The 84387-nt window shown below is 66.0% G+C and carries 75 protein-coding genes and 1 tRNA gene (1 of these 76 only partly in view); 26 read left to right on the top strand and 50 right to left on the bottom strand.

Translation table 11 applies throughout. From position 1 onward, the window contains the following. Positions 1-188: 188 nt before the first annotated feature. The 3 genes from QM467_RS08525 to QM467_RS08515 form a co-directional block, all read right to left on the bottom strand. A complete protein-coding gene (locus QM467_RS08525) occupies positions 189-1220 on the bottom strand; it encodes a CBS domain-containing protein (RefSeq protein WP_283365878.1) in 1032 nt (343 codons plus the stop codon). A gap of 88 nt (positions 1221-1308) precedes the next feature. Then, entirely contained in the window at positions 1309-2292 is a 984-nt protein-coding gene (locus QM467_RS08520) for a nickel/cobalt transporter (RefSeq protein ID WP_283365877.1), read from the bottom strand. Further along, complete coding sequence (locus QM467_RS08515; RefSeq protein WP_283365886.1) at positions 2289-2927, bottom strand: DUF1007 family protein; 639 nt, start codon at positions 2925-2927, stop codon at positions 2289-2291. The genes QM467_RS08520 and QM467_RS08515 overlap by 4 nt, the downstream gene beginning before the upstream one ends. A gap of 198 nt (positions 2928-3125) precedes the next feature. Here QM467_RS08515 and QM467_RS08510 point away from each other — a divergent pair, with 198 nt between their 5' ends. After that, a complete protein-coding gene (locus QM467_RS08510) occupies positions 3126-4007 on the top strand; it encodes an alpha/beta fold hydrolase (protein ID WP_283365876.1) in 882 nt (293 codons plus the stop codon). A gap of 149 nt (positions 4008-4156) precedes the next feature. Here QM467_RS08510 and QM467_RS08505 read toward each other — a convergent pair whose 3' ends face one another. From QM467_RS08505 to QM467_RS08495, 3 genes are all read right to left on the bottom strand, one after another. After that, entirely contained in the window at positions 4157-5590 is a 1434-nt protein-coding gene (locus QM467_RS08505; RefSeq protein ID WP_283365875.1) for a homospermidine synthase, read from the bottom strand. A gap of 139 nt (positions 5591-5729) precedes the next feature. Then, positions 5730-6326 (bottom strand): GNAT family N-acetyltransferase, encoded by a 597-nt coding sequence (locus tag QM467_RS08500; protein WP_283365874.1) that lies wholly within the window; start codon positions 6324-6326, stop codon positions 5730-5732. A gap of 137 nt (positions 6327-6463) precedes the next feature. Continuing rightward, complete coding sequence (locus tag QM467_RS08495; protein ID WP_283365873.1) at positions 6464-7606, bottom strand: type III PLP-dependent enzyme; 1143 nt, start codon at positions 7604-7606, stop codon at positions 6464-6466. A gap of 683 nt (positions 7607-8289) precedes the next feature. Here QM467_RS08495 and QM467_RS08490 point away from each other — a divergent pair. Further along, positions 8290-9867: a glucan biosynthesis protein gene (locus QM467_RS08490; protein ID WP_283365872.1), complete on the top strand. Its 1578-nt coding sequence runs from the start codon at positions 8290-8292 to the stop codon at positions 9865-9867. Positions 9868-9877: 10 nt separating this feature from the next. Here the strand turns inward: QM467_RS08490 and cdd are convergent, their stop codons facing one another. From cdd to QM467_RS08465, 5 genes are all read right to left on the bottom strand, one after another. After that, positions 9878-10282 carry a cytidine deaminase gene (cdd, locus tag QM467_RS08485; RefSeq protein WP_283365871.1) on the bottom strand — a complete coding sequence of 135 codons (405 nt, stop codon included), beginning with the start codon at positions 10280-10282 and terminating at the stop codon, positions 9878-9880. A gap of 11 nt (positions 10283-10293) precedes the next feature. After that, positions 10294-11109 carry a hypothetical protein gene (locus QM467_RS08480; protein ID WP_283365870.1) on the bottom strand — a complete coding sequence of 272 codons (816 nt, stop codon included), beginning with the start codon at positions 11107-11109 and terminating at the stop codon, positions 10294-10296. A 140-nt stretch (positions 11110-11249) separates the two neighbouring features. After that, positions 11250-11780 carry a DUF1269 domain-containing protein gene (locus tag QM467_RS08475; protein WP_283365869.1) on the bottom strand — a complete coding sequence of 177 codons (531 nt, stop codon included), beginning with the start codon at positions 11778-11780 and terminating at the stop codon, positions 11250-11252. Between the two features lie 100 nt (positions 11781-11880). Continuing rightward, positions 11881-15039, bottom strand: coding sequence for an efflux RND transporter permease subunit (locus tag QM467_RS08470; RefSeq protein WP_283365868.1), 3159 nt, complete (start codon positions 15037-15039; stop codon positions 11881-11883). A gap of 4 nt (positions 15040-15043) precedes the next feature. After that, complete coding sequence (locus QM467_RS08465) at positions 15044-16171, bottom strand: efflux RND transporter periplasmic adaptor subunit (protein WP_283365867.1); 1128 nt, start codon at positions 16169-16171, stop codon at positions 15044-15046. 258 nt (positions 16172-16429) lie between these two features. Here QM467_RS08465 and QM467_RS08460 point away from each other — a divergent pair, with 258 nt between their 5' ends. The 3 genes from QM467_RS08460 to QM467_RS08450 all read left to right on the top strand — a co-directional run bounded on the left by QM467_RS08460 (position 16430) and on the right by QM467_RS08450 (position 19308). Then, positions 16430-16906 carry a hypothetical protein gene (locus QM467_RS08460; protein ID WP_283365866.1) on the top strand — a complete coding sequence of 159 codons (477 nt, stop codon included), beginning with the start codon at positions 16430-16432 and terminating at the stop codon, positions 16904-16906. Between the two features lie 96 nt (positions 16907-17002). Next, positions 17003-18319, top strand: coding sequence for a TAXI family TRAP transporter solute-binding subunit (locus QM467_RS08455; protein ID WP_283365865.1), 1317 nt, complete (start codon positions 17003-17005; stop codon positions 18317-18319). Next, positions 18316-19308, top strand: coding sequence for a phosphate acetyltransferase (locus QM467_RS08450; protein ID WP_446737748.1), 993 nt, complete (start codon positions 18316-18318; stop codon positions 19306-19308). The genes QM467_RS08455 and QM467_RS08450 overlap by 4 nt, the downstream gene beginning before the upstream one ends. A gap of 8 nt (positions 19309-19316) precedes the next feature. On the opposite strand, the gene cax is transcribed toward QM467_RS08450, so the two are convergent. Both cax and QM467_RS08440 read right to left on the bottom strand, forming a co-directional pair. After that, positions 19317-20375 (bottom strand): calcium/proton exchanger, encoded by a 1059-nt coding sequence (gene cax, locus QM467_RS08445; RefSeq protein ID WP_283365864.1) that lies wholly within the window; start codon positions 20373-20375, stop codon positions 19317-19319. Between the two features lie 124 nt (positions 20376-20499). After that, positions 20500-22242 carry a SulP family inorganic anion transporter gene (locus tag QM467_RS08440; RefSeq protein WP_283365863.1) on the bottom strand — a complete coding sequence of 581 codons (1743 nt, stop codon included), beginning with the start codon at positions 22240-22242 and terminating at the stop codon, positions 20500-20502. 172 nt (positions 22243-22414) lie between these two features. Here QM467_RS08440 and QM467_RS08435 point away from each other — a divergent pair. Next, positions 22415-22501: transfer RNA gene (locus tag QM467_RS08435), tRNA-Leu, on the top strand. 56 nt (positions 22502-22557) lie between these two features. Here QM467_RS08435 and QM467_RS08430 read toward each other — a convergent pair. From QM467_RS08430 to QM467_RS08375, 12 genes are all read right to left on the bottom strand, one after another. Beyond that, positions 22558-23997: a 4Fe-4S binding protein gene (locus QM467_RS08430; protein ID WP_283365862.1), complete on the bottom strand. Its 1440-nt coding sequence runs from the start codon at positions 23995-23997 to the stop codon at positions 22558-22560. Continuing rightward, positions 23961-24794, bottom strand: a complete 834-nt coding sequence (locus QM467_RS08425; RefSeq protein ID WP_283365861.1) for an FTR1 family iron permease — start codon at positions 24792-24794, stop codon at positions 23961-23963. The genes QM467_RS08430 and QM467_RS08425 overlap by 37 nt, the downstream gene beginning before the upstream one ends. A gap of 33 nt (positions 24795-24827) precedes the next feature. Then, complete coding sequence (locus QM467_RS08420; protein WP_283365860.1) at positions 24828-25163, bottom strand: cupredoxin domain-containing protein; 336 nt, start codon at positions 25161-25163, stop codon at positions 24828-24830. Between the two features lies 1 nt (position 25164). Then, positions 25165-25713 carry an iron transporter gene (locus QM467_RS08415; protein WP_283365859.1) on the bottom strand — a complete coding sequence of 183 codons (549 nt, stop codon included), beginning with the start codon at positions 25711-25713 and terminating at the stop codon, positions 25165-25167. A 75-nt stretch (positions 25714-25788) separates the two neighbouring features. Then, complete coding sequence (addA, locus tag QM467_RS08410; protein WP_283365858.1) at positions 25789-29274, bottom strand: double-strand break repair helicase AddA; 3486 nt, start codon at positions 29272-29274, stop codon at positions 25789-25791. Beyond that, positions 29271-32378, bottom strand: coding sequence for a double-strand break repair protein AddB (gene addB / locus QM467_RS08405; protein ID WP_283365857.1), 3108 nt, complete (start codon positions 32376-32378; stop codon positions 29271-29273). The genes addA and addB overlap by 4 nt, the downstream gene beginning before the upstream one ends. Positions 32379-32381: 3 nt before the next feature. Continuing rightward, positions 32382-32774 carry an antibiotic biosynthesis monooxygenase family protein gene (locus QM467_RS08400; protein WP_283365856.1) on the bottom strand — a complete coding sequence of 131 codons (393 nt, stop codon included), beginning with the start codon at positions 32772-32774 and terminating at the stop codon, positions 32382-32384. A gap of 25 nt (positions 32775-32799) precedes the next feature. Beyond that, a complete protein-coding gene (locus QM467_RS08395; RefSeq protein ID WP_283365855.1) occupies positions 32800-33525 on the bottom strand; it encodes a nucleotidyltransferase family protein in 726 nt (241 codons plus the stop codon). Continuing rightward, positions 33522-35054 (bottom strand): tRNA (adenosine(37)-N6)-threonylcarbamoyltransferase complex ATPase subunit type 1 TsaE, encoded by a 1533-nt coding sequence (tsaE, locus tag QM467_RS08390; protein ID WP_283365854.1) that lies wholly within the window; start codon positions 35052-35054, stop codon positions 33522-33524. Before tsaE ends, QM467_RS08395 begins: the two co-directional genes overlap by 4 nt. After that, positions 35051-37564, bottom strand: coding sequence for a sensor histidine kinase (locus QM467_RS08385; protein ID WP_283365853.1), 2514 nt, complete (start codon positions 37562-37564; stop codon positions 35051-35053). Before QM467_RS08385 ends, tsaE begins: the two co-directional genes overlap by 4 nt. 165 nt (positions 37565-37729) lie before the next feature. After that, a complete protein-coding gene (gene ahcY, locus QM467_RS08380; protein ID WP_283365852.1) occupies positions 37730-39142 on the bottom strand; it encodes an adenosylhomocysteinase in 1413 nt (470 codons plus the stop codon). Between the two features lie 102 nt (positions 39143-39244). Beyond that, positions 39245-39694 carry a group III truncated hemoglobin gene (locus QM467_RS08375; protein WP_283365851.1) on the bottom strand — a complete coding sequence of 150 codons (450 nt, stop codon included), beginning with the start codon at positions 39692-39694 and terminating at the stop codon, positions 39245-39247. Positions 39695-39907: 213 nt separating this feature from the next. Between QM467_RS08375 and QM467_RS08370 the strand changes: the two genes are divergently transcribed. From QM467_RS08370 to QM467_RS08350, 5 genes are all read left to right on the top strand, one after another. Then, positions 39908-40183, top strand: a complete 276-nt coding sequence (locus QM467_RS08370; protein WP_342395113.1) for an acyl carrier protein — start codon at positions 39908-39910, stop codon at positions 40181-40183. Continuing rightward, positions 40180-41400, top strand: a complete 1221-nt coding sequence (locus QM467_RS08365; RefSeq protein WP_283365850.1) for a beta-ketoacyl-[acyl-carrier-protein] synthase family protein — start codon at positions 40180-40182, stop codon at positions 41398-41400. Before QM467_RS08370 ends, QM467_RS08365 begins: the two co-directional genes overlap by 4 nt. 3 nt (positions 41401-41403) lie before the next feature. After that, positions 41404-41811: a hypothetical protein gene (locus tag QM467_RS08360; RefSeq protein WP_283365849.1), complete on the top strand. Its 408-nt coding sequence runs from the start codon at positions 41404-41406 to the stop codon at positions 41809-41811. Next, positions 41808-42239, top strand: coding sequence for a MaoC family dehydratase (locus QM467_RS08355; RefSeq protein WP_283365848.1), 432 nt, complete (start codon positions 41808-41810; stop codon positions 42237-42239). Before QM467_RS08360 ends, QM467_RS08355 begins: the two co-directional genes overlap by 4 nt. Positions 42240-42382: 143 nt before the next feature. Beyond that, entirely contained in the window at positions 42383-43387 is a 1005-nt protein-coding gene (locus QM467_RS08350) for a complex I NDUFA9 subunit family protein (RefSeq protein WP_283365847.1), read from the top strand. A gap of 147 nt (positions 43388-43534) precedes the next feature. Here the strand turns inward: QM467_RS08350 and QM467_RS08345 are convergent, their stop codons facing one another. The 9 genes from QM467_RS08345 to arfB all read right to left on the bottom strand — a co-directional run bounded on the left by QM467_RS08345 (position 43535) and on the right by arfB (position 51197). Continuing rightward, positions 43535-44233, bottom strand: a complete 699-nt coding sequence (locus QM467_RS08345; RefSeq protein ID WP_283365846.1) for a sulfate transporter family protein — start codon at positions 44231-44233, stop codon at positions 43535-43537. A gap of 89 nt (positions 44234-44322) precedes the next feature. After that, positions 44323-44790: a PTS sugar transporter subunit IIA gene (locus QM467_RS08340; RefSeq protein WP_283365845.1), complete on the bottom strand. Its 468-nt coding sequence runs from the start codon at positions 44788-44790 to the stop codon at positions 44323-44325. 207 nt (positions 44791-44997) lie between these two features. After that, positions 44998-45588 carry a ribosome hibernation-promoting factor, HPF/YfiA family gene (hpf, locus tag QM467_RS08335; protein ID WP_283365844.1) on the bottom strand — a complete coding sequence of 197 codons (591 nt, stop codon included), beginning with the start codon at positions 45586-45588 and terminating at the stop codon, positions 44998-45000. 233 nt (positions 45589-45821) lie between these two features. Next, on the bottom strand, positions 45822-47384 hold the full coding sequence (gene rpoN / locus QM467_RS08330; protein WP_283365843.1) for an RNA polymerase factor sigma-54: 1563 nt from the start codon (positions 47382-47384) through the stop codon (positions 45822-45824). Positions 47385-47593: 209 nt separating this feature from the next. Next, positions 47594-48310, bottom strand: coding sequence for an LPS export ABC transporter ATP-binding protein (gene lptB, locus QM467_RS08325; protein ID WP_446737747.1), 717 nt, complete (start codon positions 48308-48310; stop codon positions 47594-47596). Positions 48311-48376: 66 nt separating this feature from the next. Then, positions 48377-49138 carry an LptA/OstA family protein gene (locus tag QM467_RS08320; protein WP_283365842.1) on the bottom strand — a complete coding sequence of 254 codons (762 nt, stop codon included), beginning with the start codon at positions 49136-49138 and terminating at the stop codon, positions 48377-48379. Positions 49139-49140: 2 nt separating this feature from the next. Further along, positions 49141-49872, bottom strand: a complete 732-nt coding sequence (gene lptC / locus QM467_RS08315; RefSeq protein ID WP_283365841.1) for an LPS export ABC transporter periplasmic protein LptC — start codon at positions 49870-49872, stop codon at positions 49141-49143. Between the two features lie 180 nt (positions 49873-50052). Next, complete coding sequence (locus tag QM467_RS08310) at positions 50053-50667, bottom strand: ribonuclease D (protein WP_283365840.1); 615 nt, start codon at positions 50665-50667, stop codon at positions 50053-50055. 107 nt (positions 50668-50774) lie between these two features. Then, positions 50775-51197 carry an alternative ribosome rescue aminoacyl-tRNA hydrolase ArfB gene (gene arfB, locus QM467_RS08305; protein ID WP_283365839.1) on the bottom strand — a complete coding sequence of 141 codons (423 nt, stop codon included), beginning with the start codon at positions 51195-51197 and terminating at the stop codon, positions 50775-50777. A 148-nt stretch (positions 51198-51345) separates the two neighbouring features. Here arfB and QM467_RS08300 point away from each other — a divergent pair, with 148 nt between their 5' ends. After that, positions 51346-52545 carry a hypothetical protein gene (locus tag QM467_RS08300; RefSeq protein WP_283365838.1) on the top strand — a complete coding sequence of 400 codons (1200 nt, stop codon included), beginning with the start codon at positions 51346-51348 and terminating at the stop codon, positions 52543-52545. Positions 52546-52584: 39 nt separating this feature from the next. On the opposite strand, the gene arsC is transcribed toward QM467_RS08300, so the two are convergent. Both arsC and QM467_RS08290 read right to left on the bottom strand, forming a co-directional pair. Continuing rightward, the gene (gene arsC / locus QM467_RS08295; protein WP_283365837.1) at positions 52585-53019 is read right to left on the bottom strand and encodes an arsenate reductase (glutaredoxin); all 435 of its coding nucleotides are present in this window, start codon (positions 53017-53019) and stop codon (positions 52585-52587) included. Between the two features lie 165 nt (positions 53020-53184). Continuing rightward, on the bottom strand, positions 53185-54996 hold the full coding sequence (locus QM467_RS08290) for an ABC-F family ATP-binding cassette domain-containing protein (protein ID WP_283365836.1): 1812 nt from the start codon (positions 54994-54996) through the stop codon (positions 53185-53187). A gap of 122 nt (positions 54997-55118) precedes the next feature. On the opposite strand from QM467_RS08290, the gene pgi reads away from it, so the two are divergent. Then, positions 55119-56756 (top strand): glucose-6-phosphate isomerase, encoded by a 1638-nt coding sequence (pgi, locus tag QM467_RS08285; protein ID WP_283365835.1) that lies wholly within the window; start codon positions 55119-55121, stop codon positions 56754-56756. Positions 56757-56759: 3 nt separating this feature from the next. On the opposite strand, the gene bla is transcribed toward pgi, so the two are convergent. From bla to QM467_RS08255, 6 genes are all read right to left on the bottom strand, one after another. Then, positions 56760-57647 (bottom strand): class A beta-lactamase, encoded by an 888-nt coding sequence (bla, locus tag QM467_RS08280; RefSeq protein WP_283365834.1) that lies wholly within the window; start codon positions 57645-57647, stop codon positions 56760-56762. Between the two features lie 54 nt (positions 57648-57701). Next, positions 57702-58034: an HPr family phosphocarrier protein gene (locus QM467_RS08275; RefSeq protein WP_283365833.1), complete on the bottom strand. Its 333-nt coding sequence runs from the start codon at positions 58032-58034 to the stop codon at positions 57702-57704. Beyond that, the gene (locus QM467_RS08270) at positions 58031-58432 is read right to left on the bottom strand and encodes a PTS sugar transporter subunit IIA (protein ID WP_283365832.1); all 402 of its coding nucleotides are present in this window, start codon (positions 58430-58432) and stop codon (positions 58031-58033) included. Before QM467_RS08270 ends, QM467_RS08275 begins: the two co-directional genes overlap by 4 nt. A 193-nt stretch (positions 58433-58625) precedes the next feature. Further along, a complete protein-coding gene (locus QM467_RS08265) occupies positions 58626-59108 on the bottom strand; it encodes an HPr kinase/phosphorylase (RefSeq protein WP_283365831.1) in 483 nt (160 codons plus the stop codon). A gap of 8 nt (positions 59109-59116) precedes the next feature. Beyond that, positions 59117-60886, bottom strand: coding sequence for a stimulus-sensing domain-containing protein (locus QM467_RS08260; protein WP_446737751.1), 1770 nt, complete (start codon positions 60884-60886; stop codon positions 59117-59119). Between the two features lie 95 nt (positions 60887-60981). Further along, positions 60982-61680 (bottom strand): response regulator transcription factor, encoded by a 699-nt coding sequence (locus QM467_RS08255; protein ID WP_283365829.1) that lies wholly within the window; start codon positions 61678-61680, stop codon positions 60982-60984. A 102-nt stretch (positions 61681-61782) separates the two neighbouring features. Between QM467_RS08255 and QM467_RS08250 the strand changes: the two genes are divergently transcribed. The 3 genes from QM467_RS08250 (at position 61783) to QM467_RS08240 (ending at position 64822) form a co-directional block, all read left to right on the top strand. Next, positions 61783-62559, top strand: coding sequence for a HugZ family pyridoxamine 5'-phosphate oxidase (locus QM467_RS08250; protein ID WP_283365828.1), 777 nt, complete (start codon positions 61783-61785; stop codon positions 62557-62559). 135 nt (positions 62560-62694) lie between these two features. Then, positions 62695-64308, top strand: coding sequence for a phosphoenolpyruvate carboxykinase (locus tag QM467_RS08245; RefSeq protein WP_283365827.1), 1614 nt, complete (start codon positions 62695-62697; stop codon positions 64306-64308). Between the two features lie 223 nt (positions 64309-64531). Beyond that, a complete protein-coding gene (locus QM467_RS08240) occupies positions 64532-64822 on the top strand; it encodes a hypothetical protein (protein WP_283365826.1) in 291 nt (96 codons plus the stop codon). A gap of 107 nt (positions 64823-64929) precedes the next feature. On the opposite strand, the gene QM467_RS08235 is transcribed toward QM467_RS08240, so the two are convergent. Continuing rightward, positions 64930-66105, bottom strand: a complete 1176-nt coding sequence (locus QM467_RS08235; protein WP_283365825.1) for a GNAT family N-acetyltransferase — start codon at positions 66103-66105, stop codon at positions 64930-64932. A gap of 230 nt (positions 66106-66335) precedes the next feature. On the opposite strand from QM467_RS08235, the gene QM467_RS08230 reads away from it, so the two are divergent. The 3 genes from QM467_RS08230 (at position 66336) to QM467_RS08220 (ending at position 71222) form a co-directional block, all read left to right on the top strand. After that, positions 66336-68609 carry an exopolysaccharide transport family protein gene (locus tag QM467_RS08230; protein WP_283365824.1) on the top strand — a complete coding sequence of 758 codons (2274 nt, stop codon included), beginning with the start codon at positions 66336-66338 and terminating at the stop codon, positions 68607-68609. Positions 68610-68758: 149 nt separating this feature from the next. Continuing rightward, a complete protein-coding gene (locus QM467_RS08225) occupies positions 68759-70201 on the top strand; it encodes an oligosaccharide flippase family protein (RefSeq protein WP_283365823.1) in 1443 nt (480 codons plus the stop codon). Positions 70202-70217: 16 nt separating this feature from the next. Next, the gene (locus QM467_RS08220) at positions 70218-71222 is read left to right on the top strand and encodes an NAD-dependent epimerase/dehydratase family protein (protein WP_283365822.1); all 1005 of its coding nucleotides are present in this window, start codon (positions 70218-70220) and stop codon (positions 71220-71222) included. Between the two features lie 4 nt (positions 71223-71226). On the opposite strand, the gene QM467_RS08215 is transcribed toward QM467_RS08220, so the two are convergent. Together QM467_RS08215 and QM467_RS08210 are read right to left on the bottom strand one after the other, a co-directional pair. Beyond that, on the bottom strand, positions 71227-72888 hold the full coding sequence (locus QM467_RS08215) for a glycoside hydrolase family 44 protein (RefSeq protein WP_283365821.1): 1662 nt from the start codon (positions 72886-72888) through the stop codon (positions 71227-71229). Then, positions 72885-73814 (bottom strand): glycosyltransferase family 2 protein, encoded by a 930-nt coding sequence (locus tag QM467_RS08210; protein ID WP_283365820.1) that lies wholly within the window; start codon positions 73812-73814, stop codon positions 72885-72887. The genes QM467_RS08215 and QM467_RS08210 overlap by 4 nt, the downstream gene beginning before the upstream one ends. A gap of 192 nt (positions 73815-74006) precedes the next feature. Here QM467_RS08210 and QM467_RS08205 point away from each other — a divergent pair, with 192 nt between their 5' ends. Beyond that, on the top strand, positions 74007-75338 hold the full coding sequence (locus QM467_RS08205; protein WP_283365819.1) for an O-antigen ligase family protein: 1332 nt from the start codon (positions 74007-74009) through the stop codon (positions 75336-75338). Then, positions 75335-76291 (top strand): glycosyltransferase family 2 protein, encoded by a 957-nt coding sequence (locus tag QM467_RS08200; RefSeq protein ID WP_283365818.1) that lies wholly within the window; start codon positions 75335-75337, stop codon positions 76289-76291. Before QM467_RS08205 ends, QM467_RS08200 begins: the two co-directional genes overlap by 4 nt. Before the next feature lie 9 nt (positions 76292-76300). Here QM467_RS08200 and QM467_RS08195 read toward each other — a convergent pair whose 3' ends face one another. The 5 genes from QM467_RS08195 to QM467_RS08175 form a co-directional block, all read right to left on the bottom strand. Continuing rightward, positions 76301-77356 (bottom strand): acyltransferase family protein, encoded by a 1056-nt coding sequence (locus QM467_RS08195; protein WP_283365817.1) that lies wholly within the window; start codon positions 77354-77356, stop codon positions 76301-76303. 139 nt (positions 77357-77495) lie between these two features. Continuing rightward, positions 77496-78455, bottom strand: a complete 960-nt coding sequence (locus QM467_RS08190) for a DUF6492 family protein (protein ID WP_283365816.1) — start codon at positions 78453-78455, stop codon at positions 77496-77498. Continuing rightward, positions 78452-79609 (bottom strand): Gfo/Idh/MocA family protein, encoded by a 1158-nt coding sequence (locus tag QM467_RS08185; RefSeq protein ID WP_283365815.1) that lies wholly within the window; start codon positions 79607-79609, stop codon positions 78452-78454. Before QM467_RS08185 ends, QM467_RS08190 begins: the two co-directional genes overlap by 4 nt. A gap of 76 nt (positions 79610-79685) precedes the next feature. After that, a complete protein-coding gene (gene rcdA, locus QM467_RS08180) occupies positions 79686-80201 on the bottom strand; it encodes a protease adaptor protein RcdA (RefSeq protein WP_283365814.1) in 516 nt (171 codons plus the stop codon). A 154-nt stretch (positions 80202-80355) separates the two neighbouring features. Continuing rightward, positions 80356-80559, bottom strand: coding sequence for a DUF1192 domain-containing protein (locus QM467_RS08175; RefSeq protein WP_283365813.1), 204 nt, complete (start codon positions 80557-80559; stop codon positions 80356-80358). Positions 80560-80743: 184 nt separating this feature from the next. Here QM467_RS08175 and QM467_RS08170 point away from each other — a divergent pair, with 184 nt between their 5' ends. The 5 genes from QM467_RS08170 to QM467_RS08150 all read left to right on the top strand — a co-directional run. Next, a complete protein-coding gene (locus QM467_RS08170) occupies positions 80744-81460 on the top strand; it encodes a DUF1013 domain-containing protein (RefSeq protein ID WP_283365812.1) in 717 nt (238 codons plus the stop codon). Positions 81461-81561: 101 nt separating this feature from the next. After that, a complete protein-coding gene (ruvC, locus tag QM467_RS08165; RefSeq protein WP_283365811.1) occupies positions 81562-82068 on the top strand; it encodes a crossover junction endodeoxyribonuclease RuvC in 507 nt (168 codons plus the stop codon). 93 nt (positions 82069-82161) lie between these two features. After that, the gene (gene ruvA / locus QM467_RS08160; protein ID WP_283365810.1) at positions 82162-82779 is read left to right on the top strand and encodes a Holliday junction branch migration protein RuvA; all 618 of its coding nucleotides are present in this window, start codon (positions 82162-82164) and stop codon (positions 82777-82779) included. Beyond that, entirely contained in the window at positions 82776-83819 is a 1044-nt protein-coding gene (ruvB, locus tag QM467_RS08155; protein WP_283365809.1) for a Holliday junction branch migration DNA helicase RuvB, read from the top strand. Before ruvA ends, ruvB begins: the two co-directional genes overlap by 4 nt. Before the next feature lie 9 nt (positions 83820-83828). Next, positions 83829-84387, top strand: partial view of a LysE family translocator gene (locus QM467_RS08150; RefSeq protein ID WP_283365808.1) — the 5' portion only. 56 nt of this gene lie beyond the right edge of the window; only the first 559 of its 615 coding nucleotides appear in the window; its start codon is at positions 83829-83831; its stop codon lies off the right edge, out of view.

Raw genomic sequence — 84387 nt, 5'->3', positions numbered from 1 at the left:
TCGCTCATGTTGATGGGCATATGCGCCGCGGCGGGCTCGTTGGCGTTCATTTCAGGCGCTCCTCATTGCGCGTTCCGATCTTCTTGTCGGATCGCGCTTGAATTCCGCCTATTCAACGCCGCCCGCCAGAGAGCGCAAGATTTTTCTTGAAAAAGACACAATATCCCGAAGCTGCGGCCAAAGCCGGATCAGCGCCCCCATACCAGTGACAGTTCCGCGTCGCCCGGAAAGCCGTCCGGGAAGGTCGCGATCCGCGCGGACAGGGCGAAGCCCAGCGGCCGCAATTCCTTGTCCCAGCGCAGGAAGAAATCCGCCGCCTTGCCGCGCAGACTCGCGGGCCAGTCGGGGTCGGGCAGGTTGATCGCGCGGCCGCCGTCCGCGCATAAGGCCGCAGGGAAGGTCAGAGCCGCGACGCCGGTTTCGCCGCGCCGCGCCGCCTCGCGCGCCAGCGACATGAGATTGGCGAATTCCTGATCGCTGAAACGCGCCGCGAGCAGTTCTTTCACCAATTCGTCGCGCTTTGCCCCCGCCTGGCGCTGCGCCTCGTCCTTCACGCGCGATTTGGCGCGCTCGAACTCATTGACCATGCCTTTCAGCATCGTCGCGCTAACCGCGCCCGCCGGGATTTCCGGCTCGGGCCGCGGCGCCTTTTCGGCTCGTTTCAATTGCCGCAGCTTGAGCCCCGCCTCCTGCCGGGCGGCGTCGAATGCCTCCGGCGTCACCGGCTTGGCGGGCGCGCGTTCTTCCGGGGCGAAAAAACGCAGCAGATCGGCGCGCGTCACCACGCCGACGACGGCGCCCTCGCGCAGCACGAGAATGCGCTTGACGCGATGCGCGCTCATCAGATCGGCCACATCCGCGATCGGCGCGTCTTCGTCGACGCAAAGCGCCGGCCTGGCCATGATCTGGCGGACGCTTTCCGCATCCCGCGCCAGCGCGTCGAGGTAATCCCTGGCCAGTTCCTGACCGCCGGAAATGATGTTCAGCCAGGTCTCGCGCTGCAGCTTGCAGGCCTCGTCGTCGCCGAAACAGAAATCACTCTCACTGACGACGCCGAGCGGCCGCCCCTGCGCGTCCACCACCGGCAAGCCACTGATCCGAAGCCGTATCATGGCCTCCGCCGCCGCCCGCGCCGTGTCGTCCGGGCCGATCGTGACCACCGGCGAGGTCATGACGTCGCGCGCGCGCGTCTCTGAAATGGATTTGGCGAGATCCAGCATGCCGCTCTCCTTCGAAGTCCCTGCGAATCGGTCCGGACTCTAGGCGCCAATATAGGCGCGAAGCTTGACGCTTGCCCGAAGGCCGCCGTCAGATGGCGCCGCCGCCGAGCAGCAGGCCGACGAGAAGCGACAGGCCAAGGCCGAGAACCACGCACGCCGCCGCGACTTCCAGCAGCCGGCCGAAGATTTCCGCGCGGCGCCGGCCCGCGCCGAGCATTTTCGTCGCCGCGCCCTTGACCAGCACGGCGCTGGCCGCGAGCGCCGCCGTGGTCAAAGCCGTGCCCGCCGCCATGGCGAAAACAGCCCAGACGCCAATCAGGAAGGCGCGCTGCGCCGCCGCGAACACCAACACCAGCAGCGCGCCCGAACAGGGCCGCAAGCCCGCCGCGACCACCGTCGCCACGCCCTGACGCCAGGAGAAATTTTCGCCCAGCAGGCGCGGGTCGGGCGCGACGCAATGCGCGCAACCTGGGCCATGAGACGGATCGGGCGCCCCATCGTCGCAACTGAAACGCGAGGCGATGGGGATCGGCGGCGCGCGCAGGGCCGCGACGAGACCGGCGCCCTTGCGCCAGACCAGCCAGAGCCCCAGCGCGGCGATGCAGAAAAAAGATGCGATCTCGACCGCTTGAGTCGCGGCGGTCATTTTCTGCGCGGTCGCGCCCAGCAGCAAGGCGGCGATTCCGACGATGGCGATGGCCACCACGGCCTGAAGCAAAGCGGCCAGGGCCGAAAGGATCATGCCGCGTCTGAGCGCCTTTTCATTGGCGAGCATATAGCTGGCGATCACCGCCTTGCCGTGCCCCGGACCCGCAGCGTGAAAAACGCCATAGGCGAAGGCGACAGCCGCCAGCGACAAAGCCGCCGCGGGATTGGCTTGCGCCGCCGCCACCGCCTGCCGCAAAGCCTGATAGAACCGCGCCTGCTCCGTCAGCAGCCACATCCCGATACGGCCGACCTCGCCGACCGCGCCTTCATTGACCCCGATCGAGAAGGGATTGCGCGCGATCTGCGCGGCGGCCTCACCGCAAAACAGCGCCAGAGCCGCGAGAAGCAGTCCGAGCCGTTTCATGGACAGGCCACGATGGAACGCGTCGCCAGCTTGATGCCGAAATCCGCGCCGGGCGAAAGGCCCGAGAAAAAGCTCTCATTAAGCTTTTTCGAATCCGTGTCGCCGAGCGGGTCGGGGCGCAACGTGGTCAGGGAACAGCCGGCGGGCGCGTCCTTCAGCGTGATCGGGTCGGTCTTTTCCAGCGCGAAATCGACGAAATAGGTCGGGTCATAGACCATGAAGGTGAAAGGCTTTTTCGCCGAGACCGGCTCTTTCAGCGGCAGCGTGAAGCGCAAGGTCACCAGCTTCTTGTCGTCGGCCTCCAGCTCGTAATCCGTCGGCTCCCCGAATTCGTACATTTTGGGGCCGGTCTTGGCGGCGGTGAAATATTGGAACTCCGCCAGAGACTCGACATTGGTCTTGGCCAGCGGCGCGAGCTCTTCCTTCGTCGGCGGCTTGCCGTCCTTGCCCAGGCCCTGCGTGGCGAAGGCGGAATACATTTCATCAAAAGTCCAGCTATGGCGGAAGCCGATGATCTTCCCATCCGGCCCGAACAGAATCTGCGCCCTGGCTGCGACCCAGACATGGGGATGGGCGAAGGCCGGCGCGGCGAGGCCCAGGAGCAGGATCGCCGCCCCAGCCAGAACGTTTCGCATCACCGTCAATGAATCGCTCCACCAATTCCAGAATCGCCGCTTACACCAAGCGCGCAAGTCTGGCGAAAAGGTGGCGGAGGGAGTTGGAACGGCGCAGGAGGATTGTGAATGTAATGGGCTTTCGTCGACGGGAAGTTTATATTTGCTCTTTCGATCGAGGAACGGTTGCGGGCATTTATCGCCCCCACGGAGACGCCGATGCACACCAAGACCGATCCGATTGCCCTGCCGGCTAATTTTCAAACTCAATATATTCAGGCGAACGGCGTCTCGCTCTATGTCAGGACAGGTGGCGACGGTCCGACGGTGGCATTGTTGCATGGCTATGGCGAAACCGGCGACATGTGGATGCCGATGGCGGCCGATCTCATGCGGGACCATCACGTCATCGTCCCCGACCTTCGCGGCCTGGGCCTGTCCTCAAAGCCTCCCGGCGGATTCGATAAGAAGACCCAGGCGAGCGACATCGCGGATATGCTGGCGGTGCTGGGGGTTGTTCAGATCGACCTTGTCGCCCATGACATAGGCAATATGGTCGCTTTCCAATTCGCCGCTCAGCATCCTGAACAAGTGCGGCGATTGGTGCTGATCGACGCGCCGGTTCCGGGCGTCGGTCCCTGGGACGAGATCCTGAAAAACCCTCTTCTTTGGCATTTTCGCTTCGGCGGCCCTGATATGGAGCGACTGGTCGCAGGCCGCGAACGCATCTATCTCGACCGATTCTGGAACGAGTTCTCGGCCGATCCCGCCAAATTCGATGAAGCGGCCCGAACTCACTACGCTCAGCTTTATGCCTTGCCTGGCGCCATGCATTCGGGTTTCGCGCAATTCGCAGCCTTCGACCAGGATGCGGCCGACAATCGCGCATGGCTTGCCACTGGCGCGCGTCTGGCGATGCCGGTGCTGGCCGTCGGAGGCGAGAAGTCATTCGGGACGACGATGGCGACTGTGATGCGGGCGGCAGCCACCAACGTGCGGGAGGGCGTGATACCAGGGTCCGGCCATTGGATCATGGAGGAGAACCCGCAGGCGACTATCGCCCTGGTCCGTGGTTTCCTCGCCGGGAATGAGGCCGCGTAGCCAGCGGCGTCTCGTTACAGGCCGGCAAACGGATTGACGGAAGCGTCGCAACGTCCTGCCCGGGAAGACAGGAAGGGCGCGATGGAAATCGCGCCCTCGAAAAAGACGTCATAGTCGCCGGCGATCCTCGCCCGAAGAAGGGGGAATGCTCACCGCACCAGAATATTGCGGAACTGCCAGGGATCGCTCTCGTCGATGTCCTCGGGGAAGAAGCCGGGGCGGCCGGAGAGCGGCGTCCAGTCGGTATAGACGCCGACCACCGGGCCGAGATAGGGCGTCTGGATTTCAAGGCAGCGCTTGTAGTCCAGCTCGTCGGCTTCCAGAATGCCTTCGTTGGGATTTTCCAGCGCATAGACCATGCCCGCCAGCACCGCCGACGAGACCTGAAGGCCGGTCGCGTTCTGGTAGGGGCACAATTCGCGGGTCTCTTCCACCGAGAGCTGCGAGCCATACCAATAGGCGCCCTTGGCGTGGCCGAACAGCAGCACGCCCAGTTCGTCGATGCCGTCCACGATCTCGTGCTCGGTCAGGATATGGTTTTTCTCCTGCACCTTGCCGCCGGCGCCGAACATTTCATGCAGCGACAGCACGGCGTCGTCGGCGGGGTGATAGGCGTAATGGCAGGTCGGGCGATAGACCGCCTCGCCCTTGTCGTTTCGCACGGTGTAATAGTCCGAGATCGAGATCGACTCGTTATGCGTGACGAGGAAGCCATATTGTGCGCCGGGCGTCGGCGTCCAGCTGCGCACGCGGGTGTTGGCGCCGGGCTGCAACAGATAGATCGCCGAGCCGCAGCCGAACTTGTGGGTGCGGCCATTGTCGGGCATCCAGGTTTCATGGGTGCCCCAGCCGAGTTCGGCCGGCTGCATGCCTTCCGAAACGAAACCCTCGACCGACCAGGTGTTGACGAAAGTTCCGCGCGGCTTGGGGTCCTTGGCGCGCTGGGTGTCGCGTTCGGCGATATGGACGCCCTTGACGCCGAGACGCTGGGCAAGCGCGCCCCATTCGGCGCGGGTCTTGGGCTCCGGCACCGTGTCGCCGAGATCGGCGGCGAGATTGACCAGACCCTGCTTCACGAACCAGGACACCATGCCCGGATTGGCGCCGCAGCAGGAAATGGCGGTGGTTCCGCCCGGATTCTTGCGGCGGGCTTCCAGCACCGACTCGCGCAGGGCGTAGTTGGAGCGCTTTTCCGGCCCGAGGTTCTTGTCGAAATAGAAGCCGAGCCACGGCTCGACCACGGTGTCGATGTAAAGCGCGCCGATTTCGCGGCACAGCTCCATGATCGCCAGCGAGGAGGTATCCACGGAAAGATTGACGCAGAAACCCTGGCCGCCGCCGCGCGTCAGAAGCGGGACAAGCAGGTCGCGGTAATTTTCCTTGGTGACGCCGGACTTGATGAATTCATAGCCGCGGCTTTCCGCGATCTCGCGATCCACGTCGGTCGGATCGATCACGACGAGACGCTTGTGGTCGAATTCGAAATGCCGCTCGATCAGCGGCAGCGCGCCTTTGCCGATGGAGCCGAAGCCAATCATCACGATCGGGCCGGAAATGCGGCCATGAACGGGCCAGTCAGTCATGATTTCGTCCTGTTCTGCAAGGGCGTGAAGTCTGGGGCGTGAAGTGTTGCGGTTTACTCGCAAAGGCGACAGGCGGGGTCAAGCGGCGCCGCCCAAGCCACGCCACTTTTTGACTGCGGATGTGACAGTTTGAAGAAGGTTACGCCGCGAGGCGTCGCTCGCCTTCGGTCTCCGCGAAAGCGCCCGTCGCCCGGACGAAGCCCTGCGCGCCGTCGAGCGCGCCGGGCTGCAGCTCCAGCGCAAGGAAGCGCGCCAGCTCCACCGGGCCGGGCAGGTCGAGATTGAGGGCGCCGTCGCGCGCAAAACCGAAACGCTGGTAATAGGGCGCGTCGCCCACCAGAATGACGGCCTTGTGGCCGAGTTTCCGGGCGCGCTCCAACCCGTGGCGGATCATGTTTCCGCCCAGCCCCTGCGCGCGCAGCGATGCGCTGACCGCGATAGGGCCAAGCAGCAAAACGTCGCAACCCTCTCCGGCCTCCACTGACCAGAACCGCAAGGTTCCGACCAGAACGCCGTCGCGGATCGCGGAGAACGCCAGCCCCTGCGCCGGCAGGCGGCCTTCGCGCAGGCGCTCGCAGGTCTTGCGCCAGCGATCGAGGCCGAAGGCGCGGTCGAGCAGCGCCTCGCGGGCGAGAAAGTCGCGGGCGGATTCCTCGCGGATGACGATTTCGCCAGGCGCGGCGGCATGGGCGAGCGGCGCGGCGGCATGGGCGAGCGGTGCGGCAACTTGATTCATTGGGCTTGACCTTCCTCGGGTCGCAAAAAGCCGCGGCCGGAACGAAGCCGGCGCGGGTTGAGGAGGCCGCCGCCTCTCTTGCGACAGGCGGCGCGGGAACTTCGAAGGCGCGGGGTCTTGGAAACTGTGAACCGGACTCAGATCACATAGGACTGCAGAGGCGGGAAGCCGTTGAAGCCGACGGCCGAATAGGTCGTCGTATAGGCGCCGGTTCCCTCGATCAGCACTTTCGCGCCGATTTCGAGACTGACCGGCAGCAGATACGGCTCCTTTTCATAGAGCACGTCGACCGAATCGCAGGTCGGGCCGGCCAGCACGCACGGCTCTCGCGGGTCCGAATCATATTCGGTGCGGATCGGATAGCGGATCATCTCGTCCATGGTTTCGGCGAGCCCGTTGAACTTTCCGATGTCGAGATAGACCCACTTCACCTCGTCGTCGTCCGACTTCTTCGAAATCAGCACGACTTCCGCCTCGATCATGCCGGCGTTGCCGACCATGCCGCGACCCGGCTCGATGATCGTCTCCGGGATCTGGTTGCCGAAATGGCGTCGCAGCGCCGTGAAGATGGCGTCGCCATAAGCGCGCACGGGCGACACCCGCTTGAGATAGCGGGTCGGGAAGCCGCCGCCGAGATTGACCATCTGGAGATTGATTCCCCGTTCGGCCAGTTCCCGGAAGACGCCAGCCGCGCTCTTCAGAGCGGCGTTCCACATGCGCGGATTGCGTTGCTGCGAGCCGACATGGAAGGACAGGCCATAGGCCTCCAGCCCCAGGCTATGCGCCAGTTCGAGCACGCGCGGCGCCATGGCTGGCGCGCAGCCGAACTTGCGCGACAGCGGCCATTCGGCGCCGATCCCGTCGCAGAGCATGCGGCAGAACACTTTTGCGCCCGGCGCGGCGCGCGCGAGTTTCTCGACCTCGGCTTCGCAATCCACGGCGAACAGGCGCACGCCGAGTTCGAAAGCGCGAAGAATGTCGCGCTCCTTCTTGATCGTATTGCCGAAGGAGATGCGGTCCGGGCTCGCGCCGGCGGCGAGCGCCTGCTCGATCTCGACCACGGAGGCGCAGTCGAAGCAGGAGCCGAGCGCGGCCAGCGCCGCCAGAACTTCCGGCGCCGGATTGGCCTTGACGGCATAGAATACGCGGGTGTCGGGCAACGCCTTGGCGAAAGCGGCGTAGTTGTCGCGCACGACGTCGAGATCGACGACGACGCAAGGCGCGGAATCCTGGCCGGCCTCACGGCGGGTGCGGAGGAATTCAAGAATGCGATCGGTCATCGCGGCATCCCATCGAAGGGCGGTTTCCCGCCAGAATATCAAGGCTTCGGGAGGACAAGCGCCAGCCGTCCGCAATCGCGCGATGGAGACGCGAGGAGCGGAATGCAACGCTGTCCGAGACCGTTCGGCTGCGCGAAATGCGCCGCCTGGCGGTCGGGTGCTGCGCCGTGGACGCGAAAAACTCGGAAGGCGTCACGCCATCCAAGGTTTCAGCGGCCTTCGATTGGAATGGGAAGTCCCGTTCCGCACGCCCGGCAAGAAAGACTAGCCTCTTCGGTAAGCCGGCCTTTGGAGGGCCGACAGAGACGAAAAAGCCCGGTCCGTCGTTGCTTTAAGTCGCGATCCCCCGTTCAGACGGGGTTCGCCGGTTCGCCTCCGGCTGCCAGTTTGATTTTCAGGCGTTTCTCCGGCCTCTTGTCCGGGGTCCCGCCAACCGACACACGACCACAGGCACGTGCGATTTGGGCAAGCACATAGATATGAATTCGCGACTCCAACGCAAGTGAAAAATTTGCAATATCGGGTTTTTTCGGCCGCTGTGGCGTCCAAGCCGAAAGACCGCGTTAAGCGCCCTCTCGCGGGGCGCCTTGCGAAGGTCGCAAATCGCGGATAACTCCTTGTGCAGCGCCACAAACTCGCGCGCTCGCCCACCTGCCTCGCCGCCCTCTCCGGTACCTTCGCCCATGCCTCAGTTCGACCGCCGTTTTCTGCTCAACGCCCTCGCCGTTTCGGGCGCCGCCGCATTGGCGCCGCGCGCGCTGGCGCAGAATTCGGGACAGCCGGGGACGGGGCAGCCGCCGGCGCCGCATTTCACCTTCGAGGATGTCGTGAAGCGCGCCCGGGATCTGGCCGCCGCACCCTATGACGCGATGCCGCCGAAACTGCCGGAAGCCTTGAACAAGCTGGATTTCGACGCCTATCGCGACCTTCGCTTCAAGGCCGAAAAATCGCCGATCACGACCGGCCCCTATCGGCTGCAATTGTTCCATCTCGGCTATGGCTTCAAGCGTCCGGTGGTGGTGAACACGATCCGCGACGGCATCGCCACGCCAATCCCCTATTCCGCCGGCCTGTTCGACTACGGCCGCAACAAGTTCGACAAGAACCTGCCGGTCAATCTCGGCTTCGCGGGCTTCCGCCTCCATTATCCGCTGGGCGCGCCGCACAGCCAGGAGGAGGTCGTCTCCTTCCTCGGGGCGTCCTATTTCCGCTTTCTCGGCCGCGGCCAGAGCTATGGCCTTTCGGCGCGCGGCCTGTCCGTGAACACCGGCGGCGACGACGAGGAGTTTCCGCTGTTTCGCGAGTTCTGGATCGAGACGTCGGAGCAGACGCCGGAACGGGCGACAATCTTCGCGCTGCTCGACAGCGCGTCGGTTACCGGCGCCTTTCGCTTCGATCTCTATCCCGGCGCCGAGAGCGTGATGGAGATCGCCGTCACTCTGTATCCGCGCCGCGATAATGTGAAATTCGGCATGGCGCCGCTGACGTCCATGTTCTACGCCGACGAGCAGCATACCGCCGTCAAGACGCCCGACGAATGGCGGCCTGAATTGCATGATTCGGACGGCTTGCTGATGCATTCCGGCAATGGCGAGTGGATCTGGCGCCCGCTGCGCGCGCCGCGCGTCAAGGTCATGACGACCTTCGCCGACACCAATATCCGCGGCTTCGGCCTCGTGCAGCGCGACCGCAATTTCGACCATTACCAGGACCTCGACCTCACCTATGAAACGCGGCCGACCTATTTCGTCGAGCCGCATGGCGAATGGGGCGAGGGCCGCGTCGAGCTGCTCGAACTGGCGACCAAGGACGAGACAGCCGACAATATCGTGACCTACTGGACGCCGAAAACGCCCCCCGAGGCCGGCAAGCCCTTCTCTTATTCCTATCGCATCCGCTCCGTGCTGGAGGCCGCCGACCTCTCGCCCAATGGCCGCGTGGTCAACACCTGGAAGACGAGCCCCAAGGCGCTCGGCTCCAACGAGGCCGTCGACGTCGGCTCGCGCCGCTTCATCGTCGATTTCGCTGGCGGCGACCTTGCCTATTACATGCAGGATCCCAATTCGGTCGAAGTGTCCGCCACGACCTCTCAGGGCAAGATTCTGCGCACCATCCTCATGCCGAATCCGCGCATAGACGGCTTCCGCGCCTTGATCGACGTGCAGGTCGAACCGGGCCAGACCACGGATATCCGGGCCTTCCTGCGCACCGGGCCGAAGGCGCTGACCGAAACCTGGCTGATGCCCTGGATCGCGGAGTGATCATCCCGACCTAACCGCGCGCGAGCGAGGCCGGGCCGAAAGCCCGCGGCAGCAGCTCGGAAACGGACGTCGTCTCGGCCGCGCCCGTCTCGTCGGCGAGATGGATCAACGCCTCGCTCGGCGCAAATTCCGCGATGCGCTGGCGGCAGGCGCCGCAGGGCGCGATCCGCCCCGGCCCGGGTCCGAGCACGAGAATTTCCATGATCCGCGTCTCGCCCGCCGCGACCATGGCCGAGATGGCCGAGGTTTCCGCGCAGACTCCCAGCGGATAGGCGGCGTTTTCCACATTGCAGCCGGAAAACACCGCACCGCTCGCGCTACGCAGCGCCGCGCCGACGGGAAAGCGCGAATAGGGCGCATAGGCCTGCGCCCGCGCCGCTTTGGCGCGTTCGAACAATTCGTCGAGACCTGCCATTTTCGCTCCAATCAAAACTTGCGCCAGAGCGCCAGCAGCAGGCCGTTTTCACGATAGGCGTTTTGACCCGCCAGCGTGACGAAGCCGCCGCCCTGGACGCGCCATTCGCCGCTCAGCCGATAGACGAGGCTGAACTGCGCCTTGGCCTGCGCCCATTGCGGCGTGCTTGGACTGCCCGACGGCCCCGAGATCGTATTGAAGCTTTGCGCCAGCACAAGCAGGTCTTGGGTCGCGTAAAGGCCAAAACTCGCGTCGAAATGGCCCTCATTAGGCGCCGTCGCGCCGACGAAGCGATAACCCGCCGAGAAATCGACGAAGCCGGAGAGCCCCGCCAGCGTCAGATTATGGCCGAGCAGAATACGGAGATCATATTCCGGCCGGTCCGGACCCTGCAGCCAGCTGTTGGTCGCGCCGCCAGTCGTTGGCGCGCGCACGCCGGCGAGCACCGAAATCACAGTCGAATCGTCGCGCCAGACGCGCGCCTGCGCCGCAATCTCGCTGTCGCCGAGCCCGGTATAGTTCTGATTGGCGGGAGCGCCGAGCGAAGAGCTTTGCGCGCCCGGACGAATGATCGCCGCCAGCCAGTCGGTGACGCCATATGCGACATAGGCTGTCGCCTGCCCGCTGCGGTAGAGCGAGGTTGGCGTAATCTGGCCGGCCTGATTATAGGCGACGCTGGCCTGTTCGAAAAAGGTGGCGACGATGACTTCGCCGTGGCCCTGTTCCGGCGTCCAGGCCCCCGCCAAACCCGGAGAAACGCCGAAAGCCGCGACGGCAAACCCGGACGCGACAAAAAAAACGAACTGGGAAAAACTCTGCCGCTGCATGCCGCAGCCTGAAAAACGCGAAGACTGACGATAGGTTAACCTGAGCCTTAACCGCAGGTCAATTCAAGCCCATGCCGATTCCAACCGCCCCGCGCGCGAAAGGCGCGCCGCCACCACAGGACGGCGGCGCGCAAAAAAAATCAGGCGGCGGGCGTTTCAGCGGGCGGCGCCGGCGGCTGCGGCGCCGCGCCGTCCAGCGCCTGGCGCAGTTTTTCTTCCAGCGCGTGGTCGAAGGAGGTCTTGATCACGGTGCCCCCGGCGCCCTTGAGATCTTCGAGCACCTTGTCGGTCGTCATCTTGCGGATGAGCAGGAACAAGCCCGCCATGCCGGGCTTGAGCGCCTCGTCCGCCTGGCGCTTCATGTCCGAATCATTGATGCCGACATCCGTCAGCGCGCCGCCCAGCGCGCCGCCAGCGGCGCCGACAGCCGCGCCCGCGAGCGGCATCATGAACAGCCAGCCGATCAGCGTGCCCCACAAGGCGCCGGACGCCGCGCCCGCCGCCGTCGTGTTCACGAGCTGGTTGAGCTTCACGCGGCCCTTGTCATCGCGCACAGCGATCACCGCGTCGCCGATATCGATCAGATATTCGCGCTGCATCCCGAGGATGCGATCGCGTACTTCTTCGGCCTTCTGCTCGTTGTCGAAGGCAATGAAAACCAGATCGCTCATGACGTTCCTCCACTGCAAACCGACGCGCGCCCGGATCGGATCGCGCCGCGGAATTTCTGTTTTTCGTTCCTTAAGACGACATCGGCGTGAAGCCGCCGCGTCATCCTTGCGCGGGCGTTCCCGCGTTCGCTTGCTCCGCCTTCGGCCGCGTCGAGGGGCGGAATTTTTCGCGCAAGCCCTGGAAGGCCACATAAAGCGGCGGAATGGCGAAAATGCCGACCACCGAGGCCAGGATCATGCCGCCGAACACCGGCGTGCCGACATTTTTCCGCGCCAGTTCGGAAGCGCCATGGGCGACCACCAGCGGATAGAGGCCGAGAATGAAGGCGAGCGAGGTCATCATCACCGGGCGGAAACGCAGCCGCGCGCCCTCGGTCGCGGCTTCGAGCAGGGGAACGCCCCGCTCGCGCTGTTCCTTGGCGAATTCGACGATGAGAATGCCGTTTTTCGCCGCGAGGCCGATGAGCACGACCATGCCAATCTGGCCGTAGAGATCGAGCGTGAGCCCGCCCAGTTTGATGAACAGGAACGAGCCGAACACGCCAATCGCTACCGAGAGCAGGACCGGCACGGGGATGGTCCAGCTTTCATAGAGGCCGACGAGGAACAGATAGGCGAACAGGATCGCGAAGGCGAGAATGATCGCCGTCTTGCCTTCCGCGCGCTTCTCCTGGAAGGCGGTATCGGTCCATTCTCCGGTATAGCCAGCGGGCAGGGTCCTGGCCGCCACTTCGTCCATCGCCGCCAGCGCCTGCCCGGAGGAGACGCCTGCCGCGGGGCCGCCCTGGACCGTCGCCGCGCCCCGGTTGTTGTAGCGGATCAGGGCGGGCGGGCCGACCACGAGCTTGACTTCCGCCAGGCTGCGCAGCGGGATCATCTTGCCGTCATTGGAGCGGACGTTGATCCGGTAGATGTCGTCGACGCCGTTGCGGTCCTCGGCCTCCGCCTGGACCTGAACCTGCCACGTACGGCCGAACATGTTCATGTTGTTGACGAAATAGCCGCCGAGCGAAGCCTGGAGCGACTGGAACACGCTGTTGAGCGGGACGCCGAGGATCTGCGCCTTGTCGCGGTCGATATCGAGATAGATCGACGGATTGGTCGCCGAATAGGTGCTGAACACCCGGTTGAGCCTTGGCTCCTGATTGGCCGCGATGGTCAGACCGCGCACGACCTGCGCCAGCTCCTTGGGATCGGCGCCCTTCATGTCCTTGACGACAAAAGTGAAGCCGCCGCCCGTGCCGAGGCCGATGATCGGCGGCGGGGCCAGAGCGACCACCGTTCCGCCGGCGACGCCGGTGAATTTCTGGCCGAGGCGTTTGATGAGCGCATTCGCCGTGGCGTCAGGCGCCGTGCGCTCCTCGAAGGGCTTCAGCGTCACCACGACGAAGGCCGAATTGGGCTGGGAATAGGAATCGATGAAATTCAGGCCGACAACGGACGTATAATCCGCAATCGCCTCCTCTTCCTTCAGGATCGTCTCGACCTCGCGCACCACGTCGTTGGTGCGGTTCAGTGAAGCGCCGCCGGGGAGCTGCACGACGACGAAGAAGGCGCCCTGGTCGTCCTCGGGCAGGAAGCCCGTGGGCGTTTTGGCGGCGAGCGCATAGACGCCGGCGCTCGCGATTCCGACCATCGCGAGGCCGATCACCGAAACCCGCACCAGGCGCGCGACGACGGCGCCATAGCGGTCGCGGACCCAGTCGATCGAGCGCATCACCCAGCCGACGATCCCCCGGCGCGGTCCATGATGGCGTTTCAGCAACACGCCGCAGAGCGCGGGCGACAGGGTCAGCGCGTTGATGGCCGACAGGAACATCGCCACCGAAACGGTCACCGCGAATTGCCGGAACAGCTCGCCGGAAATGCCGGGGATGAAGGCGATCGGAACGAAGACCGACATCAGCACCAGCGTGATGGCGATGATTGGCGCGGTGATTTCGGCCATGGCCTTTTTCGTCGCCTCGGCGGGCGTGAGGTCCGGCTCCTCCTCCATCACGCGCTCGACGTTCTCGACCACCACGATGGCGTCGTCGACCACGATGCCGATGGCCAGCACGATGGCGAGCAGCGAAACCGTATTGGCCGAATAGCCCACCGCCTTGAGCGCGATGAAGCTGCCGATCAGGCTGACCGGCACGGCGAGGGTCGGAATCAGCGTGGCGCGCACGCTGCCGAGGAAGAGGAAGACAACCAGAACAACGAGGACGAAGGCCTCGATCAGGGTCTTCTTAACTTCCGCTATGGTGTCGGTGACGAAAGTCGTGGGGTCATAGGTAACCTTCCAGGCGACATCGTCTGGAAAAGTTTTTTCCAGGGCGGCGATCTGCTTCTTCACCGCGTCCAGCGTGGTCAACGCATTCGCGCCCGGCGTCTGGTAGATGGCGATGGCGGAGGCGGGCGAGCCGTTCAGAAAAGTATCGCGGTCGAGATTGGCCGCGCCGAGTTCAAGCCGCGCGATGTCCTTGAGCCGCAGGATCGAGCCGTCGGCGGCGGTGCGGATGATGATGTTCTCGAATTCTTCGACCGAGGTCAGGCGGCCTTTGGTCTGGATGTTGAGCTGGAGCTGCTGGTCGTCGGCCGCCGGGCGCGCGCCGATGCGGCCGACGGCCGCCTGCACGTTCTGCGACTGGATGGCGTTGATGACGTCGGCTGTGGTCAGGCCGAGGCCGGTCAGGCGGTCGGTATGGACCCAGGCCCGCATGGCGTAATCCTGCGGTCCCCACAAGGTTGCGTCGCCGACGCCGGGCGTGCTCCGGATCTGGTCGAGCAGGTTGATGGTGACGAAATTGGACAGATAGAGCGGGCTCTTGCTTCCCTTGGGCGAATAGACGCCGATCACCCCGAGCAAGGCCGACGATTTTTTCTTGACGGTAATGCCTTGCTTCTGGACCTCGGGCGGCAGCTGCGCCAAGGCGACCTGGACGCGGTTGTTCACATTGACTGCGTTGATATCGGGATTGGTGCCCAGTTCGAAGGAAACCGTGAGCGTATAGCTGCCGTCGTCGCCGCTGACGCTCTTCATGTAGATCGCCTTGTCGACGCCCACCACCTGGGCTTCGATCGGCTGGGCGACCGTAGCGTCCACGACCTTGCCATTGGCGCCGGGATAGACCGTCGTCACCGAAACCTGCGGCGGCACGATGTCGGGATATTGCGCCAGCGGGATCGCCAGCAGCGCCAGCAGCCCGGCAATGGTCGTGACAATGGCGATGACGATCGCGAGGCGAGGCCGGTCGACGAAAAGCGCTGAAAACATGGACTCAGCTCCGGCTTGACGCGACGGGCGACGCCGTGACGGGCGCTCCGGGCCGGACGTTCTGCAATCCTTCGACGATCACGATGTCGCCGCCCGAAACGCCGCTCTCGACGACGATGTCGGAACCGCTCTCGGCGCCGGTCTTGATGCGGCGCACCGCCGCCTTGCCGTCCTCCACCACGAAGATGTAGGCGCCATCCTTGTCGGCGAGCAAGGCGGACTGCGGGACCACGATCTTGCTGACCGGCGCGTCGCTGGCCAGCCGGACGCGCACCAACTCCCCGTCCTTCAGCTTTTCCTGCGGATTGGGGAAATTGGCGCGCACGGTGATGGTGTCGGTCGAACGGTCGACCTTCACATCGACGAAATCGATCCGGCCGCTCTCGGCATATTGCGAGCCGTCCGAGAAGGAGAGCGTCGCCCCGACATCCTTGAGGCTGGACTTGGCGTCACCCGTCACCCGCAGGAACTCGCGCTGGCTGACCGGAAAGGTCACATACATCGGGTCCTCGCTGACGATAGTCGCAAGCACGCCGCTGTCGGGACCGACGACATTGCCCTTGGTCACATTGGTCATGCCGATGCGGCCCTTGATCGGCGAAAGGATGGAGGCGTAGCCGAGATTGATCTGGGCGGTGGCGAGGCTGGCCTTGGCGCTGAGCACGGCGCCGCCGGCCTGCTGGTCGGAGGCCGCCGCCTGATCGCGCTGGACCGCCGTGCCGGCCTGCTTGGCCAGCAGCTCCTCGGCGCGCTTCAACTGGATTTCGGCGAGGGTTTTCGAGGCTTCGGCGCGTTCGAGCGCGCCCTGCGCCTGTTCGACGTCCGCCTGGAACAAGGCAGGCTCGATCTCATAGAGCGGCTCGCCGACCTTGACCGCCTGGCCTTCCTCGAACTTGACCGAATCCAGATAGCCTTTCACGCGGGCGCGGATTTCGACCTTCTCCACCGCATCGACGCGGCCGACGAAATCGGCGCCCTTGGAGATCTCCTTCGTCCCCGCCGCAACGACGCCGACGCGGACCGGCGTCTGGGCGAGCGAGGCGGGGGCGGCGAGCATGGCGGCGAGGGCCGCCGAAAACGCGCCTGCCCGAATGGCGGAGCGAACCTTTAGGGAGCTGGGAATGGCGGCCATCGATCCTTTTCCTCCGGATTTTTTCGCGAGCGGCGCGCGTGACGGGTGCGGCGCGACTCACTTTCTGACAAGCTTGGCGGGAAACCTAGACCATCGATGCTTCAATCGGGAGAGCGCGCCGCCTTTAAAATAAGTGCAGGGATTGACCTTTGACCGACGTCATTGCTCCTATTGACTAACCGGAACAGTCTGCACGGGCAAGAGCGCCTTTCGCGCCCCAGCCAGAGAAGGCGGCGTTCGGGCGGAGGAGGAATGGAAATGTCTGACAAATTCAAATCGAGCGTCGAACACCTTTCCGACGACGACATCTTCATGTCGGTCAAGGAACTGAAGGCCTATGTCGCCGAAGTCGAAATGGCCAAGGCGAAGAAATCGGTCGAGGCGATGGGCCGCGCCGAGAAGGCCAAACAGGATTTGCTGAAGGAGCTCAAATCCGAGGCGCCCATCAGCGATGAGCGCATCCGCTCCTTCGTGCTGCGCGTCAAGGCGGTGGCCGAAACCGGCGCGACCGAAATGCTCTTGGGCCGTTTCCCGTGCGAATTGTGCACGGACCACGGCCGAGCCATCAATATGGCTGAACCGGGATGGCCGGAGACGCTGACGGGCCGGCCGAGGCAGGCTTACCTGACCTGGAAGGAAAAGCTCCAGCCGCTCGGCTATAAGCTCGCCGCGCAGATCGTCGATTGGCCCAATGGCGTGCCCGGCGACGTGGGCCTCTATCTCTCCTGGGGTTGAGACCGCCGGCCTGACCGCGACGCGACGGCGGGCCTCCGCCGTCCGTTCCGTCCCAAGCCGAGGTCCTGTCGCGACGCGCGCCGTCGGAGGAAGTGATTGACCAATTTCTGGCGGCGGATTTTCGCCCTGATCGCGCTGGTTCTGGCTTTGGGCCTTGGCGCGGGCGCCTGGCGCCATTTCTCGCAGCCCAAGATCCTGACCGTCGCCGTGGGACCGGCCAATTCCGACGATTCCGACTTCATCAACGCCTGGAGCAGGCTTCTCGCCGCCGAGGGCGGCCGCGTCCGCCTCAAGGCCATCCCGACCTCCGGCCCGGTCGAATCGCTTGAAAAGCTGAAGAACGGGCAGGCCATGCTGGCCGTCGTCCGGACGGATCTCGCCAGCTCCGTGAAAGCCCGGGCCGTGGCGCTCCTGCATAGCGATCCAGTGGTCATCGTCGCGGCGGAAAAAGCAAAGATCGGAAATTTCGGACGCCTCAAGGGCAAGACGCTCGGGGTGATCGGCCCACCCGGGGCCAACGACGCCCTAATCGAGACCTTGCGCCGGCATTTCCGCGTGAATGTGAATGTCATCGAACTGCCGGCCGCGCCAGCCCAGGTCGCGGCGGCCTTTCACGACGGCAAGGCGGACGCCCTGCTCTTCGTCGCGCCGACGACGCGCGGCGCCGCCGTGGTCGACAATTGGACGGTAACGCGCCGCGCCATCGGAAAAAATCTCGTCCTTGTCCCGATCGACGAAAGCGACGCCATCGCCGAGGCCGCGCCGGCCTATGAATCGGGAGAGATTCCCGCGGGGCTGTTCGGCGGGACGCCGCCCATGCCCGCCGAAGAGGTTTCGACTCTGCGCGTCCCGACCTATCTGATCGCTGACCGCGGCGCGCCCAGCGCCGCGGTCACGCAGCTGACGCGCAACCTGTTCGAGAGCCGCCAGCGCATCGCCGGCGACGCCGCCGTCGCCAGTCTGGTCAAGGCGGCGAGCGTCGAGAAGGACGCCGTCTTTCCGGTCCATCCCGGCGCGCAGGCCTATTATGACGGGGAGGAAACCAGCTTCCTGGAGCAATATGGCGACTGGTTCTATTACGGCCCGCTCCTGCTCGGCGCCTTGGCGTCGGGCGCGATGGCGGCGCTGCGCTATCTCGGCTTCATGCGCACGGAAGAAAACAGCGAAAGCCTGCTCGCGAAAGTGCCGGAGGTGATCGCCACGATCAAGGCGGCGACGACGACGGAGGAACTCGACCGAATTCGCGCGCGGATCGACGAGGCGGTCGAGCGCTTCACCCATGACGTCGTCCAGGGCAATATCGAAGAGCAGAAGACGGCGCCCATCGCGCTTGCGGTGGATTACCTCGACCGGATGATTTCCGAACGCCGCAGGGAAATCGCAGACGCCGCAGCGAACAAGGCTTCCCCATGAACGAACACGATGCAGAGGCCGCGATGATTGACCCCGCCAGACAAGGCGCGACCGCCCGCCATGACAAATACCAACGCCTGATCGCCGCCGCGAAAAGGGAAGAGCGGATCAGGGTGGCGGTGGCCCATCCCTGCGACGAGGTTTCGCTGACGGGCGCCGTCGAGGCGCAGCGGCTGGGCCTGATCGAGCCGATCCTCGTCGGCCCCGCCGGCCGCATCCGCGATGTCGCCGTACTTGCTGGCCTCGATCTCTCCGGCCTTGAGATCATCGATACGAAACACAGCCACGAGTCGGCGGAGAAAGCCGTCGCGCTGGTCGCCTCCGGCAAGGTCGAGGCGCTGATGAAGGGGAGCCTGCACACCGACGAGCTGATGGGCGCCGTGGTCTCCACGCAGACCGGCATCCGCACGGCGCGCCGCATCAGCCATTGCTTCGTGATGGACGTGCCTGACCATCCCGAAGCGCTCATCATCACCGACGCCGCGATCAATATCGCGCCCACGCTCGAGGACAAGGTCGACATCATCCAGAACGCGATCGACCTCGCCCGCGCGCTCGGCAAGGAGGACGTAAGGGTCGCCATCCTGAGCGCGATGGAGACCGTCACCTCCAAGGTTCCCTCGACCATCGAAGCCGCGGCGCTGTGCAAAATGGCTGAACGGGGCCAGATCACCGGCGCTCTCCTCGACGGCCCGCTCGCGCTCGACAACGCCATCAGTCCCGAGGCCGCCGCCATCAAGCGAATCAATTCGCCGGTTGCGGGGCGCGCGAATGTGCTGGCGGTCCCCGACCTCGAGGCCGGCAACATGCTGGCGAAAAGCCTGTCCTTCCTGGCCCACGCCGACGCCGCCGGAATCGTGCTCGGCGCCCGCGTGCCCATCATCCTGACCAGCCGCGCGGACTCGCTGATCACCCGTCTCGCGTCCTGCGCGGTGGCGGCGCTGGTGGCGGCAGCGCGCCGCAAGGCGGCCGCCGCTTCAATCGGCTGAGGACGGTTTCAGCGCGAAGCCGAGGCGCCGGGCAAGAAGAAGAAGCTGATCGCCATGACCAGATAGACCGCCAGCAATTGCGCGCCGCGCAGCCAGTCCGAGCGTCCGTCGCCCGCAACCTGGCCGGTGATGAGCCTCGAGAGCAGGATCAACAGGACCAGCGCGCCCGGAAAGGCCAGATCCATCGGCGCCGGACCGAGGAACTGGCTTGCGAGGACCAGGATTGGCGCGACGAAGAGCGCGACCTGGACGCTTGAACCGATGGCTATGGAGAGGGACAGGTCCATTCGGTTCCGCAGGGCGGCCTGTATGGCGGTGGCGTGTTCAGCCGCATTGCCAACGATGGCCACCAGAAAGACGCCGACGAAAGCCTTGCTGAGACCGGAATCATGCGCCGTCGGCTCGATGGCCCCGACCATGATCTCGCTCATCCACGCGACGCCGACGGTCGCCGCCGTCAGGATGGCGAGCGCGCGGCCAACCGGAGCCCGCGGGGCTTCCCCCTCCTCGCGCGCGCCCGCGAACAGGCCGGGATGGGTCACCAAGGCGAAAGCTAGATAGGCCGCGTAAAGCAGGATGAGAACGGCGGAAATGGCGACGCTGAGCCGACCGAGACTCTCGGGCGTGGTTCCCGCCGCGATTCTGAAGGCGGCTGGAATAACCAGCGCGATCGACGCCAGCGTCAGCAAAGTCGCCTGCGAGCGCGCGCCGGCGGGATTGTAATGCTGTTCCGGATGACGCAGCCCTCCGGCCAGCATGGCCGCGCCGAGAACAAGCAGGATGTTTCCGATGATCGAGCCGGCGAGCGAAGCCTTGACGACGTCGGAAAGCCCCGCGCGCAAGGCGGAGAGGGCGATGATCAGCTCCGCCGCATTGCCGAAGGTCGCGTTGAGCAACCCGCCGACGCCCTCGCCAAGCCGCGATGCGAGCTGCTCCGTCGCCTCGCCCATCCAGGCGGCAAGCGGCAGGATCGCCATGCAGGACGTAACGAAAATGAGAACGTGACGCTCCGGCGCGAAAAGCTCCAGGCCCAGCGTGACCGGAATGAAGATCAGAAGCCAGTTCATGGCGACCTCTTATACCGTTGGCCCTTGATTCCGGCGCATCGAAAACAAGGGCGCCTGCCGCCGTCAGCCGGCGCCGCGCCAGTCGGCGCGGACGCCCTCGGCCCCTTTTCAAGGGCCGACGGCGTCAGGTCTCGCGACCCTTCAGGCCGCGATCGTCCCAATCGACCCAATCGACATCGAAGGCGTCGAGATAGGCGCCGACGGCCTCGCCGACGGTAGGAAAAAAATTCATCTCGCCGATCTGCGCGAACAATTCGAAGCGCTTGAGCTTGTCCTTTACCGGGTCCTTCAATTCGGCGAAGACAAGTTCGATTCCGGAGGCTTGCAGCGTGCTGTCCAGCTCGGCCAGGACGTCGGCGGCCGTGACGTCCACGCTGGTGACCGGTTCGGCGGCGATGACCAGCCAGCGCGCCGGACTGGGCGCGCTGGCGATGGCGTCAAGCGCACGCTCCCGGAAAAATTCGGCATTGGCGAAAAAGAGCGGCGCATCCCAGCGAAACAGCACGAGCCCCGGAATCTGCCGCGCCTCGGGATAGCGCGTGATGTCGTGATAGCCCTTGACGCCCTCGGCCCGGCCGAGGATCGCGGAATGCGGGCGCCAGCCGTCCCAGAGAAATTCGATCACCGCCGCGACGACCGCCAGGCCGATGCCCGGAATCGCGCCAAGAATGGCGACGCCGGCGAAACAGGCCATCGACAGCCAGAACTCCCAACGCTGGATGCGATAGATTCGGACCAAATCCTTGAATTCAATCAAGCCGAGCGCCGAGGCGATCACGACCGCGGCCAAAGCGGCGCCGGGCAGGTTCTCCAGCAGATTGGGCGCGACGACCAGCAGCAGCGCCACCGCGAGCGCCCCGACCACTCCAGTCAATTGCGTGCGGGAGCCGGCGGCTTCGGCGACCGGCGTGCGCGAGGAGCTGCTGCTGATCGGAAAGCCTTGAAAAAAGCCCGCCGCCAGATTGGCCAGGCCGAGCCCGATCATCTCCTGATTGGGATCGACAGTCTGGCGCAGGCGCGCGGCGTAGACGCGCGACAGCACGCTGGTGTCGGCGAAGGAAACCATGGCCACGGCGAAACCGCCGATCAACACGGAAACAATCGCATTCGAATCGATCCAGGGAAAGGCGAAGGCGGGCAGTCCGCGCGGCAGCGGCCCCAGCACCGACACGCCATGGCTTTCATCGAGGCCCAGGACCCCGACAATCAGGGTCGCGCCGACCACGGCGATCAGAATGCCCGGAACGCGCCTGTAGGATTTCAGCGCCAATACCACGGCCAGAACGCCCGCTCCGATCGCAAAGGCCGCCCAGTTCGTCTTGCCCTGCGCGATGGCTTGCGCCATCGCCCAGAGCTTGCCCAAGGGGCCCTCCCCCTCGACGGAAAAACCAAACAGCTTGGGCAATTGGCTGACCAGAACCGTCAGCGCGATGCCGTTCATATAGCCGTAGCGAATCGGTTTGGAGAGCAGTTCCGTCACGAAGCCGAGCCGCGCCGCGCCGGTGATGATGCAGACAAGGCCGGAGACCACCGCCATCGCGCTCGCCAAAGCGATGGCCCGCGCCGGATCGCCAGCCGAAAGCGGCAGGACCACGCCGAGAATCACCGCCGCGAGAGATGAATCCGGCCCCAGAACGAGAATGCGGCTCGGGCCGAACAGGGCATAGGCCAGCAGGGGAATGATGGTCGCATAGAGACCATAGACTCCCGGCACGCCCGAGGCGACGGCATAGGCGATGCCAACCGGCGCCAGCATGGTCGACAGAACCAGCCCAGCGACAAGATCATGGGCCAGCCACGAGCGCTGGTAGTCGCGGAGAACGAGAAGCCCTGGCGCCCAGTTCATCCAGCCGGCTTGTCTTGGCATTTTTCTGACTTCTTGGGCCGTTTCGCGCAATGATGAGCGCCCCCGGGGCGTGCGTCAACTTGCGCGTCAACTTGGGCGTCCCGGGCGCGGCGAAAGGCCCGCGACGTTTTCTTGAAACTTCCGCTCCGATTGAGTTGACAGGGGCCGGACGCCCCCTTAGAAGACGCCCCGGGCCCAGGTGGCGGAATTGGTAGACGCACCAGCTTCAGGTGCTGGCGCTCGCAAGGGCGTGGAGGTTCGAGTCCTCTCCTGGGCACCATAAAAAACCCCGCGAAAGCGGGGTTTTTTATTGGCCGAAGCGCGAACTGCCGGCGCTCAGACGATGCGCCAGAACAGGGTCGCCCAGACCGTGCAGCCCAGTGCCGCCGCGACCGCGAAAGCCAGCGTCGCCGCAAGCTGGCGCGAAAGCGAAACGGTCTTGGTCCGCGCGATGCTCCAGCCCAGCCACAAGGCCCACAGGCCCGCGCCAATCAGCAGCCCCGCGCGCAAAAATCCGACGAAGGGCAGGACGATCCCCTCCGCCTTGAGCATGGTCACAGTCAGCGACGACAGGCCCAGGAACACGCCGCAGGCGGCGACGGGAATCAACGCTTGCGCGAAATGATGGAAGCGCGCCCAGGACCATGCGCCGCAGGCCCGCGTCGCCAGAGCGAGGCAAAGGCTGAGCGCGGCGCCCGCCGCCAAAGCGAAGCCGCCGATATAGATCAGCAGGACGAGGCCATCGAGCGGCGTCATGGTGTCGTTGAGGTCGGGATAATTGGTCAGGACATACCAGGGCAGCACCGGCTCCAAAGGCCAGATCAGGCCCCCGTCCACGATCCTGTCGGCCAGGGCCTGGCGGATCGCGACATAGATCGCCGAGCCGCTCCAGTGGAAGGCGGCGGCCGCAACGCCGAGCATGCCGAACAGGATCAGCGCGCTCTGCCACGGATTGGTCATGTCGCCCGCGACATGGACGATTTCATGATTGGGCGAGCGCCGCGCAAGCGTCACCGCGCCGCGGAAATCGCTGCACCGCCCGCACATATGGCAGGTTCCGGCGCCGCGCATCGAGCGCACCGGCACGAGCGGCGCGCAATTCAGGACTTCGGCATGGCTGCCGCGCGGCTTCGGCCAATGCGCCCAGGCTTCGCGATCGACCCGGAAATGCAGCGGCGACATCTTGGCGAGCAGGTTGAACACGCCCGTAACCGGGCACAGGAACCGGCACCAGACGCGCTTGTTGCGCCCCCACAGATAGCCGACGCCGATCGCCGCAACCGTCGAGCCGCCCAGAACCAGCAGCGCCGGGCCCGGATATTGATAGACGCTGGTCATCTGGCCGTAGATCGTCGTCAGGACGAAGGCCATGAAAGGCCAGCCTTTCCATTGCAGCCAGCCCGGGATGGCGCCGCCGCGCCCATGCTCCGCCGCGCGCTCGCTGAGCGCGCCTTCCGGGCAGAGGAGGCCGCACCACAGCCGCCCGACCAGCACCATCGAGACGAGCACGAACGGCCACCAGATTCCCCAGAACACGAATTGCGCGAAAAGGGTGACATTGGTCCAGATATGGACCGCGCCCTGCGGCAAAGGCAGGATCGCGGGAACCACCAGCAGCCCGACATAAACGCCGACGACGCCCCACTGGAGGCGGCGAATGAGCTTCTGGTGATCGTGCAGCCAGGTTCCAAGCCGCGCGAGGGCGGCGTCGATCCGGTCCGCGCGCGCGGCGGCGGCGCTCACCGCGACGCGGTCTGAGGCCGATACAACAGCCATACCATGGCCCCCCAATAAGCAAGGAAGACGATCAGTTCGGTCAGGTCCGGACGCGCGCGCCAGCCGGTGAGCGAGGAGAACAGACCGCCAATTCCGCCGCCATCCGAGAGCAGGCCGGACGCGTCCCAGAGACGGCCGGACAGGCGCGGCAGATAGCCGAGCGCAACGAGATTGTCGGCCCCCGTCAGCAGCAGCGCGCCGGCCAGCAGCAGCAGCATGACTTCCGTGATCCGGAAGAACAGGCGCCAGGACAGGATGCGGCTGCCCCATTGCAGCGCGAGATAGCTCAGGACCGCGAGGCCGAGGCCCGCCAGAGCCGCAAGCCCCGCCGAGACGAGCGCGGCGCCGTGCGCCGCGGAAAGCGTGCCGGCGAGGAAGACCACGGTTTCCCCGCCTTCGCGCGCCACGGCGATGGCGGCGAGGGTGAACACGCCCCACCAGTTGGAGGTGTCGGCGGCCTGCTGCAGGGCGCTTTCAAGATCGCGCTTGAGCGTACGCCCGTGGCGGCGCATCCAGACCACCATCTGGACGATCAGACCGGCCGCGACCAGCATCAGAAGGGTCTGGAACAATTGCTGCCGGTCGTCGTCGAGTTGGTCGCCGAACAGGATCAGCGCCCCGCCGAGCGCACAGGCCCCGAGCAGGCCAGCGCCGACGCCGGCCCACAGGAAGGCGCGGCCGCGCGTGCGGCCCTCTTCGCCCTGCTGCCCAAGCCAGGCCTGCAAAATGCCGATGACCAGCAACGCCTCGATGCTCTCGCGCCAGACGATGAAGACGACATTGCCGAACTGACCCAATTTTTTCTCCTTGCGAAGGTTACCTGGCAAAACTTATTTGGCGACCAGCACGGCGGGCGGCGCGTCCGGGTGGAAATCGTCGAAGAAATCATATTCGCCCGGGTCGAGACCGCGAATGACGAGGGTGGTCGTCGCGCCGGGCGCGAGCACCTTTTCCTTGCGCAATTGCTTGCTTTCGAATTCCGCCGGGCCCTGGCCCTTGTTCACCAGTTCGATCTCGATGGTCTTGTTGGCGGGAACTTCGAGGCGTTGCGGCTCGAACTTGCCGTCGTTGAACTCGATGCGAAAACTCGCCGCATCCTCGGCGCGCGCCGAGGCGAGCGGCGCGGCGGCCAGAACGAGAAAGCTGAGGAACGCGGCCAATTTCATCTCAATAGGCACCCTTCTTGCCGGTGCCGGCATAGGTGAATTCATATACGGCGTCGAAAGGCGCGAACCAGGGCCCGACGCCCGTTTCCTTGTCGACATGGCGGCCGAAATGCGCATGGGGATTGCTGTCCGGGGGCGCGATATGCAGCGTCAGCTTGTAGCGGCCCGCGCCCATCAGCTTGACGTTGTCGCCATAATGCGGCCCGTCGCTGGCGACCATCGGCATGAAATCGCCCTTGCGCTTTTCGTCCGAGCCTTCCTTGGTCAATTCGTAGCCAATGACGAGATAGGGAATCCAGTCGCCCTTGGCGAAGCCGTTGGGATTTTCCTTGCCGGCATGGATGTCGGCTTCGAGATGCACGTCGGACTCCTTGGCGTCGCGCATCATGCCCGCCGGCTCCATCTCGATCGGCTGGAGATAGACCGCGCCGATCTCCATGCCGCCGACGGATTGCGGCTTGCCGACCGGCGTTTCCTTGGCCAGCGCGAAGGACCCCGCGCCAAGAAGCGCGACGGCGGCAAGGCAGGCTTTCAGCGGCACGAATTTCATTCGGAGAACTCCTTTTCCGCCAGTTTGGACATCGGCCGTCGTCCCGCAATCAAATCCGGCTTGTTTAGAAAATTTCTAATTCGATCCCCGGCTTTCGCGCAAGGCGGCGCTCATGTTTGCGCCCATGGCGGCGCTCATGGCCGCACTCTTGGCGGCGTCAAGCTCGGCGGCCTCGATCTCCGACACCACTGGCCCCGAGGCGTGGATGAGAAAGCAGCGCACGGGCTTGCCAGGGTAAAGCTGGGCGACCGCCGCACGATAAAGCGCGAGCTGTGCGGCATAGACCGGGCGGCGGGCGGCGCGCGGCGCTCCCATCTTGTAATCGACGAGCCAGACGCCGGCTTGCGTTTCCGCCATGCGGTCGATGGAGCCCGCGATATCGACGAATCCGCCCCCGGGCCGGGGCAGTCGCGCGGCGATCCGCGCCTCGGCGACGGATTTCGCGCCGAACAAGGGCGCAAGGCGCGGATCGTCCAGAATGGCGAGCACGGCGCCCGTGAGCTTTTCCGCCCGCACGGGCGCGAGACCTTGCCCGGCGAGATCGCGCAAGCCGGCCTCGCGCCGCGCGTCTTGCGGAAGGTCCGGCAGGAATTGCAGCAGGCGATGGGCGAGACGCCCCTCTTCCAGCGCCTGGGCGCGCTGCGGCGACAGCGCTGATTCGTCCGCGAGCGCTTGATCGGCCCCCTCCAAAGCGCTCGACGGGCGCAGAGGCGGCGCGGCGGCGGCTTCCGCTGGCGCCGGCGCGAACAGCCATGCGGGCGGCGACGCCGCAGCCTGCTCCGGCGCGGGAGCGGATGCGGCCAGCGGCGACTGCGGCGCGGTGTCCTCCGGCCCGAATCGCAGAACCTTGTCGTCCCCTCCCCAGGGCGCGGGCGCCTCGGTCGCGCCCTCAAGCAGCGCAAACTCGATGAAGGCCCGCCAGCTTTCAGGCGAGATCGCCCTCGCGCCACGATGGCCCGCGATATAGAGCCGCTCCTCGGCGCGGGTCATGGCGACATAGAGCAAGCGGCGATATTCCTCGCCCGCCGCCTCGCGCCGCGCCGCGCGGGATGCCGCGACGGCGGAACAATCGAGATCCTTCTTCGGCGACCAGGCAAGCAGATCGCCCTGCGCTGACGCGAGCGGAAACAGCGAGCCGTCGCGATTGCCGACCGGCGCGGCGCAAACGTCTGGCAGGAAAACGATTTTTGCTTCAAGCCCCTTGGCGGCGTGAACGGTCATCACCCGCACGAAGGACGAGGTGAGGTCCATGTCGCGCTTGATCGAAACGTCAAGCGCCGCGACTTCGGCAAGAAAGGCGGCGAGCGACGGCGCGCGGGCGCTCTCATGGGCCAAAGCGAGATTGAGGAACTCATCGAGTGCGTCGCCGGCCTCGGGCCCAAGCCGCGCGAGAAAGGCCCGCCGCCCGCCGCGCGGCCCGAGCAGGCGGGCATAGAAGGCGAAGGGCGGCAGGGTCCGGCCCATCTGGCGCAGCAGGTCGAGTTTTCCGCAGGCGGCTTGATATTTCATCTCGGCTGAGGCGCGCAGCGCATCATGGAGCGAGCCCGTCCGCCCCGGCGCGATGCGGATCAGGTCTTCGTCGTCGAAGCCGAACAAGGGCGTCTTCAGCGCCGTGGCGAGGGTGAGATCGTCTTCGGGGAGCAACGCCGCGCGGCCGATGGCGGCAAGGTCCATCACCGCGATATGCTCCGCGAGCTTCAGCCGGTCCGCGCCCGCCGCCGGCACGTTTTTTTCGCGCAAGGCGCGGATCATGGCGTCGAAAAAGGAGTCGCGTCGGCGCACCAGGATCATGATGTCGCCTGGACGGACCGGACGGCGCACGCCGTTTTCAAACAATGTCTCGCCAGAGCCCAGCTCCAGCCAGAGCCGGATCGTCTCGGCGATGCGCCGCGCCGCCGCAACCGGCGGATCGGCCTGGTCGCGGAAATCGAGCGGCAGGCGCCAGTCGCGGCGCTCCTCCTTGTCGCCGGGCGCGATCACATCCCAGATTTCCACCCGCGACGGCGCTTCGCGTTTCCATGCCTCGTGCACCGTGCAGACATTGTCCTCCTGCGCGGAGAGGCCGCGAAAATGCGCGGGGAAAGAAAAGACCTTGTCTACGGCTTCCAGCACGCCCGGCGCGGAGCGGAAGGACAACGTCAGTTCGACGGCTTCGAACGGCTTTTGCGCGCCAAGGGCCTTTTTCTCGAATTCGACCTTCTTGCGCGCAAACAGCGCAGGCTCGGCGCCCTGAAAGGAGAAGATCGACTGTTTCTCGTCGCCCACCGCGAAAAAGCTGCGGGCGCGCCGCGCCTGCCCTTCGCCCGCGAAAAAATCTTCCGAAATGCGGTCGAGAATCTCCCATTGCGCGGCGCTGGTGTCCTGCGCCTCATCGACCAGAATATGATCGATGCCGGCGTCGAGTTTCTGCAGCGCCCAGCGCGCGGAGGAGCGAGAGAGCAAGGCGCGGGTGCGGGAGATGAGGTCTTCGAAATCGAGCATCTGCCGCTCGGCCTTCAGCGCCTCGTAGCGGTCGAGAATGGCGTTGACGAGCAGGCTCAGGGCGAGGCTGCGCTCGGCGGTCTCCGCCGCCTTCATTTTTTCGCGCAGACCGAACAGCCGCATTTGCTCGCGTTCGAGTCCAACGAGCATTTCGGGCCGGGCCTTGGCGAGATCGCCGGTCAGCAGGCGTTTCGCCGGTTCGCCCTTGCCCGTGAAAAAGACGCTGAACAGCGCCTCGCGCGCCTCGTCGAAGCAGCCGGCTTCTCGATGGCGATGGGCCTGCTCGAAGGCGCCCGCATTGTCGTTGTCGGTCTTCTTGCCGCAGCGAAGGAAGGCGGCGAAATCCAGCCAGCTTTCCGGCCCGCCTCCCCCTTCCAGCATCTCCGCGCGCAGGGCCTCCGGCTTGTCGCCGGGCGCAAGGCCCAACGCTGCGCACAAGGCTTGCGGCGTCCCGGCGCGAAAAAACGCGCGCCGGCCTAGCGCCTCCTCCAGCAATTTGTCGAACACCAGCCCGGCGTCATGCGCGACCCGCTCCAGAGCCGCGCCAAGTTTTGCGTCGCGCTCCGCCTTCGCCAGCACGTCGCGGCGCGCCCGCGCGATCAATTGCTGCTGCTCGACATCCTCGACGACGACGAAACCCGCCGCGACATTGGCCTCGAAGGGGGCGGCGTGCAGCACGCGCTCGCAAAAGGCGTGCAGCGTCTGGATCTTCAGGCCGCCCGGGGTCTCGACCGCGCGCGCGAAGAGTTTGCGGGCGAAATCGAGATCCTCTTTCCGCTCCGGGCGCGGCGCGCCGGTCGCCGCGATCGCCGCCGCCAGCGCGGCGTCGTCGAGCGCGGTCCATTCCGCCAGTTTCTGGAACACGCGTTCGGCCATATTGGCCGCCGCCGCCTTGGTGAAGGTGAGGCAGAGGATGCGGCCCGGCTCGTAATGCGCGAGCAGCAGGCGGATCACCCTTTGCGCCAGCACATGGGTCTTGCCGGAACCCGCATTGGCCGAAACCCAGGCCGAATTGCGCGGGTCCGAGGCCTTGGCCTGCCGCGCCTTGGTGTCGTCCGGAATAAGGCGCGCGCCGCTCATGCCTCGTCCCCGCCCTCGGCGGCGCCCGACGCCGACCATTCCCGCGTGCGGGCGAGATGGTCGTAATCATTGTAGCGCAAGGCGAATTGCGGGAAGGGCCGCGCCGGATAGCCTCGCGCCGGGTCGCGGAAATCATTCAGCAGCCGGACGAGTTCGTCATAATGACCGGCGACCAGTTCGGGGAAGGGCTTTTCCTTCGCATTGGAGAGTCCCCGCGGCTTGCCGCCGCCGCCCCCGCCGATCGGCACGTAAAAGGCGTCGGCCACGTCGCGCGCGGGAACGCCGCGGAAGGCGCCGCGTTCGATCATGGCGGCCTCCAGTGTGAGCTGGGGCGACCAGCCGGCGCGCACTTCCTTGTCGCTCGGCGGGCGTCCGCTCTTGTAATCGACCACGGCGGCTGTTCCGTCCTTCAGCAATTCGATGCGGTCGGCCTTGGCTGTGAGCGCAAAATCCGTCCCATCCTCCAGAGAAATGGTCAAACGGCCGCCGACCTCGACGGCGAGGCTCTCGATTTGCGGACGCCGCTCCGCCTCGAAGGCCAGAAAGACATCGAGGCCCTGAAGCAGACGCGGCCAGCGGAAGGCGAGAAATTCCGCGTCCTCGATGAAATCTGCGAGTTTTTCCCGCGCCAGCGCGACCAGCTTTTCACGCGCGTCGCCGGGAAGAGGTCCGCTCGGGTGCAAGCGACCAAATTGCTCCAAGGCGTCGTGCAGAGCCGTGCCGATTTCACGCACGCCCGGCTCCTGATCGAGCTCCGGCAGGGCCTGAAGCTTCAGGATGTATTCCGCATATATCGCATAAGGGTCGCGGCGCAGGGTTTCGATGCGCGTCACCGAGAGTTTTTGCGGGCGCAAGGCGAGCGGCGGCGCCGGCGCCGGACGCGACAGCGGCGCGGCCAGCTTCGCCGAATCGAGCTGACGCGCGAAATCGAGCCAGATCTTTCCGCGCGCCCGCAAATCCGCGAAGATCGCCGCGCCCGCGAGCGCCTCCATGCGCTGGAGAAAGCGCGATGGATTGGTCGGAGAGCCGCCGCGCTTCCTCGCCCGGCTCAGCACCACTTCCGGCGACCCAAAACCTTGCGCGAAATCATGGGCGGTCTGGCCGATGCGGCGCTCCGGCGAGGAGAGGCCAAGCTGCGCCCGCATCGAGCGGTTGAGGAAGCAATCCGTCTCGCCGCGCGGCGGCCAGATGGTTTCGTCCAGCCCGGCCATGACCAGACGATCGACGCCGATCAGGCGCGCTTCGAGCAGGCCGAGAATTTTCAGGCGCGGATGCGCGCGCGCCGGTCCGCGCAGGACCTGCTCGCCGATCAGCGCGTCGAAGAAGGCGGCGTAGCTTTCCGCGTGGAACGCGAAAACCGCATTGGCGGCATTTTCCAGTTCCGCGAAAAGCTGCTCAAGCGCCGCACCGTCCTCGCCCGCCGGCAGCGCCGCCTCGTCGCCCGCCACGATCAGGCCAAGCGCCTTGCGATGCGCCGCGAGCCAAGGCTTCAGCCCCATCTCGCCCGCCTGCGCCAAAGCCTGCAAGGGCGCGAAGGCGGCGTCGAGCCTCTCGGCGAAATCCCGCAGCGCCGTCCAGTCTTCCGTTGAAATTTCCTTCTGGCGCGGATGCGCGTGGTCATCCTGCGCCGCCGCCTGCGCCGGAGCGATGCGATCGCGCCAGCGCACGCCTCGCGCCTCTGCGCGCAAGACGCCAAGTTCGAACAGGCGCGCCAGACGCTCGGAGTCGTCGCCGAGGCCGAGCGAAAAATCCGGATGCGACAGCAGCGCCGCCCAATCGGCGCCCGCGCCTGAAAGCGCCCGCAGGATCAGCCGCGCGATCACCCCGGCGCGCGAGGCGGCGAGCGCGGAGCCGCCCGAATCGTCGATCTCGACATTCCAACGCAGCAGTTCGGCGCGCACGCGCTCGGCAAGGGCGCGGTCCGGCGTCGCCAGAGCCGCCGTGCGGTCCTTGTGCTCCAACGCCTCGCGCAGGCAGGCCGCGATGGCCAAAGCCTCCTCGCGCTCGTCCGCCGCCTCGATCAGCGCCACATCGGCGAGAGCGGCCTCCACCACGCCGGGCTCCTGCGCGGCGCGCCAAAGAGGCCATAGATCCGTGGTGTCCGCCGGGCGAAAAGCTTCGGACGCAAAGGCGTCGCGGGCGGCGAGCGCGCCGCTCGGCGCTCCGAGCGGCATGACGTCCGCGCGTAAAATGCCGATGGTTTCGATCAGGCGCTTGAGAAAGGCCTGCGGATGGGTCGCGCAAGGCTCGTCCTCGCCCTGGATCGCGGCGAAACTCTCGTCGTCGAGATGAAGGTCCAGCCCCGGCAAAACCACAGCGCCCTGCTCCGCCCGGGCGATCGCCGCCAGCAGCCGCGCCGTGACAATGTTCGAACCGGTCGAGCCGATGGCGATGACGGGATCGCCTTCGCGCGAAACATTCTTGATCGCGCGCTCGATCAGGGCCTGCTGGCGCCGCGCCGGATCGACGAAGCCGCGCGCCTCCTGCAGCGCGGGCCAAGCCTTGATCGCGATGTCGAGAAACTTCAGCGTGATCCGCCAATATTCGTCGAATTCGCCGCCAAGATTTTCAAGACCCTGCCAGGCGACATTCTCGATGATCATCTCGTCGATCAGCGCGGCGAGTTCGCCCGACAGGCGCCAGGCGTCGGCGGGATGGGAGGCGACCAGAAGCGTTTCCGGCGCGTGATGGATCGCGCCGTCGGCGTCGATCGAGACGATGGCCTGTTTGAGCTGGCGCGCCCAGGCCAGGATCAGCTCGCCCAATATCATCCGCCGCTCGATATCGCCCGCCGCGCGCGGCAGTTCGGGATCGAGCGGATTGTCGAGCCCGGCGCCGTTACCCTCTTGGCCGCTCTCGCCGTCGAGCGCGCCGAGCGGCAGGATTCGCGGTAGCAGAATGGCCGGGACGTCGCTCAGCCGCGCGAGTTCAGCGGCGAGCGCGCGGCCCGCGCGGCGCGTCGGCACATAGATTTTCGCTTTGGCCAGAGCCAGCGGGCCGGACTCGCGCGATAGGCCGGGAACAACCCGCCCATCGAGCAGCGCGCGCGCAAAAACCTCGAGAAACGGCGCGCCGGGGGGAATGGTGAAAACGCGCGGCGCCAAATCTCAATCCTTCACGGCCTGAGGCGAAACCATATCGCGCCCTTGCGGGCCGGAATAGGCGCGTTCGACCTTGGCGATGCGGACTTCGTAATGCTCATACCAGCGCGTCTGGCCGAGCGACTGCGCCAGAACATGTTCCGCATGGCGCTTCCAGGCGAGGATATCGGCCTCGGTGGCGAAATAGGAGACCGTCAGACCGAAACCGTCGGCGTTGCGCGCGCTCTCGGCGCCGAGGCAGCCAGGCTGCCGCAGGGCCAGAGCCGCCATCCTCTCCGCCATGTCGGCATAGCCGTCGTCGCCTTCGTCTCTTTGGCGTCGCAGCGAGGCGAAGATCACGGCGTAATAAGGCGGAGCCGGCGTTTTCGCGAAGGGTGATTTTTCCCATTCCCGCGTCATGCCGAATTCCCCCGCCGCCTTTACGTCACACGGTGGTCGCGGCGGCATAAACCTGTTCCGCGTCCTCGATCGCCTCGGGGGAGCCGACATGAAGCCAGCGGCCCTTGAGCGGCAGTCCGAACAGGCGGCCGCGCGCGGCGGCGGCGAAAAAGAATGGCGCGAGGCGGAAGGGCTCGAGCGGACAGCCTTCGAACAAAGACGATTTGATGATCCCGACGCCGCTATAGACATAGGGCGCCGCCTCGCCTGGCGGGGGCCGCGACAGGCGCCCCTCAACGTCGCGGAAAAAGTCGCCGCGCCCTTCGACGCCGAGGCTTGTCTTCATGTCGGCAAGCAGCAGCAGCACGTCCATCTTCGCGCCGTCCCAGGCGCGGGCGAGCCGCGCGATCTGCGGCTCGGGCTCATCGATCCAGAGCGCGTCGGTGTTGCAGATGAAGAAGGGCTTGCCGGCGAATTGATCGAGAACCTTGACGATGCCGCCGCCCTGGTCGAGCAGCTTTTCGCGCTCGTCCGAAATCTTTATTCGCGGCGCGCGACGGTCGCGCAGATGGTCTTCGACCTGATCGGCCAGCCAATGCACATTGACGATGGCTTCGCGCACCCCCGCGTCTTCGAGACGGTCGAGCGTGTGATCGAGCATGGCCTTGCCGCCGATCCGCACCAGAGGCTTGGGCAGGGTCAGGGTGATCGGACGCATCCGCGTGCCAAGGCCCGCGGCGAAAACCAAAGCCTTTTCCGGCCGCGCGCTCATGCCGGGTCCTCCGGCGCGAACAGCTGGGGCAGATATTGATCGAACCAGGCTTTCAGATCGGCGAGGGCTGGATGGCCGAGATTTTTCTTGAGATAGGATTTCACGCGCGGGATATGCGCGAGATAGGCGGGCTTGCCGTCGCGCTTGTCGAGCCGGGCGAAAATGCCGAGAATCTTGCTCGCGCGTTGCGCGCCCATGATCGCATAGGCCGCTGCGAAAGAGGCCATGTCGAATTCGGGCTGCGCCTTCTTGCGCGCCAGCGCATAGCCGCCAAGCAGCTTCAGCTCCAGCTCGTCCGACACCGTCACCCGCGCATCCTGCAGCAGCGAGACGACATCATAGGCCGGCGGCCCGAGCACGCAATCCTGGAAGTCGATCACCCCGACGCGCTGGACGCCCTGCCGGCCCGGCAGCCAGAGCAGGTTGGGCGAATGATAGTCGCGCAGGGTCCAGGTCGCCGGCTCGGCGAGCGGACGGGCGAGAACCGAACGCCAGGCGTTTTCATATTGCGCCCGCGCGCCGGAGGCGAGCTGAAGTCCGGCGACATGCGGCCCATACCATTCGACCAGCAGCTCCACCTCGATCAGCAAAGCTTCGAGATCATAGGGCGGGATGCGATAGGTCCCGCCGGAATAGATGATGTCGCGCGGCAGGTCGCGCGCGTGCAATTGCGCGAGTAGCAGGGCGGCTTCCGCATAGCGCTCCGGAATCGGCCCCGCGCTCCCGGCGACGCCTTCCCCGCCGAGATATTCAAGCACGGCGAGGCCGACCTCGAGGTCGGCGGCGAAAATCCGCGGCGCCGAAAAGCCCTGCGCGATCAAAGCCTCGTCCATGGCGACGAAGGGGCGGATGTTTTCGGCGAGATGCGCCAGCGCGCTATAGGGCTTGCCGCCGCGCACAGGCGGACCGTCGGGCCGGGGCGGCGCGATCATCAGCACGGCCTTGTCGCCGTCCGGCTTGACGAGAAGCTCATAGGCGCGCGTCGAGGCGTCGCCCTGCATGTGAATGCGCTCAGCCTCGTCCCAGCCGCAGCGCTCCAGCAGGGCTTGCGCGCCGCGCAGACGGATCAGGCGGCGCGCGGCGGCCCCGTGGCCGACGATCTCGGCGCGGCGGAAATCCGGGCCGCGCCGCGAATCGGCGAAAAGCGCGATGTCGAGACGATCCGCCGACAAGGCCGAGCCGGCGCGCTCCGCCCATTCGACCAGCACCAGCGCGCCCTCGGCGGCCTCATCCCAGCCCAGCTCGGCCAGCTCGGAGGGATCCTTCACCCGGTAGAGATCGGCATGGACGATCGGAAAGGCTTCCGAGTCATAAACCTGCATCAGCGTGAAGGTCGGGCTCGGCGCCTCCAGATCGGGATCGCCGGTCAGGCGGCGGATCATGGCGCGGGCGAACGTGGTCTTGCCCGAGCCCAGATCGCCGCTCAACGTCACCAGATCGCCGGCGCCGACCATGCCGGCCAGCTCGACGGCCAAAGCGCGGGTGGCCGCCTCATCGGGCAAATCGACCCGCCAGACCGGCTCGCTCATGCCCCGCCCTCCGCCACAGCCCGGTCTTGCGGGCGATCCTCAACCGCGTCCGCGCGAATCGGTATGACGCAGGTCACCATCGTGCCCTCGCCCGGCGCGGAATCGATCCGCACCTCGCCGCCATGCAGTTCGACGAAGGCGCGCACGATCGAAAGCCCCAGCCCGACGCCGCGATGGCGCGAATTGAGCGTGTGGCTCTCGAAACGGCCGAACACCTTGTCGAGCAGTTCCGGCGGAATGCCGCGCCCGCAGTCGGACACCTTGAAGACAATCTCGTTCTCGCGGCGGAGCGCCGCGAGCGTGACGGTCTGGCCCGGCTCGGAAAAGCCGATGGCGTTGGAGAGCAGGTTGAACAGGATCTGCCGCACGCGCTGGCCGTCGGCGCGGAAGGAGCCGATATGTGGGTCGGCGACGATGGACAGTTCGACATGGGATTCCGCCAGCCGATCCTGCAGGCCCTCCGCCGCCTCGCGGATCGTGCGCTGGATATCGACGTCGCCGAGCTGCAATTCCATGGCGTCGCGGTCGATGGTCGCCAGATCGAGAATGTCGTTGATGATCGCGAGCAAGGCGGCGGAGGATTTCAGCACATAGCCGGCATATTCGTGCTGCTTGTCGTTGAGCGGGCCGACGCTGTCGTCGCCAAGCAGCTGGATGAAGCCTATGATGTTGGTGAGCGGCGAGCGCAGCTCATAGGACACATGGTGGACAAAGTCGTTGCGCAATTGCTCGGCGGCGAGCAGGGCCTGGTTACGCTCCTTCAGGGCGCGCTCGACATTCACGCCGTCGGTGACGTCGATGAAGGTCAGCAGCGTGCCGCCGTCCGGCAGCGGCGCCGCCGCGCAATCGACGATGGCGCCGTCGGTGCGGCTCATGCGGCGCTCGAAGCCCATGCGCACCGCATGGAGACCAGCGATCACGCTGCGCAGGTCGGACCACGCCGCATCGTCCGGCAGCAGAGGCTTGCAGGCCGCCGCCACGCCGTCGATATGCGGCCGCTCCGCCAGCATCGCCACCGGCAGGCGCCAGATTCGTCCGAATGCCGGATTGCACAATTTGAGCCGTCCATCGGCGCCGAAGACCGCCACGCCCTCCTGTAGCGCGTCGAGCGTCTCGCTCTGCACCCGCGCCAGGGAATTATATTGCGATTCCAGATTATAGCGCTCGGTCACGTCGTCGAACAAATAGGTGACGCCGCCCTGCGGATTAGGGTCGAAGGCGATGCGCAGCGTGCGCCCGTCGGGCAGGTGCCAGATCTGCGCCGCCGGATCAATGCTCTGATAAACCTGGTGCAGCGTGGTCTTCCAGGCGCGGTAATCGGCCTGTTCCGGCAGACGCCGCGCGGCGCGCAAGGCGTCGAGAATTTGCGAGTCGGTCGGATTCTGGTCGAGAAAAGCCTGGTCCAGCGACCACAAGTGCCGATAGGCGGCGTTGGCGAACACCAGTTTCTTGGCGCGGTCGAAAATCGCCACGCCGGTGGAGAGCTGGTCGAGCGTGCGGATATGCGATTCCACCTGCCGCGCATGATCCGCGCGCAAGGCCTCCAGCTCCGCGAGATCCTCGGCGATGCCGCCGGCGCCGCCCGGCAGCGGCGCGTCGAGAACGTCCATCATCCGGCGCACGCCCGCGACCACGACATTTTCGCGTCGCTGCCAGATATTGCCGCCCAGCCGGGCTCGCGCCGCCGAGTCGCGCGCCGAGCTGTCGAGCAGCTCCAGCTCCCGCGCCACGGCGTCGAGCGGGTCTTTCGCGTCCACGGCGCGGGCGTAGGCTTCGTTGACCCAGTCGAGCTTCTGGTCGGGGCCGCGCGTCCAGACCGGATGGGGAGAGAGATCGAGCAGGCCGCGAAGCGTTTCGAGCTGCGCCATCTGCTCGGCCTGAACCTTGCGCAGCCGCACCAGCTCCAGCCGGTCGCCGGACACGTCGCGGACGCGCAGCACGACGCGGCTGCCGATGGCGCGGCCCTCGGCCTCGAGGTGGCGGCCGCCCTGGCTGACCAAATCCAGACGGAAGCCCTGCCCGCGCTCGCGCAGCAAGGCGACATTGGCCTCCAGCGCCTGCGCCTGATCGGCGGGCAGCCAGGCGCCGAAGCCCAGCACGCGGCGCGGCAGCGGCGCATCGAGAACGAGGCTGACGTCGCCCTCGATCTCCGGTTCGCTATGCGCGCCGCCCCAGACAACGACGAATTGCGTTTCGGCGGCAAGAAAAGCGCGGGCGCGCTCCATCTGCTGGCGCAAATGGTCGATTTCGGCGGTGAGCTCGGCCTCGCGGCGCGCCCAGCGCTGGCGGCCAGTGAGATGAAGAAGGGCGGTGATGGTCGAGAAAACGACGAGGCCGGCGCCAAGAGACAGGCCGACGAGACCGCCGGCGTCCTCGAAGCCGAAGGCGGACGCGGCCTGCGCGCGCGCCGCCGCTCCGGGAACGACCAAGGCCGAAGCAGCCGAAAGCCAGCGCGCAAAGCGCAGGCGCGCACGCGGGCGGCGACCTGTCTGGCTTCCTCTTTGCGGCATGGACCGGGAGTCTCCTTCCCCCACAGGACGGAGCCTGTGCGAATCACCCGAATTTACTCTCTGGATTCTTGGTTAAGAAAGGGGAACGAAAAAGAAAACGCCTCCGGCGAGAGCCGAAGGCGCAGAATTATGCAAGGGCGCCACAGGGCGCGGCGTCGAAAAGGCTCAGTAGCGGTAATGCTCCGGCTTGAAGGGGCCTTCCGCCGGAACCGAAAGATAGGCCGATTGCGCCGGGGTCAGCGCCGTCAGCTTCACGCCGATCTTGCCAAGATGAAGCTTGGCGACCTTCTCGTCGAGATGCTTGGGCAGGGTGAAGACCTTTTTGGCGTAATGGCCAGGCTTGGTCCACAATTCGATCTGCGCCAGCGTCTGGTTGGTGAAAGACGCCGACATCACGAAGGACGGATGGCCGGTCGCGTTGCCAAGGTTCACCAGGCGGCCTTCGGAAAGCAGGATGATTCGCTTGCTGTCGGGGAATTCGATCTCGTCGACCTGCGGCTTCACATTGTGCCATTTCAGGTTGCGCAGCGCGGCGACCTGAATTTCGGAGTCGAAATGGCCAATGTTGCAGACGATGGCGCGGTCCTTCATGGCGCGCATATGGTCGATGGTGATGACGTCGATATTGCCGGTCGTCGTCACGAAAATATCCGCGCGAGGGGCCGCGTCTTCCATGGTGACGACCTCGTAGCCTTCCATGGCGGCCTGCAGGGCGCAGATCGGATCGATTTCCGAAACCAGCACGCGGCAGCCCGCATTGCGCAGCGAGGCCGCCGAGCCCTTGCCGACGTCGCCGAAGCCCGCGACCATCGCCACCTTGCCGGCCATCATGACGTCGGTGCCGCGACGGATGCCGTCGACCAGCGACTCGCGGCAGCCATAGAGATTGTCGAACTTGGACTTGGTGACGGAATCATTGACGTTGATCGCCGGCCACAGCAGCTTGCCTTCTTTCTCCATGATGTAGAGACGGTGGACGCCCGTGGTGGTCTCTTCCGTCACGCCCTTGATGGCGGCGGCGCAGCGGCCATAGAACCCCGGATTGGCCTTGAGCCGCTTCTTGATCGCGGCGAAGAGGACTTCCTCTTCCTCATTCGTGGCCTTGTCGAGGAAGGCGGTGTCGCCCTGCTCGGCGCGCAGGCCGAGATGGATCAGCAGCGTGGCGTCGCCGCCGTCGTCGAGGATCATGTTCGGCGTGCCGCCGTCGCCCCATTCGAAAATGCGGTGGGTATAGTCCCAATATTCCTCAAGGCTCTCGCCCTTGATCGCAAAGACCGGCGTGCCAGCGGCGGCGATGGCCGCGGCGGCGTGGTCCTGGGTCGAGTAAATATTGCACGAGGCCCAGCGGACCTCGGCGCCGAGCGCCTGCAAGGTCTCGATCAGCACGGCGGTCTGGATGGTCATGTGCAGCGAACCGGCGACGCGGGCGCCCTTCAGCGGCAGGCTGGCGCCATATTCGGCGCGCGTGGCCATCAGCCCCGGCATTTCCGTTTCGGCGATGGCGATTTCCTTGCGGCCCCAATCGGCGAGGCCGATGTCGGCGACGACATAATCATGGGTGAGATGGCTGGCGTTCATGACTTTCCCATCCTGTTGCGGCTGGCGGCTTGAGATTGGCCGCTTCTATAGCAGCCAAGCCGCCAGCAGGCAATAAAGATATAAACAACTCTTTATATGAACCTATTCCGGTTCCCGCGACCGCTGGGTCGCGCGGAAATCCAGCGCCTTTGCGCCGATGTTCAGGCCAAGCTGAAAGCTTTCGGCGATGCGATGGGCGCGGGCGATGAAGAATCGCGCCCCGTCCGGCGGCAGAACGTCGCGCGCCGTCTGCTCGAACAGGCCCAGCCAGATCTTGAAATGCTCCGGCGCCAGATCGAGCGCGGCATGGGCCGGCAGAGGCCGGCCGTTATAACGTCCGGTCCGCAGGCCGATCTGCGACCAGAAATCGGTCAGGCGGGCGATATGCTCTTCCCAATGGCCGGCCAGCCGCGCCTCGAAGATCGGGCCCAATAACGAGTCGGATCGGGCGCGCGAATAGAATTCGCGCACCAGACGCTCCATCATTTCCTCGGTCAGACCCGGCGGCGGCTCGTCGAGGGCGGCGGAGCGTGCGGCGAGGGGGTGCGGCATCCTATTGTCCTGAAATGCTTTTCCGGGCCGGGCGCGGCGGGCCGCCGGGCGCGAAAAAATTGGTTTGGCGCCGCCTGAGACACTTTGCTACATGGAGGGGCGTCCGGTTTCAATTTATTTGGGCCCGACGCAGCTCCCGGCGACATCGGATCGCGCGCCTCAGGGCCGCCCGAGCGACGGACGGGATTGCCGAACGCAACCAGGGGTGCGCCATTGACTTCGGTTTCGAATGACCAGCCGACGATGATCAACGACATTCTCGATGTCATCGCCACCGAGGGCATGATTCCTCGTGAAAAGCTTCAGGACGACGCGACGATCGAAAGTCTCGGCCTGAAATCCATCGACATTGTGATGATTCTCACCGCCATCGAGGAAAAATTCGACGTCTATATCCCGATGGACGGCTCTTTCCAGGAGGCCAAGGACCTCAAGGGCCTGGTCGAGGCGATCAGCGCCCATATCCTGAAGGAAAAAACCGAGAAATGAGTTCCAGACGAGTCGTAGTCACCGGGATGGGCGCCGTTTCGGCGGCCGGAATCGGAGCCCAATCCCTGTGGCGTGCGGCGCGCGACGGTTCGCCCTGCACCGGCCCGCTGATCGTGCGCGAGCCCTATGGCGGCCGCATCCGCATTTCCGCCCAGGTCCGCGACTTCGACATCGAGGCCCAGCTCGGCCCGCAGCTGGCGCCTTTCGCCGATCCCTTCACGGCTTACGCCATTGTCGCCGCCGACGAGGCTCTGGCGCAGGCCGGGCTCGATCCCAGCGAACGTCAGGGCTCGCGCTGCGCCTCCCTGCTCGGCACGGGCGCGGGCGGCATGCGCACCTGCGACGATGGCATCTATAATGTCTATTTCGCCAACAAGCGGCCCGACACGCTGACCGTGCCCAAGCTCATCCCGAGCGCCGGACCGACGCAGATTTCCATGCGCTATGGCGCGACCGGGCCCTGTTTCGCGCTCGCCAGCGCCTGTTCCTCGGGCAGCCAGGCCGTCGGCCTCGCCGTGCAGATGATCCGCGCGGGCATGATCGATCGCGCCATTGTCGGCGGCTCCGAGGCCTGCGCCACCAATGGCTCCATGCGCGCCTGGGAATGCCTGCGCGTGCTCACCCCCGATCTCTGCCGGCCCTTCGCCAAGAACCGCAACGGCATGGTGCTCGGCGAAGGCGCCGCCATGTTCGTGATCGAGGCCGAGGACGTCGCTTTGGCCCGCGGCGCCACGCCGCTGGCGGTCATCGCAGGCTATGGCACCAATACCGACGGCCTCGACGCCGTGCGCCCCGACGCGGCCAGCGCCGCCGCCTGCATGACCATGGCGCTGGACGACGCGGGTCTCGCGCCGACCGACATTGATTACGTCAACGCCCACGGCACTGCGACCGTGATGAACGACGTGACCGAGGCCGAGGCGCTCAACCGCGCCTTCGGCGATTATTGCGCCAGTCTTCCGGTCTCCTCGACCAAGCCCGTACATGGCCACGCCATGGGCGCGAGCGGCGCGCTGGAGCTGCTGATCTCGATCATGGCCCTGCGCGAACAGGTCGCCCCGCCCAATATGAACACAGAGATTCAGGATCCCAAATGCGAGATCCGGCTGGTCGGCCCGACCGCGCTGAAAATGCCGATCCGCGCCGTGCTGTCCAATTCGCTTGCGTTCGGCGGCATCAACGCCTCGCTGATCGTGACGCCTCACGCCCCGGCCTGAGACATGAACGCCACGCCGCTCGTCCAACATATGGGACCGCTGCGCGCGACGGCGTCGCCGGACGTCGTCGCCGCATTCCGGCGCGCGACCGGCTGGCGCGAAGCCGAGGGGCTGCCGCCCGCGAGCTTTCCGGTCATCGTGATGAATCTGCCGGAAATCGGCGGGGCGGTGCGCGCCGCCGCGCAGGAAGTCGGCCTGCCGGTGCACGAGGCGCAGCATTTCGAATATTTGCGGCCGATCGAGCTCGGCGAAAGCTATGACCTGATGCTGGAGTTCCGGCGCGAACTGGAGCCCGCGCGGCTGATCGTCACGGCGGAAGTCTTCGATACCGAAGGCGCCCGCGTCGGCCGCATCGTCTCCACGCTGCGGCTGATCGACCCCGCGACCCTTCCCGGAGCCGCCAGGCCATGACGGCGCCCAATTCCGCCCCGACCGCGCCGCGCGTCGGCGAAAAGCTCCCGCCGCAGACGATCGGCCCCTTCTCCGTCGCCGATCTGGCCGAATATGCGGCGGTTTCCGGCGATTCCAACCCGCTGCACCTCGATCTCGCCTTCGCGCAGGGCTTCGGCTTTTCCGCCCGCCCCATCCACGGGATGAAGCTGCTCGCTGCTTTCGAGCCGATGTTGCGCGACTGGCGTCCCGATCTCACCATCGTCGGCCTGACCGGACAGTTCCTGACGCCCGTGCTCGAAGGCGAGACCGCCTCCCTGACCGCACGCGTGGTCAAGCTCGAAGAAGCGGACAATCGTTTCGTCGCCGTCCTCCGGCTGATCGCCCATACGGCGAGCGGCGCCCCGGCCCTGATGGGCGAGGCGCGCCTGACGCCGGCTCGCGGCTGATCGCCGGAGCGCGCCCTTCGCCTAAGGACTCCTCGTTGGCGAAGAGTCGCATGGACGCGCGGCCTCGTTTTGACTAATCAGACGGCAAAGCGCCGTCTGCCCGAATCCAAAAGCGCCGCTGCGCGAATCAAAGGCTCGCATCGATGACCGACATTCAGCCCCAGGATCGCATCGTCACCGTCTTCGGCGGCTCCGGCTTCATCGGCCGCCATCTCGTCCGCTCCCTTGCCCGCGACGGCTGGCGCATCCGCGTCGCGACGCGGCGGCCGGATCTCGCCTTCCATCTGCAACCGCTCGGCCGCGTCGGCCAGATCAACGCCGTTCAGGCCAATATCCGCTATCCGGACTCGCTCGCCGCCGCCCTGCGCGGCGCCGAGGCGGCGGTCAATCTGGTCGGCATCCTCGCGCCCTGGGGCAAGCAGACCTTCGACGGCGTTCAGGCCGAGGGCGCCGCGGCCGTCGCCAAGGCGGCGCAAGCAGCCGGGATTTCCAATTTCGTGCATGTTTCGGCCATCGGCGCCGATCCGGACTCGCCTTCCGCCTATGCGCGCACCAAGGCCGCCGGCGAAGCCGCCGTTCTTGCGGCCTTGCCTTCGGCCAAAATCCTGCGCCCCTCGGTGGTGTTCGGACCCGAGGACCAGTTCTTCAACCGTTTCGCGACCATGGCCCGCTTCCTGCCCGTCCTGCCCCTGATCGGCGGCGGCGCGACGAAATTGCAGCCGGTCTATGTCGGCGACGTCGCCAAGGCCGGCGCCCGCCTGCTGGGCGGTGCGGGCAAGGATGGCGCGGTCTATGAACTCGGCGGCCCCGAAGTAAAGACCATGCGCGAAGTGCTGGAATTCACGCTGGCGACGATCCACCGCCGTCGCGCGCTCGCGCCCTTGCCCTTCGGCGCCGCCGCCGCGCTCGGCTCCGTGACCGAGACGCTCAACAAATTGCTGCTCGGCCTGCTTCCGGCCGAATTCGTCTTCACCGCCGACCAGGTCGAGCTGCTGAAAAAGGACAATGTCGTTTCCGAACAGGCCAGCGCGGACGGCCGCACGCTCGCCGGCCTCGGCATCGCGCCGGAATCGATCGAGGCGATCGTCCCGACCTATCTTTACCGCTTCCGCAAGACCGGCCAATACGCCGACCAGCGCGCGGTTTAATTCATTTTTTTGATCCCGACTTCGTCGCGATCGAAGAAATCCCTCGCATAAGCTCGGCCCATAGCCCGGCGGACGAGGGCGTTGATCGACGCCCTATGGCGTTCGCTCCTAACCGGCCCACATAAGATATGTGCGCCGGTCCAGGCCTTATCTCGGAGAGAGCGCCGGCTGCGGCTCCGTCAGTCTTTTGTGGAGCCGCGCCATCAGGCCGATTCCGAACAAGGGCGTCAGCAGGTTCAACACCGGCGTGGCGACGAAGAGTGAAATGAGCAGCCCCGCCGCAAAGATCGTCAGCCGATGGCGGCGGCGCAGCGCGCGCGCTTCGTCCGGCGGACGATAGCGCATCGCCGCCAGCTCGAAATATTCCCGGCTGAACAGATAGGCGTTGGCCACGAAGAAGACCAAGGCGTTGACGCCCGGGATCAGCCAGAGGGCGAAGGCCACGAGATTGACCGCCAGCGCCACGCCGGAGAATTTCAGCGCCAGCCACATCGAGGTCAGCGCCGGCGCGGCGCGGCCTTGCCGGTCCGGCGGATAAATCTTCGCCTCGACGTGTTCGGCCAGCTCGTCGAGAAAAAAGCCCGCCACCAGCATGGCGACCGGCGCGATCAGGAAGATGAGCGCGACGAACAGGCCCAACGCCGCCGCGACCTCGACGAAGGTTTTCAGCCAGGGCGCCCCCGCGAACCAGGACTCGCCGCCCGTCGTGAGCCAGACCGCCCCGCGCTCCAGCGCCAGCCAGAGCCCGGCCAGCAGGGCCAGGGTCAGGCCGAGCGACTTCCCGAGCACCGCGCGGAACGGCGGCGTGAACATATCGCGAAGGCTGGCGACGGCGTCGTCGATCATGGCTGCGGCTCAGTTCCGGCGGAAGGCGCGCGACGGATAGGCGAAGCTTGTGGCGCGCATGAGGAGCGATTGCGGCCCCGGCGCGGCGGTCAGGCCGCGTCGGAGGACGGCGCGGCTTGCGTCAGGATGGAATATAGCGCAGGCGCCTCGCGGGTCGCTCGAATCTTGGCCAGCGTCGCCGGATTTCTGAGCAGGCGCGCGATGACGGCGAGCGCCTTGAGATGATCGGCGCCGGCGTTTTCCGGCGCGATGAGGCCAAACAACAGATCGACCGGCTGGCCGTCCAGCGCCTCGAAGTCGATTCCGCGCTCCAGCCGGGCGAAAATGCCGAAAATCCGCGGGGCATTCAGCAATTTGCCATGCGGAATGGCGATTCCATCGCCAAGGCCGGTGGAATTGAGCTTTTCCCGCTGCATCCAGGCTTCGAAAATCTCACGCGCCGGAAGTCCGGAGACTTCCGCCGCCTTCTCGCTCAATTCCTGCAACGCCTGCTTTTTGCCATTCACCCGGAGGGAAGGCAAAATCGCCTCGGGGACCAGAAGATTTTCAAGCGGCATGAAGATCGTTTTCCGTCAAGGCGCCGACAGCAGGGCCCGCAATCGCAAGACGCGCCCAGGCGCACATCAAAAGATGCGCCCGGACGCCCTTCAAGGCGTCTCTGAACGCGCGCCGCCCGCCGAAGAGGGTTCGCGCAAGCCCGAAATATGGCGCTCGCGCGAGCATTGGCGAAACCCGCGCGAACACAGGCAAAAAATGAGCCGCGATCACGCCGTGCCTTTATCGCCAATGGTCGGATCGACCCAGCCGATATTGCCGTCGAGGCGGCGATAGATCACGTTCACGCGGCCATTGGTCGCGTGACGGAAAACGAGGACCGGCGCGCCGGTCAGGTCCAGCTCCAGCACGGCTGCTGAAACGGACAATTCCTGCAGGAACTTTTCGGATTCGGCGATCACCGCCGGCTTGAAATCATGTTCGGCCGGGGCCTCGGCGGCCTCGTCGAGCGCGCCAAGGACCGTATAGCGGATCGGCTCGCCGGCGGGGCCGGCCTCGCGCGCGGCGCCGCGATCCTTCAGCTTGCGCTTGTAGCGGCGCAGGCGGCTCTCAATGCGCGCGGCGGTCTGGTCGAAGCTGGCGTAAACCTCCTGCGCGCGGCCTTCGGCCTGCAGGGTGACGCCGGAGGCGAGGTGAAGCGTGCAATCCGTGCGATAGCCGGAGCCTTCGGGCTCGATCGTGACATGGCCGGTGACGGAGCCGTCGAAATATTTCCCGGTCGCCGCATTCAGCCGGTCTGAGACGTGGGTGCGCAGAGCCTCGCCGATATTGATATTTTTGCCAGAGATCCGCAGGGGCATCGGGTCGTTCCGTTTCTTGGTTTCAAGCCGCTCTTGTTCCAGGCGCCGTCAGGGGCACTCCCTCGGCTCCCTGCGGCGGAGCTCGGAGCGCCGCCGCGCGAATTTCCGGAGCCAGGCCCGAGCGTTCATTCAAGGGTTAGAAGCCTCCGCGGCTGAAGTCAATGCCGCATCCCGACGCCCGAAAACGACGGGGCGTCGTGACCCATACGGCGTCCCCGCGCGCAGCTGGCGCGTCAGAACGAGGCGGAGCTCTGCTTCTCGCGCCGGCGCTCGACAGAGGACGGAATTCTCAGGCTTTCGCGATATTTGGCGACGGTGCGTCGGGCGATGTCTATGTTCTGCGCCTTGAGGCGCTCGACGATGGCGTCGTCCGAAAGGATGGCGTCCGGCTCCTCGGCGTCGATCATCTGCTTGATCTTGAAGCGCACCGCCTCGGCCGAATGGGCGTCGCCGCCGCCATGGGCCGCGATCGACGCCGTGAAGAAATATTTCAACTCGAACAGGCCGCGCGGCGTCGCCATGTATTTGTTCGAGGTGACGCGCGAAACGGTCGATTCGTGCAGGCCGACGGCGTCCGCGATGTTCTTTAGATTGAGCGGGCGCAAATGCTCGACGCCCAGCGCCAGAAAGGCGTCCTGCCGGCGCACGATCTCGGTCGAGACCTTCAGGATGGTGCGGGCGCGCTGCTCGAGACTCTTCGTCAGCCAATTGGCGGTTTGGAGACATTGCGACAGGAAATTCCTGTCCTCGTCGGCGCAGCCCTTGCGCGAAACGGTGGCGGCGTAGGTCTGGTTGACGAGAACGCGCGGCAGGGCCTCCGAATTCAGCTCGATCAGCCAGGAGCCGTCGCGCGCCGCGCGCACGATCACATCCGGCGCGACCGGCTGGACCGGCGCCCCGCCAAAGGCGCGGCCGGGCTTGGGATCGAGCCGGCGGATTTCCGCCAGCATGTCGCGCAGGTCCTCGTCATCCACGCCGCAAATCTTGCGAAGGGCGGCGAAATCGCGCCGGGCCACCAGCGGCAGGTTGGCGACCATGGCCTGCATGGCCGGATCGAAGCGGTCCAGCTCGCGCAATTGCAGCGCGATGCATTCGGCTAGGTCGCGCGCGCCAACGCCTGTCGGCTCAAAGGTCTGGACGAGCGCGATGACCTTTTCGACGCGCTCCAGCGACGCGCCCAGGCGATCGGCGATCTCCTCCGCGCTCTCGCGCAGATAGCCGGCTTCGTCGATGGCGTCGATGATTCCCGTTCCGATCATGCGCTCGACCGGATCGTCGGTCGCCAGCGCCAGCTGCTGGCCGAGATATTCCGACAGCGTCGTCTGGCCGGCGACATAGGCCTCGATATTCGACGCCTCGCCGCCCGCTTCGCCGCCGCCGACGCCGGACCAGGCCGAATCGGACAGGCCCATGGCCTCGAGCTTGTTCTGCTCCACCGCCGGGCTGAGGTCGCGGTCCCCGTCGAAGGCGTTTTCGACATCCGTGCCGAGGCTTTCCGCGAGGCCCTCGGAAGACACGGCGAGCTGCGGCGAACTCCAGTCGGACTCGGCGGGATCGCCGGAAAAGGCCGCAGCTTCGTCGCCAGGCTGAGCCTCGGCGATGGCGTCGATTCCCGTGGGCGTCGGATCAGGACCGTCCTCGGAGCGCTCCAGCAGCGGGTTGCGCTCCAGCTCTTCCTCGACAAAGGCCGCCAGCTCGACGCTCGAATATTGCAAAAGCTTGATCGCCTGCAGCAGCTGCGGCGTCATCACCAGGGACTGGCCCTGTCGAAGCAACATTTTGGCGGATAGAGCCATTCGCAACTCACATACCGGAAAAGGCGGGCCGTCGGCCCTGCGCTTACACGGACCCGCTCGGCCCGTTTTTTGCATACACCATTTTTCAGGCGTCGGCCACGAAAAAAGACGTCGCGAACCAAACGAAAATCGCCCGGAACCTGCTGAACAGAGCCTTGTTTCAGCAAGAAAATTCTGTGGCCGCGCGCTCGCCCCTGCGGGCGTTGGCGTCACATCCGGAAGTCTTCGCCGAGATAGAAGCGACGCACGTCCGGATTGGCGACGATGGCGTCCGGCTCGCCCTCGGTCAGCACGTGGCCCGAGTGGATGATATAGGCCCGGTCGATCAGGCCGAGCGTCTCGCGCACATTGTGGTCCGTAATGAGCACGCCGATCCCGCGCCCCTTCAAATGCTGCACGAGATCCTGAATGTCGCCGACCGCGATCGGATCGATGCCGGCGAAAGGCTCGTCGAGCAGCATGAAGGAGGGATTGCTGGCCAGCGAGCGGGCGATCTCACAGCGTCGGCGCTCGCCGCCCGAAAGGGCGATGGAGGGCGATTTGCGCAGGCGCTTGATGTCGAATTCCTCCAGCAGGGATTCGAGCTGCTGGGCGCGGCGGTCGCGGTCCGGCTCGGCGATTTCGAGCACGGCGCGGATATTGTCCTCGACGCTCAGGCCGCGGAAGATCGAAGCCTCCTGCGGCAGATAGCCGATGCCGAGGCGGGCGCGGCGATACATCGGCAGGCCGGTGACGTCGTGGCCGTCGAGTTCGATCATGCCCTTGTCCGGCTTGATGAGCCCGGTGATCATATAGAAGACCGTGGTCTTGCCGGCGCCGTTCGGCCCGAGCAGGCCGACGGCTTCGCCGCGCCGGACGTTCAGGCTCACGTCCTCGACGACCCGACGGGCCTTGTAGCTTTTTCCCAGATGATGGACATAGAGCATTGGTCAGGCCGATCGGTCGGTCGTCGGCGCCCCTCAGGGGCGCGCATTGCTTCGAGGCGGGTCGATTCAGGGCGTCGTTTTTCTGAGATCGGGCGGCGCGGCAGGCTTGGGAGCGGCAGGCTTGGGAGCGGCGGGCTTGCCGCCGGGGGGCGCAGCGCCGGAATTTGGCGCACCCGGCTTGGCGTCTTCGCCGGGCACGATCAGCGTGTGAACGCGGCCCTTTGAAGACACGATCGCCTGGCCGCTGGCGAGATCATAGGTCAACATGTCGCCGCGCGTGACGTTTTCGCCCTGCGACAGCGCGACATTGCCGATCAGATAGAATTTATTGGTCGGCTTGTCATAGATCAGGGCGTCGCCAGTGCCGACCTGGTCCTTGCTGGTGATGGCGACGGGCCCCTGGCCTTCCATGCGGCGCAGGCCGGAATTGGCGCCGCCCGGGCCAGCCTTGGCGGCCGGCGCCGTTCCGGCGGCGCCCGCAGCCGGCTTGCGATCGAAATAGATGGTGAGAACAGAGGCGTTGAGGCGCGTCTCGCCCTGAACGGCGACGACATTGCCGGTATAGACAGCCTTCTGCTCCTTATCGAAATAATCGAGCTTGTTGGCGGACACGTTGATTGGCTCGCGGCTTCCGCCGCCCGGCAGCAACGCCGCGCCCGGAGCGGCGGCAGGAGCAGCGCCCGATGGAGCGGCGCCGGCTGGAGCGGCGGCGGGCGCAGGCGCGGTCGGCGGCGCCGCCAGCGCCGGCAAGGCGAACAGGACGGGCGTCGCGGCCAAGCCGAGCGCCAGCGTGAGAGCTTTCGCTCCCGAGGACATTCCGCGAATCATGGTCAGTGTTCCTTCTGGCCGGGCGCGGCCGGCGCATCCTCGGGCGGCTGAACGAATTGCGACCGCACATTGCCCAGGAAAGTGACCTCCACGCCATTCTCCGTCGAGGACAAAGTGTCCGACTCGATCCAGCCGCTGGCGAAATCCAGCCGCACCGGTTCGTTCGAGCCGAAGATATTGGTCTTGAAATTCATGGTCGCGCTGCGCATCGCCAGATCGAAATTCACGCCCCTGATATGGACATTGCCGGCGAGGTCAAGGATCTGCGTATTGGAATCATAGGTTCCTGTCTCGCCGGTGATCAGCGTGTCGCTGTCGTCGGCCATGCGCAGCTTGGCGACCAGCCTGGTCAGGAAAGTGCGGGAGGGGTCTTTCGGATTTTGCACGCCCGTCTCGGCGCTCACGTCATAGGGTTTGCCGTCGCGGCGCACGCCGGTCAGGCGCGGGCGCTCCATGGTGATCTTGTCGCCGCTGATTCCAAAGCGTTCGAGCGAGAAATGCACGTCGCCGATATCCCGGGCGCCGAAATAGGAATAGCCGAGCACGCCGATGGTCGCCGCCGCAGCGCCAAGCAGGATCGCGCGCCTGAGCCATTTGACGCGGGCGCTGTGCCGCGACGCCGACCGGAAGGCGCGGGCGCGGACGGGATTGGCGGCGGTGAAGCCGTCGCCGGTCTGTCTTGATCCCTCGGTCGGCATGGTTTCGCCCCGGGCCGCGGCGCCCCCTGAAGTCATCGAAGCGTCCTTCCGCCCGATTTGCGGCGCCGCCGGTTAAGAAGCCTGGAATAAAAGCGATCTGACTGCAAAAAGCCGCTCCGATTTATGACGCCCGCGCGTCAGTACGGCGACCGCGGGGCAAAATCATGTCCTCGAAGCATTTTGACCGAAGCGCGGCGGCGCCGGACGCCGCAAAGCTTAACTATGCGCGAAAATATCCGTTTCCGGCCAGCCCAGCAAATCCAGTTCCGCGCGCGTCGGAAGAAAATCGAAACAGGCTTGCGCGAGCGCCGTCCGGCCTTCGCGGGCGAGCAGCAGGTCGAGCTTCGTGCGCAAGGCATGCAGATGCAACACGTCGGAGGCCGCATAGGCGAGCTGCGCCTCGCTCAGCCGCTCCGCGCCCCAGTCGGACGTTTGCTGCTGCTTGGAAATCTCCACGCCCAGCAATTCGCGCACGAGATCCTTCAGGCCGTGGCGGTCGGTATAGGTGCGGATGAGGCGCGACGCGATCTTGGTGCAATAGACAGGCGCGACGCGCTGGCCAAAGGTCTTTTGCAGAATCGCAAGATCGAACCGCGCGAAATGGAACAGCTTGGCCACCGCGGGGTCCGCGAGCATGCGGGCGAGATTGGGCGCGGAGGTCTGGCCCCTGGCGATCTGCACGAGATCGGCCTCGCCGTCGCCGCGCGAGAGCTGCACGAGGCAAAGCCGGTCGCGGTGCGGATTGAGGCCGAGGGTCTCGGTGTCGATGGCGATGCTGGCGCCGGGCTGGTAGTCGTCGGGCAGGTCGCCCTGGTGCAAGCGAATGGTCATTCTGTCTCTCGTCCGGCCGCCGACGCCACAGGGATCGCGCAACGCCGAAGCCCTAGCATCGCCGCCGTTCAGCGGCAAGCGGCCAGCCGGCGGGGACGAAAGGCGCGTCAGTCCTCGGACGGCTTGCCCCGGAAGCTCTTGACCGCGCCGCGCTGCTTCTTGCCCTCCAGCCGCCGTTTCTTCGAGGCCAGCGTCGGCCGTGTCGGGCGGCGCGGCGGCGGCGGCGGCAGCGCCGCTTCGCGGATTAAGGCGATCAGCCGCTCAAGCGCGTCGGCGCGGTTGCGCGGCTGGGTGCGGTACCTTTGCGCATTGATGATCAGGTCGCCGTTCAAGGCGAGCCGGCTCCCGGCCAGAACGATGAGCCTTTCGCGCACGGCCTCGGGCAGATTGGGCGATTCGAACAGGTTGAACCGCAATTGCACGGCGGATTCGACCTTCTGCACGTTCTGGCCGCCCGGACCCGACGCGCGCATGAAATCCTCATGCAATTCGGACTCGTCGAGCGCGATCGACCGCGTGATCCGTATCATTTGCCGCCCCGCCAAAAGCGTCCCGATGGGCCGAACAGGAGAATCGCTCGTCACTGTTGCGAATTGCCCACAGCCCCGCCGCCCGGCATTGTCTAGAATATGGCCTTCGGACTCCGAAGCCGCTTTCTCATAACGAATCGCTTGCGTAATGATCAACCAGCAAACCGCCGACAAAGCGTCCGACGACGCCGCCAATCTCCTCCTGCGCATCGGCGTCGCGGTGGTTTTTGTCGCCACGCCCTTTTTTCAGCTGCTGTCGCCGCGCGCGATCTTCATCCTGCCGCCGATCGGCGGCGCGCTGATCCTCGCCGCGGGGCTGGTGCTCGCGCCGCGCCTGAACATGCGCGACATTTTCGCCTTCCTGCTGTCGGGCGTCGGACTGGCGGCGTGCTTTCTCGCCTTCTGGATGCTGCTGTCCCTGCTCTGGACGCCCTTTCCGTCCGAAGCCGCGCCGCGCCTGATCAAGGCCATGCTGACCATGGCCAGCGTCCTGCCGGTCGCGGCGGCTCTGCCGCCGCGCACCCGGGCGGCCAATCTCTATTTCCTGCCGCTCGGCGTGGCCCTGACGGCGCTTGGCGCCCTGGTCCTGAGCGCGCAGACTTTCGCTGGGGCCGGCCAGGCCGGCGACGAGGATATCATCCTCGGCATGGAGGCCGCGCTGCTCCTGCTCTGGCCGGCGCTGGCGGCGACCCATTTGCGCAATCGCGCGACGCTCTCGGCGAGCCTCGCCATCGTCGTTCTGGCGGCGGCGGTCTCGGCGCCGGCGACCGGCGCGCTGGCGGCGACCGCCTTCGCCGCTCTGGCTTTCGGCTTTGCGCTCTGGAACGCCCGCGTCACGGGCCTCTGGCTGGGACGTTTCGCCGCCGCCTGTTTCATCGGCGCGCCGCTCGTCCCGCTGCTGATCGGTCCGCTGATCGGGACGGACGCCGCGCCATCTTTGCTCAGCGTGAAGGCCTGGGGCGCGATGATCGTCAATGACGGCGTGCGCATCTTCACGGGGCACGGCTTCAATTTCGTGAATTCCGGCTATTGGCGCGGCTATCTGCCGCTCTCCGCGCCGCATTCGATCCTGTTCCAGATCTGGACGGACCTCGGCCTGATCGGCGCCTTCGCCATCGCGGCGCTGGTCCTGCTGGCCTATCGGGCCGCCGCCGCGCAGCCGGAGCGGCAGGCGCCGTTCTGGATCGGCGCCCTCACTTTTGCCTTCGCCATGGGCGCTTTCGGCGTCGCTTCGGTCGAGGCGTGGTGGATCACCATGCTGGCGCTGGCGCTCGGCGCCTTCGCCCTGGTGGCGCGCGGCGATTACAAGACCGCGCGCCCGACGGCGCCGAAATGGGCGCCGCATTAGCCTCGCTGGATAATCTTGCGGCTTTCGCCCGGATCGCGCTCAGGCCGAGGCGACCGGGCGGCCCTTTTCGTCCACCACCCGCTCGCCATCTTCCTTGAAGAATTCGCCGCGCTGCGCCGGCAGGATTTCCAGCGCCTTTTCCGAGGGGCGGCACAGCCGCACGCCCAGCGGGCTGACGACGATCGGTCGCTCGATCAGCACCGGATGCCTGGCGATGGCCGCGAAAATGTCGTCGTCCGACACAGCCGGATTGTCGAGGCCAAGCTCCGCAAAAGGCGGCGCCTTCTTGCGCAGGATGTCGCGGACCTTCAACCCGGCGCGCGAGAGCAGGTTTTCCAGCAGGGCGCGCGTTGGCGGCGTCTTAAGATATTCCACGATATGCGGCTCGATCCCCGAATTGCGGATCAGGCCCAGCACGTTGCGCGACGTGCCGCAGGCGGGGTTGTGATAGATGATGACGTCGAAAGCGCTCATGTCCGTCTCCTGAGGAGGCCAATACCTCTTCTCCTGGACCGCGACGCGTCGCGGTCCAGGAATCCCTCGCATAAGCCAAGAGGGCGTCGGAAGACGCCCGCCTCGCAGCCGGCTATCGGGCGCGGTCGCGCCTGACCAGCCCTCATAGGCGTTCACCTATAAGGGCTAGCCTCCGATTTCCTCGCGCAGAATTTCCAGCTCCAGCCATTGCTCCTCGGCGGCGGTCAGCTCCGCCTCGGTCTTGGTCAGCAAAGCGGACGCGTCATTGAAACGCTTGGGATCGCGGGCGTAAAGCGCGTGATCGTCCAGTATCTCGTGCAATTTGGCCGCCGTCGCGCGCAATTTCTCCATCGTCGCCGGCAGCGTCTCAAGGGCGTGCTTTTCCTTGAAGGAGAGCCGGCGCCTTGTGTCCGGCGCCCGCTCGGCCTTCACCGCAGCCGGCTTGCTCTTGCTCTCGGTCGCCTTGGCCTTGATCGCCGGGCCGAGCCCCTCGCCGCGCTGTACGACCATGTCGCTGTAGCCGCCGGCATATTCGATCCACTTGCCCTCGCCTTCGGAGACCAGCACGGAGCCGGCGACGCGGTCGAGAAAATCACGGTCGTGACTCACCAGCAGGATCGTGCCGGGATAATCGGCCAGCATTTCCTGCAACAGGTCGAGCGTCTCCAGATCGAGATCATTGGTCGGCTCGTCCAGCACCAGAAAATTCGACGGCAGCGAGAGGGCGCGGGCGAGCAGCAGCCGCGCGCGCTCGCCGCCCGAAAGCTTGCCCGTGGGCGTGCGCGCCTGTTCCGGCTGGAACAGGAAGTCCCTCATATAGCCGATGACATGCTTCTTCTCGCCATTGATCTCAACCCAGTCCGAACCGCCGCCGGTCAAAGTGTCGGCGAGCGTCGCGTTGGAATCGAGCGCCGCGCGGCGCTGGTCCAGCGTCGCCATCTGCAGATTGGCGCCGAGGCGGATCGTCCCGGAATCAGGCTCCAGCACGCCGGTGAGCAGGTTGATCAAAGTGGTCTTGCCGGCGCCGTTCGGGCCGACCAGCGCGAGCCGGTCGCCGCGCAGCATGCGCAGGGACAGGTCCTTGACGATGGGCCGGCCGCCGAAGCTCTTGGCGACTTTCTCGGCCTCGACCACCAGCTTGCCCGACACCTTGCCCTCGGCGACGCTGATCTTGACGTCGCCGACCATCCGCTTGGCGTCGCGCTTGGACTGGCGCAGGGCCGAAAGTCCGGCCATGCGGCGGACATTGCGCTTGCGCCGCGCGGTGACGCCATAGCGCACCCAATGTTCCTCCGCCGCGATCTTGCGGTCGAGTTTCTGGGCGTCGCGCTCCTCCTGCTCCAGCAGCGCGTCGCGCCAGGCCTCGAATTCGCCGAAACCGCGGTCGAGGCGCTTCGTGACGCCGCGATCCAGCCAGACCGTCGCCCGCGACAGGTTTTGCAGGAAACGCCGGTCATGGCTGATCAGCACCAGCGCCGAGCGAAGGCTCGCCAGTTCGCCTTCCAGCCATTCGATCGCGGGAAGGTCGAGATGGTTGGTCGGCTCGTCGAGCAGCAGAATATCCGGCTCCGGCGCCAAAGTGCGGGCGAGGGCGGCGCGGCGGGCCTCGCCGCCGGAGAGGTTTTCCGGCTTTTCCGCGCCGGTCAGGCCCAATTGGTCGAGCAGGTAATGCGCGCGATAGTCGGCGTCGCTCGGGCCGAGGCCGGCGATGACATAGCTGAAAACGTCCGCATAGCCCGAAAGGTCCGGCTCCTGCGGCAGGTAGCGCACAGTAGCGTCGGGCTGGAAAAAGCGCTTGCCGCGATCCGGCTCGATTTCGCCGGTGGCAATCTTGAGCAGGGTCGATTTGCCCGAGCCGTTGCGGCCGACAAGACAAATGCGGTCGCCCCGCTCGACGGAAAGGTCGGCGGATTCGATCAGGGGTTTGCCGCCAAGGGTCAGACCGACGCCTTGCAAGGTGAGGATGGGAGGAGCCATGCACCGTTCAAACTGAATTTTGCGATAACCGCAAGGCCGGCGCCCCACAACCGGCGACGCGCTGTTTTTTTTCCGCGCCGCAGGCTAAGCTTTCAGGAAATCGTTCCCTTGGGAGTCAGGACATGGACCGCGCCGCCGCCTTCGCCGCCCTGGAGGCGCATCGCGTCGATATCGCCGCCCGGCGCACTGTAGATTTCTTCGCCGAGGATCCGCAGCGATTCGACCATTTCTCCGTCCGTCTCGACGACCTGCTTTATGATTATTCGAAGAATCGCCTCACCCGGACCACGCTCGGCCATCTGATCGATCTCGCCCGCGCCTCCCGCCTCGACGAACGCCGCGAGGCCCTGTTCTCGGGCGAGAAGGTCAACGCCACCGAAAATCGCCCCGCCCTCCACATGGCCTTGCGCAATTTCTCCGGCGGTCCGGTCCGCGTCGATGGCGAAGACGTCATGCCGGCGGTGGAGGAGGTGCGCGCCCGGGTCGCCGCCTTCGCCAACGCCGTGCGCAGCGGCGCCATTCGCGGCGCGCGCGGCGACAGTTTCACCAATATCGTCAATATCGGCATCGGCGGCTCGGATCTCGGCCCGGCCATGGCCGCCCGTGCGCTCTCGCCCTTTACTTCGCCGGAACTGCGCGCGCATTTCGTCTCCAATGTCGACGGCGCCGACATCGCCGACACGCTGGCCGCGCTCGACCCGGCCACCACCCTGTTCATCGTCTCCTCCAAAACCTTCACCACCCAGGAGACCATGGCCAACGCCGCCAGCGCGCGCGCCTGGATCGCCTCGGCGCTCGGAGAGGCCGCCGTCGGCGATCATTTCGCCGCCGTCTCGACCCGGCTCGACAAGGTCGCGGCTTTCGGCATCAATCCGGATCGCGTGTTCGGCTTCTGGGACTGGGTCGGCGGGCGCTATTCCATGTGGTCGGCCATCGGCCTCAGCCTCGCCATCGCGATCGGCCCCGAACATTTCGAGGATTTTTTGCGCGGCGGCCATGAAGTCGATGAGCATTTTCGGCTGGCGCCGCTGTCGCATAATATTCCGGTCCTGATGGGCCTGATCGGGGTCTGGCACCGCAATATCTGGGGCTTCGCCTCGCAGGCGGTCATTCCCTATGACCAGCGCCTCGCCCGCTTCCCCGCCTATCTGCAGCAACTCGACATGGAATCGAACGGCAAGAGCGTGCTGCGCGATGGCTCGCCCTCGCCGCGCGCCACCGGGCCGATCCTGTTCGGCGAGCCCGGCACCAACAGCCAGCACGCCTTCTTCCAGTTGCTGCATCAGGGTACGGAAATCGCGCCGGTCGATTTCCTCGTCGCCGCCGAGCCGACCCACGCCGACGACGCGCACCACGCCCTGCTCTTCGCCAATTGCCTCGCCCAGAGCGAGGCCTTTTTACGCGGCCGGACTGAAAAGGAAGTGCGCGAGCTCCTGCGCGCCCAGGGCCTCAGCGCAGAGCAGATCGACGAACTGGCCCCGCACAAGGTGTTTTCGGGCGACCGGCCGTCGTCGACCTTCCTCTATCGCCAGCTAACTCCGCGCACGCTCGGCCGCATCGTCGCCCTCTATGAGCACAAGGTGTTCGTGCAATCCGTGATCTGGGACATCAATCCCTTCGATCAATGGGGCGTGGAGCTGGGCAAGGAATTGTGCAGCCGCCTGGCGCCGCTGGTCTCGGACGCCAGCGCCGATCTTTCGGGCCTCGACGGCTCGACCGCCGGGCTGATCTCCACGCGCCGGGCGCTGCGCGTCGCGTGAGCGTCAGAACACGCCGGCGATGATTTCCGCGACGCCTTGCAGGGTGGCCGCGCGATCGTCCGGCGGCGCCGACGAGCCGGTGTAATAAGCGGCGGCCAGAATCGGCGCCCGGTCCGGCGGCGAAAGCAGTCCGACGCAATTCATCGTTCCATGGCCGCCGCTGCCGGTCTTGGCGGCGACGCCCCATGCCTGAGGGATTCCCGCGCGAAACCCCTTGCGGCCCAGCGGGCTCTCGCTCATCCAGGCCGATAATTGGCGGCGCGAGGCCTCGGACAGGGCCCAACCCAACAGGATCGCCTCCATATCGCCTAGCATGGCGAGGGGCGTGGTGGTGTCCCGGTCGTCCCCGGGCGTGGCGGCGTTCAGGTCCGGCTCGATACGGTCAAGGCGCGTCGTCTCGTCGCCGAAAGTGCGGATATAGCGCGTCACTTCCGCCGGCCCGCCGAGGACCCGCAGCAAGAGATTGGCCGCGCTATTGTCGCTCCATGCGATGGCGGCGGCGCAAAGCGCGCCTATGCTCATCGCGCCCTCGGCCACATGCTTCCGCAAAACCGGCGCATATTCGAGCAGATCGGCGGCGCCAAAAATGATCCTGTCGTCCAGATGCGCCCGCCCGGCGTCGACGCGCTGCAAGATATTTGCAACAGCGAGAAACTTGAACGTGCTGCACATCGGGAACCGCTCGCCCGAGCGGTAGTCGAGGGTCTTGCGGCTGGCCGTGTCCAGCGCTGCGACGCCGATCCGGCCGCCGCCTTGCGCTTCGAGCGCCTTGATCCGCTTTATCGCCAACTGGAGAGGGGTTTCGCGAGCGCTGTCGTCCGCCCGGCCGCGCGCAGGGACCAGGAGCGCGGCGCTCCAGAGCAATTGACGGCGGTCGAAGGAAATCGCCACTCGGACGCCCGGCGCGGAAAGTTTGCGATCTTGCGCTCGCCGCTATAACGGCGGCTATTCGTCTTCGCCGAACTTGTTGGCGACCAGTGCGGCGATGGCCTCCAACGCCGCCTGCGCCTGCGCGCCTGTGGCGGAAACCGTGATCGTGCTGCCAATGCCGGCGCCGAGCGTCAATATGCCCATGATGGACTGGCCGCCGACGGTATCGCCGCAGCGCGACACCGTGATCTCGGCGTCGAACTGCTCAACGCAATGGACGAATTTCGCCGTGGCGCGGGCGTGAAGGCCCTTGCGATTGACAATCGGCAACTCGCGCGTGACCGCGCCCTCCGGCGGAGGTGGATTAGGCGGGCAGTCGCAGGGTCCGGCTTCGTCCAAATTGCTCATTTCCCACACAATATCTTGCTGGCGACATAGATATATTTGCGGCCCGCCTCGGCGGCCTGGGTTACCGCCTGTTCGAGCGGCGCCTCATCGCGCACCGAGGCGAGTTTGATCAGCATCGGCAGGTTGACGCCCGCCACAACTTCCACATTGGCGCCGTTCATCACCGAAATCGCAAGATTTGATGGCGTTCCGCCAAACATGTCGGTCAGGATCACGACGCCGGCCCCGGAATCCACAAGGGAGATCGCCTCGATGATATCGCGTCGGCGAATCTCCATGTCATCGTCGGGACCAATGGTGATGGTCGCCAATTGCGATTGCGGCCCACAAACATGCTCCAACGCCGCGCGAAACTCCGTCGCCAGATGGCCATGCGTCACAAGCACTATGCCAATCATTGACACTTACCATCCTGTCCTCGCCCGCGCCGGCCTCCCGAATCCGCCGGACGGCGGGAGGAAAGCCTTTGGGCCGGCGCCGCAACCGGGCGCCCCATCTCTAAAGCGCACATCTGGTCACGAAATCGCCAAATTTCAGACCAGCCATTTTCGTGTTTGCAACTGAATTGGCAAGCGAAATGAGCGGCCTGTGTTACTTTGTCAAAAAATTGTGCAGGAAAGCCATGATGGCCGCCACCGATCTCTCGGTTTCCCGAGCGGGCAGCCGCAAACGCAGGACGTCGTGCAAGGCATGGAAATCGCTGCATAATTCCTTCGGCTCCGGCAAGCGCGGGCAATCCGCGCGCTCGTTTTCGGATTCGAGATCGACGATCAGCGCGAGTACGGCGCATTTCTCATAATCCTGCTCGAGAAGCCCGATGCCGCGCCATTCCGCGAGGCCGGATATGGCGCGATGCGGACTGAGCAGCGCCCGGCCGCCGCGAATCCGGACCAATACGCGGTCGTCGCCGACCAGACGCGCAAAATCGCCCCGCCCCTGCCAGGCCTCGACTAGCGCGAGGGCGAGGCTCGACTTGCCCGCGCCTGAGGCGCCGCGAATCAGCACGCCGCTCTCGCCCAGCGCCACGGCGCTGGCGTTGACGGGGAAGGGCGCGTCGTCGCTCTGCGGCGTCATGCGCGCCCTCAACCCGCCGCCGGCAGGAAGACGACGAAGCGCGCCCCGAGCGTCTCGCCCTCGTCGTCCAGCCGATTGCCGGCGTGGATCCTCCCGCCATGCGCCTCGACGATCTGGCGCGAGATCGACAGGCCCAGGCCTGAGTTTTGTCCGAAGGCGTGGTTGGGCCTGTCGGTGTAGAAACGCTCGAAAATCCGCTCGAAGGCATGGTCGGGAATGCCGGGGCCATCGTCTTCCACCAGGATTTCAAAGCCGTCGCGCTGCGCCTGCCCCTCCTCGAAGGCGCCCCGCGCGCGGCGCAGGGTCACGCGCACCTCGCCGCCCTGTTGCGAGAAGGTGCGGGCGTTGTCGATCAGATTGTTGAACACCTGGCCGAGACGCGAGTCATGGCCCAGCATCAGCCAATGGCCCGGCTGCGGCCCGTTCTCGACTTTCAGCCGCACCTTGACGCCGTCTTCGCGCTCGATCTGGTTGCCGGCGTCGACCAGCGCCCGCAGCAATTGCGCGATGTCGATCGGCTCGCGGTCGCCGCGCGCGAGTTCTGCGTCGAGGCGCGAGGCGTCGGAAATGTCGGAAATGAGCCGGTCGAGCCGGCGCACATCATGGTGGATGACTTCCAGCAGGCGCCCTCGCGCAGAATCGGTCTTGGCGATGGGCAGCGTCTCGACGGCGCTGCGCAGCGAGGTGAGCGGGTTCTTCAACTCATGCGCGACATCGGCGGCGAAACGCTCGATCGCCTCGATCCGGTTGAACAAGGCGCGGGTCATGTCGCGCAAGGCCCCGGACAAATGGCCGATCTCGTCGTTGCGGTCGGTGAAATCGGGGATTTCCTGTCGCGACTTGACGCCGCGCCGCACCCGATCCGCCGCCTCGGCCAGCTTGCGCATCGGCTCAGCTATGGTTCCGGCCAGCGCGGCGGACAGCAGGAACATCACGGCGGCCGAGACGAGGAAGATGCGCACCAGCGCCCGCCGCTCGCCGGCGATCGCCTCGTCGATGTCGCTGCCCTGCGTCGAGAGCAAAAGGGCGCCCCGCGCGGTGCGAAAGCGCTGAATCGGCGCGGCGACGGAAATCACCGTCTCGCCATGGGCGTTGACGCGGACGAAGGACCGCTCGCGGCCTTCCAGCGCGCTCGCCACTTCGGGATAGGTTCGGCCATTGGCGACGCCGATGTCCTCGTAAAGCGGCAGCTTCTCGGAATTGAACTTGCCCTGGAACAGGTCGCCCAGCCATTCCGGCCAGCGCGGGCCTTCCTCCTGTCCCGGCGGCGGCAATTCGTTGCGCAGAATGTTGGAGCGGGCCGCGATGGAGCGCGAATCGAGCAGCATATAGCCGTCGCGGTCATAGATGCGCGCCCGCGTTCGCGTCGGCGAGACGAGGCGGCGGAGCAGCGGCCCGACGCGGTCCGGATTGATCGAAAACTCCAGCCCCGCCTTGGATTCCTCGTCCAGCCCATAGCTCTGGCCGGGCGCAAGCTTGAGCAGCTTTTCCGGATCGATGGTGATGGCGTCGGCGTCCACCGTCGCGGAGGCGGCGATCGCGGCGGCGATGATCTCGGCCTGGGTGCTCAGGCTCTGGATGCGCGCGTCGATCAGGCCCTGCCGGAACTGGTTGAGGTAGAGAAAGCCGATCAGCAGCGCGAACAGCCCGCCGATGTTGAGCAGAATGATGCGCCGGGTCAGCGAGGAGGAAAAACGCGAGACGAAGCCGCGCCAAAGGGCGCGCAAGGCCACGGCGCGCCGCTTGGCGCGCGGGCCGGAAGGCAGCGCGCCAAACAGCCTCGACGGCCAGCGCGCCGGCCCGCCGTCATTCGCACGCTCCGCGCCGACGCGCTCGTCCAGGCTTTCCTGCAAGCCCGCCCCCGGCTCCCGAATCACGATTCCTTGAAGCGATAGCCGACGCCGTAAAGCGTCTCGATCATTTCGAAATCGTCATCCACCATTTTGAATTTCTTGCGCAGCCGCTTGATGTGGCTGTCGATGGTGCGGTCGTCGACATAGACCTGGTCGTCATAGGCGGCGTCCATCAGCGCGTTGCGGCTCTTGACCACGCCCGGACGCGTCGCAAGCGCCTGCAGGATCAGGAATTCCGTGACCGTGAGCACCACCGGCTCGTTGTTCCAGGTGCAGGCGTGGCGTTCGGGGTCCATCTTGAGCTGGCCGCGTTCGAGGATCTTGGCCTCGGTCTCCTTCTGGGCGGCGGCCTCCTTGGGATTGGAGCGGCGCAGGATCGCCTTGACGCGCTCGACCAGCAGGCGCTGCGAGAAGGGTTTGCGGATGAAATCGTCGGCGCCCATCTTCAGGCCGAACAATTCGTCGATTTCCTCGTCCTTGGAGGTGAGGAAGATCACCGGCAGATCGGATTTCTGGCGCAGGCGGCGCAGCAGCTCCATGCCGTCCATGCGCGGCATCTTGATGTCGAAAATCGCCATGTCGGGCGGATTGGTCTTGAGGCCCTCGAGCGCCGCCATGCCGTCATTATAGGTCTGGACGCGATAGCCCTCGCCCTCCAGTGCGATGGAGACCGAAGTCAGGATGTTGCGATCGTCGTCGACAAGCGCGATGGTCGGCATGACAAACCTCTTTTTTGGGCGGGGGCGCCAGCGAAGCGACTCCGTGACGCTAATATATAGTAGCCTCGCTGCGGAATTCACTCCGTTTTCAATGAATGCGCCATGAACACGACCGACGACGCCCCGGAAGCCCGCTTCGCCCAACCCTTCTCGCCGCTGCCCGAGAACACCTTCGACGGCCTCGCTCTCGCCAAAATCCTGCTGCGCGCGACGCCGGCGGGGGCGCTCGCCACCCTGACCCGCGACGCCGGCTATCCCTTCGCCAGCCTCACCAGCGTCGCCACCGATTGCGACGGCGCGCCCCTGCTGCTGATTTCCGGTCTCGCCCATCACACCAAAAACCTGCGCGCGGACGCGCGCGGCTCGCTGCTGCTGGCCGAGGGCGGCAAGGGCGATCCGCTGGCCCATCCGCGCCTGACGGTCGTCGGACGGCTGGCGCCGACTTCCGATCCCCGGGCGCGCGCCCGCTTCCTGCGCCGCCATCCCAAGGCCGCGCTTTACGCGGACTTCCCGGACTTCTCCTTCTGGCGGCTTGAGCCCGAAGCGGCCCATCTCAACGGCGGCTTTGCGCGCGCGGCGGATTATCCGGGCGACGCCATGCTCGCCGATGTCGCGAGCGCCGCAGACTTGTTCGCGGCGGAGGAAAGCCTGCTCGACGAGATCAACGCCCTGCCGCGCGAACGACGCGGCGGCTGGGCGCGCGCGGCCGGCGCGGACCCCGCGCTGAACTGGCGGGCGACCGGGCTCGACAGCGAGGGCCTCGACCTCGCCGCCCCGCAATTGACGGCCCGTCTCGCCTTCTCCCGGCCGGCCCTGTCCCCCGCGTCATGGCGGGAAGCTTTAGCGGAAGCGCAAAACAGCGTCCCTGCGAGCGGCTGACATGGTAAATTTAATCTAGGTCAAAGTACCGTCTTATTTCTCACTTGCATGGCCCCTATGCGGCGCGTAAACGGACCCGGAACTTTCGCGGGAATTACGCGCTCCTCCATCTTTAAGCGCAGTCGGGAGAAAAAAATGGCTCAGTCGGGCGTCTTCAATCCGGCCTTTCCGGTCGAAACCTTTGGGTTCAAGAAACTCAAGAACGTCTATTACAACCTGACCGCCCCGGCACTCTATGAGGAATCCCTGCGCCGCGGCGAGGCCGTGCTGGCGGCTGGCGGCGCGCTGGTCGCCGAGACCGGCGCCCACACCGGCCGCTCCGCCAAGGACAAGTTCGTCGTGCGCGACGAGACCACCGAAAACACCGTGTGGTGGGACAATAATGGCGCGATCACGCCGGCCAATTTCGACGTCCTGCTCGAGGACTTCCTGAAGCACGCCGAAGGCAAGGACCTGTTCGTGCAGGATCTGTTCGGCGGCGCCGACCCGGCCCACCGCGTCAAGACCCGCGTCGTGACGGAATTTGCCTGGCACTCGCTGTTCATCAGCAACCTGCTGATCAACCCGACCGCCGACGAACTGCTCAACAATGTCGCCGACCTGACCATCGTCGATCTGCCCTCGTTCCGCGCCGATCCGAAGCGCCACGGCGGCCGCAGCGAGACCATCATCGCGGTCAACTTTGCGAAGAAGATCGTGCTGATCGGCGGCACCTCCTATGCCGGCGAGATGAAGAAGTCGGTCTTCACCTATCTCAACTACATCCTGCCGCCGGAAGGCGTCATGCCGATGCACTGCTCGGCCAATGTCGGCGACGGCCATGACGCGGCGATCTTCTTCGGCCTGTCGGGCACCGGCAAGACCACCCTTTCCGCCGATTCCTCGCGCACGCTGATCGGCGACGATGAGCACGGCTGGTCGAAGGAAGGCGTGTTCAATTTCGAAGGCGGCTGCTACGCCAAGGCGATCAAGCTTTCGCGCGAGGCCGAACCGGAAATCTTCGCCACCACCGAGCGTTTCGGCACGGTGATGGAGAATGTGGTGCTCGATCCCGAGACTCGCGTTCCGGATTTCGACGACAATTCCAAGACGGAAAACACCCGCGTCGCCTATCCGCTGGACTTCATCCCGAACGCTTCGGAGACTGGCCGCGCCGGCCATCCCAAGAACATCGTCCTGCTGACCTGCGACGCGTTCGGCGTTCTGCCCCCGATCGCCAAGCTCGACGCCTCGCAGGCCATGTATCACTTCCTGTCCGGCTACACCGCCAAGGTCGCCGGCACGGAAAAAGGCGTGACCGAGCCGTCCGCCACCTTCTCGACCTGCTTCGGCGCGCCCTTCATGCCGCGTCACCCGTCGGAATATGGCAATCTGCTGCGCGACCTCATCGCCAGGCATCACGTCGACTGCTGGCTGGTCAACACCGGCTGGACGGGCGGCAAATATGGAACGGGCCGCCGCATGCCGATCCGCGTCACCCGCCGCCTTCTCGCCGCGGCGCTGGACGGCTCGCTGAACAAGGCCGACTTCCGCACCGACCCCTATTTCGGCCTTGCGGTGCCGACTTCGGTTCCCGGCGTCGAGCCGCATATCCTCAACCCGGTCAAGACCTGGGCGTCCAAGGCTGAATTCGCCGAGACGGCGAAGAAGCTGGTGAAATTGTTCCGCGACAATTTCGTCACCTTCGAGCCGCATGTCGACGCCAAGGTCAAGGAAGCCGCCCCGGCCGTGCAGATCGCCGCCGAATAAGCTTTCCGCGGGCCAGAACTTCAAACCCCGCCTGTCCGCAGGCGGGGTTTTTCATTTCCGAAGCCCGCGAATATTAACGACTTGTTCATACTGATGAATAGACATTAATCTATGCGGCTTTCCGACAGATTAAAATACTATTTTTGGTCTTATTCATGCCATTAAGGAATCGGAAACCTCACGCTGTTGTTATCGTCCCAACAAGCGAACTTGAAACGTGAGAATGTTTATGCGTATCGGCTCATCCAAGGAACTGAACCACGAGACCCTGACGTCCCTGGGCAAGATCAGCGCCGCCTCCGACTGGCGCGGCGCGGGCGAAACGATCGACGCCAATCTGTTCCGGCTGAAAGCGCTGCACAAGCTGATGCAAGCCGCCGAGGATTGCGACGCCGACGCCCTGGTCGATGTGGATTATCGCGAGGAAATCCTGCCGCGCACGGAACACCCCGGCGCGACGCCGCTCAAGCGCGTCTGCGCCACCGCCGTCGCGGTGAAGTTGAAATCGGCCTGACGTCCGCCGCCGTCAGCCGCCGCGAACGCCGCCCCCGGGGCGGCGTTTTGCGTTTTCGGGAGAGCGGCGTCCGCTCTGTTTGGGACGCCAATCGTGTCGAAGCCGGATCAGGACGACCCCGCGGCGAGGCCCTGTTGCGGCTCTCCGCCAGCCGCCACAACGGCGGGTTTGGCGGGGCTGCGGCGATTGCGCAGAGCCAGCAGCGCCGCGAGCGGAACGCGGCTCACGGCGCCGCCGAGAATTTGATAACCGCCGAAAAAATCGACGCGCGCCGGGCGCCAGCGGGTCTTGGACACGTCGCTGCCGGTCGAGAGGTTGAACAGCCGCAGGCGATGCGCGATGGCCCATTGAATCGCCTCGGCGACCAGAGTGGTCATGACGCTGTAGCGGCTCCATTCGAGATCATAGCCGCTAAAATACATGTAGAGTTCGTCGCCGAGGATGAAGCCGACGCGCGTGGCGACCACCTTGTCCGCGATGACCAGCTGAAAAATGCGCAGATCGCCGCGCCGCGCCATGTCGGCGCAGAAGGCGCGCAGAAAATCCTGGCTTTGAGCGGCGAAGAAGACGTCAGGATGGCGGACGCTGGTGTCCCGCGCCTCCGCGCGCAAATTATGCAGGGCGAAGAAGACGTCGAGCGCGGCCGGAACATCTGCCTCCGCCTCGACCACCCGCAACGTGAACGGATGTCCGTCCCGCGCCAGCGAATTGTAACATTTGCGCAGGGATTCCTTGACGTTCCGGGGCAGATTCCGCTTGAACGCGTCCCAGCTGTCGGGAAGGTCGAGATAGAAGACCGGAAGGTCCATGATGGCTTGAGGCGTGAAGTCGCCACGAAAGACGCGCGCGCAGGTCCCCGCCGGCAAGCCGCGCCATTGCACGAAATCCGCGGGCTTGTCCTGCTGCAGGCGCGCTGACAGGGCGGCCAGGACCGGCTCCGCCTGTTCCGGGCGACAGATCAGGCCGCGCCATTCCGTGACATTGGTGTCCGCGCCGAAAAATTGCAGCTCCCGCGTCCGCAACGGCCCATAGCCGGGGCGATGGGTGACGAACATGGGCGCGACCGCGACCAGGCCGCCGTCGGCGTCGCGGAGCGCGTAGCACAGCAGTTCGTCGCGCGCCGCGAGGCTGTCGCGGCGATAGGCTGGCCACCAGTTCAGCGCCCAGTTCGGAAAATTGAAGGGAAGGTGCGGCGAAAGGCTCGCGGCCAGCCGCTCCCATTCCTCCGCCAGCTCGCCAAGACGCGACAGATCGCGGATCGTTTCGACGGTAAACAGAGCCAATGCTCCCTCAAAGCGCGGGCCGCGTCGAGCGCCCCGTTCGGCCTGATATTGCAGCGCAATTTCCTAAGATCGGGTTGTGGCGACCGTTGAAACTCAAGGATGTTTCGCAAGGCGGCGAAAGGCGTCCGCGCGCAAGCAGTTCTTAACCATAATAGGGGAAGCTGCATGCGTCGTACCGGGGGGCAAGCGTCCCCAAGCTGCGACGCGTGCAGTTCATCGTCGGGAATCCCATGACCGCTTCGCAGACCATGGCCACGGAAGGGCGTCGGTCGCCCGCCGAGACCCCGGAAGCGACGGGACCGGGCCCGTCGGACGGCGGCAATGACATCGCTAATGACGTCCCGAATCCCTGGCGCGAGGCCGCTGTCGTGCTGGGCCGCCAGGCCCGCCGCCACATCCGTCTGCTCGCCGCCGCCGGGCTGGTGTGCGGCGCGCTGGCCGGCATATCCAAATTCGTGCTGCCGACGACCTACAAGGCGAGCGCGCAAATCCTGATCGACCCGCAGGAATTCCGCTCCTTCGACGCAGACGCCCCCACGACGACGCTGGAGGCGAATTCGGCGATCAATTATGTGGAAAGCCAGATGGGCGTGATCGGCTCTGAGCGGGTGCTCCTGCGCGTGATCCGCGATCAGGGCCTCGTAAATGCCGCCGCGCCCCAGCCGGAGGGCGAGCCGCAGCCGGAAAGCGCCGACGCCAGGCGCGCCCGCGATCTCGCAGAGAACAAGGCCTTGCTCGGCCTTCAAAAGACGGTGGCCATTACGCGCGCCGAGCGCAGCTTCCTCGTCAACATCACCGTCTCGGACAAGAATCCCGAGCGGGCCGCCGATCTCGCCAACGCCGTGGTCAAGGCCTATGGCGAAGTCAATGCCATGGACCGTATGGCCTCCGCGCGCCGGCTCGCCGCCGACCTCAACGCCCGCGTCGACAATCTCCGCCAGCAACTCGGCGAGTCCGAGACGAAGCTGCTCAATTTCAAAATCGAACACAATCTGGTCGGCCTGAACGACAAGGCGATCGCCGAGCGCCGCATCTCGGAAGCCGCCGACGCCCTCACCGCCGCCGAAAATCGCGAGGCGCAGGCCCGCACGCGGTTGAAGCAGCTCGAAACGGCCCCCTCCGACATCGGCGCCGTCGCCGCCTTCGGGCCGGACCCGGAATCGCGGCAATTGCAGGTCCTGATCGAAGGACGGGCCGCCGCGCGCGGCGAACTCGAAGAGCTCCAGAGCAGCCTGGGCGACTTGCATCCCGCGGTCGTCGCCGGCAAGGCCCGGCTGCGCGAATTCGACCGCCGCATTTCCCAGTCGCTGGCGGGCCTGCGCCGCTCCGCCAGGTCCCAACTCGCCGAGGCCCAGGCGCAGGCGCAAGCGATGAACAAGAAGCTCGCCGACCTCGCCGCCGAAACCACCCGCGCCCGGGAATTCGAAGCTCCGCTGCATGAAATGGAGTCCGATATCGAGGCCAAGCGCAAGGCGCTCACCGTCCTGCAGACGCGCTGGCACGACGCCGACGACATGAGCCGCCGGGAGGCGCCCAATTTTCGTATCATCTCGCCCGCCCGCGCGCCGAATACGCAGGGCAAGGCCGTGGGCGCGGTCACGTGGACCGTCGCCGGCGGCGTGATCGGCTCCGCTCTGGCCCTCGGCGGCCTCGCCCTCGCCAGCATGTTCGAAACGGCGAAAGAGGCCGAAACGGGCGAGACGCAGCCCCCCGCTCCCAAGTCGCCCGCTCCCCTGCCCCCCTCCTCCGAGCCGCCAGCGACGCGGCGCCGGACGCTCGAATGTCTGGCCGAGCTTCCAGCCATCAAGGGCGCCGCCGGAGCGCCGGACAGCGCCGCCGTCGCGCTGCTCAGCGAGGCTTACCGTCGCCCAGGCTCGCCCTTTTCGGCAGCCGTCGAGGCGATTTACGATCGTCTGGAGGCGGAAGCCCGCAAACGGCGCGACGACGACGAAGGCCGTCCGTTGATCGTGTTGGTCGCGGCGACCTGGCCGCGCGCCGGCGCCTCGACGCTCGCCGCCAATCTGGCCCGCGTCGCCGCCGCCACGGGCGCGCGCGCCCTCCTCATCGACGCGCATGCGGCCCATCCAGCGCAGCACCGGGCGGCGCCCGACAACGCGCCCCGGACTTTGATCGAGGCTGCCGGACAGACGCGCCCGCTGTTGCGTCTCACGCCCTATTCGCAGTCGCTCAGCCTCATCCCGTCCTTGCCCGACGAGGAGAGCGTTTGCGCGGCCATCGCCGAGGAAAGCGTTTTCCAGCCGGTCGCCGGCATCAACGGCCATTTCGATTTCGTCGTGATGGACGGCCCTGACGCGAGCGACGAGGAAGGCTTGCGCGACCTTGTCGCCGCCGCCGACCAGATCCTGCTGGTCGTCTCGAACGAGCCGGGAGACGAGGACGACGCCCCGGACCTGCTGCGCCGCATCGGCGCGCCGGAACAGGCCTTCGCCGCCTTCGTCCGCGCCGCGCCGCTCGACGACGCCCGCGAAGCCGAAGCCGCCTGAAGCCAATATTAACCGCCGGACGCGAAACTCCCCCGCCAGCCCCGGCGCGCGGCTATGATCGCGGCTGAAGGCTTGGCGCCCCAGCGCGCCGCGAGCAGAGGTTTTAGTGCGCCGCGAGCAGAAGTTTTTGCTGCGCCGGGAGCGGAAATTTGCGTCATCGTCTGTTCAAATGGCTGGGCTGGTCGAGCATCGACGCGATAGGCCGCATCGCCATGCTCACGGCCAGCACGGCGGTGCTGTCGCGCTGCCTCAACCCGCGCGACTTCGGCGTCTCGGCCCTGATCCTGACCGTGGTGACGCTGGCGAGCGTCGTGGTCGGCGCGCCCTTCGAGGAGGCGCTGGCCCAGCGCAAGGTGCTGCGGCTCGCCCATCTGCGCGCGGCGCTCACCGCCAGCTGGCTTGCCAGCCTCGCCTGCGTCGCGTTGTCGATTCCGCTCGGCCTGATGCTCGCGCGCGCCTATGACGAGCCGCAATTCGTCTGGGCGCTGCCAGTCGGCATGGTCTCATGCTTTTTCTCGGGCCATTCCGACATTCTCACCGGATTGATCCGCCGCCGCCGCCGCTTCGCCGATCTCGCCAAGGCGACCCTGCTGGGCAACGCCATCGGCATCGTCGCCTCGCTGGCCATCGCCCTCGCGGGGGGCGGGGTCTGGGCGCTCATCATGCAAAGGCTGCTGGTCTCGGTCGCCCGCGCTCTGCTGCTGCAGGCATGGATGCGGGACGTCATCATCCTGCCCAGCCGCTCGGTCGGCCATTTGCGCGACCTCGCCCGCTATGGCGGCCTGGCGCTGATCGACCGGATGATGGACAATCTGACCTTCCTGGCCTTCAACTATCTCGTCGGCGGCATCTATGGCCTGACCACGCTCGGTTATCTCAACATGGCGATGCGCCTCGTCGAGCCGATCCGCGGCGCCGTCGGCGCGACCGCCCACAACATCGCCTTCTCTTTCTTTTCCCCGCTGCAGCACGACACGGCGCGCCTGCGCGCGCGGGCGAAGTCCGTGATTTCCTACGCCTCGCTCGGCACCGCCCCGGTTTTCGTCGGCCTCGCCGCCGTCACCCCCACCTTGCTGCCGCTGATCGCGGGGCCGGGCTGGGACCAGTCGATCGACATCGGAATCTGCCTCGCGATCGGCAGCGCCATCTCCATTCCGGCGCGGCTGGTTTTTACGGCGCTGTCGGCGCGCGCCCGGCCGGAATATAGCGTGATCGCAAATGTCGCCGCCTCCGTCGTCACCATAGGCGTGACGCTCGCCGGCGTACCGCTCGGCCCGCTCAGCGTCGGCCTTGCGCGCATCGCCGGCGACCTCGCGCAGGCGCTGATCGCCATAGGAGTCTCGTCGCACCTGCTCGACTGGAGCCGGCGCGACCGCTTCCTGGCGCTGGCGCCGGCCTGGAGCCTCGCCGCCTTGATGGGGGCCGCCGTCGTCGGCCTGCGCCACGCCCTGCCGCCCTTCGGCCAATTGGCGCAGGTCGCGCTACAGATTGGCGGGGGTGTCGCGATCTACGGCCTGTTCCTGGCCCTGTTCGCCCGCTCGCGCCTCAATGGGGTGGCCGAACTGATGGGCAAGAAGGCCGCGAAAACCTGACCCTTCGAGAGACCGCATGCCGGAGTTGCTTATGCCGGAACTGCCGCCTTCCCTGCGCCCGCGCGCCCTGATCACCGGGGCGGGCGGATTCATCGGCTCCGCCTTGCTGGCGGCGCTGGCGGAAGATTTCGACATCAGGGCCGGCGCCCGCCGCGCCCGCCCCGACGCGCGCCCCGGCGTCCAAATCATCGCCTGCGATCTCGACGACCCCGCGCAGGTCCGCGCCGCCGTGGCGGGCGTCGATCTCGTGATCCACGCCGCCTATGGCGACGAGGGGGCCATGCCGCGTCAGGCGGAACATTTGCTGGCCGCGATGTCGGAGGCCAAGGTCGTCTCCCTGCTCGCCTTCAGCTCCGTCGCGGTCTATGGCGCGCGCGAAGGCCGCATCGTCGAAACGGACGCGCCGGAAGGGCCGCTGGCGCCCTACGCCTTCGCCAAGGCGCGCTGCGAAGAGCTTTATCGCAGCTGGAGCGCCGGGGCGGCTTCGCGCCGGGCCATCGCCTTGCGGCCCGGGATCGTCTATGGCCCCGGAAGCCCGTTCTGGATCGAGAAAATGGCGGCGCGCATTTCCTGCGGCGGCTGGGGGACTTTTCCGCGCGCAAATGGCCGCGCCGCCCTGATCCATATCGACGATCTGGCCGAACAGGCGCTGGCGGCGAGCCGCCTGCTGACCGGCAGGAATCGCGAAACGCTTGCGCCTTTCTCCGCGCTCAACGCCGTCGGCCCGGAAGCGCCGCCCTGGAACGATTATTTTCAGGCCCTGGCGGAAAAGCTCGGCCGTGCGCCGCTGCGGGAATGGTCCGAGTCCGAAACAGCGTTGCGGCAGGCCTTGGCCATCCCGGCCAAAATCGCGCGAAAAGTCGGCCTGCCCTTCGGCAAGGCGCAGGCGCTGGCGCCGACCCCGGGCGAGATGGGGATTTTCGCGCTCGACGCCGACTATCGCGGCGAGGCGGCGGAAAACCTGCTGAAGGTCGCGCCGCGCATCGGTCTGCGCGAGGGCCTGTCCCGCTGCGGGTTGTGACGGATCAGGCGAAGCTGTAGCGCCGCGCCGCGCGCGGAGGCATCACGAGCCGGATCGCCCCCTCCCCGGCGGGCTGAGGCCGCTCCGTCAGTTCGGAGAAACTCCGGTTGGCCTCGTCGAAACCTGCGACGCCACGCAGCGCCGGCGCAACGCCCGATGCGAAGGCCAAATCCAGCAGGACGGGTTTTTCGCTTCTGTTGAGCGCGATAAGGCTCGCCCGGCCCGAACTTTGGCTGCGCGCGGCGAAAACGGACACATCCGCCCCGGCCCCTGTCACCGGCAAAGCCGTGTCGCCAAAGCATTCGCCAGAACCATCGCGCTGGCGATAAAGCCGATAGGCCTCGCCGATAAAGCCGTCCAGCGAGCCCCAGTGATTGGCGAAGGCCACGCCGAAACGGCCGAAACGCCCCAGAACATCTGCGATGGCGAGGCCGGTCGCCGGCAAGCCGGCGCCGCCAAAATTGAATTCGCCGAAGGACAGAGCCGTCCCGGGATATTTCGTGTCCACGATCTGCTTGAGGCTCGGCAGCAAGGGCAGGAAAAGCCTCTCGCGCGGGCGGCAGCCCAACGCATCCGCGACCCAGCTGTTCTCGCAGAATCCGGCCTCGTCAAAGGAGCGCGGCGCGTCGAGGATCGCGCCGGAGAGAGCAGCGTCTTCGGTGCGGAAGAGAGTTCCGCGCCGGTTGAACGGATACCAGTGCAGGTCGAGCGCATCGAGCAGGCGGCGTCCGACGCGTTCGGATTCCTGACGGAAGGCGTCGAGATAGGCGCCGAGGAAGGAGCCATGGCTACGGTAGACGTCCCAATCGGACGCCTTGACGAAATCGACATATTCCGTCGCGCCCCAGCTCGCCGGCCCCAGCACGAAAGCGTCGGGATCGGCCGCCTTGATCGCCTTGGCGGCGCGCAGCGACCGGTCGATCAGGGACTTGATCGTCACCGGCTTGGGGACGATGCGCGGATGGGTTTCGGGCCACAGGCCCGGCTCGTTGTCGAGATAATAGCCCCGGACCCCGCCAGAGGCCGCGCCGCCGTGGCGGGCGACCAGCCGCTCCAGCAGGGAGGGAATGTTGATCTTATCGTTGCTTTCCCCCCGCGCGGGCTGGTCGTCGCCTGCCGCCCGCGCGGACCAGTCGATGGGCAGGAAGCGCGCCGAGGGCGCGGCCTGTGCCGGGGTCACGTCGCCGTCGAAATCCGCCGCGACATAGCCCGCGAGCGGCAGGGTGAGCAGGCTGCGCGCGCCCGCGCTGCGGCTATTGGCGAGAAAGGCCTCGACGACGGCGGCGGGCTCCCGCCACGCCTTTTTCGGGACGTCGAGCACGCCAAGCAGAAAGGCGCCATTGGCGTGGCGATAATCCTTCCCGGCGTTGGTGGAATTGTTGACCCAGTTATAGGGCGTCATCAGATTGCCGCCGAGGCGGCGAATGGTCGCCCCGGCCTTGCGGTCGAAATCGACACTGGGACCGTTGCCGTCCATGGTCCCGATCTCGTTCGAGCCATAGATGAAGGGATTGATCGGCGTTCCGGCGGCCTTGTCGTCGATGCGCATGACATTGCCCGCCGCCCTGGCCGGCGCGGCGGCCAGCGCGAGCTTGCCCGCCGCCGCGCTTCCGCCGCACAGGCCGATGACGAGCGAGCGCCGCGAGATCCCGCCGCGACGGCTCAAGACACCAGACCCCGCCCGTAAAGGGCGAGACGAAAACGCCGGGTCCAGAAAATCTTGCCCAATCCGCCAAACGCTTTGGCCGCCATTTTCTCGCGCGCGGTCTCGCCGAAAGGCGCGCAGAGCAGCGCCGCCACGCCGAAAGTCACGGCCTGCGCCAGCCCGGCCGCCATCCAGCGCGCGAGCACCGCGACCTCGCCGGGCCGCGCCATGTCCTGAACGAAAACGCGGATCTGGCCGCTCAGGAATTTGCGCTTCTTCACATAGGCCCAGGTGAGGCGGCGCGGCGGCGCCCATTCCACCACCCTGGCGTCGGCGGCGAAATAGAAGCGCTTTCCGGCCAGAACGAGACGCTGCAGCAGCAGGGCGTCCTCGCCGCCGCTCTCGTTGAGGCTCGGATCGAAGGTCGCGCCGCCGCTCAGGCAGGCGGCGCGGTCGAACATGGAATTATTGGTGCCCAGACGCGCCGCGATATCGGTGATCTCGGCGCCCGAGGGCCGATCGACGCGGCGCTCGAAATAGGGCGCGAAGGGGCCGATCTCGCCGCCCTCCGCGCGGGCCTCGATCGGGCCGAACACGGCGTCCGCCTTGCGTTCGCGCGCCACGCGCGCCAGCGCGGCCAGCCAGTCCGGATGAGCTTCTTCGTCGTCGTCGAGAAAGGCGATCCAGCGGCCCTGCGCAGCCGCCGCCCCGGCGTTGCGGGCGTTGGCCACCCCGGGACGCGGCTCGCTGACGTAATGCAGCGGAAAGGGCGATTTTTCCGCCAGCCGGTCGACGAGTTCCCGGGCATTCGCGTCCGGGGAATTATCGACGACGATCAGTTCCGGCGAAAGATCCTGCAGCCCCCTTTGCGCCATGAGGCTCGCCAGCGCGCGCTCCAAGGGCGCCGGGCGGTTGTAGGTGGGGGTGACAACGCTGATCCGATCCATCGAGGTCCCCAAAATCCTGTTGAGGCGGCTTTAAATTCCCAGATCTTCTATTCTGCGTGGGTTATAAACTCGTGCAGACTATGAATTTCTTAAGCAGGCACAGTTAATATTTCCCCGGCGCCGCCTTTGCGTGGCGATAACAGACATTAACCTCACGGGCGTCCGAAACCGGGCGGGACGAGCTGGAGCCAGATGAGCTTGGCCGAAAACATACTCGCAGCGCCCGCAGGTCGGCGTGTCGCGCATATGGATTGGTCGGCGCGCGCGCATGAGGCCCTGCTCGTCGCTTATCTGCTTTTCACCTTCATCGGCACGCATCCCCTGGTCTCGGCGACGACGACGCCGGAGGAGCGGCTTGCCGGAAGTCCGCTCGACCGCCTGCTCGCGCCCGGCATGACCCTCATCGGCCTCGCCTTGATCTGGGCGCGGCGCGACGCGGCCTGGGAGGCCGTTCGCGCCAACAGGCTGCTGGTCGCCGTTCTTGCGTTCTGCCAGGCGAGCATCCTGTGGTCGAACTATCCCGACCTGACCCTGAGGCGCGCGCTGGCGCTGCTTTTCATGGCGACGATCAGCCTCGGGCTCGCCGCCAGCATCGACGACCTCCGCCGCTTTCACACCCGCATCTTCCAGGCGCTGACCTTCGTCATTCTGGTCAATCTGGCGGCGACGGCGCTCTGGCCGGAGCTCGCGATCACCGACATCGGCGTGGCTGGCATCTATGGCCAGAAAAATCCGGCCGGCATGGTGGCGATGATCGTCATCATCGTCTGCGTGACCTACGCCTTCGGCGCCAAAGGCGCCGGCGAGCAGTTTTTGGGCGCGCTCGGCGCCGCGATCAGCTTTTTCTTCCTCGTCATCACCCGCAGCAAGACCTCGCTCGGCCTCACTTTTCTGGCTCTTGGCGTCGGCTTTCTGTTCTGGCTCGCGCAAAGGCTGGGCTTCCGTTTCGCGCTGCTGGCGCTCGCGGGGCTCACGGTTGTGCTGGCGGGCTTCATCGGCCTCGTCGTCGTGAGCGATTTCGACGTCCAGCGGATTCTGGGCGCCTTCGTCGCGGACACGTCCTTTACCGGCCGCGACGAATTATGGGCCTTCGCCTGGCGCTCGGCGCTCCAGAACCCCTGGCTCGGCCATGGCTATGGCGCCTTCTGGGACGTCGGCGCCGTCAATGATCCGCTCGTCAAGCTCGAACCGGGCACATGGCTCGGCGACGTCCGCGTCGGAATCATCAACCAGGCCCATGACGGCTATCTCGAACTCTTCCTCCACATCGGCATCCCGATGACGCTGGCAGCCGTAGCCTCCGTTTTCGCCGCCCTCGGCGCGGCGACCCGGCGGGCGATCACGACGCCCGGCTTCGGCGCCCAGGCGGCCTACGCCATGATGGCGCTGAACCTGTTCCTCTATCTGCTGCACAATCTCACCGAAGCGACGCTGATGATGCGCGGCGCGCCCTTTTGCAATCTCGCCCTGCTGTTCTGCTTCGCCTGCGGGCGGACAATCTGGCGACAGGATGCACGCCCATGACAGCCGAAGCGCCCTCGCTCGCCATCGTCATCTGCACGTTCAAGCGGCCCGAACTCCTGCGCCTTTGCCTGCGCAGCATCGCCGCGCAGAGCGCGCCCGACCAGCCGCATGGCGGCGTCAATGTCTATGTCGTCGACAACAGCGACGAAGGCGACGCGCGCCCGACCGTCACGCAGGAGGCTTTGGCCGGTCCATGGCCGATGGTCTGGCTGGAGGCCCATCCGCCCAATATATCGGTGGCGCGAAATGCCGGCGTCCGCGCCGGATCGGAAGATTTCGTCGCCTTCGTCGACGACGACCAGACGCTCGATCAAGGCTGGCTCGCCACCGTGTTTCGCGCAATCGCGGACGATTGCGCCGACGCCTGGATCGGGCGGGTCGTCGGCCTGTTCGAGGCGCCGGAGCGCGCCACCCCGGCGATCCTGACGCTGTTTTCTCGCGAGCTCGCGGAAAAGTCCGGCTTCGAGCTGTTCGCATTCGGCCCGAAGAGACGCGCCGGCATCGCGTTGGCGACCAATAATTGCGTCTTCCGGCGCGCAACCTGTCTCAACGACGCGCAGGTTTTCGACCCCTCCTTCGGCAAGGGCGGCGGCGAGGATTTCGATCTGTTCTGCCGGCTGCAAAGGCGCGGGCGGCGTTTCGTCTGGCTGGCCGAGGCGACCGCGCGCGAATTCGTGCCCGCTTCGCGCTGCGACCGCTCCTATATGCGGCGCCGTTTCTACGCTGGCGGGCAGGCCTTCGCGGAAGCCATGGCGCGCGGAGGCCGCCATCCGGGCCTGGAGCGCTGGCTCATCCGCGCGAGGGCCTGCGTTCAGGCGGCGCTGCTCGCGCTGGGCGCTCCCGCCGCGCTCTGGCGCGGGGCCGATGCGCGGACCGATTACGTCTTCCGCTGGGCGGGCGTGCTCGGCAAGCTCTCCTTCGGCGAGACCCATCCGCTCTATCAGCAGAAATGACGGCCCGGGTCAGAGCGGCGCGACCTGCACGCGCGGCAAGGGGTCGCGACTCCCGCGCAAGAGCTTGAGCAAGGGCTTCTCCACGGCGAAGTAAACGGCGATGGCGGCAAGAACCGCCACCGTCGTCGCCACCGTTGCGGCCAGCAGGGGATTCGCGCCGCCCAGCACTTTCCCGGCGGCGGAAATCACGATCGTGTGGCTGAGATAGAGCGAATAGGACGAAGCGCCCAGCAGCAAGGGCGCCGGTCCGACGCGAAAGTTTTTCGCGGATGTCTCGACGCATAGCGCGCCAATAACGATCAGAAAGGCCGGAACGCCGAACAGCAACAGGCGCGCCCAGTCATTGTCGGCGGCGGGATTGGGCGCGAGCGCCAGGATCGCGGCGCCGAGGACGATAGCCGCCCAGCCGAGCGGCGCGCCCGGCCGTCCGCCTCTTTCGACCCAGCGCGCGATCAGGATTCCGCCGAGAAACTCGACGAGAAGCGGATTGCAAAGCCCCAGCGCCGGCGCGCGGCGCAGAAGGGTCTCGGGAAAGAGCAGGCCAAGCAAGGGAAGCGCGAGCAGCAGCGCGGCCAGCAGGCGCAAACGCCTTGCCGCAGGCAGAAGCAGCGCCAGCGCGAACAGCAGATAGAAGAACATTTCGAAATTCAGCGTCCAGCCTTGCGCCAGCAGCGGAAAGGCGGTCCCGGCGGGATCGGCATGCGGGACGAAGGCGAGCGAAAGCAGCACATGGCCCGCCGTCGGCGCCGCCATGTGGGGAAAGGCCGAGGGCAGGACCAGCCAGGCGACCAACAGGGCCAGAGTGAACAAATAATAGAGCGGCACGACCCGGATGACGCGATGGCGCAGGAATTCGCCCGGCGTCGGGGGACGGCGCGCGGTGGCCGCCCACATGACGAAGCCGCTGATGATGAAGAAGATGTCGACGCCTGCATTGCCGACGCGGAACACATTTTCAGAACCGAAGGCGTGGCTCGCGGCATGAAACAAGGTGACGAGAATAGCCGCCACGCCGCGAAGGACCTGAATCGACTCGTAAGTTCCCTTCTGCATGCTGGCTGTCAATGTTTGGCGCCTCCTTCAAATCCGGACGGCGCCAAACTACGCCTTCAGGCAAAATTCGTCTCAAATTAGGAACGTTAATGCCGAGGCGAATTAAGATCTTGGTAAATCTTTGAGAAACGCGCTCAGTTGCGTCGGCGAGTCAGGACTCGGCGAGAACCGGCGCGTCCTGATCCTGCGTCCAGGCGCGCGCGATGACACGATCGAGCAGGTCGAGACGCTTTTCCATGCTCATTTTCGCAGTGGACTGGATCAGGCAGGCGACATGATGGGGCTGGAGCCCCTGCACGAAGGCCTCTTCTTCGGCGGGCGTTTCGGGTTCCTGGTCCCATATTTCGAGAACGGGCGAGACGCCGTCGGCGAAATGGCCGGCGGCCTCGACGCCCAGCGATTCCACGAACATGCCGTAAAGCGTGTATTCGGAAAAATGAGGCTCGCGGGCGAGGATCTTGCGCCAGTCGGCGCCGCCGACCTCCTCGATGCGCTGGATCATGCGCCGCACGATCGAACGGCGCCAGACGATGCAGATGCCGATATAGTCGCCCGGAACGAAGCTTTTCGCGTCGATCCCGAGCAGGCGGCAGGCGACCTCGCGCCAGAGAATATGGGTGGCGTGGGTTTCGAGATGCGGATTGCGATAGAAACGGACCGCCCCGTCGGGACGCATCAACATTGCCGACGGCAGGGGCCGGATGAACACGCCGTCGCTGTCGACATGCATCACGATTTCGGTCGGGCTCTCGGCCGCGCCGGCGATTTTCATGATCTGCTGCGCGATCCAGCCGCGCACCGGCGGGCTGTAGAGGCTGAGATAAATGTTCCGGCGCGGCAGGCGGAGCAGACGGCGCAGGCGCGGCTTCGGCATGGGGATTTTCTTCAGCCAGCGGGGCAACAGGTCGCTGTCCTCCGCGCCGATGGTCCGCGCCTCACTGACGAGGGGCGCGAACAGCTCCATGTCGCGCGCGGGGACGAACAGGCGATGGCGCAGCCCGGGCGGCGCGAAACGGTCCAGGCTTTCGCACAACAGCCGGCAATATTCGAGATCGCCGCGATAAGAGAGGGTCAGGATGCTCGCGTCGAGCTTGGGCGACCCGCCGCTCATGCCGCCCAATCCGCTGGCTTGATCGGCGCGAAAGTTGATTGGACCGGCGCGGGGCGTGGAAAACGCTCGGGATGCTGCAACATCTCCGTCACCTCGGCGATATGGACGGCGAAATCGGCGTCGAGCCGGGCCGGGCGATTGGCGCGGATCGCTGCGGCCAGTTCGGCCACGCCGCGCGCGAAATCCATTGACGGGTCGCCGCGCTTGCGCTTCATGGCCGGGACACGGACCATGGGCAGGGGCTTTGCCGCGCCAACGCCGCCGAAACGGCGTTCGAGATAGCGCGCCAGCCGCCCCTGCGACACCGAGCGCAATTTCACCGGACAGGCGTAATCCCAGGTGTCGCGGATTTCGAGCGATCCTTCGTCGCCGATCACGCGCAGCCGATGGTCATAGGGCGCCACCACGGAATTAGTGACGCGGGCGGTGATCCCGCCATCGAATTCCAGCAGGCCGACGGAAAAATCAGGCGCCGGATGGGGCAAGGGCATGTCGGTCTGCTTGTCGGGGATCACCAGAGTGGAAAAAGCGGCGACGCACCGCACCGGCCCGAACATCGCGCAGAGCATGGTCAGCACATAGCCGGCGTGTTCGAACGTGCATCCGGTCTCGAATTCGCCGCGCGCCGGCCAGGGCTTGCCGGAGCGGCTAAGCCAGTTCCGGTAATCGGCCTTGTGGATCATGCCGTCGTCGAGTTCGGCATAGACCAGCCGCGGCGCGCCGATGGCGCCGGCGCGCACGGCCTTCCAGAGGGTTTGCGCGCTTTCGCTCAGGATATTGCAGGGCGCGGCGGACAGCCGCAGCCCCTTCGCCGCCGCCAGATCGCGCAATTCTTTCGCCATGTCCCGCGTCATGGCCACGGGCTTTTCCGAATAGACGTGCTTGCCCGCCTCCAGCGCGGCGCGGGTGAGCGGCGCGTGATTTTTCGGATCGGTGGCGTTGATCACGATCGAGACGGCGGGATCGGCGAGCAGCTCGCCGAGCGAGGCGTAGCCGCGGTCGCCCCAGCAGTCGACATAGGCCGCGAGACGGCCCGCGTCGCGGTCGAACACGCCGCACAGGCGCAGGTCTTGCGCGTGCATGGGCAGGCAAAGGCGGTAGGAATCGGCGATATAGCCGCATCCGACAATGGCGACGCCGACGGGACCAGTCATTTCGCTCCTGAGGATGCGCAAGGAATTGCGCGCAAGCCTATGCGGCCCGCCTTAACCCCCGGTTACGGCGCGACTCTCAGCCGAAGGCCGCGCGCAAAAGATTGAGCTGGTCCTCGACCGGGCTCGCCGCGGGCATGGGCAGGGCCGCATCCGGATCGAGATAAAGCAGCTGGTCGAGATGGATGATGCGGGCCTGAAGACGCAAGGATTCGCAGACAAGGTCGCGCAGGTTCTGCGGCAGCCGGGGGAAGACCTCCGGCGAGGACGCGGTTTCCTGATAGGACAGCTTGACCTTGCGCTTTTCCGAGGCCGCCTGATCGAGCGTCAGTTCGCCCTCGTTGACCGCGCGCTGCAGCAGAAGCCAGGAGGCGAGCTGCATCAGCCGGGTTGTCAGGCGCATGCTTTCGGCGGCATAGGCGAGCGATTCTCCGCGCGGAAGGGCCTTGGCCTCTTCCCGCCCCGGCCCGTCAAGATAGGCCGCCGCCTCCTCGACCAGCGTCATGCCTTCGCGGAACATGGCCTTGAAAGCTTCCGAAGCCGCCAGCCGATGCGCGAAAGAGACGGGCTCTTCGTCGGAATTCGTCCAGTTCATGCGCCCACCCCGGCCAACAACCCTTTTTGGCGGCCGCGCAATGCGAACCGCTCCTTTCGTTCGAGACGAAACAAAGAATAGCGCCATTCGAGCAGCGCCGCTCGGCCAATCCGTTTTAGTGTTAATGGCGGAAGGGCGTCGGACCGCGCCGTTCTCATGTCTTGAAAAAGGCGGCGGCGGCGGCGCGCGAGGCGCTTTTCCGTTCGCGGGCCGCTTCGAGCCGGACGATCTCGGCCTGAAGCAGCGCGATCCGCTCGGTCAGTTCATCGACGGAAAGGGCGTCGAGCGGCTCGCCGAGGCTGTGCTGGCTTGGCGCTGGCTTCTTCGCCGCGAAAACTTCGTCTTCGTCTCTCGCCATATTCTTCACCCTCTGCCGCCGAAAGGCCAAAGCGAAAATTCGACGAAATATTTGCGTTTCGCCGGCGCCCGCTCTATATTTGTGCAATTCCCGCAATGAATGAAACTTGAGGCTGTGCCTCGGCCGGGCCGGAGCGCGATGACGCGCGCCCGACGGCGGAACAAAGAGATTCGAGGAGAGACGAATGAGCAATGCCCCGCTCATGCCCAAGGCCACGGCCGTCTGGCTGGTGGAGAACACCTCGCTGACTTTCGATCAGATCGCGGAATTTTGCAAATTGCACCCGCTCGAAGTCAAGGGCATCGCCGATGGCGAAGTCGCCTCCGGCATTCGCGGCCATGACCCGATCACATCCGGGCAGCTGACCCGCGAGGAAATCGAGCGCGGCGAGAAGAGGCCGGCGCACCAGCTCAAGCTGGCGGTCACCAAGGTCCGCCTGCCCGAGGCCAAGCGCCATCGCGGCCCGCGCTACACTCCGCTGTCGCGCCGCCAGGACCGCCCCAACGCCATACTCTGGCTGGTGCGCAACCATCCCGAGCTGAAGGACGCGCAGATCATGCGCCTCGCCGGCACCACCAAGACCACGATCGCCGCGATCCGCGACCGCACCCACTGGAACTCCGCCGCGCTGTCCCCGATGGACCCGGTGACCCTGGGGCTGTGCTCGCAGATCGATCTCGATTTCGAAGTGCAGCGCGCCGCCAAGGATCGCCCCGCTCTTGTGCAGGATCACAGCCCGACGCTCATCCCCGCCGAGGAAACGACCCAGCCCGATTATTACGCCCCGACCTCGCATGAGGACGTCTTCGGCTCCAGCCCGAAGAAGGTGGAAGAGGAAGAGGACGACATCGACGTCGAATCCGTCTTCGGCAAGCTCAAGGATCTGAAGATCAAGGAATGACCACAACGCCCTCCGGGCGTCGCCAGCAGCGAATGCGACACCGAGCTTAAGCGAGGGCCTTGCGGATGGCGGCCCTCGCGATCCGCCAATGAAGGAATAATATGGCTCTGGTCCGCATTCTCGGCATCGATCCCGGCCTGCGCCATACCGGCTGGGGCGTGATCGAGGCCGATGGATCGCGCCTTTCCTACGTCGCCTCCGGCGCCATTCATTCCCGGACCGGCGACGCTCTCGCCGAGCGGCTGCGCGAACTGCATGACGGGCTTTCCGCCGTCATCGCCGCGCACCGCCCCGACGAGGCGGCGGTCGAGGAAACTTTCGTCAATCGCGACCCGCAATCCACGCTCAAGCTCGGGCACGCGCGCGGCATCGCCCTCGTCGTGCCGGCGCTGGCGGGGCTCGAAGTTCATGAATACGCCGCCAATCTGGTGAAAAAGACGGTCGTGGGCGCCGGCCACGCCGAAAAGGCGCAAATCGCCATGATGGTGAAGGTGCTGCTGCCGCGCAGCGACGCGGACACCGCCGACGCGGCGGACGCCCTGGCCGTCGCCATCTGCCACGCCCAGCATCGCGGCGCCAAGAAGCGCGCCGCCGCCCTCGGCGCATAATCCAGCGGTTCGACGCCTCCTCATTCTTCTTTTGTTCGCGTGACGGCAAAATTTCGCTAGACTGCCTCGACGCGATTCGGGCGCGGGCGGAAAATGATCGGCAAACTCAAAGGCGTGGTGGATTCGCTGCACGAGGATCACGTGATCCTCGACGTGCATGGCGTCGGCTATGTCGTGGCCTGTTCGACGCGGACCCTGCAAAGACTGCCGCGCATGGGCGAGGTCGCCGTGCTGGCGATCGAGACCCAGGTGCGCGAGGACGCCATCAGGCTGTTCGGCTTTCTCTCCGACGCCGAGCGCGACTGGTTCCGCCTGCTGCAGAACGTGCAGGGCGTCGGCTCCAAGGTCGCGCTGGCCATTCTCTCCATCCTGCCGCCCGCCGAACTGACCTCGGCCATCGCCTTGCAGGACAAGACCGCCGTCGCCCGCGCGCCCGGCGTCGGGCCGAAGCTTGCGGCGCGGATCGTCGCGGAGCTGAAGGACAAGGCCGGCGGTTTTGGCGGCGTGGATGCAGGCGCGATCGCGCTCGCCGGCGCCGATGACGCGCCCGTCGGCTCGACCGCCGCGCAGGAAGCGATTTCGGCGCTCGTCAATCTCGGCTATGGCCGCCCGCAGGCCGCGACCGCCATTGCAGCCAGCCTGAAGGCGCTGGGCGACGCCGCCGAGACCCCGGCGCTGATCCGGCGCGGCCTGAAGGAACTGGCGCCATGACCCCCGCGCCCAGCCGCATGGTTTCGCCGGAACGGCGCGAGGACGATCTCGAAAGCTCGATCCGCCCCCAGACCTTGCTGGACTTCACCGGACAGGAAGCCGCGCGGAAAAATCTGAAAGTGTTCATCGAGGCCGCCAAGGCCCGCAAGGACGCGCTCGACCATGTGCTTTTCGTCGGCCCGCCGGGGCTGGGCAAGACGACGCTGGCGCAGATCGTCGCGCGCGAACTGGGCGTCAATTTCCGTTCGACCTCCGGCCCTGTCATCGCCAAGGCCGGCGATCTCGCCGCGCAGCTCACCAATCTGGAAGAGCGCGACGTGCTGTTCATCGACGAGATCCACCGGCTCAATCCCGCCGTCGAGGAAATCCTCTATCCGGCGATGGAAGATTTCCAGCTCGATCTCATCATCGGCGAGGGGCCGGCGGCGCGCTCGGTCAAGATCGACCTTGCCCGCTTCACGCTCGTCGGCGCCACCACCCGCGCCGGCCTGCTGACCACGCCGCTGCGCGACCGCTTCGGCATTCCGATCCGGATGAATTTCTACAATGTCGCGGAATTGCAAAGCATTGTTTCCCGCGGCGCCCGGGTGATGAATTGCCCGATGAGCGACGACGGAGCGAATGAGATCGCGCGCCGCTCGCGCGGCACGCCGCGCATCGCCGGACGCCTGTTGCGCCGGGTGCGCGATTTCGCCTTGGTCGACGGCGACGCTATCGTCACCCGCGAGGTGGCGGACCGGGCCTTGAAACTGCTCGACGTCGATTCCATCGGCCTCGACCAGATGGATCGGCGCTATCTCGACATGGTGGCGGTGAATTTCGGCGGCGGGCCGGTCGGCATCGAGACCATCGCCGCCGCCTTGTCCGAGCCGCGCGACGCCATCGAGGACATTATCGAACCCTATCTGCTGCAACAGGGATTTCTCAACCGCACGCCTCGGGGCCGCATGCTGACGCCGCTGGCCTTCCGCCATCTTGGGCTGGCCGTTCCGGCGCAGGCGAATGCGCCGCAGGCCGGGCTGTTCGGCGACGACGCGTGACGGCGCGCCATGCCTTCGCCCTCCGCGCTCGCCGCCTTCGCCGCCGCCTCGCTTCTGCTGGCCCTGGCGCCGGGGCCGGACAATCTTTTCGTCCTCGCGCTTGCGGCCTCGCGCGGCGCCCGCGCAGGGCTGATGACCACGCTCGGCCTTTGCGCGGGGCTTGTGGTTCACACGACGGCGGTTGCGCTCGGCGTCGCGGCTTTCCTCGCGGCGTCGCCGGCAGCCTTCGCAGGTTTGAAGATCGCGGGCGCCGCCTATCTCGCTTATCTCGCCTTCAGAGCCTTCCGCGCCGAGCCGACAGGTTTGAGCGCCGCGACGGCGGAAAAACCCGGCGCCTATTTCTGGCGGGGCGTCGTAATGAATGTCAGCAATCCGAAAGTGGCGCTGTTTTTTCTCGCCTTCCTGCCGCAATTCGTCGCTCCGGCGGAGGGAAGCATGGCTGGCCAGATTTTTCTGCTCGGCCTGATCTTCCAGCTCTGCGCCTTTATCGTTTTCGCGCTAATTTCTTTCGGCGCGGGAAAAATCGGGCTATGGCTGCGCCGTTCGCCGCGCGCGCAGATCGTCCTCA

Origin of the sequence: Rhodoblastus sp. 17X3 (assembly GCF_030056575.1) — a bacterium.
Taxonomy (GTDB): domain Bacteria; phylum Pseudomonadota; class Alphaproteobacteria; order Rhizobiales; family Beijerinckiaceae; genus Rhodoblastus.
This window is presented reverse-complemented; position numbering and strand designations above follow the sequence as displayed.

Excerpts from the sequence above, each read along its gene's own strand:
- tsaE (WP_283365854.1), bottom strand. The coding sequence starts at position 35,054 with ATGAGCGAGCCGGTCTGGCGGGTCGATTTGCCCGATGAGGCGGCCACC.
- QM467_RS08175 (WP_283365813.1), bottom strand. The coding sequence starts at position 80,559 with ATGGCGAGAGACGAAGACGAAGTTTTCGCGGCGAAGAAGCCAGCGCCA.
- cax (WP_283365864.1), bottom strand. The coding sequence starts at position 20,375 with ATGAACTGGCTTCTGATCTTCATTCCGGTCACGCTGGGCCTGGAGCTT.
- QM467_RS08415 (WP_283365859.1), bottom strand. The coding sequence starts at position 25,713 with ATGAAATTCGTGCCGCTGAAAGCCTGCCTTGCCGCCGTCGCGCTTCTT.
- QM467_RS08230 (WP_283365824.1), top strand. The coding sequence starts at position 66,336 with ATGACCGCTTCGCAGACCATGGCCACGGAAGGGCGTCGGTCGCCCGCC.
- QM467_RS08205 (WP_283365819.1), top strand. The coding sequence starts at position 74,007 with ATGAGCTTGGCCGAAAACATACTCGCAGCGCCCGCAGGTCGGCGTGTC.
- QM467_RS08240 (WP_283365826.1), top strand. The coding sequence starts at position 64,532 with ATGTTTATGCGTATCGGCTCATCCAAGGAACTGAACCACGAGACCCTG.
- lptC (WP_283365841.1), bottom strand. The coding sequence starts at position 49,872 with ATGACTTCAGGGGGCGCCGCGGCCCGGGGCGAAACCATGCCGACCGAG.
- ruvB (WP_283365809.1), top strand. The coding sequence starts at position 82,776 with ATGACCCCCGCGCCCAGCCGCATGGTTTCGCCGGAACGGCGCGAGGAC.
- QM467_RS08385 (WP_283365853.1), bottom strand. The coding sequence starts at position 37,564 with ATGCCGCAAAGAGGAAGCCAGACAGGTCGCCGCCCGCGTGCGCGCCTG.
- QM467_RS08515 (WP_283365886.1), bottom strand. The coding sequence starts at position 2,927 with ATGCGAAACGTTCTGGCTGGGGCGGCGATCCTGCTCCTGGGCCTCGCC.
- QM467_RS08450 (WP_446737748.1), top strand. The coding sequence starts at position 18,316 with ATGAACGAACACGATGCAGAGGCCGCGATGATTGACCCCGCCAGACAA.
- QM467_RS08375 (WP_283365851.1), bottom strand. The coding sequence starts at position 39,694 with ATGCCGCACCCCCTCGCCGCACGCTCCGCCGCCCTCGACGAGCCGCCG.
- QM467_RS08360 (WP_283365849.1), top strand. The coding sequence starts at position 41,404 with ATGAACGCCACGCCGCTCGTCCAACATATGGGACCGCTGCGCGCGACG.
- arfB (WP_283365839.1), bottom strand. The coding sequence starts at position 51,197 with ATGATACGGATCACGCGGTCGATCGCGCTCGACGAGTCCGAATTGCAT.
- QM467_RS08525 (WP_283365878.1), bottom strand. The coding sequence starts at position 1,220 with ATGCTGGATCTCGCCAAATCCATTTCAGAGACGCGCGCGCGCGACGTC.
- QM467_RS08300 (WP_283365838.1), top strand. The coding sequence starts at position 51,346 with ATGATCAACCAGCAAACCGCCGACAAAGCGTCCGACGACGCCGCCAAT.
- QM467_RS08460 (WP_283365866.1), top strand. The coding sequence starts at position 16,430 with ATGTCTGACAAATTCAAATCGAGCGTCGAACACCTTTCCGACGACGAC.
- ruvC (WP_283365811.1), top strand. The coding sequence starts at position 81,562 with ATGGCTCTGGTCCGCATTCTCGGCATCGATCCCGGCCTGCGCCATACC.
- QM467_RS08275 (WP_283365833.1), bottom strand. The coding sequence starts at position 58,034 with ATGAGCAATTTGGACGAAGCCGGACCCTGCGACTGCCCGCCTAATCCA.
- QM467_RS08170 (WP_283365812.1), top strand. The coding sequence starts at position 80,744 with ATGAGCAATGCCCCGCTCATGCCCAAGGCCACGGCCGTCTGGCTGGTG.
- hpf (WP_283365844.1), bottom strand. The coding sequence starts at position 45,588 with ATGCCCCTGCGGATCTCTGGCAAAAATATCAATATCGGCGAGGCTCTG.
- QM467_RS08365 (WP_283365850.1), top strand. The coding sequence starts at position 40,180 with ATGAGTTCCAGACGAGTCGTAGTCACCGGGATGGGCGCCGTTTCGGCG.
- QM467_RS08440 (WP_283365863.1), bottom strand. The coding sequence starts at position 22,242 with ATGCCAAGACAAGCCGGCTGGATGAACTGGGCGCCAGGGCTTCTCGTT.
- pgi (WP_283365835.1), top strand. The coding sequence starts at position 55,119 with ATGGACCGCGCCGCCGCCTTCGCCGCCCTGGAGGCGCATCGCGTCGAT.
- QM467_RS08480 (WP_283365870.1), bottom strand. The coding sequence starts at position 11,109 with ATGCAGCGGCAGAGTTTTTCCCAGTTCGTTTTTTTTGTCGCGTCCGGG.
- QM467_RS08185 (WP_283365815.1), bottom strand. The coding sequence starts at position 79,609 with ATGACTGGTCCCGTCGGCGTCGCCATTGTCGGATGCGGCTATATCGCC.
- QM467_RS08245 (WP_283365827.1), top strand. The coding sequence starts at position 62,695 with ATGGCTCAGTCGGGCGTCTTCAATCCGGCCTTTCCGGTCGAAACCTTT.
- QM467_RS08430 (WP_283365862.1), bottom strand. The coding sequence starts at position 23,997 with ATGGCTGTTGTATCGGCCTCAGACCGCGTCGCGGTGAGCGCCGCCGCC.
- lptB (WP_446737747.1), bottom strand. The coding sequence starts at position 48,310 with ATGCTCTATGTCCATCATCTGGGAAAAAGCTACAAGGCCCGTCGGGTC.
- QM467_RS08190 (WP_283365816.1), bottom strand. The coding sequence starts at position 78,455 with ATGAGCGGCGGGTCGCCCAAGCTCGACGCGAGCATCCTGACCCTCTCT.
- QM467_RS08510 (WP_283365876.1), top strand. The coding sequence starts at position 3,126 with ATGCACACCAAGACCGATCCGATTGCCCTGCCGGCTAATTTTCAAACT.
- ahcY (WP_283365852.1), bottom strand. The coding sequence starts at position 39,142 with ATGAACGCCAGCCATCTCACCCATGATTATGTCGTCGCCGACATCGGC.
- QM467_RS08255 (WP_283365829.1), bottom strand. The coding sequence starts at position 61,680 with ATGCCGACCATCGCGCTTGTCGACGACGATCGCAACATCCTGACTTCG.
- QM467_RS08490 (WP_283365872.1), top strand. The coding sequence starts at position 8,290 with ATGCCTCAGTTCGACCGCCGTTTTCTGCTCAACGCCCTCGCCGTTTCG.
- QM467_RS08420 (WP_283365860.1), bottom strand. The coding sequence starts at position 25,163 with ATGAAATTGGCCGCGTTCCTCAGCTTTCTCGTTCTGGCCGCCGCGCCG.
- arsC (WP_283365837.1), bottom strand. The coding sequence starts at position 53,019 with ATGAGCGCTTTCGACGTCATCATCTATCACAACCCCGCCTGCGGCACG.
- addA (WP_283365858.1), bottom strand. The coding sequence starts at position 29,274 with ATGAGCGGCGCGCGCCTTATTCCGGACGACACCAAGGCGCGGCAGGCC.
- QM467_RS08220 (WP_283365822.1), top strand. The coding sequence starts at position 70,218 with ATGCCGGAGTTGCTTATGCCGGAACTGCCGCCTTCCCTGCGCCCGCGC.
- QM467_RS08495 (WP_283365873.1), bottom strand. The coding sequence starts at position 7,606 with ATGACCGATCGCATTCTTGAATTCCTCCGCACCCGCCGTGAGGCCGGC.
- QM467_RS08270 (WP_283365832.1), bottom strand. The coding sequence starts at position 58,432 with ATGATTGGCATAGTGCTTGTGACGCATGGCCATCTGGCGACGGAGTTT.
- QM467_RS08290 (WP_283365836.1), bottom strand. The coding sequence starts at position 54,996 with ATGGCTCCTCCCATCCTCACCTTGCAAGGCGTCGGTCTGACCCTTGGC.
- QM467_RS08470 (WP_283365868.1), bottom strand. The coding sequence starts at position 15,039 with ATGTTTTCAGCGCTTTTCGTCGACCGGCCTCGCCTCGCGATCGTCATC.
- QM467_RS08400 (WP_283365856.1), bottom strand. The coding sequence starts at position 32,774 with ATGACGCGGGAATGGGAAAAATCACCCTTCGCGAAAACGCCGGCTCCG.
- QM467_RS08475 (WP_283365869.1), bottom strand. The coding sequence starts at position 11,780 with ATGAGCGATCTGGTTTTCATTGCCTTCGACAACGAGCAGAAGGCCGAA.
- QM467_RS08250 (WP_283365828.1), top strand. The coding sequence starts at position 61,783 with ATGAACACGACCGACGACGCCCCGGAAGCCCGCTTCGCCCAACCCTTC.
- QM467_RS08210 (WP_283365820.1), bottom strand. The coding sequence starts at position 73,814 with ATGGATCGGATCAGCGTTGTCACCCCCACCTACAACCGCCCGGCGCCC.
- QM467_RS08520 (WP_283365877.1), bottom strand. The coding sequence starts at position 2,292 with ATGAAACGGCTCGGACTGCTTCTCGCGGCTCTGGCGCTGTTTTGCGGT.
- QM467_RS08465 (WP_283365867.1), bottom strand. The coding sequence starts at position 16,171 with ATGGCCGCCATTCCCAGCTCCCTAAAGGTTCGCTCCGCCATTCGGGCA.
- QM467_RS08320 (WP_283365842.1), bottom strand. The coding sequence starts at position 49,138 with ATGATTCGCGGAATGTCCTCGGGAGCGAAAGCTCTCACGCTGGCGCTC.
- QM467_RS08505 (WP_283365875.1), bottom strand. The coding sequence starts at position 5,590 with ATGACTGACTGGCCCGTTCATGGCCGCATTTCCGGCCCGATCGTGATG.
- rcdA (WP_283365814.1), bottom strand. The coding sequence starts at position 80,201 with ATGAACTGGACGAATTCCGACGAAGAGCCCGTCTCTTTCGCGCATCGG.
- QM467_RS08350 (WP_283365847.1), top strand. The coding sequence starts at position 42,383 with ATGACCGACATTCAGCCCCAGGATCGCATCGTCACCGTCTTCGGCGGC.
- cdd (WP_283365871.1), bottom strand. The coding sequence starts at position 10,282 with ATGGCAGGTCTCGACGAATTGTTCGAACGCGCCAAAGCGGCGCGGGCG.
- ruvA (WP_283365810.1), top strand. The coding sequence starts at position 82,162 with ATGATCGGCAAACTCAAAGGCGTGGTGGATTCGCTGCACGAGGATCAC.
- QM467_RS08340 (WP_283365845.1), bottom strand. The coding sequence starts at position 44,790 with ATGCCGCTTGAAAATCTTCTGGTCCCCGAGGCGATTTTGCCTTCCCTC.
- QM467_RS08345 (WP_283365846.1), bottom strand. The coding sequence starts at position 44,233 with ATGATCGACGACGCCGTCGCCAGCCTTCGCGATATGTTCACGCCGCCG.
- rpoN (WP_283365843.1), bottom strand. The coding sequence starts at position 47,384 with ATGGCTCTATCCGCCAAAATGTTGCTTCGACAGGGCCAGTCCCTGGTG.
- QM467_RS08265 (WP_283365831.1), bottom strand. The coding sequence starts at position 59,108 with ATGACGCCGCAGAGCGACGACGCGCCCTTCCCCGTCAACGCCAGCGCC.
- QM467_RS08500 (WP_283365874.1), bottom strand. The coding sequence starts at position 6,326 with ATGAATCAAGTTGCCGCACCGCTCGCCCATGCCGCCGCGCCGCTCGCC.
- QM467_RS08200 (WP_283365818.1), top strand. The coding sequence starts at position 75,335 with ATGACAGCCGAAGCGCCCTCGCTCGCCATCGTCATCTGCACGTTCAAG.
- QM467_RS08310 (WP_283365840.1), bottom strand. The coding sequence starts at position 50,667 with ATGACCATTCGCTTGCACCAGGGCGACCTGCCCGACGACTACCAGCCC.
- QM467_RS08395 (WP_283365855.1), bottom strand. The coding sequence starts at position 33,525 with ATGAGCGCGCGGCCGGAAAAGGCTTTGGTTTTCGCCGCGGGCCTTGGC.
- QM467_RS08355 (WP_283365848.1), top strand. The coding sequence starts at position 41,808 with ATGACGGCGCCCAATTCCGCCCCGACCGCGCCGCGCGTCGGCGAAAAG.